The organism is Thiothrix eikelboomii, from assembly GCF_900167255.1.
GTDB classification, from domain to species: Bacteria; Pseudomonadota; Gammaproteobacteria; order Thiotrichales; family Thiotrichaceae; genus Thiolinea; species Thiolinea eikelboomii.
Genome location: NZ_FUYB01000002.1, coordinates 57672 through 173014 on the forward strand (window position 1 = coordinate 57672; position 115343 = coordinate 173014).

At 45.7% G+C, this 115343-nt stretch carries 110 protein-coding genes, 2 tRNA genes and 1 pseudogene (2 of these 113 cut by a window edge); 41 read left to right on the plus strand and 72 right to left on the minus strand.

All coding sequences use genetic code 11. The annotated features are described in order from the left end of the window. On the minus strand, positions 1–1431 hold the 5' portion of the coding sequence (locus B5D50_RS02175; protein WP_078920946.1) for a circularly permuted type 2 ATP-grasp protein. The gene continues 33 nt to the left of window position 1, outside the view; only the first 1431 of its 1464 coding nucleotides appear in the window; it begins with the start codon at positions 1429–1431; its stop codon lies beyond the left edge, outside the window. Between the two features lie 270 nt (positions 1432–1701). On the opposite strand from B5D50_RS02175, the gene phbB reads away from it, so the two are divergent. The 4 genes from phbB (at position 1702) to B5D50_RS02195 (ending at position 6274) form a co-directional block, all read left to right on the plus strand. After that, on the plus strand, positions 1702–2442 hold the full coding sequence (gene phbB / locus B5D50_RS02180; RefSeq protein ID WP_078920947.1) for an acetoacetyl-CoA reductase: 741 nt from the start codon (positions 1702–1704) through the stop codon (positions 2440–2442). Between the two features lie 334 nt (positions 2443–2776). Continuing rightward, positions 2777–3367, plus strand: a complete 591-nt coding sequence (locus B5D50_RS02185) for a TRAP transporter small permease subunit (protein ID WP_078920948.1) — start codon at positions 2777–2779, stop codon at positions 3365–3367. Between the two features lie 49 nt (positions 3368–3416). Next, entirely contained in the window at positions 3417–5129 is a 1713-nt protein-coding gene (locus B5D50_RS02190; protein WP_078920949.1) for a TRAP transporter large permease, read from the plus strand. Between the two features lie 62 nt (positions 5130–5191). Then, positions 5192–6274 (plus strand): TRAP transporter substrate-binding protein, encoded by a 1083-nt coding sequence (locus tag B5D50_RS02195; RefSeq protein WP_078920950.1) that lies wholly within the window; start codon positions 5192–5194, stop codon positions 6272–6274. Positions 6275–6456: 182 nt separating this feature from the next. Here B5D50_RS02195 and B5D50_RS02200 read toward each other — a convergent pair whose 3' ends face one another. The 7 genes from B5D50_RS02200 to B5D50_RS02230 all read right to left on the minus strand — a co-directional run bounded on the left by B5D50_RS02200 (position 6457) and on the right by B5D50_RS02230 (position 13369). Continuing rightward, on the minus strand, positions 6457–7017 hold the full coding sequence (locus tag B5D50_RS02200) for a peptidylprolyl isomerase (RefSeq protein WP_078920951.1): 561 nt from the start codon (positions 7015–7017) through the stop codon (positions 6457–6459). Positions 7018–7115: 98 nt separating this feature from the next. Further along, entirely contained in the window at positions 7116–8054 is a 939-nt protein-coding gene (locus tag B5D50_RS02205; protein ID WP_078920952.1) for a nucleoside/nucleotide kinase family protein, read from the minus strand. A 130-nt stretch (positions 8055–8184) separates the two neighbouring features. After that, positions 8185–8673, minus strand: coding sequence for a ribonuclease E activity regulator RraA (gene rraA, locus B5D50_RS02210; RefSeq protein ID WP_078920953.1), 489 nt, complete (start codon positions 8671–8673; stop codon positions 8185–8187). Between the two features lie 126 nt (positions 8674–8799). Next, positions 8800–10113 carry an isocitrate lyase gene (gene aceA / locus B5D50_RS02215; protein ID WP_078920954.1) on the minus strand — a complete coding sequence of 438 codons (1314 nt, stop codon included), beginning with the start codon at positions 10111–10113 and terminating at the stop codon, positions 8800–8802. A gap of 407 nt (positions 10114–10520) precedes the next feature. After that, positions 10521–12002, minus strand: a complete 1482-nt coding sequence (gene mqo, locus B5D50_RS02220) for a malate dehydrogenase (quinone) (protein WP_078920955.1) — start codon at positions 12000–12002, stop codon at positions 10521–10523. Positions 12003–12378: 376 nt separating this feature from the next. Then, positions 12379–12792 (minus strand): SRPBCC family protein, encoded by a 414-nt coding sequence (locus B5D50_RS02225; RefSeq protein ID WP_078921247.1) that lies wholly within the window; start codon positions 12790–12792, stop codon positions 12379–12381. A gap of 88 nt (positions 12793–12880) precedes the next feature. Then, positions 12881–13369 carry a GNAT family N-acetyltransferase gene (locus B5D50_RS02230; protein WP_159448549.1) on the minus strand — a complete coding sequence of 163 codons (489 nt, stop codon included), beginning with the start codon at positions 13367–13369 and terminating at the stop codon, positions 12881–12883. A gap of 398 nt (positions 13370–13767) precedes the next feature. Between B5D50_RS02230 and B5D50_RS02235 the strand changes: the two are divergent. Next, positions 13768–14487: pseudogene (locus B5D50_RS02235) on the plus strand (IS1 family transposase). A gap of 437 nt (positions 14488–14924) precedes the next feature. On the opposite strand, the gene B5D50_RS02245 reads toward B5D50_RS02235, so the two are convergent. The 5 genes from B5D50_RS02245 to B5D50_RS02260 form a co-directional block, all read right to left on the minus strand. Continuing rightward, positions 14925–15299 (minus strand): hypothetical protein, encoded by a 375-nt coding sequence (locus B5D50_RS02245; protein WP_143594217.1) that lies wholly within the window; start codon positions 15297–15299, stop codon positions 14925–14927. Further along, the gene (locus B5D50_RS20000) at positions 15289–15585 is read right to left on the minus strand and encodes a hypothetical protein (protein ID WP_143594218.1); all 297 of its coding nucleotides are present in this window, start codon (positions 15583–15585) and stop codon (positions 15289–15291) included. Before B5D50_RS20000 ends, B5D50_RS02245 begins: the two co-directional genes overlap by 11 nt. Positions 15586–15697: 112 nt before the next feature. Continuing rightward, positions 15698–16303, minus strand: coding sequence for a hypothetical protein (locus tag B5D50_RS02250; protein ID WP_159448550.1), 606 nt, complete (start codon positions 16301–16303; stop codon positions 15698–15700). A gap of 212 nt (positions 16304–16515) precedes the next feature. Continuing rightward, the gene (locus B5D50_RS02255) at positions 16516–17625 is read right to left on the minus strand and encodes a hypothetical protein (RefSeq protein WP_078920959.1); all 1110 of its coding nucleotides are present in this window, start codon (positions 17623–17625) and stop codon (positions 16516–16518) included. Continuing rightward, positions 17609–18745, minus strand: coding sequence for a DNA cytosine methyltransferase (locus tag B5D50_RS02260; RefSeq protein WP_078920960.1), 1137 nt, complete (start codon positions 18743–18745; stop codon positions 17609–17611). The genes B5D50_RS02255 and B5D50_RS02260 overlap by 17 nt, the downstream gene beginning before the upstream one ends. Positions 18746–19304: 559 nt before the next feature. Between B5D50_RS02260 and B5D50_RS02265 the strand changes: the two genes are divergently transcribed. Both B5D50_RS02265 and B5D50_RS02270 read left to right on the plus strand, forming a co-directional pair. Beyond that, complete coding sequence (locus B5D50_RS02265; protein ID WP_078920961.1) at positions 19305–20885, plus strand: hypothetical protein; 1581 nt, start codon at positions 19305–19307, stop codon at positions 20883–20885. 91 nt (positions 20886–20976) lie between these two features. Beyond that, positions 20977–21390 carry an FUN14 domain-containing protein gene (locus B5D50_RS02270; protein WP_078920962.1) on the plus strand — a complete coding sequence of 138 codons (414 nt, stop codon included), beginning with the start codon at positions 20977–20979 and terminating at the stop codon, positions 21388–21390. A gap of 20 nt (positions 21391–21410) precedes the next feature. Here B5D50_RS02270 and B5D50_RS02275 read toward each other — a convergent pair whose 3' ends face one another. From B5D50_RS02275 to B5D50_RS02310, 8 genes are all read right to left on the minus strand, one after another. Then, the gene (locus B5D50_RS02275; RefSeq protein WP_078920963.1) at positions 21411–22010 is read right to left on the minus strand and encodes a 2OG-Fe(II) oxygenase; all 600 of its coding nucleotides are present in this window, start codon (positions 22008–22010) and stop codon (positions 21411–21413) included. After that, complete coding sequence (locus tag B5D50_RS02280) at positions 22003–23082, minus strand: HD-GYP domain-containing protein (RefSeq protein WP_078920964.1); 1080 nt, start codon at positions 23080–23082, stop codon at positions 22003–22005. Before B5D50_RS02280 ends, B5D50_RS02275 begins: the two co-directional genes overlap by 8 nt. Before the next feature lie 25 nt (positions 23083–23107). Continuing rightward, complete coding sequence (locus tag B5D50_RS02285; protein WP_234975769.1) at positions 23108–23593, minus strand: Rab family GTPase; 486 nt, start codon at positions 23591–23593, stop codon at positions 23108–23110. Between the two features lie 49 nt (positions 23594–23642). Beyond that, on the minus strand, positions 23643–25415 hold the full coding sequence (locus B5D50_RS02290) for an OmpA family protein (RefSeq protein ID WP_078920965.1): 1773 nt from the start codon (positions 25413–25415) through the stop codon (positions 23643–23645). Positions 25416–25426: 11 nt separating this feature from the next. Beyond that, entirely contained in the window at positions 25427–25975 is a 549-nt protein-coding gene (locus tag B5D50_RS02295; RefSeq protein ID WP_078920966.1) for a hypothetical protein, read from the minus strand. A gap of 408 nt (positions 25976–26383) precedes the next feature. Further along, complete coding sequence (locus B5D50_RS02300; RefSeq protein ID WP_078920967.1) at positions 26384–27199, minus strand: ATP-binding cassette domain-containing protein; 816 nt, start codon at positions 27197–27199, stop codon at positions 26384–26386. Positions 27200–27201: 2 nt separating this feature from the next. Then, positions 27202–28257: an ABC transporter permease gene (locus B5D50_RS02305; RefSeq protein ID WP_078920968.1), complete on the minus strand. Its 1056-nt coding sequence runs from the start codon at positions 28255–28257 to the stop codon at positions 27202–27204. Between the two features lie 46 nt (positions 28258–28303). Then, positions 28304–29323 (minus strand): sugar ABC transporter substrate-binding protein, encoded by a 1020-nt coding sequence (locus B5D50_RS02310; protein ID WP_078920969.1) that lies wholly within the window; start codon positions 29321–29323, stop codon positions 28304–28306. Positions 29324–29565: 242 nt separating this feature from the next. Here B5D50_RS02310 and B5D50_RS02315 point away from each other — a divergent pair, with 242 nt between their 5' ends. After that, positions 29566–30816: an ROK family transcriptional regulator gene (locus B5D50_RS02315; protein WP_078920970.1), complete on the plus strand. Its 1251-nt coding sequence runs from the start codon at positions 29566–29568 to the stop codon at positions 30814–30816. 85 nt (positions 30817–30901) lie between these two features. Continuing rightward, positions 30902–32239 carry a VWA domain-containing protein gene (locus B5D50_RS02320; RefSeq protein ID WP_078920971.1) on the plus strand — a complete coding sequence of 446 codons (1338 nt, stop codon included), beginning with the start codon at positions 30902–30904 and terminating at the stop codon, positions 32237–32239. A gap of 136 nt (positions 32240–32375) precedes the next feature. Here the strand turns inward: B5D50_RS02320 and B5D50_RS02325 are convergent, their stop codons facing one another. Both B5D50_RS02325 and B5D50_RS02330 read right to left on the minus strand, forming a co-directional pair. Beyond that, positions 32376–34046 carry a PEP-utilizing enzyme gene (locus tag B5D50_RS02325; RefSeq protein ID WP_159448551.1) on the minus strand — a complete coding sequence of 557 codons (1671 nt, stop codon included), beginning with the start codon at positions 34044–34046 and terminating at the stop codon, positions 32376–32378. Continuing rightward, positions 34030–35112 (minus strand): rhodanese-like domain-containing protein, encoded by a 1083-nt coding sequence (locus tag B5D50_RS02330; protein ID WP_078920973.1) that lies wholly within the window; start codon positions 35110–35112, stop codon positions 34030–34032. The genes B5D50_RS02325 and B5D50_RS02330 overlap by 17 nt, the downstream gene beginning before the upstream one ends. Before the next feature lie 267 nt (positions 35113–35379). Between B5D50_RS02330 and B5D50_RS02335 the strand changes: the two genes are divergently transcribed. The 4 genes from B5D50_RS02335 (at position 35380) to B5D50_RS02350 (ending at position 39280) form a co-directional block, all read left to right on the plus strand. After that, positions 35380–37050, plus strand: coding sequence for an FAD-dependent monooxygenase (locus tag B5D50_RS02335; protein WP_078920974.1), 1671 nt, complete (start codon positions 35380–35382; stop codon positions 37048–37050). Between the two features lie 2 nt (positions 37051–37052). Beyond that, positions 37053–37235 carry a DUF2783 domain-containing protein gene (locus B5D50_RS02340; RefSeq protein ID WP_143594219.1) on the plus strand — a complete coding sequence of 61 codons (183 nt, stop codon included), beginning with the start codon at positions 37053–37055 and terminating at the stop codon, positions 37233–37235. 134 nt (positions 37236–37369) lie between these two features. Continuing rightward, positions 37370–37828 (plus strand): universal stress protein, encoded by a 459-nt coding sequence (locus B5D50_RS02345; protein WP_078920976.1) that lies wholly within the window; start codon positions 37370–37372, stop codon positions 37826–37828. Positions 37829–37918: 90 nt separating this feature from the next. Further along, on the plus strand, positions 37919–39280 hold the full coding sequence (locus B5D50_RS02350; protein WP_078921249.1) for a TrpB-like pyridoxal phosphate-dependent enzyme: 1362 nt from the start codon (positions 37919–37921) through the stop codon (positions 39278–39280). A gap of 47 nt (positions 39281–39327) precedes the next feature. Here B5D50_RS02350 and B5D50_RS02355 read toward each other — a convergent pair whose 3' ends face one another. From B5D50_RS02355 to B5D50_RS02375, 5 genes are all read right to left on the minus strand, one after another. Further along, positions 39328–39864 carry a hypothetical protein gene (locus B5D50_RS02355; RefSeq protein ID WP_078920977.1) on the minus strand — a complete coding sequence of 179 codons (537 nt, stop codon included), beginning with the start codon at positions 39862–39864 and terminating at the stop codon, positions 39328–39330. Between the two features lie 2 nt (positions 39865–39866). Next, positions 39867–41087, minus strand: coding sequence for a YHYH protein (locus B5D50_RS02360; protein WP_078920978.1), 1221 nt, complete (start codon positions 41085–41087; stop codon positions 39867–39869). Between the two features lie 240 nt (positions 41088–41327). Beyond that, positions 41328–42074, minus strand: a complete 747-nt coding sequence (locus B5D50_RS02365; RefSeq protein WP_078920979.1) for a phosphatase PAP2 family protein — start codon at positions 42072–42074, stop codon at positions 41328–41330. A gap of 137 nt (positions 42075–42211) precedes the next feature. Continuing rightward, positions 42212–42889 (minus strand): helix-turn-helix transcriptional regulator, encoded by a 678-nt coding sequence (locus tag B5D50_RS02370; RefSeq protein ID WP_078920980.1) that lies wholly within the window; start codon positions 42887–42889, stop codon positions 42212–42214. A 7-nt stretch (positions 42890–42896) separates the two neighbouring features. After that, positions 42897–43274 carry a VOC family protein gene (locus tag B5D50_RS02375; protein ID WP_078920981.1) on the minus strand — a complete coding sequence of 126 codons (378 nt, stop codon included), beginning with the start codon at positions 43272–43274 and terminating at the stop codon, positions 42897–42899. Positions 43275–43391: 117 nt separating this feature from the next. On the opposite strand from B5D50_RS02375, the gene B5D50_RS02380 reads away from it, so the two are divergent. From B5D50_RS02380 to B5D50_RS02395, 4 genes are all read left to right on the plus strand, one after another. Next, a complete protein-coding gene (locus B5D50_RS02380) occupies positions 43392–43838 on the plus strand; it encodes a DUF3291 domain-containing protein (RefSeq protein ID WP_078920982.1) in 447 nt (148 codons plus the stop codon). A gap of 105 nt (positions 43839–43943) precedes the next feature. Then, positions 43944–44918 (plus strand): DnaJ C-terminal domain-containing protein, encoded by a 975-nt coding sequence (locus tag B5D50_RS02385; RefSeq protein ID WP_078920983.1) that lies wholly within the window; start codon positions 43944–43946, stop codon positions 44916–44918. Next, positions 44915–45262 carry a chaperone modulator CbpM gene (locus B5D50_RS02390; RefSeq protein WP_078920984.1) on the plus strand — a complete coding sequence of 116 codons (348 nt, stop codon included), beginning with the start codon at positions 44915–44917 and terminating at the stop codon, positions 45260–45262. The genes B5D50_RS02385 and B5D50_RS02390 overlap by 4 nt, the downstream gene beginning before the upstream one ends. Beyond that, positions 45255–46817, plus strand: a complete 1563-nt coding sequence (locus tag B5D50_RS02395) for an FAD-dependent monooxygenase (RefSeq protein WP_078920985.1) — start codon at positions 45255–45257, stop codon at positions 46815–46817. Before B5D50_RS02390 ends, B5D50_RS02395 begins: the two co-directional genes overlap by 8 nt. Positions 46818–46820: 3 nt before the next feature. Here the strand turns inward: B5D50_RS02395 and B5D50_RS02400 are convergent, their stop codons facing one another. The 5 genes from B5D50_RS02400 to rlmE form a co-directional block, all read right to left on the minus strand. After that, positions 46821–47402, minus strand: coding sequence for a PhnA domain-containing protein (locus B5D50_RS02400; protein WP_078920986.1), 582 nt, complete (start codon positions 47400–47402; stop codon positions 46821–46823). Positions 47403–47447: 45 nt separating this feature from the next. Then, positions 47448–48779, minus strand: coding sequence for a phosphoglucosamine mutase (gene glmM / locus B5D50_RS02405; protein WP_078920987.1), 1332 nt, complete (start codon positions 48777–48779; stop codon positions 47448–47450). 33 nt (positions 48780–48812) lie between these two features. After that, positions 48813–49619 (minus strand): dihydropteroate synthase, encoded by an 807-nt coding sequence (folP, locus tag B5D50_RS02410; protein ID WP_078920988.1) that lies wholly within the window; start codon positions 49617–49619, stop codon positions 48813–48815. Positions 49620–49690: 71 nt separating this feature from the next. Then, entirely contained in the window at positions 49691–51613 is a 1923-nt protein-coding gene (gene ftsH / locus B5D50_RS02415; protein ID WP_078920989.1) for an ATP-dependent zinc metalloprotease FtsH, read from the minus strand. 59 nt (positions 51614–51672) lie between these two features. Continuing rightward, positions 51673–52293, minus strand: coding sequence for a 23S rRNA (uridine(2552)-2'-O)-methyltransferase RlmE (gene rlmE, locus B5D50_RS02420; protein WP_078920990.1), 621 nt, complete (start codon positions 52291–52293; stop codon positions 51673–51675). Between the two features lie 47 nt (positions 52294–52340). Between rlmE and B5D50_RS02425 the strand changes: the two genes are divergently transcribed. Next, positions 52341–52643 carry a YhbY family RNA-binding protein gene (locus B5D50_RS02425; protein ID WP_078920991.1) on the plus strand — a complete coding sequence of 101 codons (303 nt, stop codon included), beginning with the start codon at positions 52341–52343 and terminating at the stop codon, positions 52641–52643. Between the two features lie 67 nt (positions 52644–52710). Here the strand turns inward: B5D50_RS02425 and B5D50_RS02430 are convergent. The 8 genes from B5D50_RS02430 to B5D50_RS02465 all read right to left on the minus strand — a co-directional run bounded on the left by B5D50_RS02430 (position 52711) and on the right by B5D50_RS02465 (position 59578). Then, positions 52711–52787, minus strand: a tRNA-Arg gene (locus tag B5D50_RS02430). A 95-nt stretch (positions 52788–52882) separates the two neighbouring features. Then, positions 52883–52973: transfer RNA gene (locus tag B5D50_RS02435), tRNA-Ser, on the minus strand. 67 nt (positions 52974–53040) lie between these two features. Further along, a complete protein-coding gene (gene csrA, locus B5D50_RS02440) occupies positions 53041–53241 on the minus strand; it encodes a carbon storage regulator CsrA (RefSeq protein ID WP_078920992.1) in 201 nt (66 codons plus the stop codon). A gap of 309 nt (positions 53242–53550) precedes the next feature. Further along, positions 53551–54774, minus strand: coding sequence for an aspartate kinase (locus B5D50_RS02445; protein ID WP_078920993.1), 1224 nt, complete (start codon positions 54772–54774; stop codon positions 53551–53553). 81 nt (positions 54775–54855) lie between these two features. Beyond that, positions 54856–57471: an alanine--tRNA ligase gene (gene alaS, locus B5D50_RS02450; protein ID WP_078920994.1), complete on the minus strand. Its 2616-nt coding sequence runs from the start codon at positions 57469–57471 to the stop codon at positions 54856–54858. After that, positions 57458–57904, minus strand: a complete 447-nt coding sequence (locus tag B5D50_RS02455) for a regulatory protein RecX (protein ID WP_234975770.1) — start codon at positions 57902–57904, stop codon at positions 57458–57460. The genes alaS and B5D50_RS02455 overlap by 14 nt, the downstream gene beginning before the upstream one ends. A 40-nt stretch (positions 57905–57944) precedes the next feature. Then, positions 57945–58994 (minus strand): recombinase RecA, encoded by a 1050-nt coding sequence (gene recA, locus B5D50_RS02460; protein ID WP_078920996.1) that lies wholly within the window; start codon positions 58992–58994, stop codon positions 57945–57947. A 95-nt stretch (positions 58995–59089) separates the two neighbouring features. Continuing rightward, positions 59090–59578 (minus strand): CinA family protein, encoded by a 489-nt coding sequence (locus tag B5D50_RS02465; protein ID WP_078920997.1) that lies wholly within the window; start codon positions 59576–59578, stop codon positions 59090–59092. Between the two features lie 185 nt (positions 59579–59763). Here B5D50_RS02465 and opgC point away from each other — a divergent pair, with 185 nt between their 5' ends. Continuing rightward, on the plus strand, positions 59764–60999 hold the full coding sequence (gene opgC, locus B5D50_RS02470; protein ID WP_078920998.1) for an OpgC domain-containing protein: 1236 nt from the start codon (positions 59764–59766) through the stop codon (positions 60997–60999). A gap of 51 nt (positions 61000–61050) precedes the next feature. Here the strand turns inward: opgC and B5D50_RS02475 are convergent, their stop codons facing one another. The 7 genes from B5D50_RS02475 to B5D50_RS02505 all read right to left on the minus strand — a co-directional run bounded on the left by B5D50_RS02475 (position 61051) and on the right by B5D50_RS02505 (position 68706). After that, positions 61051–62253, minus strand: coding sequence for an OmpA family protein (locus B5D50_RS02475; protein ID WP_159448552.1), 1203 nt, complete (start codon positions 62251–62253; stop codon positions 61051–61053). A gap of 80 nt (positions 62254–62333) precedes the next feature. Beyond that, on the minus strand, positions 62334–64343 hold the full coding sequence (locus B5D50_RS02480) for a hypothetical protein (RefSeq protein ID WP_078921000.1): 2010 nt from the start codon (positions 64341–64343) through the stop codon (positions 62334–62336). Continuing rightward, the gene (locus B5D50_RS02485) at positions 64324–65811 is read right to left on the minus strand and encodes a DUF3131 domain-containing protein (protein ID WP_078921001.1); all 1488 of its coding nucleotides are present in this window, start codon (positions 65809–65811) and stop codon (positions 64324–64326) included. Before B5D50_RS02485 ends, B5D50_RS02480 begins: the two co-directional genes overlap by 20 nt. Then, positions 65804–66337 carry a hypothetical protein gene (locus B5D50_RS02490; protein WP_078921002.1) on the minus strand — a complete coding sequence of 178 codons (534 nt, stop codon included), beginning with the start codon at positions 66335–66337 and terminating at the stop codon, positions 65804–65806. The genes B5D50_RS02485 and B5D50_RS02490 overlap by 8 nt, the downstream gene beginning before the upstream one ends. A 47-nt stretch (positions 66338–66384) precedes the next feature. Further along, positions 66385–67749, minus strand: a complete 1365-nt coding sequence (locus B5D50_RS02495; RefSeq protein WP_078921003.1) for an ATP-binding protein — start codon at positions 67747–67749, stop codon at positions 66385–66387. A gap of 2 nt (positions 67750–67751) precedes the next feature. Next, complete coding sequence (locus B5D50_RS02500; protein ID WP_078921004.1) at positions 67752–68303, minus strand: heme NO-binding domain-containing protein; 552 nt, start codon at positions 68301–68303, stop codon at positions 67752–67754. Positions 68304–68349: 46 nt separating this feature from the next. Then, positions 68350–68706: an Hpt domain-containing protein gene (locus B5D50_RS02505; protein ID WP_078921005.1), complete on the minus strand. Its 357-nt coding sequence runs from the start codon at positions 68704–68706 to the stop codon at positions 68350–68352. Between the two features lie 105 nt (positions 68707–68811). On the opposite strand from B5D50_RS02505, the gene B5D50_RS02510 reads away from it, so the two are divergent. Further along, complete coding sequence (locus B5D50_RS02510; protein ID WP_078921006.1) at positions 68812–70008, plus strand: PP2C family protein-serine/threonine phosphatase; 1197 nt, start codon at positions 68812–68814, stop codon at positions 70006–70008. 88 nt (positions 70009–70096) lie between these two features. Here B5D50_RS02510 and B5D50_RS02515 read toward each other — a convergent pair whose 3' ends face one another. Next, on the minus strand, positions 70097–71749 hold the full coding sequence (locus B5D50_RS02515; protein ID WP_078921007.1) for a response regulator: 1653 nt from the start codon (positions 71747–71749) through the stop codon (positions 70097–70099). Beyond that, entirely contained in the window at positions 71746–72894 is a 1149-nt protein-coding gene (locus tag B5D50_RS02520; RefSeq protein ID WP_078921008.1) for an FIST signal transduction protein, read from the minus strand. The genes B5D50_RS02515 and B5D50_RS02520 overlap by 4 nt, the downstream gene beginning before the upstream one ends. 196 nt (positions 72895–73090) lie before the next feature. Here B5D50_RS02520 and B5D50_RS02525 point away from each other — a divergent pair, with 196 nt between their 5' ends. From B5D50_RS02525 to B5D50_RS02545, 6 genes are all read left to right on the plus strand, one after another. Next, the gene (locus B5D50_RS02525) at positions 73091–73435 is read left to right on the plus strand and encodes an STAS domain-containing protein (protein WP_143594222.1); all 345 of its coding nucleotides are present in this window, start codon (positions 73091–73093) and stop codon (positions 73433–73435) included. Positions 73436–73567: 132 nt separating this feature from the next. Continuing rightward, complete coding sequence (locus B5D50_RS02530; RefSeq protein WP_078921010.1) at positions 73568–73999, plus strand: ATP-binding protein; 432 nt, start codon at positions 73568–73570, stop codon at positions 73997–73999. A gap of 98 nt (positions 74000–74097) precedes the next feature. After that, positions 74098–75495, plus strand: coding sequence for a glycosyltransferase family 2 protein (locus B5D50_RS02535; RefSeq protein WP_234975771.1), 1398 nt, complete (start codon positions 74098–74100; stop codon positions 75493–75495). Between the two features lie 34 nt (positions 75496–75529). Then, positions 75530–75952, plus strand: a complete 423-nt coding sequence (locus tag B5D50_RS20580; RefSeq protein WP_234975772.1) for a hypothetical protein — start codon at positions 75530–75532, stop codon at positions 75950–75952. After that, a complete protein-coding gene (locus tag B5D50_RS02540; RefSeq protein ID WP_078921011.1) occupies positions 75949–77265 on the plus strand; it encodes a DUF3131 domain-containing protein in 1317 nt (438 codons plus the stop codon). Before B5D50_RS20580 ends, B5D50_RS02540 begins: the two co-directional genes overlap by 4 nt. Before the next feature lie 144 nt (positions 77266–77409). Further along, a complete protein-coding gene (locus tag B5D50_RS02545) occupies positions 77410–78069 on the plus strand; it encodes a YceH family protein (RefSeq protein ID WP_078921012.1) in 660 nt (219 codons plus the stop codon). Positions 78070–78284: 215 nt separating this feature from the next. Here the strand turns inward: B5D50_RS02545 and B5D50_RS20005 are convergent, their stop codons facing one another. The 12 genes from B5D50_RS20005 to gspG form a co-directional block, all read right to left on the minus strand. Then, the gene (locus B5D50_RS20005) at positions 78285–78821 is read right to left on the minus strand and encodes an rRNA large subunit pseudouridine synthase E (protein ID WP_143594223.1); all 537 of its coding nucleotides are present in this window, start codon (positions 78819–78821) and stop codon (positions 78285–78287) included. Between the two features lie 15 nt (positions 78822–78836). Further along, positions 78837–79952 (minus strand): FAD:protein FMN transferase, encoded by a 1116-nt coding sequence (locus tag B5D50_RS02550; RefSeq protein ID WP_234975773.1) that lies wholly within the window; start codon positions 79950–79952, stop codon positions 78837–78839. Next, positions 79891–81345 (minus strand): dynamin family protein, encoded by a 1455-nt coding sequence (locus B5D50_RS02555; protein WP_078921013.1) that lies wholly within the window; start codon positions 81343–81345, stop codon positions 79891–79893. Before B5D50_RS02555 ends, B5D50_RS02550 begins: the two co-directional genes overlap by 62 nt. 33 nt (positions 81346–81378) lie before the next feature. Then, positions 81379–82131 carry a hypothetical protein gene (locus B5D50_RS02560; protein WP_078921014.1) on the minus strand — a complete coding sequence of 251 codons (753 nt, stop codon included), beginning with the start codon at positions 82129–82131 and terminating at the stop codon, positions 81379–81381. 155 nt (positions 82132–82286) lie between these two features. Next, positions 82287–82991, minus strand: a complete 705-nt coding sequence (locus B5D50_RS02565) for a tetratricopeptide repeat protein (protein ID WP_078921015.1) — start codon at positions 82989–82991, stop codon at positions 82287–82289. Between the two features lie 31 nt (positions 82992–83022). Continuing rightward, on the minus strand, positions 83023–83652 hold the full coding sequence (locus tag B5D50_RS02570; protein WP_078921016.1) for a nucleotide-binding protein: 630 nt from the start codon (positions 83650–83652) through the stop codon (positions 83023–83025). A gap of 56 nt (positions 83653–83708) precedes the next feature. Continuing rightward, the gene (locus B5D50_RS02575; protein WP_078921017.1) at positions 83709–84836 is read right to left on the minus strand and encodes a hypothetical protein; all 1128 of its coding nucleotides are present in this window, start codon (positions 84834–84836) and stop codon (positions 83709–83711) included. A gap of 18 nt (positions 84837–84854) precedes the next feature. Further along, positions 84855–88667 (minus strand): efflux RND transporter permease subunit, encoded by a 3813-nt coding sequence (locus B5D50_RS02580; protein ID WP_078921018.1) that lies wholly within the window; start codon positions 88665–88667, stop codon positions 84855–84857. Positions 88668–88717: 50 nt separating this feature from the next. Continuing rightward, positions 88718–89857, minus strand: coding sequence for an efflux RND transporter periplasmic adaptor subunit (locus B5D50_RS02585; protein WP_078921019.1), 1140 nt, complete (start codon positions 89855–89857; stop codon positions 88718–88720). A 146-nt stretch (positions 89858–90003) separates the two neighbouring features. Further along, on the minus strand, positions 90004–90405 hold the full coding sequence (locus B5D50_RS02590; RefSeq protein WP_159448565.1) for a type II secretion system protein: 402 nt from the start codon (positions 90403–90405) through the stop codon (positions 90004–90006). Next, positions 90389–90937: a prepilin-type N-terminal cleavage/methylation domain-containing protein gene (locus tag B5D50_RS02595; protein WP_159448553.1), complete on the minus strand. Its 549-nt coding sequence runs from the start codon at positions 90935–90937 to the stop codon at positions 90389–90391. The genes B5D50_RS02590 and B5D50_RS02595 overlap by 17 nt, the downstream gene beginning before the upstream one ends. Continuing rightward, on the minus strand, positions 90909–91355 hold the full coding sequence (gene gspG, locus B5D50_RS02600; RefSeq protein ID WP_234975774.1) for a type II secretion system major pseudopilin GspG: 447 nt from the start codon (positions 91353–91355) through the stop codon (positions 90909–90911). Before gspG ends, B5D50_RS02595 begins: the two co-directional genes overlap by 29 nt. A gap of 188 nt (positions 91356–91543) precedes the next feature. On the opposite strand from gspG, the gene rrtA reads away from it, so the two are divergent. From rrtA to B5D50_RS02625, 5 genes are all read left to right on the plus strand, one after another. Beyond that, a complete protein-coding gene (rrtA, locus tag B5D50_RS02605; RefSeq protein ID WP_159448554.1) occupies positions 91544–92032 on the plus strand; it encodes a rhombosortase in 489 nt (162 codons plus the stop codon). Positions 92033–92044: 12 nt separating this feature from the next. Further along, positions 92045–92701, plus strand: coding sequence for a ComF family protein (locus B5D50_RS02610; protein WP_143594224.1), 657 nt, complete (start codon positions 92045–92047; stop codon positions 92699–92701). A gap of 65 nt (positions 92702–92766) precedes the next feature. After that, positions 92767–93633, plus strand: a complete 867-nt coding sequence (locus tag B5D50_RS02615; RefSeq protein WP_078921024.1) for a YicC/YloC family endoribonuclease — start codon at positions 92767–92769, stop codon at positions 93631–93633. Then, positions 93633–94565: a DnaJ C-terminal domain-containing protein gene (locus B5D50_RS02620; protein ID WP_078921025.1), complete on the plus strand. Its 933-nt coding sequence runs from the start codon at positions 93633–93635 to the stop codon at positions 94563–94565. The genes B5D50_RS02615 and B5D50_RS02620 overlap by 1 nt, the downstream gene beginning before the upstream one ends. 156 nt (positions 94566–94721) lie before the next feature. Beyond that, positions 94722–95846 (plus strand): trypsin-like peptidase domain-containing protein, encoded by a 1125-nt coding sequence (locus B5D50_RS02625; protein WP_078921026.1) that lies wholly within the window; start codon positions 94722–94724, stop codon positions 95844–95846. 353 nt (positions 95847–96199) lie between these two features. Here the strand turns inward: B5D50_RS02625 and yihA are convergent, their stop codons facing one another. Continuing rightward, entirely contained in the window at positions 96200–96826 is a 627-nt protein-coding gene (gene yihA, locus B5D50_RS02630) for a ribosome biogenesis GTP-binding protein YihA/YsxC (RefSeq protein ID WP_078921251.1), read from the minus strand. A 147-nt stretch (positions 96827–96973) separates the two neighbouring features. On the opposite strand from yihA, the gene B5D50_RS02635 reads away from it, so the two are divergent. From B5D50_RS02635 to coq7, 5 genes are all read left to right on the plus strand, one after another. Next, on the plus strand, positions 96974–97615 hold the full coding sequence (locus tag B5D50_RS02635) for a c-type cytochrome (RefSeq protein WP_078921027.1): 642 nt from the start codon (positions 96974–96976) through the stop codon (positions 97613–97615). Between the two features lie 94 nt (positions 97616–97709). Next, positions 97710–99698 carry a cytochrome c biogenesis protein ResB gene (locus tag B5D50_RS02640; protein WP_234975776.1) on the plus strand — a complete coding sequence of 663 codons (1989 nt, stop codon included), beginning with the start codon at positions 97710–97712 and terminating at the stop codon, positions 99696–99698. A gap of 2 nt (positions 99699–99700) precedes the next feature. Further along, positions 99701–101056 (plus strand): c-type cytochrome biogenesis protein CcsB, encoded by a 1356-nt coding sequence (ccsB, locus tag B5D50_RS02645; protein WP_078921028.1) that lies wholly within the window; start codon positions 99701–99703, stop codon positions 101054–101056. A gap of 65 nt (positions 101057–101121) precedes the next feature. Further along, complete coding sequence (locus tag B5D50_RS02650) at positions 101122–101793, plus strand: thiol:disulfide interchange protein DsbA/DsbL (protein ID WP_078921029.1); 672 nt, start codon at positions 101122–101124, stop codon at positions 101791–101793. A gap of 5 nt (positions 101794–101798) precedes the next feature. Continuing rightward, positions 101799–102443, plus strand: a complete 645-nt coding sequence (coq7, locus tag B5D50_RS02655; protein WP_078921253.1) for a 2-polyprenyl-3-methyl-6-methoxy-1,4-benzoquinone monooxygenase — start codon at positions 101799–101801, stop codon at positions 102441–102443. Between the two features lie 8 nt (positions 102444–102451). Here coq7 and lipB read toward each other — a convergent pair whose 3' ends face one another. The 8 genes from lipB to ppa form a co-directional block, all read right to left on the minus strand. After that, positions 102452–103090, minus strand: coding sequence for a lipoyl(octanoyl) transferase LipB (gene lipB, locus B5D50_RS02660; protein WP_143594225.1), 639 nt, complete (start codon positions 103088–103090; stop codon positions 102452–102454). Beyond that, positions 103078–103353, minus strand: a complete 276-nt coding sequence (locus B5D50_RS02665; protein ID WP_143594226.1) for an HP0495 family protein — start codon at positions 103351–103353, stop codon at positions 103078–103080. Before B5D50_RS02665 ends, lipB begins: the two co-directional genes overlap by 13 nt. An 18-nt stretch (positions 103354–103371) precedes the next feature. Continuing rightward, entirely contained in the window at positions 103372–104619 is a 1248-nt protein-coding gene (locus B5D50_RS02670) for a D-alanyl-D-alanine carboxypeptidase family protein (protein WP_078921031.1), read from the minus strand. 20 nt (positions 104620–104639) lie between these two features. Continuing rightward, positions 104640–105488: a septal ring lytic transglycosylase RlpA family protein gene (locus B5D50_RS02675; RefSeq protein WP_234975777.1), complete on the minus strand. Its 849-nt coding sequence runs from the start codon at positions 105486–105488 to the stop codon at positions 104640–104642. A 65-nt stretch (positions 105489–105553) separates the two neighbouring features. Then, positions 105554–106765, minus strand: a complete 1212-nt coding sequence (gene mltB, locus B5D50_RS02680) for a lytic murein transglycosylase B (protein ID WP_200807012.1) — start codon at positions 106763–106765, stop codon at positions 105554–105556. Between the two features lie 9 nt (positions 106766–106774). Next, positions 106775–107887 (minus strand): rod shape-determining protein RodA, encoded by a 1113-nt coding sequence (gene rodA, locus B5D50_RS02685; protein WP_078921033.1) that lies wholly within the window; start codon positions 107885–107887, stop codon positions 106775–106777. Beyond that, a complete protein-coding gene (gene mrdA / locus B5D50_RS02690; RefSeq protein WP_078921034.1) occupies positions 107884–109842 on the minus strand; it encodes a penicillin-binding protein 2 in 1959 nt (652 codons plus the stop codon). The genes rodA and mrdA overlap by 4 nt, the downstream gene beginning before the upstream one ends. 143 nt (positions 109843–109985) lie before the next feature. After that, positions 109986–110519: an inorganic diphosphatase gene (gene ppa / locus B5D50_RS02695; RefSeq protein WP_078921035.1), complete on the minus strand. Its 534-nt coding sequence runs from the start codon at positions 110517–110519 to the stop codon at positions 109986–109988. Between the two features lie 119 nt (positions 110520–110638). Here ppa and B5D50_RS02700 point away from each other — a divergent pair, with 119 nt between their 5' ends. Both B5D50_RS02700 and B5D50_RS02705 read left to right on the plus strand, forming a co-directional pair. Further along, positions 110639–111289: an adenylate kinase gene (locus tag B5D50_RS02700; RefSeq protein WP_078921036.1), complete on the plus strand. Its 651-nt coding sequence runs from the start codon at positions 110639–110641 to the stop codon at positions 111287–111289. A gap of 18 nt (positions 111290–111307) precedes the next feature. Beyond that, entirely contained in the window at positions 111308–111967 is a 660-nt protein-coding gene (locus B5D50_RS02705; protein WP_078921037.1) for a DUF2058 family protein, read from the plus strand. Here B5D50_RS02705 and rsmI read toward each other — a convergent pair. Continuing rightward, positions 111956–112807: a 16S rRNA (cytidine(1402)-2'-O)-methyltransferase gene (gene rsmI, locus B5D50_RS02710; RefSeq protein WP_078921038.1), complete on the minus strand. Its 852-nt coding sequence runs from the start codon at positions 112805–112807 to the stop codon at positions 111956–111958. The two genes, B5D50_RS02705 and rsmI, sit on opposite strands and share 12 nt — an antisense overlap. Before the next feature lie 149 nt (positions 112808–112956). Between rsmI and B5D50_RS02715 the strand changes: the two genes are divergently transcribed. The 3 genes in view from B5D50_RS02715 to argA are tightly spaced (at most 39 nt apart) and all read left to right on the plus strand, a layout consistent with a single transcriptional unit that may run on beyond the window. Beyond that, positions 112957–114543, plus strand: coding sequence for a penicillin-binding protein activator (locus B5D50_RS02715; protein ID WP_078921039.1), 1587 nt, complete (start codon positions 112957–112959; stop codon positions 114541–114543). Then, positions 114540–114887 (plus strand): YraN family protein, encoded by a 348-nt coding sequence (locus B5D50_RS02720; protein ID WP_078921040.1) that lies wholly within the window; start codon positions 114540–114542, stop codon positions 114885–114887. The genes B5D50_RS02715 and B5D50_RS02720 overlap by 4 nt, the downstream gene beginning before the upstream one ends. 39 nt (positions 114888–114926) lie before the next feature. Then, positions 114927–115343 carry the 5' portion of an amino-acid N-acetyltransferase gene (gene argA, locus B5D50_RS02725; protein ID WP_078921041.1) on the plus strand. It continues 882 nt past the right edge of the window, so 417 of the gene's 1299 nt are visible here — the first part of the coding sequence; its start codon is at positions 114927–114929; its stop codon lies beyond the right edge, outside the window.

Below are 115343 nucleotides of genomic sequence, written 5' to 3' on the forward strand. Positions count from 1 at the left end.
CACGATCCAAGTATCTTTACTGCCCCCACCTTGCGAGGAATTAACGACTAAAGACCCCTCCACCATCGCCACCCGTGTCAATCCACCCGGAGTCACATAAATATCCTTGCCACTCAAAATAAAAGGACGCAAATCTAAATGCCGTGCAGCAATTTTATCATCACACCACGTTGGATTAACTGACAAACTCAAGGTCGGCTGGGCAATATAATTATTCGGATTTTCTTGAATCAGCTGCCGAAACTCCTCGACCTTTTCTGGGCTAGAATGCGGGCCGACTAACATCCCATAACCACCGGATTCATTCGCAGGCTTCACGACTAATTCCGGCAAATGCTCTAAAACATAAGCACGCTCTTCGGGTTTGCGACAGACCCAAGTCGGTACATTCGGCAAAGAAGGCTCTTCATTCAGAAAATAACGAATCAGATCCGGCACATAGGCATAAATGACTTTATCATCGGCAACGCCACAACCCGGAGCATTAGCAATCGCCACTTTACCTTCACGCCAAGCACGCATAATCCCCGGTATCCCCAGCATCGAGTCTTTACGGAAAACTTCAGGATCAATAAAATCATCATCAATCCGCCGATAAATCACATCCACTCGCTCTGGACCTTGAATGGTTTTCATATAGACATAATTATCTTTACCCACCATCAAATCAGCGCCTTCCAGCAAAACCAAGCCCGCTTGCTGGGCTAAATAAGCATGCTCAAAATAGGCTGAGTTATAAATACCGGGGGTGAGTAAGGCAATGGTCGGTTGCTCTAAATCAGGGCGTAAGGAAGCTAGCATCGTGTAGAGCTGTTCGGGATAAGGGCTAACCGGGCTAATCGGCAATAAATTAAAAATATCTGGCAGGACTCGTTTAGTAATCCGCCGATTTTCTAACATATAGGCTACCCCAGAAGGTACTCGTAAATTATCCTCCAACACATACATAACCCCATCGCTATGTCGCACCAAATCTGAGCCGCAAATATTTGCCCACACACCATGCGGCGGTGTCATCCCCACACAAGCTTCACGATAGCCTTTCGATTGCATCACCACATCTTCAGGAATAATGCCATCGCGAATCGCCCGACGCTCATTGTAAACATCCTGAATGAAGCTATTGAGTGCACGAATACGCTGCTTTAGCCCTGTTTCAGTGCGACTCCATTCACTCCCTGAAATAGCCCGAGGAATTAAATCAAAAGGCCAAGCCCGGTCGATATTGCCCGCATCACTATAAATCGTGAACGTAATGCCCATTTCTCGAATGACACGCTCTGACTCTGCCACTCGATGACAAAACTCAGCACGACTTAAATCCTTGAGATAATCGACTAACTTCCGGCTATGCGGCCGACTTTCTTGACAAGCAAGCATTAGCTCGTCATGAAACGGCTGCGGGTTATAACAGCTCCACTCCTGATTCATACACAGCTTCCTTTTTTAATGTTATTAGGTAACAAGCAATTTGTGTGCCTAGAAATTTGCTTATTGAGTTTCACATTCAGTCAGTACGCTGAAGCTAACTCACAAATGCCCCTAACTCTCCAGTCTAGCGACTGTATGAGGCCGCGTTATGCCTACTGTGGTGGTAAATGAGTTAGAAACAGCAACTTCTCAATGATATTACTCTGTTGTGCAGACTGAAATCTATTATATAGTGCGTATTCCAAACCAATAATCAGGAGGAAAAGTCACATGACTCAGAAAGTAGCTTATGTTACTGGTGGTATGGGTGGGATTGGCACAGCAATTTGCCAAACCTTGTCTAAAGCAGGTTTTACCGTGGTCGCAGGTTGCGGCCCTAATTCACCACGCAAAGACCGCTGGCTTGGAGAACAGAAGGAGTTAGGTTTTGAATTCCACGCTTCCGAGGGGAATGTTTCTGATTGGGACAGCACCAAAGCAGCTTTTGACAAAGTTAAATCCGATCTCGGTGTAGTTAGTGTTCTCGTCAATAATGCGGGTATTACCAAAGATGGTATGTTCCGCAAAATGACCCTCGAAAATTGGAAAGCGGTGATTGATACCAATCTGAACTCTTTATTCTATGTCACCAAGCAAGTCGTGGATGATATGACCGAGCAAGGTTGGGGTCGGATCATTAATATCTCATCTGTAAACGGTCAAAAAGGTCAAGCAGGCCAAACCAATTATTCAACAGCGAAAGCCGGTATGCACGGCTTCACGATGGCCTTAGCTCAAGAAGTTGCGAGTAAAGGCGTCACGGTGAATACTGTCTCCCCCGGCTATATCGCCACGGATATGGTGCGAGCCATTCGTGAAGATGTCTTAGAGAAAATTGTTGCTACCATTCCTGTCAAACGTTTAGGCACACCAGAGGAAATTGCCTCGATCGTGAATTGGTTAGCCTCCGATGCGGCGGGTTTCACGACAGGTGCAAACTTCGCGTGCAACGGTGGGAATCACATGAGCTAAGAGCCAGATCTAAGCGCACTATTATTTAAAAGCCGCTGCATTTAAGTAGCGGCTTTTTTATTTCCGTCAATACTCTAGCGTCTAAGTGGGTCAATTTCAATTGGTAAGACCAATTTAAGATTTGCTAATCAACCAATTAATGCATTAGAATGCGCTGGCTTTATTGGACACTCTGCTAAGCACTGTGATTGGTTTGGAAGAAAACTAAAGTGGTCAGACCATTTTAGGGTTTGCTAATTGGGTAATAAGTGCAGTAGGATGCGATGTATCGTTTTGGCAACAAAATCAAGTCAACTTTGGTCTAAGCAGCAAAGATTGAAATGGAGGAGACACTATGAAGGGCTTGTTGTCCCTGTCGGCCGCGATTGACAAACTCAGCTACTGGGTCGGTCGTTCGGTCATGTGGCTAGTATTAGTCATGGTCTTAATCAGCGCAGGCAATGCGATTATTCGTAAACTATTCAATACCAGCTCTAACGCTTACCTAGAAGCACAATGGTATTTGTTCGCTGCGGTTTTTCTCTTAGGTGCATCCTATACCATGCTGCAGCAGGGGCATGTCAAGATTGATGTCGTTATTTCCCGTTTTTCACGCCCCACCCAAGTCAAGATTGAGATATTTGGGATTGTTATGTTTTTGTTTCCCTTGGTTTATTTTGTCATTGTTGAAATGTTTCCAATTTTAGTCCAAGCCTACAAATCCGGTGAAATGTCTGAAAATGCAGGTGGACTCATCCGTTGGCCAGTCTATGCTCTAGTTCCTATTGGCTTCTTTCTGTTGGGTTTGCAAGGTCTCTCTGAACTGATTAAACGTATTGGTTTCCTCAAAGGTTTATGTCCAGACCCCGGTGAGGTGAAAGAAACCAATGCTGAACAAGCTTTAGCTGAACATATCCAACAACAAATTATACAAGGGCAAAAGTAGGCCCTGTTGATGCCTGCCCTCTAAGTAACCACCATAGCTGAGGATAACTATGACAGAATTTTTAGTTGCCAACTTTGCCCCAATTATGTTCTGTGGGCTGATCCTATTTCTGCTAATGGGCTATTCTCTAGCCTTTTCCTTGGGAGCTTGTGGGCTGTTCTTTGGTTGGCTCGCAGTTTGGGCAGGCGTACCCGGTATGGAGTCTTTGCTCAATGCCCTCCCCTTACGCATTATTGGCATTCTCAAAAATGATACGCTGTTAGCCATTCCCTTCTTCACCTTTATGGGCTTGATCTTAGAGCGATCGGGCATGGCTGAGGATTTGCTAGAAACCATTGGTCAAGTGTTTGGAGCGGTCAGAGGTGGCTTGGCGTTTGCTGTAATTCTAGTCGGCTCTTTATTGGCGGCAACTACTGGCGTAGTGGCTGCATCAGTTATTTCGATGGCCTTGATCTCTTTACCGATCATGCTACGTTATGGTTACGACCGCCGCCTTGCCAGTGGTGCTATTATTGCCTCCGGCACTTTGGCACAAATTGTACCACCTTCATTGGTGTTGATTGTCATTGCTGACCAAGTTGGCCGCAGTGTGGGTGACCTTTATCGAGGGGCCTTGATGCCAGCAATGGCACTGATTGGCCTGTATGTCCTGTGGATTTTGATCGTGACTATCATCAAGCCTAAGCTTGCACCTGCTTTGCCAGTGGAAGCACGAGTCTTTCGTGATGAGAAGGGACATTCAGGTTATACCTCACTTTGGATCTTGATTGCGGTATCGACTGCGGGCGCAATTCTTTATGCTAAAACCCAGCTCAGTGGCCAAGCGCTGGATAATGTCGTGGTCTTAGCTATGGCCGTTGGGATTGGGATCGCTTTTGTATTGGCACTCATCAATCGTGCTTTGGGCTTGATGACCCAAGGCAGGATTAGTCTGCTATCAAAAATGGCGCAGCAGGTGACTTTTGTGCTGATACCGCCTCTAGCACTCATTTTCTTAGTCTTGGGGACTATTTTCTTGGGTTGGGCGACTCCGACTGAAGGTGGTGCTATGGGTGCTGTAGGTGCTCTGGTATTAGCCTTTGCACGGCGACGGCTCGGTCTAGAGCAGATGAAACAGGCGATGGAAGCGACCCTGAAGTTATCCAGTTTTGTGCTGTTTATTTTGATCGGAGCAACGGTGTTTAGCCTAAGCTTCCAAGGCGTTGATGGTCCTGAGTGGATTCACAGCATGTTTAGCATGATCCCCGGCGGTGTTATTGGTTTCCTGATTTTTGTCAATCTGCTGGTGTTTATCTTGGGCTTTTTCTTGGATTTCTTTGAAATCTCCTTCATTGTTATTCCCTTGCTCATTCCAGTAGCGGCGGCTTTGAATATTGATCTCGTGTGGCTAGGGGTCATGCTAGCGATGAACCTGCAAACCTCATTTTTAACACCTCCGGTGGGCTTCTCGCTGTTCTATTACCGTAGTGTTGCTCCCGTAAAGTCTTATCTTGACCGGATTACCCGCAAGGAAATTGCCCCCGTTGCCACCTTGGAGATTTACCGGGGTGTGATCCCCTTTATTATCATTCAGATCATTATGATCGGTATGATCATTGCCTTCCCTCAGTTAGTGACGGGCAACCTAGACAAGAAGGCGGATGTTGACTTGAATACGATTGAGATTAATGTACCCTCCGGTTACGGTGCAGGAGCTTACTCGAATGACCCACCCAAAACCGAAGAAGACCCCATTATGAAGTCGCTTAAGGAAAATAACTGAGCGCTTGGTTTGGGACAGTTAATGCGTTTGATTTAAATTGATTGAGTGATGAGGAGAATAAAATGGAAAGACGTAAGTTTATTCAACAGGCGGGTCTAGCAGGTATTCTAGCCACTGGCATAGCACCTGCAGTAAGGGCAGAAAGCCCCGCTATTCGTTGGCGTTTGGCGTCTAGCTTCCCAAAAACACTGGACACCATTTATGGCGCAGCGGAGACCTTCGCTGCCAAAGTTAAAGAAATGTCCGGTGGGAAGTTTGAGATTTCTGTCCATCCGGGTGGCGAGCTGATGCCTCCTTTCGGTGTCGTCGATGGTGTACAGCAAGGTACCGTCGAATGTGCCCATACTGCGCCTTACTATTTCTTTGGTAAGGATGAAACCTTTGCAATGGATTGCGCCATTCCATTTGGCTTGAACTCGCGCCAAATGAATGCATGGTTCTATGATGGCAATGGCCTAAGCTTGTTCCGTGAGTTTTACAAAAATTACAATATTGTTAACTTCCCTATGGGCAATACGGGTGCACAAATGGGTGGTTGGTATCGCAAAGAAGTCAAGAGTCTTGAGGATATCAAGGGTCTGAAAATGCGGATCGGTGGTTTTGGTGGCAAAGTCCTAGAGCGGATTGGTGGTGTACCTCAAAACATTCCGGGCGGCGAAATTTACCAAGCGCTCGAAAAAGGTACGATTGATGCGACCGAATGGGTTGGCCCTTATGATGACCAAAAACTTGGTTTCCACAAGGTAACTAAAAACTATGTTTACCCAGCTTGGTGGGAAGGTGGTCCACAATTAGTACTGTATGTCAATAGTAAGGCATTTGAAGGCTTATCTGCCGAAAACAAAGCCATCATCCAAGCCGCCTCTACCTATGCGCATGTCGAAATGCAGGCAAGATACGATTCCCGTAACCCCAAAGCAATCAAAGAGCTGATTGCAGAAGGCGTAACCCTGCAACAAATGCCAAAAGATATTATGGATGCGGCCTTCAAAGCAGCGGAAGAGCTGTATGCTGAACTCTCAGAAAAGAATGCCAACTGGAAGAAAATTTACACGGACTTCGCTGCTTTCCGCCGGGATGCTAACCAGTGGTTTAGGGTAACTGAATTTGGCTTTGACAGTTATATGCAGTCACAGAAGCTTTAATGTGGTGTCAAAATCACCCGTAGCTTAAGCTAATCAGCCACTAGCTTGGCCTTACTACCCTACTAAAGGAGAGTTTTATCTCCTTTAGTAGGATCTACACCCTAGGCTTTCAGCCTTGTGCTGAGCCGTAGCCTGACTCGATAAGGTGGCTAGAGCGGACTCGCTCATTTGCTTAGCTTAGTTTATTCAAGCACCGATACTTGTTTCATCACCACTGCCTCCACAGGTACATCCTGAGCGCCTGTCTTGACCGCAGCAATCGCATCCACAATCTCCATTCCTTCAGTCACCTTACCAAATACCGCATAACCCCAGCCTTGGGCAGTTTCACTGGTAAAGTTTAAGAAATCATTGTCGACCACATTAATGAAAAATTGCGAGCTAGCCGAATGAGGATCTGGGGTACGAGCCATAGCAATAGTGCCACGCATATTTTTTAAGCCATTATTGGCTTCATTTTTAATCGCCGCTTGCTTAGCTTTTTCACTCAGATCAGCAGTCATGCCACCGCCTTGAATCATAAAACCTGCAATCACTCGATGAAAGATCGTATCTTTATAAAAATCATCTTTCACATAAGCAAGAAAATTTTCGACGGTTTTAGGTGCTTTTTCAGCATCCAACTCAAGAGTAATATTACCTTTATTCGTTTCAATCAATACTTTAGGATTGTCCGCTGCCTGAACGACAGTAGCTAATCCTAAGCCTACTGCAAATGCCAAACCTAATAAGGTTTTTTTCATAGCCTATGCCCTCTTGTTAGCTTATTTTTAAAAGTCGCGCATCATAACTTATCTTTATGATGCATGCCATTACCAGCAAGTGGGCTAGGGGAAGGTATTTAGCTCACTAGCTGGCCTTTAAAACCAAGGATACCCGCTCCACGAGTCGGAGAGACTTCACTAATCCCTTTAATCTGCCGACTTTTTTCAATCAGTTGGGTAATTAAGGGCATGAGTATAATTTCAACTGCCGTTTTCATTTGTGGCCCTGGGACGACCATCTGATCACGTCTTGACATCATCGAATTGGGAATCAGCTTTAATAACTTCGGCAGATCAAATTGCTTAGTCAATTTTTGGAAATGAATCACTAAATAGCTTTCCTCTAAACTCGGTAACTCATCAAATTGGAAAGGATTAGAGGTATCAACCATCGGCATAATTTGGAAGTTAATATGAGTCCGTCCAAATTGGGGCGTAATGTATTGTACGTAATCGGGCAAACGATCCAAGACTACCTGTCGCACGGCTTCTTCCGACGAACCTTGGCGCAAATCACGATCAATCCGCCGCATCATTTCCAGATTGATACTCGGCACCGCGCCAATGAGCAAATCAGGATAACTGGAAATATCAATATCCTCATGGATTACCCCGCCATGTAAACCACGATATAGCAACAAATCATTATCGGGATCCATTTGCAACCACGGGCTAAACGTACCCGGCTCTAAGCCCATCTCTTTGGCAAAGCCATCCGAGTGCAAATAATAACGAAACTGCCCAGTTCCGGTAGCAGCGTATTGAAAAAATAACGACTCTAGTTTATCGAAGTAATTACCTTCAGGGCCAAAATGACTCAGTTTACGGCCTTCCGCATGCGCTTTTTCAACTTCCACTTGCATAGTTTTACGATCATAGCGGTGAAAGCCACTGCCAGAAACGTAGACCGCCTTAATCCGCTCACGGTAAAAAATATGCTGTAAAGCCTGAGTAATCATGGAGGTGCTGTAATCGGAAGCACCGGTAATCGCTACAATAGGATATTCTGCTGACATATACGCCTCTTCGCAAAACAATGCCCTGTACACTAATCATAACAGGGCAAAGCGTCTATATCCCTAAAGCAGCTTAAATAATCCGAGTTATTCCTAAGGGAATAGTTGAGAGGTGGCTGGCAATGAGCGACTAAGCGATTAAATTCAGTGGTGAGACAATAATGCCATCTTCATCCGAATACACATAATGCCCAGGGGTGAAAGTCACATCATGAAAATGGACGGGTTCTCCCTTTACGCCAAAGCCACGTTTCACACTTTTTAATGGAATCGTGCCGAGGGCTTTCACACCAAGATCCATCTGTTTAATATCGACAGAGTCACGAATCAAGCCGTAGACAATCACCCCATTCCAACCATTTTTTGCGGCTTTTTCAGCGAGCATATCGCCAAGTAAAGCACAGCGGGTCGAACCACCCCCATCGACCACTAATACTTTACCCTTGCCGTCCATTGCAACGAATTCACGGACTAAGGAATTGTCTTCGTGAATTTTGAGGGTAACGATTTCGCCATAGAATTTATTACGTCCACCAAAATTGTGGAGACCGGGCTGCGCGACTTGCAATGGTTTATCTTCGTGAGCATCAAGTAAATCAGCGGTTTTGAAATCGGTCATGAGCATCTCCTAAGGATAAACCCCATCCCAACCCTTCCCCCTCAAGGGGTGAAGGGTTCAATAAAAGTACCGTCTTTTATCCCATCTCCCTTTGCAGAGGCTTAGGGTGGGAACAAACACGAGTTATTAATGGAACTGTTCTTCTTCAGTAGAACCACTTAAGGCTTTTACACTAGAAGAACCCCCTTGAATCACAGTGGTTACGTCATCGAAGTAGCCAGCACCGACTTCTTGTTGGTGAGACACGAAGGTATAACCTTGCTCACGAGCTGCAAACTCTGGCTCTTGAACCATATTCACATAATGTTTCATCCCTTCGCCACGGGCATAGTTATGCGCGAATTGGAAGGTATTGAACCAATTGATATGAATACCCGCCAAAGTGATGAATTGATACTTATAACCTAAAGCAGACAATTCATCTTGGAATTTAGCAATAGTCGCATCATCCAAATTCTTCTTCCAGTTGAAAGAAGGCGAGCAGTTATAAGACAGTAATTTGCCCGGGCATGCGGCTTGCACTGCTTGAGCAAATTCACGCGCAAAACCTAAATCCGGCGTACCTGTTTCACACCATACCAAGTCAGCATAAGGTGCATAAGCAATCCCACGACTGATGGCTTGCTCTAAGCCATTACGTACCCGATAGAAACCTTCTTGAGTACGTTCACCCGTTAAGAACGTTTTGTCATTAGCATCATGATCGGAAGTCAACAGATTCGCCGCTTCTGCATCAGTCCGTGCTAACACGATAGTTGGCACGCCCATCACATCCGCAGCGAAACGCGCAGCGATTAATTTCTCAACGGCTTCACCCGTTGGCACTAAAACCTTACCGCCCATGTGACCGCATTTCTTGACTGCCGCCAATTGATCTTCAAAGTGCACACCCGCAGCACCTGCCGCGATCATATTCTTCATTAATTCGAAGGCATTCAGTACACCACCGAAACCGGCCTCAGCATCTGCTACGATTGGTAAGAAATAATCAACGAACTCTTGGTCGCCCGGATTAATGCCCCGTGACCATTGGATTTCATCGGCGCGTTTGAAGGTATTATTAATCCGACGCACCATCGTGGGTACTGAATCGTAAGCATACAAAGATTGGTCTGGGTACATAGTTTCAGAGGTATTACCATCAGCAGCGACTTGCCAGCCTGATAAATAAACCGCTTCTAAGCCTGCTTTAGCTTGTTGCATCGCTTGGCCTGCAGTGATCGCACCAAAAGCGTTCACATAACCCTTTTTTGCCTCACCATTCACACGCTTCCATAACTTCTCAGCACCTTGTTGGGCTAAGGTATATTCAGGCTGCATTGAACCACGTAGACGCACGACATCAGCCGCACTATAACCACGCTTAACATTTTTCCAACGTGGATTAGTTGCCCAATCTTTTTCCAAAGCGGCAATTTGCTCTTGACGAGATAAAGTCATGGTAAAAGTCCTCGAAGTCAATCAATCAAAATTTATTGTGCTCTGCCCTTGCATAACACCATGACTCGATAGTACGTGAGCGCAAACTATGTCGACAATCAATAATATTCAATCCTAATCATTAATTTTTTCAATACTGTATACACACGAAAAAAAACTCATTCGTTTCAAGTAAACTATTGAAAATAAAACATTTTATTTATCTAAAATTAATAAAATAATGCGGCGCAGCAATTCGAGGGAGAAAAAATTTGTAGAACACTTTAGTGAAGTCTTATGAAAAATAGCTTAACAACTTGCCCAAAATTTTATTCATTCAAGGGATTGAATCGGCATAAAAAAGGCCGCTTTTTTAAATGACGGCCTTTTAACTGTTTGATCTCAAATGAGTTCTGAAAATAAGCTGCTTACACGGGATTCAAACCCAAAGTACTCAAGGTATGTTGACGAACCCTTGCTAGCAAATCAGCATCCTTAATCAAGGACTGACCATACGAAGGAATCAGCTGCTTCATACGTGCTTGCCATTCTGGCGTCGCTAATTTTTCCTTAAAGCAACGTTCTACCACTTGCACCATAGCAGGCACGGCAATAGATGCTCCGGGTGAAGCCCCTAACAAGGCCGCTAAACTTCCATCAGCCGCTGCCACCACTTCAGTCCCAAACTCTAATTTACCACCGAGCTTAGGATCACTTTTGATAATCTGCACCCGTTGACCTGCAATCAATAGCTGCCAATCTTCATCCTGAGCATTGGGATAATAGTCACGCAAGGCAGCTAATCGTGATTTTTCAGTTTGCAGGACTTCAGAAACCAAGTAGCGAATCAAATCGAAGCTCGTCAAGCCTACTTTTAGCATCGGCCATAAATTTTTAGGGCGTAAAGACAAAATCACATCAAAAATAGAGCCTTGCTTAAGAAATTTGGTGGAGAAACCAGCGAAAGGTCCGAATAATAATGCATGCTCACCATCAATCACCCGGGTATCTAAATGAGGCACAGACATAGGCGGTGCGCCAATCGACGCTTTGCCATAAACCTTAGCTAAATGTTGATTGACCACAGCGGGGTTTTTACAAGCTAACCATTGGCCACTGACCGGAAAACCACCATAACCGTCACCCTCAGGGATTTTCGACATTTGCAATAAGGGTAAAGACCCTCCCCCCGCGCCAAGGAACACGAAATCACTGGTATAAACCGTTTTGCCCTCAGCACTGTCTAAACTAAGCTGCCATTTACCATCCTCGAGTCGCTCCATCGCTTTGACTTTATGCTTGAGTAACAGCGCAAACTCACCTTGATCTTTCAAAGCATGAATTAAATAACGACATAAAGCCCCGAAATTGACATCTGAACCATATTTCACGCGCGTAGCAGCGACAGGTTGATCAGGATCGCGCCCGTCCATGACTAAAGGCATCCACTCGGTTAAGACTGCCCTATCTTCGCTATACTCCATATCTTTAAATAAGTGATGACTCTTTAAAGCGGCGTAGCGAGCGCGTAAATAATCTACATTAGACTGCCCCCAAACAAAGCTAATGTGCGGGGTAGGATTAATAAAAGCGCTAGGCTCAGGTAGAATGCCTTGGTTGACCAAGGATGACCAAAACTGCAGAGTGGTTTCAAAGGAAGCATTGATTGCGAAGGCTTTATCCGCATTGACGGTGCCATCTGGGTTTTGCTGGGTGTAGTTTAACTCACAATAAGCCGCATGGCCGGTACCTGCATTATTCCAACCGCTGGTACTTTCTTGTGCAACATCGTCTAATTGCTCAACAATAGCCAGCTTTAGCGTGGGATCAAGCTGTTTTAGCAAGACGCCAAGGGTGGCACTCATTATTCCAGCTCCGACAAGTAATACATCGACGTGATTAGTGGTCATGACGCTCCTTACACCTTGAGTCTTACGAAAGCGTAGATGATAAAATGACTGTCTCTTAATTTCCACCTGTTAAGCGATTATTTTTAGCAGTATTGTCGACAATCGCAGTGCAACAACGAAAGACAGACTGCTGACTTGCTGCAAAGCAGTATTTACGGGACTATCCTTTTAAATTCAATGATTTTTATAAATTTAGCTGAATAAGCTCTAAAATCTGGCTAGGTATAAAACTATGATATTGTCGACATCTGAGGTTAAGGACTTAGCGGTGCTAAACCGTAAGTCCATCGGCTCTGGTCAAGTTATTGTGGGCTAAATTTCTTACACCGCGTCCGTCGTCAAGCAACTGGTTGGCTCTTTATTTATAAACGAATTGTTAACCGCTTTGGACTTCGACATGCTTCTTGAAGTTGTTGAGGATACTCTGCCAACCTTGCCTCTGTTGTTCTGCAGAATTCTCACCTTCTGCATCAAATGTTTCGGCTACCCTCGTTCCATTCGCGGTCTGCATGAACTCGATGGTTACGATCCGGTTGTCTCCAAGTTCGCAGTGCAGCGATTGTTGTGGCACAACCTTGGTGAAGACGCCTTCGAAATCAAAACCAACTGATCCGTCTTTAGCCTCCATGCGGTACTTAAACTTACCCCCGACTCTCAAATCCACTTCCGCGCTGGGGCAGCACCACTCTTCGATCGCAAAATTCCATTTTGTAATTTGATCCGGCGTTACCCAAGCCTCCCAAACCTCTTTAGGTGGTGCTGCAACTTCAGTTTCGACTTTGATTCTCATGGCTGACTCCGATTTGCTGAGGGTTGTAACGGCCAACATTTGAACTTAGCGGACGACAACCGGCGTGGTGCTTGGCTCGAGCGAAGGGTTAGGCGTCGCTGCTCGCCGCCCAGATGCCGACTAGACCGTCTTCTGGATCCTCGCGGCTGCCCACAAGTTTGAAACCTGCTGACGCCAGAACGCTTGCGGAGGCAGTGTTCTCAGCCTCGACCTCGGCCAGCACCTGAGCCATGCCATTGAGAAAGGCAAGCTTGACGAACTCTTTAACTGCCTGCGTAGCAGCTCCACGCCTGCGCGCGACAGGAGCGACGCCGTATCCGATTTCGACACTGCGGTCAACGGGAAGGCGTTTGAAGCATCCGCTTCCGACAATCGTGTTGTCTTCGCTGCGGACGATGTAGTAAGTTGTGCACCAGCTCGGCCCTGCTTCACTCTCAATGATCTTGAGCGACTCGATTGCTACGAAGTCTGGCGGCAGCGAATCTTCTTCGACGGCAAACGCGAGGTTCGTGGGTCGACGCGCACTGGAGAGTTCTCGGAGCTGATCGATCGGTACGGCGGTGAGTCGGTATTGCATTCTGCGACGCCTAACGTTAAAGCATTTTATGCCGAGTGCGGCCGCACTGGGCATAAATGTCTGGTTGGACGAAACCGCGTGCTACGGAGTCCGACACCTTATCTATAAGGGGATTGCTTTTTCTGCCCATCGCCCCGCCAGCCCCTGTTGCCTGATGATTCCCCACCAACTGCTGCTTACCCATTGCCTTCCTGCCTGTTTCCGCCCTGATTGTGGTCAAACATAGCACAGGGTTCTGGGCATTTCGAGCCATTTTTCCAGCGGGCACAACAGCTGTGGGTGGCGGTCCGGGACTGCCTGTTTTTTCCCTTTCCGGGCATGATTTAGAAGAGTTGAATGATACGGAATCATGAGCTACGCTACGGCTTTCACTCGTATGATTTCCACAGGACGGAGTGATGGCTAGGATAGATGTGCAGTGTCGTTATTGTAACAGTGAGCTAGTATACAAACATGGCTATGCCCGTAGCGGAGAACCTCGCTACCGTTGTCGAAACGGTCAACGCAGTTTCCAAATGGCTTATCGTTATGAAGGTAACACAGCAGGTATCCCCGAAAAGATCGTTGAGATGGCAATGAACGGCAGCGGAGTGCGCGATACGAGTCGGGTGTTAGGCGTGAGTATCACCACGGTGATCGCTCACTTAAAAAAAATTAAAGCCCGTCAAGGTCAACCCGCTACCGATTCAAGCGGTCATGGAGTCTGACAAGGTTGAACTCGTGTGTGAAATGGACGAGCAGTGGTCGTTTGTGGGGCACAAAAAGCAGCCGCGTTGGCTGTGGTATGTTTGGCAGCCTCATCTCAAAACCGTATTAGCGTATGAGCTAGGCACACGGAGGGATGACACCTTGAAACGGCTCCTCGGTTTACTTCAAGCCTTCAATATTCGACTCTATTGCACGGATGGATGGGAGGCCTATAACGGTTACTGCCACCCAACCAACACCTCATCACTAAACACTACACCCAGTCGATTGAGCGACAAAATCTTAATTTCCGTACACGGATTAAACGCCTTGCTCGCAAAACTCTGTGCTTTTCTAAGTCCATTGTGATTCATGATAAGGTCGTTGGGGCGTTCATTAATCGTACCTTCTTCAACTCTTCTAAATCATGACCTATTCTTTGTATTCCCAAGGATTGAATAGTTCTGCTGTGCTTTTTTCCATATCTGAGGTGCTTCTTGTGGCTATAGTACAATTATAAGTTAGTCCTGAGACTGCTATAAGCCCATCTAGGGTTGGCATTGCCCTCCCTGCTAGTTCTGCCAAACCTTGAATAGAACCCCAGTTAGTAACAACTTTTAAATCAATAGGGATAATCCGATTTTCAAAGCGTTTTTTTAAGTCTTCCTCGACCCATATTTTTAATTTCTTTTTTCTATTCTGATCTGTTTAAACTGGACAGACTAGACAGTATTTTCTTTGCTGAACTGTGTCAAGTATGTGAGGAATCTATGTGCAGATAACGTCAAAGCTGACGGGCGCGATGGGAGTTAGTGAATCGGAGTCGTATGCTGTCACCGCGTCCGTCGTCGAATAATTTGTTGGCACACTAATTAATTATTTTGTCAATGGACGTTGTTGATAATCCTTTGTTTTTTGCTGCCAAAACAAAATCTTCTTTTTTCTCAAATTTGAGAGCTTTCTTGGACTTTGTATCTACTAACCAAAAAACGAATTGATTATTTTTCTCTTCCAGCATCTTCGGGATTTGCGAAGCCAATAAAATATCATTTTCTATTTGATAGTTTATCACTTCACTATCGATCACAATTAATTCGCTATTTTTAGTATCTTTATACGTGATAAAATGTCTTCCCCAGTCGTTGTAATAATAACCATTCATCAATGACTGGCTATAGTCATCTAATCCACAACCAATAATTATTGATGAAAATAAAAAAGCAATAAAAATCTTATTGACCATAAGTGGCGTTGGTTTCTGAATCAGATAAACTATTTGTTGATTTTGAATTGAATTCTTTATGAATAAAGTGATTGATGGGCATTATGCTCATGGTATTACCATCCTTGCAGTTCAAAACAGACACATGAAGAATATAATTTGCTTGCGGTGATTTTGTTGCAAAAGTCTTTGGAAGATCTGTTATGAGCGACAAGCGGTAACTTACGCCAACGTCCGTTGTCGAATGACTCGTTAGACTATTTGGTAACACATTCTTTTTCATCACTTGACCATCTGCCTCCAGCATCAAGGCATCGGTCGATTTTTACATAGTCACTCACAAATAAAAAATATGCGATTATTAAAGCAATTATGGTGATTAGAATTATGGATGGCTTTTTTATCATGATACAGCCATCCTAGTATTTGGAGTCTAAACCGTTAGGACGGAAAGGTTGGCAAATATCAGTGCATAGTTTGCTAAGGTTATCTGAACCTTGTTCACGACCGTAATAATTAGCTTGTTGATCTTGTTGGCTAGCAGTTTCGGGATCGCCTTTTATATTTTGATCAACCCACTCTCTAGTGTCGCTGATGGTTTTAGCAACACTTGAGCCAATATCACTGACTTGTGCTGCCTCACAGTTAGCTTTGCAATGGAAATACTTATCTGCCCCGATCGTATTGGCATCTCTCATATCTTGATAATTATTGATGAACTTTTCTGTAGCTTCTATTTTGTCATCTAGAATATTAGGTGGGGAAATGCTTGCCCCTAGTGCTGCTGCTCTCGCTGCATCTGGAGCAGCACCATTAGAAACCCAATAAGCCTCTTGGGTATTTGGGTTGTTTATAAGGACATCATCTGCCTGTTGCCGTTCGTTGATAGTAGGGAATGCACCACCTATCTGCGGTGCACTGAACGCTTCATTAAATTTGGCAACAGATTGGGCTGATGGTGCAGAAGCATCGGCTTTAGTATTTTTTGTGGGTGGTATTGGTCGATTTGGTTGAATACTATCCATGTTAATTTTCATAATTTTGTCAATCTATAAAATAGCTGTCAGCTAATGGATAATGTGCTGTTTATGTAAAATTTATTTTCTGCTTGCAGATGAGCGGTCGATTTTTGGTGTCTAACGTTTGAATTGACGGGCGTGGTGGGGAGTAAGCCGTTAAAAATCGCGGGCTGTCACCGCGTCCGTCGTCGAGCAACTTGTTAGCATTTTCTTAACAACTATTTCCAAATAACACTTCCAGATGGAGATTTCCTAAATAAAGAACGCCACAAAAATTCTTTTTCAGGAGGTGCGCCAATTTTGACAATTTCAACAAAACCCTTCACACCTGTATTTTCAGTTTTTTGAGTAATTGGTCCTGAATAAAATATAGAACTATTAATTTCTGTTATAGGAGACGTATTTTTATCATCTATCTCACCATAACTAAATGCGAGAATATTTACCTCGTCAGGTATTTCAGATATATAGCGGGATAAATCGAGTGCCGTTGTTGATGATATATATTGTGCTAGAACATCTTGCAGTAACCAGACAGTCTTTCCATTCCAAGCAATTCCAACTTGTGATTTAACTATAAGTTGACTGACCATTCTTGCCCATACTTGACGATAATTTATTCCAGGGCCATTATGGTTTTTAGGGTCTTTTATTGCATCTTCACAAGCCATAGAAATTTGAGTACGTTTCTTTTTATCGCCACCTGATGTACTAGATGTCATTATTTCCACTATGACTATAGGATCGGTTGGAAAATCTTCTATCCAATACTCATTATCTCTGAATGCCAAAGTATAACCGTTTTCTTCAGCTATTTTTTTAGTTGCCTGAACTCCTTTTCCTAGAAGTTTTGCGGTTTCTGATAGTTTCTTTCGACCTGAACCAGTAATTATATAATCAAATGTGTAGTCAAAAGATTTTGTTTCATCATCATCATTAGTTGTTTCAACCTTCATTTTTACTTCTGACCAAGAGCGATAAATTTTATTTTTCTCTAAGCCAGAGCATTTTATAAGCTGCTCTCTTGCATGAGTTTGATGAAGTGGTTCTTGACCACGTAATGATAGCAAACGACGAGGGCAAACAATCCAAGGTTGGTCTGAGTCTCGCAATCTTAAAGAACAAACACCTGATTGCACTTCTTCTTTTCCGGGAAAGTATTGTTTTAATTCGGGAAAATTCTTGATGTTTAAAGCTGAAGAATAACGGTTTCCACCTCCATCGCATTCCGCATCCATAAAAGGACACCCTGCTTTTTCTCGATTTTTTATTGCTTCATCATTCCAATAATCGAGTCTATACCCATAAAGCTCAAATATTTTGCTCATCAAGAAATCCTTTTATTTGTTGTGCTAGAACTTTTGCAAGTGGGGGGGGAACGGAATTTGCAACTTGCCTATGCTGATCTAAATTTGATACAGAGCCTGTTCTTGATCTAATTGGTCCTTTTAAAACATAACTATCTGGATAACCATGAATTCTCATGTACTCTCTTGGAGTTAAATATCGATCCTCTATAGGGTGATAAAAAATTTCCCCGCACCTTAAGGTATTTGATGGTCTTTTTCTGTGCAAACGCAAATATTTGGTTGTGTCTTTTGGTGACAAACCACATCGTAATTCCTCGCCAAGATGTGTCTGAGCAGCAAGATAAGAACCCTCTGGAACTTGAGAAATTCGCTCTTTATCCCTTTGTGGTGTAACATCAACATGGCTATTCATACTGTCATAAAAGGTTTTACCTTTAATTTTTGGATGTGGCGCATTCAAATTATCAAGTACATCACCAATACCAATGTATGGTTTATATGAAAACAAACCATTACATTCTTCTTTGGGTGCATGTGTCTTTTCAGGAAAATAAAAACCATTGTGTCCTCGCGTAGCGATGACAAAAAGACGCTCTCGTAATTGAGGCACACCATAATCGGCTGCCATAATAACACGCCATTTTGGAATATAATCTATAGATTCTAACTCCGTTAAAAATTTTTCAAAAACTTCCCCACGCTTATTTTCTTTTCCTTTAGAGGAAAGTAGTCCTTTAACTTGTTCAACAAGTATTACTTTGGGCTTTATTTCTTTTGCAAATCTAATGAATTCAAATAATAACATTCCTCTTTCGTCTTCTAGACCACGCTGTTTCCCTGCCAAAGAAAACGACTGGCATGGTGGTCCACCAAAAAGAAGGTCTAACTCACCAGCTTTAATAGATAAATCATTCATTAACTGTTCTGAGGTTACACCTCTAATATCAGTATTGATGATTTTTGTTTTATGACCTTGAAGTTCTGCATTAGTTAAAAGAGTTGAACAGCAATGTTCATCTACTTCAATCTCTGCAAGAATATTGAACCCTGCTTCTCTAACACCAATATCCATTCCGCCAGCACCAGAAAAAAGGCTGATTGCATTATATGATGTTTTTTCGTTGAGATTTTTGATCAATGACCTGACCTATTATTAAACAATTTATCGAGTTCGTTATTATATCACATTCTGTGGGTGGGAGCAGTCTTTATTTAAATAAATGGCGACCTATAATTTATTGTTTTTTACTTAATATTATTTTTGTAGAGGTTGATGAAATTGATATTGTAATGCCAACAGTTTATTAGGTGGCCTTCTGGAATATCGGAATAGGCTGCCTATGCTCAATCAGTGAACACACACCCCTTATACGGTTCGTCGAGAATTCCGCATAGTCTGAGAAAACGAAGCTGCATCTGCTGTTTGGCGGGATTCTGTATAGTCTGGGATTAGCATAGAACATACGTGCACACTTCAACGACACTGATGACCGATAAATATACAGCAACTAGCTCACCCCCCTCAAGCACCCCTTCTCTGGCATTATGGTTACAGCAGCCAGCATAAAAACCATCATGCCTCCAAACCAGCAACCCAGCTAATAAGGCATCAAGATTTTTTGCTCGTTTGTTAATGCACTAGCCTCCTGTTGTTTGCCATAATCAGCCTCCATCCTCTGTTATCAAATTTTAAGCTCATGTTGAAACTTAATCATCTGTTAGCCTCACTGTGTTTACTCAGCCTCAGTTTACCCGCCGCCGCGATGACGCCTTATGTGGGCATCAATACCAATGAGGCGGTGCATTTTGATGCTAGCCTACCCTTCGCTGATGTCTTCCGTACCGCTGAGCCTTTTCGCGAGAATAAAGAATTCACCAAAGGCAATATCAGTTATGACGCGAATGGCTGGGTGAGTAATCTCAATGGCGGCCAAGCAGGCACTTGGTTTTTACGTTGGATACCCGCAGCAGCTTTGCCACAAGGTAATTACACCGTAAGCTATGAAGGTAGCGGTAAAATCGGTTATCGCGAAAGTGCTACTCCGGTTTCGCAAGCACCCGGACGGGATATTATTAGCCTCAAACCGAATGCCGATGGTGAAATTTCCGCAGGCTTGGTCATCGAACAGAGTGATCCGAAAAATCCGATTCGTGATATTCGGGTAACCATGCCCGGTGGGATTTGTGAAAATAATCCTTATCAGCGCGTCAATGCGGGTGGGCAATGCGGGGGCGGCCAATATCTCGCGTTTGCGGATGCAGGCTCTAAAGTCTTGTTTAATCCTGATTACTTAAACTTCATGAAGCAATTTCGCACTCTGCGCTTTATGAATATGTCAGGCATTACCCGCAATGAATTACAGTCTTGGGCGCAACGTCCCCATCTACAAGAGGCCACTTGGGGGGGACGCGAAGGTGTACGTGGCGTACCTTTAGAAGTGATGGTGCAGCTAGCGAATACTTTAAATGCGAATGCATGGTTTAATTTACCCCATCGTGCCGATAATGAGTTTGTACGTCAATACGCTCAATATGTTAGTAGCAACTTGCGCCCTAACCTCAAGGCTTATGTTGAATACACCAATGAAGCTTGGAATAGTGTGTTCTCTCAAGCGCAATACATGATTAAAATGGGGCAACAAGCCCGTTTAGATTCAGTACCCTTGAATGCAGGCCTTAAATATTATGGGCAACGTAGTAAAGAAATTTTTGCGATTTGGGAGCAAGTGTTTGGCAATCGCCAACGTCTTGTGCGGGTATTAGGGGGTTGGGCAGGCAATCCAGCGACTACACCGGTGATTTTAAAAGCCGCCGAAGTATATAAATCAACTGACCTCTTCGCTATTGCTCCCTATTTCTATGCAGATCAAAACTCACTCATGCGTGCGAGCAGCGTAGATGATATTTTCTCGCTCGTGAATGGTAATCAAGCCTATTCGATTAAACAAACCTTGCGCTTGATTGATCAACACATGATGCTGCTTGAGCCTTATGGGGTGAGTTTAGGCGCTTATGAAGGCGGGCAACATTTAGTGCATTACGGCACTAAATCCAAAAAAGAGCATCCGAACCCTATTTTGATTGAAGCTAACCGTGACCCACGGATGGAAGCCGCGTATATTGAATTACTCGATGGCTTTCGCAAAGCAGGTGGCAAACTATTTATGGCTTTCTCCTCGCCACGGGCGAATGCTTTTTATGGTTGTTGGGGTATTAAAGAATATATTACCCAACCCAGTACGGAAACCCCAAAATTTCGGGCTTTGACTCGCTTTTAAGCAATGCTTAAAAGCAATATTGAGGCGTTTTAAGCATAGGTTAGGCTAGTACACATAAAAATAGCGGTGTTCTGATAAGGATAATAAATAAATGGCTAACTACTACACACCTGAATCACAGCCAGTACAAACATGGGATTATACGCTCAATAATGAAACGGTGGCAGCTCTGCAAGAACAGTTGCCGCCGACCGATATTTTGTCAGCCCCCTTTTTAATCGGTAATGTGGGTGCACCCTTTGTGATTGGTTTGGCGGTGGGCTTTTTTGCCAAGAAAGTGTTAAAGCTTGCGTTGTTCTTAGCCGGTGGCGCTATTGTTTTACTCTTTATTAGTGAGTATTACGGCCTAACTAAGGTCTCCGATACACAATTGCAATCTGCTGCTGAGACAGCAACGGGGCTGGCACAGCAGTCAGGGGGCTTTTTAATGGATCGTTTATCGCAAATTACCAGCAAAGGCGTGAGTGCGATTACCGGGTTTGCAGTGGGATTGAAATTCGGCTAAGCGCCATGAACCATGACTTGTTAAGAGCGCCGTCTTAACCAACCCGTTAAGCTGAGGCGCTCTTGTTGGGTTGGCAAGACTTCATGCTCAAAACGCTCACTCAAAAATAAGACTAATTTGCCCGGCTCAGGCGCAATATCAAGGGTTCGATCATCTAAATACAATCTTAGTTCGCCGCCCTCTTGGGGTTGCCAAGCTTGATTCAAATACAAGATCACCGTAATTAAGCGGGCTGAACTTCCCCGAAAATTATCAATATGCTTACGATAAAAACCGCCTGACGGATACACTGCAAAATGTAATTCTGTCTCGACTAAGCCTAAGAATAAGGCTTGATTCAGCGCCAACCGCAAATCAGCTAACCAGTTTAAGAACTCGCTCGCCACTCCTGTCTCGTGGTCTTCTAGCCACAAAACGGCATCACGCCGAATATCAGCATGCACTGCTTGACGGCTACCTTGTCCAACAGCAGCGGGTTTAAAGCGCCCTGCAGCATACTGGCTTAAGGCTTGGGTACGCAACTGCAAGACCTGTTCAGCCTTCAAAAACTCAGGGATAACCACCCAAGCTTGGGTTGCTAGAGCCTCAATCAGATCGGTTTGATCCTTAAACTTAAACACAGATCTCCTCTAAGACCTCACCTTCTTGAGCCTCTTCGTTGACCTCTTGCACTTCTAAACGAATTCGCCGCATCGCAGGTAACAAACTCAAAAATAGTTTAAGCAAATGCGGATCAAGATGTCGGCCAGCCATTTCTCGCATTAAATTCAGCGCTTCTTCTTCAGGGATGGCTTTTTTATACACACGCTCATGCACAAGGGCATCATAAATGTCCACAATCGTGGTGATGCGTGCACTCATAGGAATGGCTTCATCGGCTAAGCCACGTGGATAACCCGTGCCATCCCAACGCTCATGATGATTTAAAGCAATATCGGCTGCCATATTCAAGATCGGAATCTTAGTTCCACGCAACATAGCCGCCCCGATTTCAGTGTGCTTTTTCATCACATTGAATTCTTCATCGTTCAGTACACCGCTTTTACGCAAAATCCGATCAGGAATACCGATTTTACCAATATCATGCATCGGTGCGGCCACGCGAATGGTGTCAATGTCTTCTGCATTCCAAGCTAACGCTTTTGCCATCACCGCAGCATATAAGCCAATTCGGCGTACATGTGCACCCGTTTCTTCATCGCGCAAACTAGTCAGACTCACTAATTTAATCGCAATTTCTTCTTCACGTTTGCGGATTTCCAAGGTACGGCGCTTAACTTCAGATTCCAGCATTTCTTGGGTTAATAAGCTATTACGGACTTGTTGGAGACGCGAGAGATCATGAGTATATTTCTCCCCCAATTGCTGCAATAGCAACACCTCCTGCCCGTCTACCCACATCACACAAGCTTCCAAGGGAAGTTCATGTTCTAGCTCGTCGATTTCAATCCATACGCCTGAAGACAAGGGCTTCGAGTATTTAGCCTGCCAATGCTGCTCTGCATCCTCGATAAAACAACTTAAATAAGGGAAAGCTTCAACTAAATTATAACGTCCTAGATCAGATTGCTTCGCTAGGAAAAAAACGAGCCAGTCTGGTAGCGGTGAACAAGGCTTGAATTGACCTCCCTGCTCACGGACAAAGACGGTAAGATTGATATTTCGATAAATGCTAGATAAAAAACTGTCCATCTGTTATGCCTCAGATTTTCTGGAACTAATTGACTTTTTCTGGAACTAATTGACGTGCAAGCCCCATGAACACCTCTTCCACACCCAGACCTAATTTGGCACTAGTCTCAATCACTGGGTATCCTAGCTGCGCTAGAGTACGAATCTGTTCATGACTAATCAGCCACTGATCTTTCAAATCGCTCTTGTTTAAGGCAAATACTGCCGGTACCTGACCTAGCTCAGTTCTTACCCGCTCATGTAAGGCCAAGGCTACTGTAAAAGAATTTTGCCGAGTTCCATCAATCACCACAATATAACCAGATAAACCGCGCAAATGGGCTGAGCGAATCTGGGTGAAATCATCTTCACCCGCCAGATCCCAAACCATTAAGGATAGCGCTGTATTACCCACAGTCACTTGTTTCTTATCAATTTTCACCCCAACGGTCGTTAGATATTTTTCACTAAAGAGTTGATTCACATAGCGCTGAATTAAACTAGTTTTTCCAACCGAAAAGGCTCCTAACAAACATATTTTTTTCTGTAACACCATCACACCTATTTGCTATGGTTCTTTTTCAAAATAAATCGACTTGGTAACGGATGCTACGTTCATTTCTAAGCCCAGTATCTGGTTTGACAATAGCGATGACCGATGCTGGCAGACCCTGTTCAAGCAAGTAATCACGCATAGCTAAAGCACGCTCTTTCGCTAAACGTCCATTAGTGATTTCAGTCCCCGTTTCATCAGTGGCTCCACTAATAGAAACTTGTGGCATTTTTCCGACCGAACGTGCCGTCTCAAGTAGCTCTAAAATTAAAGGTAGAGCTTGCTTAACATGCGCTTGTGCATCACTCACCACGCTGCTACCTGAACTAAAATAAAAACGGAGGGCTTCTATTTTTGCAGTTAATGTGCGCAACTGCTGATCGAATTGGGCGGCGCTTGAGTCCTCTACTTTAAACTCACTGAGATCTAAGGCATCAATCCCTGCAATTAACGGCCATGACTGCTGCAGCTTTTGTTGCCAAGGCAAATCACTTTGCCCTGTCACTTTTAAGGTATTGGCCGCTAACTCCAGCTCTACCTCAGCCGGTGGCTGTAAAATTTGCTTAGCCCGACCCAACACAAACTCAGGTTCCATCGCAAGATAAGGCTTAGTCGTCACTTTTAACGCGGTAACTTTTGACGCTAAGGACTGTAGAGGCTGAATCACACTTAAAGGGTCACGCGCTTGTGGATCTTTCAATACCTCAAACTGATAACCGTCTTGAGTATTCTGAAAATCCACCACCACTAAGCCCGGCTCAGAACGTAACGCGGCTAAGGCTTGTTGGACAAGCCCTTGTTGTTGATAATATTGATACGTCCACCACGCTGCCGCCCCCACTAAAGTCACTAAGGCCAAAATCGCTAACCAAGGAAAGCGTTTTTTAAGCCGTAATTGAGTTTTTAAGCAGCGCTCTAATACAGGCTGAGTCGACTTAAACGGCTGGCCATCCCCCTGAAAGGTCTTGAGCGCATAAATGAATTGGCGATGAAGCTGTTCATTCACCTCCCCTAACAACCGATTTAATTCAGCGGGTGGATTGCCACGCACGACTGCCGCGACCACTGCATGCGGCCCTTGATTGAAAAGTACCGAGACTTCATCCAGTTGTAGGGTTTTTAAAGAAGTATCACTGGTGACATTAAACGAATCTTTAATAAAATCCTGAATCGCCGTCATCATACTCGAGATCAGCTCGGGATCTTTGGTAATTGCTTGAGGCGATACCACATGTTGCAAGAGCAAACCCGTCTCTCGATGGATCAAAAACACCTGTTCTACTTGATAGACCAGTGTTTTTAATAACACCACTTCTGAATAACTACGTCCGGTGCGCCAAGCATCAAAGCGCCATGCTAAAGAGCGCACCGAAAGGCTTTGCTCTAATAAATAATTGAAGGTATCGAGTGCTTGATGCAGCACTTCTTGAATGGATTTGCGAATCGCAGGTCCCATCACCGGATAAAGCGCATTGGCTAACCGATTAGGGTTGATTTCAACTGAGTGACTCACTGCTGATTCAATCGTAGTCGACAGGGCATCCGTCAAAGAATCATCTTGCTGAGCACGCAAGGTCAAGGCTTCAGAGATAATATCAGCTACATGAAGGCTATAGCGTTCACGATCTAAGAGTTGCTGGCGCAGATCATAGAGAATTTCATAATCTGCACCTAACAACAAGGCACGTAACTGTTCTAAAGCATCTAAAGACTCTAAAGATTCTGATGCTGGTCTAGCCGTATTAATCGGCTGTGATCGCTGAGTAGATGCCTCACTACTCAGCTCCTCTGCTGAGAACATTGTACTGATACTTATAAGGCCTCAATTTTTTCTACATCAAATAATTGCTTAGCCATCCCATTGAGGATACCCGCAACGGCCTTACGATCCGCTTTCTCATGGCGTAATTGCTCAGCAGTTTCAGTGAGCTGCCTAATTAAATCTTTGCGCGACAATTCCATCTGCTGATCTAATTTAGCAACCTCAGTAGTCACTCGTTTAGCTAGCTCATCTAGGAAACGCTCATTCTTCTCTAACCGATGGCGTGCACCTTGGTGCTCTTCACGACGCGCTTTCGCTTCTTCAATGAGTAAGTCTTTGATTAGTCTAATATCATTTTGCAGAGTGTCTAATTTTCGTTGTGTGTCTTCTGCTAACGCATTAATGGAAACACGGACAAAACGCTCTAAACTAGCGTTTTTGCGCTCTAAATCACGCAACTGTTCACCGAATAAAATATTGCGAATCATATCGAGATTTTTATCCGGCACTGTGTCACGCCGCATAGCGTTCACTAATAATTCAGGGGACGCGACTATTTCAGGAGTAGCTTCTGGAGCAAGAGTATCTGGGGTTTGCATGTCGATTGTGCTCATTTTTTGCTTAGTGACCGAAAAATCAAGCCAATGCGATGGCTCGATTAGTGTAACTAGCCATTTTTATTATTACTAGTTTAGTATACACCATAGACAGTTTAACACTATGCTATTTAATTAAACAGTATTTTCAGATAGGTGGGGACTGACTACGGCTTAACCCAAAACGACTCACGGCCGAGTCATTGTTGAAATGACTCACTTACAAGCTTGCTTCGCAGTTAATTGATTTTAAAGTAGATTTTTCAAGACTTATTGAGAAGCGTGCGACTGCGCGTTAGGCATTAGCTTTATATTTTTTATTGTTTGTAGCCATGATGCCGTTGAGAAGCCTCCGCTCTGACAGATGGTCAGAGCAGGAGGAAAACACACATTTGAGAGAGAGAAACTTAATTAAGCACCTTTGGGTTGAGCGTAGGCACCGGCAGGATGCTCATTGGGATCCATCGCTCCGGTCATAATCGCAACCCCTTCAGACATAGTATGCGTATCAGGCTTAATCACTGCATGGCGCTTACCCAAACGATGTACATGAATACGATCAGATACTTCCCATACATGCGGCATATTATGGCTAATTAATACAACAGGCATCCCGCGATCACGCACATCTTTAATCAAATCTAGGACGCGGCGTGATTCTTTTACCCCTAAAGCAGCGGTCGGCTCATCCATAATGACGACTTTACTACCGAAAGCGGCCGCACGAGCCACCGCGACAGCTTGACGCTGCCCCCCTGAAAGGGTTTCCACAGGTTGATTAATCGTCTGAATGGTCAATAACCCTAGTTCAGACAATTTATCTCGAGCGATGCGCTGCATTTCTTTGTGATCGAGCATATGCAACCACTTGCCTAAAAATCCGGGCTTGCGGAGTTCTCTGCCTAAAAACAAATTATCTGCAATATTCAGTGAGGGGGAAACGGCTAGGTTTTGATAAACCGTTTCAATCCCTGCCGAGCGCCCATCCATCGGATTTCTAAAATTAGTCAGGTGTCCATCAAGAAAGACCTGACCACTATCGGGCGGTGCGGCTCCCGTTAAGGCTTTGATCAGTGAGGATTTACCAGCACCGTTATCACCTATGACAGCTAATACCTCACCCGGATACAGATCAAAATCAGAGTGATCCAGTGCGGTAACCCGACCATAGCGTTTGACTAAATTCCGCCCCATTAAGATGGGTTCAAGTTTTATTGCCTCAGCCATGTTTATACCCTCCGAATCCACTGGTCAGTGGCTACTGCTAAGATAATTAACAGACCGATGGCGAACTGTTGCCAAAGGACATCAACCCCCGCGAGGGCTAAGCCATTTTGGAAAATCCCCACCACCAGAGCACCAATCAAAGTTCCAAAGATGGCACCACGCCCACCGAATAGACTCGTTCCACCGATGACCACTGCGGTAATACTATCAAGATTAGCGGTCTGGCCTGCTTGTGGGCTAATTGAGCCAACCCGTCCAATCAAAGTCCACGCCGCCAAAGCACAGATCACCCCCGCCACGATATACACCGAGAGCAAGACTTTGTTGGTATCAATCCCAGCTAACTGTGCTGCTTGCGGATCATCACCCGTTGCATAGACATGCCGTCCCCAAGGGGTATGATTCAGCGCAAACCACATGCCGATAAACAAGAGCAGCAAAGTAATCGTACCTAAGGTAAAACGTGCTCCTCCCCATAGTTCAAAGGATATGCCCATGAATTGTAGGAGTGAGGCTTGCTCAGCAATATCTTGCGAACGAATGGTTTCACTCTGTGAATACCATAAATTAATCGCAAAAAAGATACTCCAAGTGCCTAAAGTCGTAATGAATGGTGGCAAACGTAAGCGAGTTATCAAGAAGCCATTAATAGCACCGCATAAAGCCCCCACGATAAAGCCGAGCATAATGGCAATACCTGAAGGCAAGCCCATCTCAATTGCAGTACGCCCCATCACGACTGAACACAACACCATAATCGCGCCCACCGACAGATCAATCCCTGCCGTCAGAATCACGAGGGTTTGTGCAACCCCAATGATCCCGATGATCGTGACCTGCTGTAGCACTAGCGACAAGTTGAAAGGAGCGAGAAATTTCTCGCCCACAATCACATAGAAGGCTAGGATCGCCAACAGTAGAACAAACATCGGTGCTGCTGTCGGATAGTTATGTAGGAAGCGCTGCAAGCGCTCGCCCAAGCTTAGCTTGTCAACCTCAAACGAGGCAACCGTGCCGCCTGCTTTGGCAGCAACTGCTTCAAAATCATCTGTTGCCATCCTTGACCCTCCTCAGATCATTGATAAAGGCTTGCTTTTACTCAGCTTAGCCCCAGCACTTTTTCAAACCCTCTTCCGAGGTGAGTGAGTTAATACCACTAGCAGGTTTATCAGTAATTAATTCAACCCCAGTGTTCATGAAGTCTAAGCCTTCACTGTTCTGTGGTTTGGTCCCAGATTTAGCAAATTCAGCGACCGCCTCAATGCCTTTAGACGCCATTAATAAGGGGAACTGCATAGAAGTCGCACCAATCACGCCATCTCTGACGTTTTTCACGCCCGGGCAACCACCATCTACAGAAACGATTAAGACTTCTTTCTCTTTACCGACGGCTTTCAATGCTTCATAAGCACCAGCAGCAGCTGGTTCATTGATGGTATAAACGACATTCACGCCAGCATCTTTCTGCATTAGGTTTTCCATTGCCTTACGGCCACCTTCTTCAGAACCAGAAGTGACATCATTACCGACGATACGCTTGTCATCTTCGTCGCCCATTTTCTTTGCGTCTTTCAGATCAATCCCAAAGCCTTTCAAGAAGCCTTGATCACGGGCAACATCCACGGAGATTTGATTGACATTCAGATCCAACAGAGCGATTTTCGCATCCTTAGCCTTATCGCCTAAAGTAGCGGCTGCCCATTGACCAATCAACTCACCTGCTTTGAAATTGTCAGTAGCAAAGGTTGCATCCGCAGCATTGGCTGGATCTAAGGGAGTATCTAACGCGATAACTAAAATACCCGCTTTACGAGCTTTTTCTACGGCTGGCACAATCGCTTTAGAGTCACTTGGGGTAATCAGAATACCTTTAGCGCCTGCTGCGATTAAGTTTTCAATAGCTTGTACTTGAGTATCATTATCGCCATCGACTTTGCCCGCGAAGCTTTGTAAGGTCATGCCTAATTCTTTAGCTTTCGCTTCAGCACCCTCTTTCATTTTTACGAAGAAAGGATTGGTGTTGGTTTTGGTAATTAAACCAACAATTGCACCCTCTGCATGGCTAACGGCTGGCACTAACAGGCTTAAAGATAAAGCCAAAGCAATCGAAGTTTTCTTAAACATGGTACATCTCCTCCAAATGTTTCAAATAACCAGAGTGGTTCATTAGTAGCGGCGCTTTCAGTTCTGCGGTTACTCACGCTGCTTGGTAAAAAGCTTAATCCGCTCTGAAAGCGCTGTCAATAAATAATTCAATTTGATTTATTAATATAAGCAGACTACTCTTATGTACTTACCAGCGGCGTTGGACAACTTATAATCAGCGCTGTTCTAAGAAGTCAGAGCTACTGTTAGAGGAGAACTTTGTGAAACTGAAACAGACTAGTGGAGGTAGCAACTTATCTGGTATTGCGCAGTACAATGAACGCTTAATTCTGCAACTCATTCGTCGCTCTGGCAGTCTCACTAAAGCGGAGATTTCTCGCCTCACTCAACTCAGTGCACAAACAGCCTCGGTTATTATCAATCGTCTCCTAGACGATGAGCTGTTGTATAAACAAGAACGGCGCTATGAGATCGGCAAAGTCGGCCAACCGGCTATCCCCATTGCCTTAAACCCTGAAGGTGCCTATTCGATCGGTGTCAAAATTGGTCGCCGAGGGGTGGACTTAGTATTGATTAATTTCACCGGGGTGATTTTGCAGCGAATTAATCATATCTATGACTATCCTGATCCTGATTTTATCTTCCCCGCGATTAAACAAGGTATTAGCGATTTAATCGCGACCCTTAGCCCGGTACAACATCGACGCCTCCTCGGCATTGGGATTGCAGCCCCCTATGGTTTAGGGGGCTGGCAGCAAGAGGCAGATATTCCTAGCTCAATAACTGAACACTGGAATCGTTTAGACATTAAAGAAGCTGTTCAAGCCCATCAGCCCTACCCGGTTTGGCTGGTTAATGATGCCACCGCTGCGTGTATTGCTTCGCTAGAGTTTGGCAATCCAGAACGTTTCAATAATTACTTACATATTTTTGTCGGCACCTTCATTGGTGGTGGCATTATTATGAATCGTACTTTGTATTTGGGGAGCTTTAATAATGCAGGGGCAATTGGCTCTATGCCTTTACCGAGCAGTTATGCCCATAATGAGGCCAATGGCCCGACGGTTCAGCTAATTAATTGTGCGTCACGCTATTTATTAAATAATGGCTTTGAAGCTCACCAACTCGACCCGAATTTAGAAGTGGAATTACTCGCAGAAGATGAAGCCGCGAATAACTCGTTAAGTCGGGATATATTTCAAGTGTGGGCGCAACAAGCGGCGGCAGCGATTGCTTATGCCGTGGTTGCCTCAGCCAGCTTAATTGATTTTGAAGGGGTGATCATTGATGGCTTACTACCTGCCCGCTTGACCAAGTATCTGACCGATACGGTACAAACCGAGATGGAAAAACTAGACATCGAAGGTTTAATTCTCCCCAAACTTTCTGCAGGTACGATTGGCAATGATGCCCGTGCTTTAGGGGGTGCTTTCTTACCGTTTTACACAAACTTCGCCCCGGATCGGAGCATTTTAATTAGTAGTGAAGATAATATTTTTCAAGCGTTCTAAGTTATTTTTGTTATTATTTTAATCATAATCAAATGAGATTAAGCCCAGATAAGGCTTGATACCTTGCATCAGCGGAAGTAACTTCATGCAAATTCAAAAAGGGCAACGCTTAAAACTAGAGGATATTATCCCTCATAACCATAGTAATTTTACCCTGCAATGCCAACTTAATACGAAAGGCATCAGTTTGGATCTTGCTTGCTTTGGACTAGATGCTGCTGGCTTATTGTCTGATGATCGTTATATGACATTTTTTAACCAGCCTACGACCCCCTGTGGCAGTGTAAGCTTGCAAGACCCTGTAGATAACAAAGCCGTTTTCAAATTCAATCTAGCCACTCTGCCTGAGCGCATTGAGCGTTTAGTCATTACCGCTGCTATTGAGGGTGAAGCAACGATGCAAGACATCATTGATGGTCAAGTTAATTGGCAAATACAAGGCCATACAGTTGCATCATTTAGCTTTACACGCAGTGATTTTCAGCAAGAGCGAGCGGTACTACTAGTTGAGCTTTATCGCAAAACTAAGCTATGGCGATTGAGTGCTACCGCTCAAGGCTTCAATGGTGGGTTGGCCGCCTTAGTTAAACATTTTGGCGCGAGTGTTGCCGAAGAATCTGCTCCGATCACGCCAACACCCGTTAGCCCCTCTACTCAAATCTTGTTAGAAAAACGTTTAGCTACAGAAGCACCTCAACTACTCAGTCTGGCGAAGAAATCTGCAATTTCATTAGCAAAAGTTGGCTTAGAAAGCCATCGTGCTAAAGTCTGCTTATGCTTAGATATTTCCGGCTCAATGCAGCGCTTATATCGAGAGGGATTAATTCAAGCCTTTGCAGAAAGAATTCTAGCCTTGAGTTGTCGATTTGATGATGATGGAGCAATTGACGTTTTTTTATTCGGCAAACAGGTACATCAGCCTACCCCGATGGGTATAGACAATTATGCTAGCTATATCGCTCAAACAATCCAACTATACCCTTTAGAAGGGGATACTCGTTATGGACGTGCTATGCAAGCCATTCGCCAACATTATTTTCCCGATACAGCAGGTAATGAACGTAAAACACCCTTACAAGCAAGCCTGCCTATCTATGTCATGTTTGTCACTGATGGGGGTACATCGGATCAAAGTTTAACGGAAAAGCAATTACGTTGGTCAAGCTACGAACCGATTTTCTGGCAGTTCATGGGCATTGGTAAAGGCCGCAAATCACGCTCAAAATTACTGGCCGCATTTGCAGACTCTGACTTTCCGTTTTTGGAAAAATTGGATGAGCTACCGAAACGATTAATAGACAATGCTGACTTTTTCGCTGTCCAAACGCCAAATGAACATAGTGATGAAGCCTTATATGACCTTATGATGAGCGAGTACCCTGCATGGGTCAAACTTGCTAAGCAACAAGGATTATTACGTTAGGCATCATTAAGCCTTACTAAAACGCTAGTGGGTAATCAAGAGCGCTTAATCATTTTGGAAGATGTCAGCCTACTTAGCCAATTGCACACTCGGCTTTGGCAATTACCAGAAGAGAAGTTTAATCGAATGTGGATGACTAAGCTCTAATCAGATGGAGCTTGCCTTGGCGCGTATCTAATTCAATCAAGCTACCTGATTTCAGCTCTGCAAACTGTGCCAAGCTGAGCACTACATAAGGCAGCTGATACTCACGTGCTACAATCGCCGCGTGCGATAACCGATTCGCTTGCAGCACAATAATCCCAGCGAGCTTCGGTATCAAGGGTATCCAGCGATTAGCAAAATAAGGACTCACCAAAATACAGGCCTCTGGCAAAACCATTAACTCTAGCCTGCTGGTGGTTTGCACACAGCAGACGGTTCCACGGACACAAGTACGGGCGGCTAAAGACTGAAACTCCACGCCAGAATTGATCACTGCATAATCATAAATCGCTAACGGAGCGGCTTGCACTTGGCGGCTAATTGCCTTGCTAACCGCCTGTTGGGTATATTCGACCCAATCACAAAACACCCAAGCTGGATTAACCAATAGCGCTTGCTTAAGTTTATTCAATTCCTGCAAAAAGGCATTGCGTAGCTTCAAGGTGATCGGTGCTGTTTCAGGGCTGGATAAACTGTCTACTGGATTAGGCCAAGATAATTCATAAGCATGCACAGGCGGGGGCAACTCTCTACCCGCACCAGCTTGTAAGATAGTTTGAATTAACCAAGCGCTAAATAAGCTAGATAACTGTGGATGATGAAAAGCGGCAGTGGGGTCAAACTGAGCGAGTACAGCTTCCGCCTGTGTTCTAAAGGCCACTGCCCGCCAACCACGCCAAAAGCCACCGAATAAACGGGGCGCATAAAATAATTGCTCCTTAGTTGGATCAACTAAGACGCTACCGTCCGGCTGATAAGCCAAGAAATTAACCTGCTCAGCTTTGCAGCCTAAACTCTGCAAATCTGCCTGCGCTTCTTGGTATAACTGCACCAGCAAACTAAAAGATAAGGGTGAGATTTTACCTAAGCTTTCTGATAAGGCAGTGAACTGCCAAGTAGCGGCTGGCCTAGCCCAGTCGCTAGGCAGAGGAAATAAAGCCCCAATCGCATGAGTTTGTGCACGTATTTGTAAGACGACTATACGCTGCTCTTGGCTAGCATAAGCCCATTCACAATCTAACGGAAAGCGAAAAACGGCTCTTAACTGCTCGGCCAATTCCCGCAAATAAGGTTCAAGAAACTGGGCAGCTTCTGCCAAAGCAAGCGGGCTAGCTGCTGTGCTTGCTAAACTAATCAGAGCCGAGTCTGCCTGCCCAGCGACTACCTGCTGCACACCGCCATTGGAATATTCCACATAAGCATATTCAGAGAAAAAGCTCCAAGGCTGAAACAACACCCCGCCCCAAACATGCTGGATATATTCTTGCAGCATTAAAATCGGGAGTTGGTTGAGCTGCAAATCAGCCAATAAGCGCTGGTTTTCAGACCATGCCCTTTGGAGAGTCACAGGCACTACGTCAAGACTCACCGCCGCAGAACTCCAAAAATGTCCCGCTAAAGAATATCCGCTGCCATCTTCAATTTTATTCGCACTACGCACGATGAACTGAGTGGAAGCTGAAAAGCTAGCTAAAAACTCATCAACTGAACAGGTTGGCGAGTCTAATAATAGACTGCGGGGTGTCGATAAGCCCGCTTGAGCGGCTTCGACTAAGCGCTGATATTTGGCGGGTAAGGCACTTGGCTCAGTTGATAAGTCCACGCAAATGTTGCCCTGTTTCATCGTATAAACCGGCAACTTTGCCACCTTGTTGTTCGATTAGCCAAATCAAATTCAGACCTTGAAAACAACCACCATACTCTTTACAAACCACTAAAACAGGTTGGGTCTGCGCGATCCTTAATAGGGTCTGTAGCTCAGCCGTGGAGGCTGTTTCATAGGATAACTGTACTAAGTTTGGCCATTTCATGGCCGCTGTCCCCATAGGATCAACCTGCACTTTATAGGCATCCATCGCTAAAGCAACTGTTTTACTCGGCTGGATAGGGGCTTTTACTTTAAAATCCGCCTTACCCGTGACTGGCAAACCTTGTTTATGCCAAGCGGCTAAGCCTCCTTGCAAAAAGGCAACCCGTGTAAAACCTGCTCGCCTTAAAAACTGCGCCCCCAAATACCCTCTTAGCCCAGAATGACAGAGCACCACAATCATTTGATCTTTAGGCAAATCCTTGGGGATAATATCGTGAACTAAATCACCGTAACGAAACACCGCCTGATGAGGAATACTGAATTTACTTAACTCCATCGCCTCACGAATATCCAATAAATACAAGTCATGAGCACGGGTTTTGAGTAAGCTTTGTAAGGCCTGAGGGGTGAAAGACTCGATGGTTTGGTAATTAACGACTGGCAAATGCTTAGCTGCACGGGTGAGCTTCGCCTCTTGCCCCATTTGTGCGACCGTTTTCAATTTCCACTCACGTACCCAAGCATCTGGCTCACGCTTAATAATGGTGTCAATCGGTAGTAACTCACCTTTGATGGAAGCCTCCGTATTAGCTGCCCATAAGGGACTAAACGCTAACCCACCGATTAATAATAAACCGAGCAAAACCGGAATAAACACCCGTTTGCGCTTTAAGCTAGGAGCATGTTGGGTTAAAAACTGACGAGTAGCAACCCACATACCCGCCAAGAAGACCGAAGCCACACCGATCATTTGTAAAATCGACTGCCATAAAGACGCGACAACATCCGGGGGGGGAATGGCTAATGCTGGGGAAGCACAGACTAATAAACACACGGAGAGCCAAACTTTACGCAGCATGATTTATCCTTAAATTTAAGTACCGCAGCTATAAAGTCATTGACCGCTCTGAGCGCTTAGCGTTCCCTAAAAAGGTAAGACTCAGAACGGTCAATGTGCGCGGATATTAGAACGAATTTGCTTATAAAGAAAAACGAATAAGGCGATCAAAAAAGCTAAATTCATGACTAACTCACTCTCTCGCTGGCTAGCACTGCCAGCTAAGCTTGTAAACCCAGCCTAAAACCTAATACTCTAGCACCACAGAACGCGGCTTGGAGCAGCTCGATGTATATTCCAGATCAGACACCTCGTCATTCCGTGTATTACAACTACTCAATTTATCCCTTTCAAACACCGCCTGAATTACGCGGGACTACTCAAACTTATCCAGTGGTCATTGTCGGTGCAGGACCTATTGGCTTAGTAACGGCCTTAGAACTAGCGCGCTATAACATTCCAGTACAGGTGATTAGTGCAGAAGTCCAAGTTTCGCACGGCAGTCGAGCGATTGTATTTACCCGCCGCTCGATGGAAATTTTGCAGCAAGTCGGTATTGCTGAGCGCATGTTAGCAACAGCCTATCCCTGGCGTTCTGGAAACTCAATTTATCGGGGGCAGCGCGTGTTTCGCCTAGAAGCACCCCATGATGAAGATGATCGCTTTCAGCCTTTGAATAATCTCCAGCAGCAATATGTCGAGCAATATTTGATCGAGCAAGCCCAGCTAAATCCACTGATTGAATTGCGCTGGGGTAGCCAAGTGATGGGGGTGACGAGCTTTTCTGAACATGCCGAACTACAGATTGATACGCCTGAAGGCGAGTACACTTTAAGCTGTAACTGGCTGATTGCCGCTGATGGTGCTAAATCGACCATCCGTCAAGTATTAGGCTTACGCATGGAGGGCGCTTCCTATCGCGGACGCTTTGTGATTGCAGATATTAAGATTGATATTCCTTGGCCTACTGAACGCTTGGCTTATTTTGATCCTGACTGGAATCGAGGTAACACGATCCTCATGCACCGTCAGCCAGAAGGCATTTGGCGCTTGGATTATCAATTACCTCCGAATGAAACACCCGAACAAGCGCTTGCACCCGAGTCTCTGAATACACGCATTCAAGCTCAATTGGACATGGTTGGTGTTACCGCACCTTGGGAGTTGGACTGGTGCTCAGTGTATTCAGCACGGGCAATGACTTTGCCCGATTATATGCACGACCGGATTATTTTCACTGGTGATGCCGCACACATGCTGCCGATTTTTGGCGTGCGCGGTGCGAATACTGGTTTTCAAGATGCACAGAATTTAGCGTGGAAACTCGCGATGCTACTTAAAGGCATAGGCACTCCAAAATTGCTGACCACTTATAGCAGTGAGCGTGTCACTGCTGCGCAGGAAATCATTGCTGAAGCCAGTAAAAGTACTCGTTTTATGGCACCGCCGGATCGTGGGTTTCGTTTATTGCGCGATGCCGTTTTATCCTTATCCCTCACCCAAGCGTTTGTCCGCCCCCTCTTCCATTGGCGCACCTCACGCCCACATGATTATCATGACAGTGCTTTGAATGCGCTTCAGGATGATAATGCCCAATTCACTGCAGGCCCTGCACAGGGCATGCCTTTGCAGAATATTCGTTTAGCGGACAATGACTATCTGTTTGATCATTTAGGGGCTGCGTTTCATGTCCTTTATTTCACAGATCAAATTGTGCCTGTGGCGATTTTGGATGCTATTCAAACCTTGCAACATACGGGGATTCCGATTCAGTTATTAACGATTGGCAATCAACAACGCTTCACTGATCAAGACGGGCATTTTGCCAAGCGCTATGACGCACTAACGGGTAGCGCTTATTTAGTCCGACCTGATCAGCATGTTTGTGCACGCTGGAAAAGCTTGAGTGCTGACCAGCTCAAAGCCGCTATTTATCAAGCTTTAGGACAAGGAGCATAAGGATGAGTCAATTAGGCTTAGCCGAATTGGAAGCCGTTTATGATGCCTTAGCCGCAGCCATCAATCAGGTAGGGACAGAGCAGGAAAGCTTGTTTTTGACTAAATTGGTTTTATTGCTGGCTAATCAACTCGGTGATCAAACCCAGATAGAGCAAGCGATAACGACCGCTTTGCGGGATCTTTAAATAAGAATAGCCGATTATAGACAGGCAAAGAATGGGGTTTTGTTTACCTAGATCAGTACAAGCTGTCCTTAAATGCATTATGATTAAACTAAACCTATCCCTTGTCACCCTATGACACTCACAAGGAGGCTATTATGTTCGCCTATCAACATATTCTTGTTCCGGTGGATTTTTCACCCGTCAGCCAGCGCAGCATTCATCGCGCCAAAGAACTCGCATCTCAATATCAAGCACGTTTAACTCTCCTGCATGTTGTAGAGGATATTCCCTTAGGTGTCACCGCATTTGGGGATGTCAGTGCCATCTATATCGCCCCTGATACCCAAGACAAGCTCATCGAGGCTGCCCATACTCAATTAGCCGATATAGCCAATCGCATGGATTTAGATAAAGCGGTGCAGTTAGAGGTTCTCAACGGCTACCCTAATGTTGCTATCAATAGCTATGCAGAAGACAATCAAGTTGATCTGATTATCGTCGGTCACAGTGCCAAACACGGCTTCATGGGGCTATTGATGGGGTCTACTGCGGAAACAGTGACTAAACATGCCAAATGTGATGTCTTAGTAATGCGTGTCCCAGAAACCGCTTAGTGCTAGGATTAATGCACTTGCCTGCCACTTAAGCTGATGTTAGAACACAGGCTGATTAATATTGCTTCGCCTGAAGGAGAGGAATCCCGCATGATCCCAACCACTAAAATTTATTTGCCCGAATCGGAAATGCCCACTCATTGGTACAATGTAGCTGCGGATTTACCTAATCCACCCGCACCTTATTGCGCGCCTGATGGCACACCGGTTCCACCGGAAGCTATGTTGGCAATTTTCCCTGAAGAAATCCTCAAGCAAGAAATGAGTGCCGAACGCTGGATTCCAATTCCCGAACCAGTACGCGAAGCCCTCACGATGTGGCGACCCTCGCCTTTATATCGAGCGCACCGCTTGGAAAAAATGCTCGGCACACCTGCCAAAATTTATTATAAAAATGAAGCAGTCAGCCCTGCAGGTTCGCACAAACCCAATAGCGCCGTACCGCAGGCTTATTATAATCGCCAAGCAGGTATTCGGCGTTTAACCACTGAAACAGGTGCCGGTCAATGGGGCAGCTCTTTAGCTTTAGCTGGGCAAATGTTTGGTATTGATGTCCGCATTTATATGGTGAAAATCAGCTACGAACAAAAGCCTTATCGCCGCTCGATGATGACCACTTGGGGCGCAGAAGTTTTCCCTAGCCCTACTGATATGACGAATGCAGGGCGAGCGGTATTAGCCGCTGATCCGAACTCTAATGGTTCATTAGGTATCGCGATTTCTGAGGCCGTCGAAGAAGCTGCTAGCCGTGCTGATACCAATTATGCACTCGGCTCGGTACTGAATCATGTGCTCTTGCATCAAACTATTATTGGCTTAGAAGCGAAAAAGCAGCTAGCCATCGCGGGGGATTATCCTGATATGGTATTCGCACCTTGTGGTGGCGGTTCGAATTTCGGGGGGATCGCTTTCCCCTTCCTTGCTGATAATGCAACTGGCAAGCAAGTGCGCTTAGTCGCGGTTGAGCCATCTTCTTGCCCCAGTTTAACTAAAGGCGTGTATACCTATGATTTCGGTGATACGGCGGGGTTAACGCCGATGATGAAGATGTATACCTTAGGGCATAATTTTATGCCGCCGGGGATTCATGCCGGAGGCTTGCGTTATCACGGTGCTTCCGCTTTGGTCAGCCAGCTTTATCATGAAAAACTCATTGAAGCGACTTCAGTCGGGCAATTAGAAACCTTCGCAGCGGGCGTACTCTTTGCCAAAAGTGAAGGCATTGTGCCTGCTCCTGAGTCTTGCCATGCGATCGCAGCGATGATTCGTGAGGCGAAGGCCTGTGCAAAAACTGGGGAAGCCAAAACCTTGCTGTTTAATTTATCGGGTCACGGCCATTTTGATATGACCTCCTATGATCGTTATTTGCAAGGTGAATTGACCGATTTCGATTACCCCGAAGAGGCGATTAAGGCCTCTTTAGCCGATTTGCCCAGTTTTGCGAAGGTTTAAGTATTCAACAAGAAGCCCTAGGTTCTAGGGCTTCAAACTCTACCCAACTACTCGGTAGTTCCTGCCTGCACTAACACCTCGACAGCATTAGTGGTTAGATTTGTCATATAAAACTGCTCGTCACTCGCAAACATTAGGCTTTTACCTTTAAAACTGGGTAACTGACTTTGGAATTTAACAGCTTGTTTAACCGGTAAATCATAACGCTGAATCAAGCGAATATGTTTGATGACGCTGAGATTTTTGGCATCGACTTCTAAAGGCAAGTCAAACCAAGTCGGCTTTAAATTAGCTTGCTTAGTTTTAAGCTGAATTTGGGTTTGTAGCCATTGTTTGATACTCGTTTGCTGCTCTACAAACTCTTGGCGCGTCAACTGCCCATCTTGATTACGATCAAAACGCATCAAATCGGCTAGATTTAAACTCATATCAACGCCTAATTGCTGATTATTAACGCGCAACTGAATCAATTCATTATGCCCTGCATGTGCATAAACCGGAGTACTTATGAGCGTTGCTAGACTGAGCCAGCCAAATACGAGGCAAGGCTTAGGCTGCCTGACTCTGCTTAGGATACTCAGCATACTTATCGCCCTGCACCTAAGAAATCATTATCGACCACTTTCCCGTAGACACAGCTTGGAATGAAGGGATAACTATCCGTGAGATAATAATGGTAAATCCCATTAGGATATTGCGGTGTAACGCCAAAGCGGCCATTACATTCATCCAGATCCCCCAAGCCTTTCACATACTCCCAATCTTGAATAAAAGTCCCATCATACGCGCCACCCGGACCACTAGGGCGAGTACCCGATTTTAAGCGATAGCTACCTTTGACACGTTTAATCGCGCTACTTGAACTCGTCGCGGTGGTATATCCCCAACGTCCATAGACTGGAAAACCATCAGCGGCATAGCCCATGAGCACCATTTTATTCCCCTTATCGCCCAGCTTATTGATTAGGCTTTCAGGCAAGCCGTGATAGTGATAGTTACCATTCGGCTGTACATGGCCATTATTGCAATCTGAACCTAACCACGACCACTGATAAGCACCTTTAGCAAGCCCTGCCGTTACGGCTTCATAGCGCCATTCGCAGGAGGGCGAATTGTTATAGCACTCGGCAGTATTACGATCAAAGGTCACACCATCGGTGGTGAAACCAAATAATTTCACTGCGGTACTCGTGCTCTGCTTGGTTGGCGAGCTTGGAAGATCTAAGGTGTAAAGCTGCTGGGAAGCTAGATTGGGATTACCTGCATTTGGGAAAGTCCCAATCGCATGTTTTGGAATAGCCGTGATCGTATAGCGCTTTGTGCTACCCAAATTAACCACCGTTACTGACGACACCAAACCTGACTTACTTAAGTCTTGATCACATGCCCAACCCGTCTTTTTAGAAAAATCACCGAGCAAACTAGGGTCGCTGGTCGTATTAAAAGGAACCCATACCTCAATATTGATCTTATCGGTTTTAGTGCCTGAGCTATCAGTAGCCGTCACTTTGAAACTCAAACTAGTGCTAGCCGTCACTGTCGGAGCAATAAAAGAAGCGGTGCTGGTTTTAGCATTTTTTAAACTGACACTAGGTCCTGCTGTTTGTATCCATTGATAAGTCGCGGACTGGTTATTCACCGTCGCATTCATCTTGACTTTGGTTTGCTGGGGAACGACTTGATCATAGCCTGCATTAACAGTGAGCGTGCTACTAACCGCTTTGGTGTCAATTTCATCCGCCTGTAGGCTACCATAACTACCTAAGACTAATAGGCTGCTCATACAAAGTACTTTGAATTTCATCATAACTAGACTCCTCTTTCTGCTTGAAGTTTGATCTTAGCGAGCAAGCTAGGAGGAAATATGGAGAAACCTTGAGAATACTTAAGGGGATTGCGAAGCAAAGGGATTTCAGAGCCAGCACTGGCAAGCTATCACTTCTGCTAGTTTGAACTGGTATGAATAAATAAGTGCTTAGCGCGCTTTAATCGCTCACTTATTCAAGCGATTACCTCATGCGTCGATCAATCCAGAGCAGTTGCTGAGCTAAGTCGAAGGCGTATACATCACGATGGCACTAGGCCATTTATAAGTCAAATAAACAACGCCCATCAGTAGATAAGTCAAGACACTGGCTTGGAGTACGCTTAAATCAGCGGCCGGTTCGGAAGGGTAATTTTCAAAAATCAAGGCGAAAATCAGGGCTAAGCTCATACTGAATAAAAACCCCGTGACAATATCTGTAGGCCAATGTGCACCTAAATAAATACGTGATAGCGCCACCATCACTATCATAAAAATCAACACTAAGACGCTGACTAAACGTAACCAAGGCTGGTTTAGGCCACGCACTGCAAACCAAATTAATAAAACACCGAGTAAACTACTGAAGGTCGTATGCCCACTAGGAAAAGAAAAAACACTCGCACCTTTTTGATATAAATCCGCCTCAGGGCGAACTGCAGCCACCAATAATTTAATACCTGAGACAAAAACACCAGCCCCTGCCATCATGGTTAAGATCGCAGCCACCAAGACCCAACGCCGCTGATACATAAGCACTAAACACAGGGTCGTGACGGTCAAGGTCACGACTAACCAATTCCCTAATAAAGTCGCCGCCAACATCGACCGATCTGTGACCGGATTACGCAATGAACGGATAAACTCACTCAGGCCTGTATCAAACGCGGTATAACCTGAAAGGGACATGCGGATGATAAACCAAAAAACCCCGCTTAAAGCTAAGACTAAGCAGATGATTAAGAAGGTATGAGTTGAACGTGATTTCACGGTTTAATCCATTAAAATGAGTCAAGCTTTAAAGCTAGCACAAAATCACGTGATTGAACCCAATAGACGAGCTTCATGAGTACCCTGCTAGACGAGAGTTTGACTGAATCGTGCCTTCCAAATCCTGATAATCGCTATCAATGCTGCTGTGCAGCAAAGTAATCCTGCAAGGTCTGCCCCTCCACATCCGCAAAACATTCGGTTTGGACTTGAATATCCTGCATCCGATCCAGCCGAAAACTCCGAAATTCATTGCGCAATTCACACCAACTCGCTAGCGTCCAAGTCTGCCCCCAAAAGAACAAGCCTAACGGCTTCACGATGCGTTGGCTAAGCGCCCCATCTTCGCGTTGATAATACAGCTCAACATAGCGGCGCTGGTCAATCGCATTACGGGTAATATCTAAGGTTTTAGAAATATCGGGGCGTTCGCCGAAACGCAGCACGAATAAATGATTATTGTTGAGATGATGGCGTAATTCTTCAGGAATGACTGCATAGACTTTATCCAGTAGCGAATCCGCACTCTGCCCTAACTCTGTCCCTCCCCAGGCGCGCAGCATGCGTGCGCCGAGTACTAAGGCCTCGATCTCAGTAGCGGAAAACATTAAAGGCGGAATATCCAAAGAATAGCGCAAATGATAACCGACACCTGCCTCGCCCTCGAGCGGTACACCCGACACACTTAAATCCTGCATATCGCGATAGATGGTGCGCTCAGAAACCTCCAAGCGCTCCGCCAATTCACGCGCAGTCACCAAACGCTTATTGCGTAGAATTTGAACTAATTGAAATAAGCGATCAGCACGGCGCATTTACAATTTACTGCATCGAGTGCAAACCAATCATATTGCCTTCGGTATCCTGCACCATCGCAATATGCCCGTATTCGCCAATCGACTCTTTATCTTTGAAGATTTTTCCACCTGCATCCACCGCACGCTTAGCTTCCACCGCACAATCTTCACAGGAAAAATACACTAAAGTTCCGGCAAATCCGGTGGGTACACTCTCCATTTTCACTAAAGCCCCTGTTGCACCATACTTGTGATCCTCCATCTCAAATGTATACATTTGCATGGCTTCTTGGTCAGGCCCCACGAGTGGCGACAAACTCACTTGGAAAACTTTCTCATAGAAAGCTTTGGCACGCGGCATGTCTTGTACATAAATCTCAAACCAACCGACTGGATTGCTCATGTTATTCTCCTTAATGGGTTAATCACTAGAAGCTTTAAGTTTAGTACCCTGCTCCTGACAACCTTATGTCAGGAGGCTAAAATAAGCACGCATCTATTCCTCCATAAAGGCTTTTTTATGCACTACCATCTCGCCCAACTTAATGTGGCACAACTGCTGCAACCGATTGATCACCCTGACACCCGCGAATTTAAAGATAATCTGTCACGTATTAATGCGCTGGCAGAAACCAGTGAAGGCTTTATCTGGCGTTTAAAAGATGCAGAAGAAGCTGCACAACCCCCGGTATTTCCCGAAGAACCGACGATTATTTCCACCTTATCCGTTTGGACCTCCCCTGAACTCTTAAAAAACTATGTGTATAAAACCGAACATGGTACTTTTTTCAAACGCCGCAAAGCTTGGTTTGCACCGCAAACCGTCGCTAATTATGTCTTATGGTGGATTCCTGTAGGTCATCACCCCACGAATGCAAAAGCCCGTGAACGCTTACTCCATTTACGCCAACACGGTGAAACTGAATTTGCTTTTAGCTTTCGCCAAATCATCTATCCTCAAGAGTAAACACATTTTTGCAGTTCTCTTGCATTCGGCTCATTTTTCACTATGCTCAAGCGATAGACCACACCAACTAGCTCTTTCCTATCAACCCTTAGAGCGGATACGAAATTGGACTACAAAGACTATTACCAAATTTTAGGTGTCCCGAAACAAGCGACTCAGGATGAAATTAAGCGCTCTTATCGCAAACTAGCTCGTAAATATCACCCCGATGTCAGCCAAGAAACAGATGCCGAAGAACGTTTTAAAGAGCTCGGTGAAGCGTATGAAGTCTTAAAAGACCCTGAAAAAAGAGCGGCTTATGATCAATTAGGCGCGGATTGGAAAGCAGGTCAAGAAGGCTTTAAGCCGCCTCCGAATTGGAATGATGATTTTGAGTTTACTGGCGGTGGTTATACCACGGATACAGGTCATTCCGCTGATTTCAGCGACTTTTTTGAAAGTTTATTTGGTCGACGTCCTTCTAATCAGGATTATGGCGCGGGTGTTAATAGCCGTACTCGCCCGCTGCGGGGTGAGGATAGTCATGCAAAAATTCACATTGATTTAACAGATGCTTATCAGGGTACGACTCGAAGTATCGCTCTGCACACCACGCAGCTTGATGACAATCAGCGCCCCAAACTCATTGAGCGCACCTTGAATATCAAAATCCCGAAAGGTATTCGCAAAGGGCAAAGTATCCGTTTACCGCAGCAGGGTAATCCGGGGATCAACGGCGGTGAAGCGGGTGACTTATATCTGGAAATCGAATTTAATCCCCATCCTTTATACAGCCTCGATGGGCGTGATGTTTTCTTAAAGCTACCGATTGCTCCTTGGGAAGCTGCGTTAGGGGCTAAAGTCAAGGTGCCAACGCCCGCTGGCGAGGTAGAAATGAAAATCCCCGCCAATACCTCCAGTGGCAAGCGCTTACGCCTCAAAGGTCGTGGCCTGCCGAGTCAAGAGCCGGGGGATTTTTATATCACCCTAGAAATTGTCTTGCCCAGTCATTTGAGTGCTGCAGAAAAAGCCTTATATGAATCCCTACAGCAAGCCGCTGCTGACTTTAATCCGCGTGCATCTTTGGGAGAACAGCGATGAGCTTACAACCACTTGAAATGAGCAGTATCGTATTAGACGAAGCAGGCATCTTAAGCTTTGCCGAATTGTGCCGCTACTGCTCTTTGCCTGCCGAACACCTGCTCACCATGATTGAACACGGCATTATTGAACCTCATCCACTGGCGAGTAATTCAGCCCGTTGGCAATTCGCCAGCATCAGTTTAGTGCGCGTGCAAACTGCCAAACGCTTGCAACGTGATTTAGGGGTGAATACCGCAGGAGCTGCTTTAGCCTTAGAGCTATTAGATGAAGTGAAAACCTTGCGCCAACAATTAGCTGCTTTGCAGCATCAGGTGCAAGCCGCCGAGCACAGCGATGACTAATCCCAGCCTACCCGTTTTAATCGTCGGAGCTGGTCCTACCGGTATGGTACTAGCCTTGTGGTTAACCAAAGCGGGGATAGCGGTTCGCTTGATTGATAAACAAATCGGCACGGGTCAAGCCTCGCGGGCGATGGTGGTACAAGCGCGCATCTTAGAGTTTTATCGGCAACTTGAAATCGTTGACTCCGTGCTTGCACAGGGTATTAAGCTACAAGGTCTACAAATTCGCCAGCAAACGCAAACGGTAAATGCTCAATTTGGTGATTTAGGTGCAGGTATTAGCGCCTATCCTTTTGTTTTAAGCTACCCACAAGATGAACATGAGCAATTACTAGCCGCTGAATTAGCCACGCTAGGTATCCAGATTGAATGGAATACGGAGCTAGTCCGATTTGAAGATCGGCCGGATTCGGTGAGTGCCACTTTACTCACTACTCAAGGTGAACAGACAGTTAGCTGTGCTTATTTATGCGGTTGTGATGGTGCAAGTAGCACAGTGCGGCATCACTTAGGTTTTAGTTTTGAAGGTGGAACTTATACTCACCGCTTCTTTGTGGCAGATACCGAAGTCGCCACTATGGATTTACCCCCTTATCTATTAGCTTGCTTGGAGCACAGTGGTTTTTGTCTCGCCTTTCCCTTACGCAGAGCCGGTATCGTCCGTTTTATTGGCATCATCCCAGCCGCCTACGCCCAAATCCCGCAAGACCAGCTTAGCTTTGCTGACTTGCAAGCTCATGTAGAACAACTCACCGGCATTCAAGTATTAGCTACCCATTGGTTTTCCACTTATCAAGTACATCACCGTTTAGCTGAACACTTTCAAAGTGGGCATATCTTTTTGGCGGGGGATGCAGGGCATATTCATAGTCCTGCAGGTGGTCAGGGTATGAATACTGGAATTGGTGATGCCGTCAACTTGGCTTGGAAACTAGCCGACGTCATCAAAGGCCAAGCAAAAGCTAGCCTCTTAGCCAGCTATGAGCTCGAACGTAGGCGCTTTGCAAAAACCCTCCTCAAAACCACTGACCAAGCATTTAGTGCTTTAGTCGGCAAAGGTTTAAGCACTTGGACACTGCGACATCTTTTCCTGCCCTACTTGCTGCCTAAAGCCCTCCAATACACGAGCTTTAAACATATTCTATTTCGGACTATTTCCCAAACTAGTATTGAGTATCGACCTAGCCCACTCAGCTGGAGTCAGGTTGGTGATTTAAAAAGTGGGGATCGCCTGCCGTGGGCAGAACAGCTTGATAATTATGCCCCACTGAGCAGTCGCACCTGGCAACTGCATATTTACGGTGAAGCCACACCCTATTTAGTGGATGCAGCCCGTGATTTTAAGTTAGAGCTGCATAGCTTCCCTTGGAGCCCAGATCTTGCTGACTTAGGTTTTAGGCAAGATGCGATGTACTTAATCCGTCCAGATGGCTATCTGGGTTTATTGCATGAATACCAAAATGAAGCTGCATTGGACGCCTATTTCACGCATATCGGCTATCAGTTCTCACCGAATCCATTGGAAACTGAAAAGCCAAATCGTGAAGAGTGGTAGAGCTTAGGTCGATCTTTTCACAAACTGCGTTAAAATTACGATATGTTGATCATTCACTCGCCCTTCAATCTGGGCAGCATTATCCGCGACTAACGAAATATTCCGCACCGCTGTACCGCGTTTAGCCGTAAAATTAGCTCCTTTGACCACCAAATCTTTAATCAAAGTCACGGTATCACCTGCTTGCAACACTGCTCCATTGCTATCTCGATGCACGAGAGCATCTTCTGCTGGCTGTGAGCTAGCTTGTGCCCAAGCAAGGGTAGCCTCATCTAAATACAAACTATCTAAAGCATTCTGCGCCCACGCCTCGGTACTCAAGCGAGTTAACATCCGCCAAGCGAGCACTTGAATAGCCGGAATTTGACTCCACATGCTTTCATTTAAACAACGCCAATGTTGTACATCCAGCTCAGCCTCGGTAGTTGTTGAGAGCTGAGTTTGGCAGGTCGTACACAACCAAGCAGCCTCCTCAGCTTGCTCACCCGATTTAGGTGCTACTGACCATAAGCTTAGATTCTCAGTGGCGGCACATAACTCGCAGCTATTCCCACTGCGCACTCTTAATTCAGATTCAATCGACATAAAAAATACTCAAATTCAACTTAGATTGTAAGCAGTTGCAAGCAGTTAAGCAGCCGTCTTGACCACTTCAGCGATCGCCTCAGCAAGCCGTTGGGTTTCAGCATGATCCTCACCTTCTACCATCACCCGAATCAGTGGTTCAGTACCGGAAGCACGCAGTAAGACTCGACCGCGCTCACCTAACTCTGCTTCAGCCTGTTTAACCGCCTCTTGAATGGGTGTTGAAGTGTTTAAATCAAGGCGTTGTTTAATGGGTACATTAATTAATTTTTGTGGGTATTTGAGCATCACCTTTTTTAAATCATGTAAGGATTGCCCACTATACAAGATCGCACGTAACACTTGTAAACCCGCCACAATACCATCTCCGGTAGAAATATGATCACGCACAATCACATGCCCTGAAGACTCGCCCCCTAACAGGCATTGATATTTGAGCATCAATTCCATCACATAGCGATCACCGACTTTGGCACGATAAAACGGAATACCTAAGCGAGTCATCGACTTTTCCAGACCCAAATTACTCATTTGTGTACCAACCACACCCGCCTGCAAATACTCAGATCCCCGTTCTTGAGCAATCACCGCCAAGGCCTCGTCGCCATCGACTACTTCACCTAAATGATCCACCATGATTAAGCGGTCACCATCACCATCCAAAGCCAAACCTAAATCAGCACGGTATTTGAGCACCGTTTCACGCAGCTCCGCAGTATCCGTCGCCCCACAATGTTCATTGATATTAAAACCATTCGGTTCATTAGCAATGGCAATGACTTCAGCACCTAGCTCACGGAATACATCCGGTGCGACGTGATAAGTCGCCCCATTGGCACAATCGACCACAATGCGCAACCCTTTTAAAGATAACTCTGTCGGAAAAGCCCGCTTACAGAATTCAATATAACGGCCAGCTGCATCATTAATCCGCACGGCTTTGCCTAAATCGTGTGAAGCAACCGTCACTAAAGGCTTGGCTAAATAGACCTCGATCTCCTCCTCCACTTCGTCAGGCAGTTTCATCCCATCAGCAGAGAAAAATTTCACCCCATTATCATGATAAGGATTATGTGAAGCACTAATCACAATGCCCGCAGCGGCTCGAAAAGCACGGGTTAAATAAGCCACAGCTGGTGTAGGCATCGGCCCTAATAAGCGCACATTCACCCCTGCTGCCGCCAAACCCGCTTGTAAAGCCGATTCCAGCATATAACCAGAAATACGCGGATCCTTGCCAATCAACACTAAAGGATGGCCATTACCCGCTAAAACCTTACCTGCTGCCCAGCCCAATTTCAGTACAAAATCGGGAGTCATCGGTGCTTGGCCAATCGTGCCACGCACACCATCTGTGCCAAAATATTTTCTAGCCATCACTGAAATCCTCTTTATTTTCTTAGTGCTGCTTTATAGCACAGCTTGAAGAATTTTTAATGCATCGACTGTCGCCGCCACATCATGGACGCGCACGATTTTTGCACCCTTTACCGCTGCGATCACCGCTGCCGCCACACTCCCATGCAGACGCTCAGCGGCGGGACGGCCGTTTAATAAAGCACCGATCATGCCCTTACGCGATACACCGACTAATACAGGCAAGTCGAAGCCCTGAAAAGCGGGTAAATGCTTAAACAGTGTGAGGTTGTGTTCCAAATTTTTTCCAAACCCAAACCCCGGATCTAAAATTAATCGCTCACGTGCAATGCCTGCTTGGGTGCAAGCGTTAATCCGTGCTTGAAAAAAATCCGCAACTTCTTGCACGATATCCACATACTGCGGCGCATGTTGCATCATTGAGGGCTGACCCTGCATGTGCATCAGGCAGACCAAGGCTGGGCTATTCGCGCATACCGCTAAAGCCCCCGGCTCTTGTAAAGCACGCACATCATTAATTAGCTCCACCTGTTGTTGAAGTGCTGCCTGCATGACCTCGGGCTTGCTGGTATCGACAGAGATAGGAATGGCAAAGCGCTCACGAATCGCAGTCAGCACTGGCATTACTCGCGTTAATTCCTCGTCAACTGAAACTTCTAGCGCTCCGGGGCGAGTCGACTCACCCCCTAGATCAATAATGTCAGCCCCTGCTTGAATCATGGCCTCCGTTTGTTTAAGCGCACTCTCTAGGCGATTAAACTGGCCACCATCAGAAAACGAATCGGGAGTGAGATTCAAAATACCCATTACTTGAGTTCGTGGCAGGCTAAGATCAAACATAGCATCAGCTCCAAAAACAAAGGCGCGGAATCATCCACGCCTTTTAAGTTTATCCAGATAATGAAGCGTAGTTAGTGAGAACCCGCTGGATCCCCTACCACATCGCCAGAACCTGCTTGCGGTAATCGCATTGACGGCGGATTACCTTTGCTATTGTCATCCTCCGTCCAATCAGCTGGCGGCTTAGGCTCTTCTCCACGCATAATCGCATCAATCTGATCACGATCAATCGTTTCATATTTTATTAATGCATTTGACATAGCATGGAGTTTATCCATATGGTCGGTCAGAATTTGCTTAGCACGGGCATAGTTACGCTCAATCACACCACGAATTTCTTCATCAATCGCATGCGCGGTGTCATCTGACATTTGCTTATGCTGAGTGACAGAGCGACCCAAGAACACTTCACCTTCATCTTCTGAATAGGCTAATGGCCCCATCCGATCTGACAAACCCCATTTAGTCACCATATTGCGGGCAATATCTGTCGCACGCTCGATGTCATTAGAAGCCCCAGTTGTCACACGCTCAGCACCAAAAATTAACTCTTCAGCAATACGGCCGCCATAGAGGCTAGAAATTTTACTTTCTAAACGCTGCTTGCTATTGCTGTAACGATCTTCCACAGGCAGGAACATGGTTACACCTAAAGCACGCCCACGAGGAATGATCGTCACCTTATAAACCGGATCTTCTTCTGGAACATTGAGACCGACAATCGCATGCCCTGCTTCATGATAAGCAGTCATCCGCTTCTCTTCCTCATTCATGACCATCGACTTACGCTCAGCACCCATCATGATTTTGTCTTTAGCTTTTTCAAACTCAATCATGTCAACCGTGCGTTTATTCGAACGTGCTGCAAACAAAGCCGCCTCATTGACTAAATTAGCCAAATCAGCCCCAGAGAAACCGGGCGTACCACGAGCGATAAAACTTGGCTTTACATCATCGCCTAAGGGGACTTTACGCATATGCACTTTCAGAATCTGCTCACGACCACGCACATCCGGTAAAGGCACGACCACTTGACGATCAAAGCGCCCCGGACGCAATAAAGCAGGATCTAAGACATCAGGACGGTTAGTCGCTGCAATCACGATAATGCCTTCACTGCCTTCAAAACCATCCATTTCTACCAGCAATTGATTTAAGGTTTGCTCACGCTCATCATGACCACCCCCTAAACCCGCTCCACGCTGGCGACCTACCGCATCAATCTCGTCAATAAAGATAATGCAAGGCGCATGCTTTTTGGCTTGCTCGAACATGTCACGCACCCGTGACGCACCCACACCAACAAACATCTCAACGAAGTCTGAGCCGGAAATACTGAAGAAGGGGACTTTAGCCTCACCTGCAATGGCTTTGGCTAACAAAGTCTTACCCGTACCGGGTGAGCCTACCATCAACACACCACGCGGAATCTTGCCACCTAACTTTTGGAATTTGCTAGGATCACGCAAAAACTCAACTAACTCCGCTACTTCTTCTTTGGCTTCATCACAGCCCGCGACATCATTGAAAGTGACCTTCACTTGGTCTTCAGTCATCATGCGTGCCCGGCTTTTACCAAAGGACATGGCTCCACGCCCACCACCGCCACCTTGCATTTGACGCATGATATAAATCCACAAGCCAATAATTAGCAAGAAAGGTACCCAGCTAATTACAATATCCCAGAAAATGGAGCGCTCTTCGGGTGGGGCTGCATTCACTTTGACACCATTAGCTAATAAATCACTAACCATTTTTTCATCACTAGGTGGGCTATACGTAGTGAAGCGTTCCCCATTGGTGGTAACACCAATAATTTTTTGCCCTCTGATATCCACTTCTTTAACATTCTTACTGTACACATTTTGTAAGAACTCAGAATAAGATATAGCGGAAGCTTGATGACCGGGCTGTACGCTAAATTTGCTAAATACTGCAATCAGTACAAACGCAATAACAGCCCAGATGAGCAAATTTTTGGTTAAATCATTCAAGAAACTATCTCCATTTCCGGTCTAATGACCCTCACGCTAGCTTACAGGCTTAGCAAATACTACACCAAAAACCCTTGGCCAAGCACATATACTTCACGACTGCGGGGTCTTGAAGCCGACGGCTTGCGAATTTTTACGGTTTTAAAATGCCGTCGTAGTTCTTGTAGAAACTTATCTGAGCCATCGCCTTGAAAAAGTTTTACTAAAAACGATCCACCTGGCTTTAAAACCTGCTGTGCCATATCCAAAGCTAACTCACATAAATAAATAGCACGTGGCTGATCGACAGCATCCATACCACTCATATTGGGGGCCATATCTGAAAGTACAAGGTCTGCTTTTTCATCATCCAATAAATTTAGCAATTCATTTAAAACAGCTTGCTCACGAAAATCACCCAAGACAAATTCTACATTTGGAATCGGGTCAATCGGTAAAATATCACTCGCCACCACTCGGCCTGTTCGACCTACTAGCTGCACGGCTACTTGACTCCAACCACCCGGAGCTGCGCCTAAATCCACGACTTTGGTCCCCGGGCGCAGTAAATGATCTTTGTCTTGGATTTCCTTAAGCTTATACACCGCCCGCGAACGATAACCTTCTTGCTGAGCTTTTTTTACATATTCATCATCAAAATGCTCACGTAACCATTTGTGACTGCTTTTGCTTCTTGCCATACTACCAACTTACTACTTAAACTCGCGCCTTTTTGGGAAGAACGGTTATGGAACTCACGGATGCACAAAAAAAGCGCCTAAAAGGTTTAGCCCACGCACTCCACCCTATTATCCTTATCGGCCAACATGGACTTAAAGATAGTATTCTGGTCGAGCTGGATAATGCCTTGGCCTACCATCAATTAGTAAAAATCAAAATCAGTGTGGGCGATCGTGATTTAAGAAATCAGACCCTAGAACAGATTCTAGAGCATGCCAACCAAGCTATGCTCATTCAGCAGATTGGTAATACCGCTGTTTTGTATCAGCGTAACCCTGATCGTCCTTATTTACTATCAGCGACTAGCTAAAAGTTTTTAAACTTTAGTCACCTGAAACAAAAAAGGCCTGCATCTTTCAATGCAAGCCTTTGCTATATGGCGCGTCCAGAAGGATTCGAACCTCCGACCGCCTGGTTCGTAGCCAGGTACTCTATCCAACTGAGCTATGGACGCTTTCTGAAGGCGCGTATTTTGCGCATTTCATTTTAGTAGGTCAAGAGTTTTTTTAATTTCTTGCCACTATTAAGTCATAAATAATAACTGATAAATGGCGGAGAGGGCGGGAGTCGAACCCGCGATGAGCTTTTGGCCCATGCTCCCTTAGCAGGGGAGTGCCTTCGGCCTCTCGGCCACCTCTCCGTACAGAGAAACAACGCTTATTTATGAAGGCCGCAAGAATACCTCGCTTGCGTGCTTTGGTAAAGAGCTAATTTGAATTTTCTTCAACAACACGGGGATCAGTCGCTTCATGGTGAATGCGCTCATAAATCTCTTCACGATGTACCGCCACATCCTTAGGTGCATTAATGCCTAGGCGCACTTGATTGCCCTTGACTCCTAATACAGTGACGCTGACTTCATCGCCAATCATCAGGGTTTCCCCTACCCTACGAGTCAATATCAACATGACGCAAATCTCCATATTGCTGCATTTAATTCACCGAACCTCTGATAGAGTCTGTGACCCCAATACCCAGAACAGCATCCAGTTGCATAACATTCCCACATAGCGACTGAACTGAGCCTTAACTTTTATACTCCCTGTTGTACTTTTACCATTAAGTGGCAAAAAGCAACAGAGATTATTTGATTTTTAAATACTTTTTTACAACAAACGGCATAAAAAAACCGCCTAAGTCAAAAGGATTAACTTGGCGGTATGAGCTAGCTTAAAAATTGCGATAGTCAACTGTCAACAGTCGGCTATCGACTGTCATTAACTCGATAAACCGAAAGCTTGATGTAAAACACGTACCGCTAACTCTAGGTACTTTTCATCAATAACCACAGCAACTTTAATTTCTGATGTAGAAATCATATGGATATTAATGCCTTCATCCGCTAATACTTTAAACATTTTGCTAGCGATTCCTGCATGCGAACGCATGCCTGCGCCAACAATCGCGACCTTGGCAATACTCTCATCCCCCTCCCAAGCACGCGCACCTAAGGCTTCGCAAGTGCGGGCTAAGATTTGAGTGGCTTTGTGATAATCATTACGGTGTACCGTGAAGGTGAAATCAGTGGTGCTATTAGAACCGCTATTTTGCACAATCATATCCACTTCAATATTGGCATCAGAAATCGGACCTAAAATCTGATAAGCCACACCTGGGCGGTCGGGTACACCTTGAACGGTCAATTGCGCTTCGTCACGGTTAAAAGCAATCCCACGAACCGATACTTCTTCCATTACTTCATCCTCACGAGTCACCAGTGTGCTTTTACCTGTATCGGTCTCATCAAAGCTTGAGAGCACACGAATAGGCATATCATATTTATAAGCGAATTCTACCGAGCGAATTTGCAAGACTTTAGAGCCTTGGCTTGCCATCTCCAGCATCTCTTCCAAACTCAACACCGGAATATGCTTGGCTTTTGGTTCAATACGGGGATCAGTGGTATAAACCCCATCCACATCCGTATAAATTTGGCATTCATCCGCTTTTAAAGCCACTGCCAAAGCTACGCCTGTGGTATCAGAACCACCACGGCCTAAAGTCGTAATACTGCCATCGGCTGTCACCCCTTGAAAGCCAGCGACCACGACCACCTTACCTTCAGCTAAATCCTTACGAATCGGCGAACCATCAATATCCATAATGCGCGCTTTAGTATGCGCACCATCAGTAAGAATCCGCACTTGCCCACCCGTATAAGAGCGTGCTGGTTGACCCTTTTTCTCTAAAGCCAACGCCAACAAGCCAATCGTGACTTGCTCACCCGTTGCCAAAATAGCGTCTTTTTCACGCTCTGAACCGATGGGATTCACTGCATTAATCAGTGCGACCAGTTTATTGGTTTCCCCCGACATTGCCGAAACCACCACCACGACATCATTACCCTTCTGCCGCCAACGGATGACCCGATCAGCCACCGCCGCTATGCGCTCCGGCGAACCAACCGAGGTACCGCCGTATTTTTGTACGATCAGTGCCATGACTTACCTTCAATCTATAAAAATGACTCCCCCCTCAAAAGGAGGGGGGACTAAAACTATAAGCTTTTTTGGAAAGAAATACTAAAGGCGTTCAGCAACCCAAGCAGGTACAGAAGCTAAAGCTTGAGGTAAAGCAGCAACATCGCTACCGCCCCCTTGTGCTAGATCAGGGCGTCCACCGCCTTTACCGCCTAATTGACTCGCTACAAAGCCCAGCAAATCGCCCGCCTTGACTTTACTGGTTTCATCTTTAGTCACACCGGCCACCAAAGCGACTTTACCTTCAGCGACTGCAGACAAAATAATCACTGCTTTACCCAGTTTATTTTTCAACTGGTCAACGGTATCACGTAAGGATTTTGGATCAGCCCCCTCTAAATTCGCCGCTAAGACTTTAATACCTGCTACATCAAGCGCTTGATCAGCCAAATTAGAACCTGCTTGTGAAGCCATTTTACCTTTAAGCTGCTCTAGTTCTTTTTCTAAGGCGCGATTGCGTTGAACCAGAGCTTCAGTCTTATCTAAAACTTCGGCGCTGCTGGATTTTAGTAAGCGTGCTACATGACTCAGACGTGTATTAACCTCATTGAGCCAAGCCAAGGCATTCGCCCCTGTGACCGCTTCAATTCGGCGAATCCCCGCTGCAACCCCACCTTCGCTGACAATCTTGAATAAACCAATATCGCCAGTGCGCTCCACATGGCAGCCACCACATAACTCGGTAGAAAAACCAAGCTGCATCACCCGCACGACATCACCATACTTCTCGCCAAATAAAGCCATTGCGCCTGCTGCTTTGGCGGACTCCATATCCATCAAGCGCGCAGAGGCTGCAGCATTAGCACGAATTTGGCTATTGACAAGTACTTCTACCTCAGCAATTTGCTCAGCGGTTACCGCTTCTGGATGAGAAAAGTCGAACCTTAACCGCTCTTCATTGACTAAAGAACCTTTTTGCTCAACATGCTGACCTAACACTTGACGCAAAGCAGCATGCATTAAATGCGTGGCGGAATGATTCAGAATAATAGCGTTGCGCCGTGTGCTATCGACTTCAGCACTGACCTTAGCTCCAGCTTGAATATTACCGCTTTCAACTTGCCCAACATGAATAAAGGTTTTGCCTTGCTTTTGTGTATCCGTCACTCGGAAAACACCCGTGCTAGTTTTTAAATAGCCGGTATCACCGACTTGACCACCAGACTCTGCATAAAACGGCGTATTCGCTAACACAAGCTGCCCGTCTTGCCCAGCAGCTAAACTCTCAACGGCTTGACCCGCACTAAACAAGCCAATCACCACACTCGCTTCAGCTAGAGTGTCATAACCGTGGAAATCCGTTTCACTGTCGATCGCTAACTTATCGTTATAGTCAGTACCAAATTTACCCGCAGCCCGCGCACGCTCACGCTGCGCATTCATAGCCAGTTCAAAGCCTGCTTCGTCTAGCTTCAAATTGCGTTCACGCGCAATATCAGCAGTTAAATCGAGCGGGAAACCGTAAGTGTCATACAATTTGAATACTGTCTCACCATCAATGGTGTCACCCGCTAAATCAGCAATTGCGCTTTCAAGGATTTTCATGCCTTGCTCAAGGGTTTCTGCAAAGCGGCGCTCTTCTTTTTCCAGCGCTTGCTCAACTTGAGTTTGCATCTTAGCTAACTCAGGATAAGCCTCACCCATTTGCTCCACTAAAGGCTGCACTAACTTATAGAAGAAAGGCGCTTGCATACCTAATTTGTAGCCGTGGCGAATCGCTCGACGGATAATCCGACGCAGGACATAACCACGCCCTTCATTCGCAGGTAAAACCCCATCGACCACTAAGAAGGAACAAGAGCGAATATGATCGGCAATGACTTTTAAAGAAGCATTGTTCGGATCAGTTCCCACAGCAGCTAAGTCATGTGCGGACTTGATCAAGGCTTGAAATAGATCAATTTCATAATTGCTATGCACACCTTGCAAGATCGCAGCTAAGCGTTCTAAACCCATCCCGGTATCGACAGAAGGCTTAGGCAAGCGCCGCATCTCACCCTCTTTGGTGCGCTCAAACTGCATGAAAACCAGATTCCAGATTTCGATAAAGCGGTCGCCATCTTCTTCCGGTGTACCGGGGGGGCCACCCCAAATATGCGCACCATGATCATAGAAAACTTCAGTACACGGTCCACAAGGGCCAGTGTCACCCATCTGCCAGAAATTATCAGAGGCATACGGTGCGCCTTTATTATCACCAATACGACTAATCCGATCGGTGGGGAAACCAATCCCTTCTGACCAAATGTTGAAAGCTTCGTCGTCCTCTGCATAAACAGTGACCCATAAGCGTTCTTTGGGCAGCTTCAAAATCTCAGTGAGAAACTGCCAACAAAACCGAATTGCATCTTCTTTGAAATAATCACCAAAACTAAAATTGCCAAGCATTTCAAAAAAGGTGTGATGCCGAGCGGTGTAACCGACATTTTCGAGGTCATTATGTTTCCCCCCCGCCCGCACGCAACGTTGCGCCGTTGTCGCCCGTTGATAAGCGCGCTTATCAACCCCTAAAAATACGTCCTTAAATTGTACCATCCCTGAATTGGTGAATAACAAACTAGGATCATTGCCGGGTACGAGGGAGCTAGAAGGCACGATCTCATGACCTTGACTGGCAAAATAACCTAAAAATTTCTGTCTTAACTCAGCACTTTTCATGAAAAACCGCATTAATCGTTTCTAAATAAAAACCACGCCCTGCCAAAAAGCGGCTTTGACGTGCTCGCTCCTGCCACTCAGTCGGAAGGACATCCCCAAATTTTTTGCGCCGTTGATGCGCAGCTAAGGCTTGCCAATCAAGATCAGCGGCCTCTAAAACGGCCTTAGCTAAAGCTGAATCGACCCCTTTTTCACGCACTGCTTGAGCCAGTTTCAGAGGACCATAGCCTTTTGCAAGCGTAGAGCGCACTAATAGCTCAGCATAGCGTTGCTCATTCAAATAATCAGCCTGCGCTAGCTTATCTAAGACTTGCTCAATCAAGCTACTATCTTCTGTTAAACTTGCTAATTTTTTTGCTAATTCAAGGCGCGAATGCTCGCGTACAGCAAGCACTCGCAGCGCCTTGGCAAATAATTCAGCTTCTGTCGCCACCACTGACACTCTAAGACCCGTTACCAAGGTTTAAAGTGCATTACAGCACCTCGTCCGCCGGCAAATCATCGTCCTCTTCGGTGGCCGAGCTAATGATCGGTGCGGTTAAAGCCGCAGCACGAATCGCTTGCTCAATGGTTTTCGCCATTTCAGGGTGCTCTTTCAAATAGTTTTTGGCATTGTCTTTACCTTGGCCGATCTTGTCACCGTTGTAACTATACCAAGCCCCTGCTTTGCCGATTAAGCCTTGATTGACACCTAATTCAATCAGCTCACCTTCGCGGGAAATCCCTTCACCGTAAAGAATCTCAAACTCAGCCTGTTTAAACGGCGGAGCCATTTTATTCTTAACGACCTTCACGCGGGTTTCATTACCGATCACCTCTTCACCTTTTTTGATAGAACCAATGCGCCGAATATCTAGCCGCACTGAGGCATAGAATTTCAGTGCATTCCCACCAGTCGTGGTTTCAGGGCTACCAAACATCACACCAATTTTCATGCGAATCTGGTTAATGAAAATCACCAAAGTATTCGAACGCTTAATATTACCGGTTAGCTTACGCAGGGCTTGAGACATTAAACGAGCTTGTAAGCCAACATGAGAATCCCCCATATCTCCTTCAATTTCTGCCTTAGGTGTTAAAGCAGCTACCGAGTCGACCACGACAATATCCACTGCACCCGAGCGGACTAGCATATCGGCGATTTCTAAGGCTTGCTCACCTGTGTCAGGTTGCGAAACCAATAAATCATCGACATTGACCCCCAGTTTAGCTGCATACCCCGGATCTAGAGCATGCTCAGCATCCACAAACGCCGCTGTACCACCTGCTTTTTGGCACTCGGCGATCACTTGTAAAGTTAAGGTCGTTTTACCCGAAGATTCTGGGCCATAAATTTCAACCACGCGCCCTTTTGGCAAACCACCAATCCCAAGCGCAATATCTAAGGTTAAAGAACCCGTTGAAATAGCTTCAATATTTCGTACCGCAGCTGCGTCGCCCATCCGCATCACTGCGCCTTTACCGAACTGACGCTCGATTTGTCCTAATGCTGCCGCCAATGCTTTTTTCTTATTTTCATCCATGCCGGTCACTCCTTAAAAATGACTAAAATATAGAGGTTTCGAACCGACTAATTATCGCATATTTGGGGCTAACTCAAAAATAAAACGGACAAAAATCACTGTAATAAGGACAATAAATAACGCAAAGCTTCCGCGACAGCCGAGTCACGAATTTTCGACCTATCTCCTTGAAAATAAAAAGTTTTTGCTTGAACCTCTTGGCCAACAATCAACCAAGCTATACAGACTGCCCCTACTGGCTTATACACAGTACCTCCTGTTGGCCCTGCAATACCGCTGACGGCAATGGCAACTTGTGCCTTTGCACGCTTTAGTGCACCTTGCACCATTTCCACGACGGTTGCTTCGCTGACAGCCCCATGCTCAAGGAGGGTTTGGGCAGATACGCCTAATAAATCTTGTTTAGACTGATTGCTATAAGTCACCCAAGCACAATCAAACCAAGCTGAACTCCCTGCAACCTCAGTACAAATTTTTGCAATCCCTCCACCCGTACAAGACTCTGCTGTTACTAACCTGTATTCAGCTGCACTTAAAACCTGTCCTAATTGTTCTGCCAGTTTATATAAAGCATTTGCCTCCATCACCCGAACCTCCTTGCGAATTCACGACCTGAACTTTTGAAAACTGATCTTGACACTCTATCCAACCTAAAAGCGAGCGTTTCTGACTCGGCTCACTACCGTATAGCGCCTAAGGCTTGCCTGATCTAAGTGGCACAGCTTAAGATAGGCGAACGCGATATAAAAAATATAAATGGCGGTATTCAATGCCTACCCTGCTACAAACAGCGACTCGCTCTCGCTCTTTGACCGAATTATTTCCTGCCAGTTGGGCCTATCCAGAAACAGGTGCAACTCGTGATTTACGCCTTGATCTGATGCGTGGCTTCGTTGTTCCCTTATTGTTCGCTAGTCACTTCGAATTTTTCTCTTTGCTAATGTTTATTGGTTGGGAGCGACTGGGAGTGGTTTCAACTGCTGAAATCTTTGTCATTCTCTCTGGCATTGTAGTCGGCATGGTGTATGGGAAAAAAGTAAAGCGGGAAGGTTTGCCCGTCGTGATGCCCGATTTAATCAAGCGCTCTGTGGATTTATACCGGATCAGTGTGATTATGATCTTGATCGTGGCTGCCATCCGCTATCTTCCTTGGATTAATAGCACCGTCATCACCACTTTCTACGATGCTGCTAATAATCAAACCTATCAACTTTACCCAGAGGCTGGTACTAAGCTCTCTACCATCCTTAGCAAAGCGTTATTGCTACAAATCGGTCCCCATCAATTTCAAGTGATTGGCCTATATGTAGTCATGTTCATTCTGATCACCCCCTTAGTTTTTTTCATGTTGACTAAACAGCGGGTCGTGCTATTGCTGGCTATCAGCTGGGTAATCTACGCGATTCATTATGGAGCACCTCGCCAATCTTTGCGCCCCACTGGAGCACAGTTTGAGTATGCTTTTCCGATCATGGCTTGGCAGTTAATTTATGTACATGGCATGGTTGTCGGGTATTACAAACAAGAAGTCCTCGCTTTTTTCAAAACCAGCTTGGGTAAAGCCCTTTTGTGGGTGAGCATTTTGTTAGCTCTATGCTTTTTATTTTTCACTTGGAACCATCCCTTGCCACATATTCCGCAATGGATTTCACTCAACCTGATTGCACCAGAAACCTTCCATCACTTAAACAGTGAATATTTTAGTAAAAGTCAATTAGGCGTGGGGCGTTTACTGAATGTCGTCGTACTATTTATCAGTATGTATGCACTGCTAACCGTCTGTTGGCAACCGATTAATAAGGCCTTAGGTTGGTTGTTGATTCCTTTGGGGCAAGCCTCCTTATATGTTTTTTTCATCCATATTTTCCTACTGCTGGCCATTATGAATACCCCCCTGCCCGCCTATAATAACTTTTGGATTAATACTGCTATCCATGCGAGCTTACTGGCTGTGGTCTGGTTAATGGTGAAAAAAGAGTTTTTATTTCGCTGGATTCCCCATTAACCTGCCCATTAGCCTTGCTCAATACAAGGCAACGACCCAAGCAACCCAAGATCAAAACCCACTGGTCTTGGTCTTCAAAGGCATCACCACCACGCGCCGATTAGCGGCCCAAGCTGCTTCATCATCGCCCATCACCACGGGTTTACGTTCACCATAAAAACGTAGCTCAAATTGATCTTCATTCACGCCATGATCGACTAAATAATTACGGATCGCGACTGCCCGACGAGCAGACAATATTTCATTGTATTCCGTATCTGCACGTTGGTCGGAGTGAGTTTCAATACGGTAGCGGTATTGCGGGCAAGCTTTAATATTATCCGCTAGCTTGGCAAGAATCGCGATATTAGTCCGGTTCAAGGTGGCAGAAGCGGTCGGAAAAAGCTCAGCATAGAGCAACACCGCTGTATCACAGGCGAGGGCTGGCGCAGTTTCAGCCATTTGAACGGTATGAACTTCCACGACTTTATCCGTGGCTGGGGTCACCAGTTCCTGTTGGGCAGGTCTTGATACTGGCGGTTCAACCACTGGGTTGGCTAAATTAGCCTCCGATTTAGTATTTAATTTAGTGTCTAATTGAGCGGCTGGTTTAGGGCGTGTGCTTGCAGCCACCACTGAAGTTTGCTTGGGCTGCTTAGCTAGCCATAGCTTATACTCCTGATCAGCCTTCTGTTTAGCACTGATAAAATTATCAACGGTCTTCAGTACCACCTCGCCTAACCATTTGCCAATATCAGTACAGTCCGTCGTATTATGCCCTTCACCCCAAGTCGCGAGCTTATGATTCAATAAAGGATTACGCAAAGTGCTCGCCCCTTGGGTAAACGAGGTCCAAATACCTGCTGTACAACATTGCGCATTATATTCAATCCGTGGCTCACCGGGTTTGAACGGACCAAGATGCTTAGGGTAGCTGGGAAACATACTCATTTCTGGTTGGCCAGGAGTCTTTTCCATCTCCTCTTTACTCAGCAGCCGCATGCCCGCTTTTTCTAAACGACGGATGACTTGCGTCTTTAGATCACTAGGCAATTGAATATTTTTAGGTTGTGCACTGTTAATGGCGTCGTCAAGATTGATATATAGCCCCGTCAAACCCTGCAAGGCTAGATTGCTAAGTTGGTAATCTTCGTGAGCCAATTCAACTGGTGATGAACGCGAGTTAGGATAAACCGCAGGGGGTGATTGGTTTGCATGCAGATCATTCATCACGACCACAGAAAACCAGACTATCCATGAGTATTTGCTGACCATAGTTTGCCACCTCATTATTGTTATGATGCTTTAATCCTACCAACTTGCATCCAGTGGGGTATTGAGATCTTGAGCTAAAACTACCAGCTACGAGTCACACTCAAAGTCCCATCCTTTAAGTTATCCCCTGGAAAAGCGTTAGTACCATAATTACTATATTCAAGCTTCCATTTACCCAGTATTGATGGATTGTTATAACCAAAGGCGTAATGCCAATTAAGATCACCCCCTTTCAATGGCACACTGGCCGTAGTACGCGCATACCAGTTGGGGTTGGGATTCCATTGCAAACTGCCACTTAAACTAGGCCGACCCTTGACTGGCACACTCAGATTACTAGAAGCCGTGAGCTTATACTTTGCTAAGGGAATAGATTTGAATTTATGCCCAAGATTCAAACTCGCTTTATCCAAGGCTAAGCCCTGACCGGGCTGAATCGGTCCCCAATTATTTAGCTGTGCTGACCACCCCCCCGCTTTATAGTCCGCATAGCCAGCGCTCCAAGCATAACTCACTTGACTAGCCTTGAGGGAGACATTGCCACCGATAAACCAATTCGCTTGCGGTGACCAAGTAGCACTCGCTGATAGGGTGTGGCTACCCTCTTTCAATGAGAAACTGCTACCCAAGCTACCGGCTAACCGCAAGCTTTTCTGGCTTTTCGCATCCACTATCCCAGTCATACCATGTGCCTGAGCTTTAGTTTTGCTGTTAGTTTTGGTTTGCGGTTTAGGTGTTGCTTTCGGCTCAAGATACAAAGGTAGGCGCCCATCGGCTTGCGGCTCAATGACCGCAGGCAAAACTGTTTCTGTTGGTGTAGCTACGCCTTTACTCGGCCTAGGTTTTACAGGCTTGATCGGTTTTGGTTGAACGGCCTTATTGAGGTTAACGAGTACAGGCTTTCCTTGTGGCCGTGTCACTGCAGGCTTTTTCTGGGTAGCTAAGATCCGTTTTCGGGCGGATTTAAGCTTTTTTTTGCGTACTGGTGTTTTTTTCTGTGTTGGCAGTTCGCCCGCGTTGCCTTTTGCACCCTGCCCTTTAGACTGAAGGCGTTTTGTTGATGGCATAACCTGGGTATTGGTCTTTACATTTGTCGTTGTACTTGGCTTTGCATTTGTTTTTGCTGTACTTGGCTTGCTAGTTTTTATCTTTGTATTTGCAGTAGTTTTTGTCTTTGTTTTTATCTTTATTTTTGTCTTTGACTCGGCAGTTTTGGTATTTGTTTTTGGCTCAAGAATGACAAGATCAATCGGAATCACCAAACGCTGATCGGTGGCTTGTTGCTGTATCGCTCTTGGCATGGGCTTGTTCGCCGCCTGTGCTGTCGCAACCGTTGGCTGACTAGGTTTTGCGACTGGAGCAGGCTCAGGCAGGGTTTTGCGTGACTTGCCTACACAAATCGGTTGCCATACAAAAGGGTAAGGGATAGGTTTTTGCTGTGGCACCAAAGCGACGACTGCTCTGGTATAAGCAGGATTTGGAGTCGCTGCCTCCCGAGCTAATAAACCCGTTTCTGGATGAGGAAAACACTGCTGCCGGTAAATCCGATGTAACAGCAAATGATAGGCCTGCGGTGCAATACGAATCTCGTCCAAGAGTACAGGCACAAAACGATCCGCTGGGTCTGAGCTAAGAAAGCCCCACTGCCTAAATCCTGCCCACTTCGAAGCCGGTTCAGCAGCTAAAGTTTTATTCAACCGATTGGCTTGCCAACTGAGATTATAAAATTGATCCTCTTCCAAGACCTCGCAATAATCCCATTGCAAAGCCACTTGCTCCGCCGTTTCACGTAAACTCGGGAAACGGATCGCAGTTTGCTGCAAGGCCAAGAGTGCGATGTCTAGCGTACCCGCCTGCAAGCTGGCTTGATTAGCTTGTGTACCTAACCACTCATCCGGCCACTGCTGACCCGGAGGGGAAATATTAAACAGCTTATCGAGTTGCTGTTTAGCACTTGCACTATCCGTCGCACAGAGCAAATTTTCTAGCGCCTGTAATAAAGGCGGTCGTGCTTGTGCAAAACTCGTCTGTTCCCACATGCAGCCCACGGTAACTAGCAATAATACGCCTTTATTTAACCTCGCAAACATCGCAGGTTTTGATTTTAGCCGGGCTGAGTGTCAAACCTCGCTGGCAACGTTTACAGATTGGGTAAAACTCACCGTACTTTTTATACAATAACAAGCTTAAAATAATGCCATTCGTATTCGCTGTAATGGCTTTGTTATAACCACCACCGTTTTCATAAACGCCAGAATACCAACCCCGCTCAGGATCGTAAGCAGTACTTACGGTATAGGCGAGGGTTTTGCTATAGGGATCATCTGGGAATAATAAGGCCAGTGAGAGTGCGGCCTTAACGGACAGGGTTTTTAAATGGTCATAACGGACCCCTTTATCTGTGGTTGCATTCCACGGCAGCCCCGCAGTAAAGATCGTGTTATATAAAAAGTACGGTTTTTGGTCGAGGTTGTCTTCTGAGACAGCGGTAACAATACCGGTTTCTTCCCAACGGCGTTTTTGTACCTTGAAAATATTCTCAATCAGTGGTTTATTTTCAGCATCAATCCCATTTTCTATCGCATCCATTGCATAGGATTCAGTCACCACATAGTTATAAGCACCTAAATCACGCGGATCGCGCCGATCATAAACAATCGGTAGATCATAAATATTGATGGTTTCACGGAATTCATTATTGTAAGTAGCCGCAACCCGTTGATCATACCCCAACTCACGGAAAATTTTCCCCGCATACTGTTCATAACCTAAACGCCCCTCTTGGGCTACTACGATCTTTTTATCTTTGGAGGTCTGGTCGCGGTACATGCCGAACATTTGTCCCTCTTTTACTATCCGGGTTAAATCCCAACGCTCGATCGTTTTTTTCGCCGGATAAGCGTATTTAGGATGCATACAACCTAAGGTATTCAGCCACGAAATCATTCGGGCTAAATCCAAAGCCGATACACCAATACCCTCAGGAGCTGGTTGATTACGATAATCAACCATCGCAGCGGTCGCCGCATGATAAACTTTGTTGGGTGCTTCCTTATTAAACAGCTCCATATTCGTCATGGTCTTAAACATGGCCTGCACACGGTCATCGAAATCCTTATCGTTGATCAAACCGAATTCATGGGCGGCAATCGTCGCTGCCAGTGCTGAACCTGTGTCCCACATAGTCGTGGATTGGTATTTATCCGCTGCGTTATACAAACCTGTTGCAGGATTGTAATTATTTTCAAAATACTTCCATGCGATCTTGGCTATTTCTATATCTTTGGAGCACAAACCCTTAGGTTCACCTAGACAACTATTATTGGGTTTTTCGACCAACTGGCAGAAAGTATCTGTACGTACTGGGGACTGAGGCTGGCTAGTTTTTAGTAAACTCAGCAAGCCTCCTTGAGTTGCAGCTTGCTGATTGCCACCGAAGCTGGCATTGATCAAATAAATAATCACCCCGGTCAGCAATAACCCCGCCAACCACACCAAACCCACCACGACAGAACGATGCTTCAAGCGACTGGTTTTATTCTTCTCATGCTCAGTCATTCCCAAGTTCCCCCAAAACGGTTTCCAGTTCTTTGCGCACGGTATCCGCTGTCGGACTCAGATCACCTGCTTTCCACGCCGCCACCAATTTGTCGATTGGTCCCATCAAACTTTGCAGGCGAGCTTTTTTATCCGCTAAGGCTTCACCTGCTTCCCAAATGATTTTTTTTGTACTCGCCAGCTTATCGGCAGCCTCGACACCCTTAGCCTCTAGCCGCAATAACTCAGCCTGATTAAGCAAACCTAAGGTTTTATACAAGTCCAAGCGCTTTTGCAGATGAGCGAGTTTTTTATTATGACTGTCTTCGGTTTCCTTACTGAGTTTGCTGGTAACCAAAGAGATGGCCTCCAGCTTTTCAGTCAGTGGGATTAGGGTTTTGCCCATGTTTTCAGCAGAACCTCGTTGTAAAGCGTCGACAGCGGCCAACTGCCTCTGTAGTTGCTGGTTCTGGATCAGTAGATAAATGAGCAACCCCAAACCTAAGCTCAGTAATAAACTCAGTAAAAGATGTTGAAATAGGTTCATCAGCTATACTAACCCCCCTTATTATTTTTTTATGAATAGCGCTTCAGCTATTGGACCGGACACCAGGCCTGAAGTGTCAATGCTAAGGTCTGCATTTGGATAGGCTTGGTCAAACAGGCATTCATGCCCGCTGCTAAATACTCTTGCTCGTCACCTTTCATCGCATTAGCGGTCAAGGCAATAATCGGGAGCTGTTGCTCTGGCAGTTCTGCCCGTACCCGCTTAGTCGTTTCAACCCCACTCATGCCCGGCATCTGAATATCCATCAAGACCAAAGCAAAATCGCCGGTACGTAAATGTTCCAAAGCCTGAAAACCATCATCGACCACAGTGACCCGATAACCTAGCTTCAGTAACATGCCTTTTGCGACCATCTGATTAATTTTGTGATCTTCAACCACCAGAATATGGGGTGCATTCTCCGTACTGAATGACGGGTCGCTAGCCTGCCAGACTGAGGTAGGCTTAGTTTGGGTCACTAAGTCAGCGGTAGACTCGCTAGCACAGTGGCTATCTTCCGCTCTGGTGGGAATCTGAAACCAAAAAGTGCTTCCGTGTCCCTCCTGACTGTCTACGCCAATACTGCCCCCCATTAACTGCACTAACTTGCGACTAATGGCTAAGCCTAAACCGGTACCACCGTGATTATGTTGGTCGTAGCGACTAATTTGGCTAAAAGCATGGAAAAGTTTGGCTTGTTTTTCCGCAGAGATTCCCAAACCGGTATCTTGAACCTCAAAACGTAACATCCCAGACTCGCCCTGCAGCACTCTGATACTAATTTGCCCTTCCGTGGTGAATTTAATGGCATTGCTAAGCAGATTGAGTAATACCTGCCGCAAGCGTAAAGGATCGCCCCAAAGCTTCATGGGTATCCCAGCTGCTAGTTCAAGCACCAACCGCAATTGCTTTTGCTCAGCAATCGTGCGCATGGTAGCGATTACATTAGGCAAAATATCGTTAATACAAAAAGGTTCTTCTAAAAGTTCTAATTTGCCCGCCTCTAAGCGCGAAATATCTAAAATATCATTGATAATCCCCAATAAAGCTTGGGCAGATTGCAAAATAGTTTCCACCTGCACCCGCTGTTCGGCTTGTAAGGCCGTATGCTGCAATAGAGTTGTCATCCCAATGATACCGTTCATCGGAGTACGAATTTCATGACTCATCGCAGCCAGAAAGGCACTTTTAGCCCGACTCGCGGCTAAAGCTTGATCACGTGCCTCAACCAGTTCTTGGGTACGCTCAGCAATCGTTTGTTCTAGCGAGTCCGCTTGAGCACGTAGCTCTTGGTTAGCTTGATATAACTCTAGACTCTTGCTTTCCAATAATTGCTCAGCCTGTTGGCGGGCATTATGCTCACGCTCCAAGCGTTTTTCCAAGCGTGCGATTAGCTCTAGCTCCGCGCTCATGATTAGCTGACCAAGCGCGTAATATGAAATTCGACGTGATTGCCTTTACCTTGGGAGCGGTCGATGATTTCTAGCTGAGTCGGCTCATTAAAATACCTCAAGCAACCTTCAATCAAACCTTCCGCTAAAGAAGCAAAGGGATGTTGGGAGTAATAAATCATGATCAATTTATTATCATCTGCACTTCGACTCGTTGCAAAACGCGGTAACTCCGCATCAGGATAGAGCTTACGGACTTCGACATGAATATAATTCTCAATCGACTCTAGAAAATCAAAGGCATGCTGCGTACTTTGGAAAAAGCCCGGATATAACTCTACAAAGCGACCGAACAAATGTTGCCCAAAAACTTTTATTAGCGTGGGGACAGGTAAATGAGTTTTACTGGATAAATTAGCCACCAAGGCTAACATTTCAGCATGCGGATAAGTACCGACTGAGGTATAGGCACCACCTGAAGCCAAGTCAGATTCGTCGATAATATCATCCACCATCTCTGCTGAAAATTCACTCTCGACCATTTCCAGAAACTCGATAAAGACTAGACCTTTCATGTGTCCCTCCGCTACAAAGCAGGTGATTGAAATTATGGATAAATCGTCAAACCATGCTCGGCTGATCAGCATCTAGCCACGCTTTAACTTGGGCGTATTCGGCAAGTAAGGCTTGCAAATGCCCTTGCGCACGTGCTTGATTATGATCGTCCTTGTAGGTTTCCAACAGACTCGCCCATTCAGCCATTTTGAAGGCACCAATTAACTTGCTACTGGATTTGAGTTTGTGGCAAATACAACCAACTTGGATAGCATCCGCTTGAGCAACACAATGCTCTAACCGGCTCAAAGCCGAAACAGTATCCGCACGAAACACCTCGACCAACTCGGTAAAACCCTCGGCCATGATGTCCTGCAATTCGTTATAAACTTGTTTATCAATGACGGAAGTTGTGCTTGTCATATTATTAGTTACGCTGAGCTTATATTTATATATTTTGGATAAGACCTAATGCTAGCATGTAGCGATAAAACAAGTTAACTATAATATAAAAATAATAGATTGAATATGAATATCCTTGTGGTAGATGACGCTAAAGATATGCAATTGATCTTGCGCCGCATTTTGACGCTGATGGGGCATCAGGTCGTGTTAGCCGATAATGGGCAAACAGCGTGGGAACTCATCCAGCAACATCATTTCCAGCTCGTTATTAGTGACTGGATCATGCCCCTCATGGATGGCCCAACCTTATGCCGTACCATCCGTGCAGCTAACTTGCCCCATTATGTCTACATCATCCTTCTGACCGGGATGTCCGGTAAACATAGCTTATTGCAGGGCATAGATGCTGGAGCAGATGATTTTGCCATCAAACCGATTGTGCGTGAGGAACTAGCCGTCCGCTTACGTGCTGCACAACGAATTTTGAATTTAGAACAGAGTTTAGAGGACAAAAATCGCCATCTAGCCAGTATCAATCAATCCCTCTCAGCCGCTCAAACTTTGATTGAAAGTGATCTCAAACGTGCTGCTGCTTTGCAAACCGGTATTTTACCTCATCAGAAACAATTCGGGCGCATTCAACTCGATTGGTTTTTTCAACCTGCACAATATGTTGGCGGGGATACTTTTAACTATTTTCCCATCAATGATGATTTATTCTTCTTTTATTCGATTGATGTTTCTGGGCATGGGATTGCTGCTGCTTTATTGTCGATGTGTTTGCAAGCTTTATTAAGTGCGACCAGTCAACTGCATTGCTTAGATCAACCTAATCACCTCCACATTGCGAGTATCCCCGCGCAACTGGCCGCAAAATTAAACCAGCATCTCCATGAGCATTTAGATACCCATGATCATTATCTAACCATGATTTTGGGCATTATGGATACTCAGCAAGAATATCTACATTTTGTACAAGCGGGTCATCCACAGCCCTTGTTATATCGCCCCCATCAAGGCTGGACACAAATTGACTGTACCGGTTTTCCGATTGGCTTAGTGCCTGATGTAGACTATGAAACCATTAGCCTAGCTTTCCCAAGTGGGAGTCGCTTTATGCTCTATTCTGATGGCTTACTAGAATTACCTACTGCCGAGGCTAATCCTCTAGACCCCAGCTTTTTAATCCAAAGCTTAACCGCTGTCACTCAGCAGCCTGTCAGTCAAGCGATTGAAACTTTGCGTCATGCCCTAGGCTTAGATCAAGCAGCGATATTGCGCCCTGATGATATTTCTTTATTAATGATTGATCTAAACTAAACTCGTTTTTTTAAACTTAAATTTTGATTTAAAACTAAATGCTTATTTAAAATAGAATAGTGAGTGTAGGCCTGTCATATAGTCCGTTTTATCTAGGGCAAACCCGCTGGACAACATCCAGCAAAGCCTGAATCTGAAACGGTTTACTTAGGAAATCATCCATACCTGCAGCTAGACATAGCTCCCGATCACGTTCCATCGCATTAGCAGTTAGGGCGATAATCGGGGTAGGATGAAACTGCTTTTGCTGCTCTAGCCCACGAATCAGCTGCGTTGCCTCTAAACCATCCATCACAGGCATTTGCACATCCATCAGAATCACATCAGGTTGCTCAATTTCCCAGGCCTCTAAAGCCTCTCGTCCATTTTCAACAAGGATCACTTGATGACCTGCTTTATTCAATAAGCGCCGTGCCAACAGGCGGTTAACTGCATTATCATCGGCCAAAAGAATCTTTAAAGCACAACTTGCTGGCGACAAATTAATATTGGCTACTGTAGTCATCGGCAAGGCTTGCTTAGCTGTGGTCAGTAGCAGACTAAAATAGAAAATACTCCCCTGCCCCAGATCACTTTCGACCTGGAGTTGCCCCCCCATCATACCCACCAAGCGTGAAGAAATCGTCAAGCCCAAACCGGTGCCACCATAAGCACGAGTGATGGAGCTATCGGCTTGCTGGAAAGGCTGGAAAATACTCGCTTGCTTTTCTATCGGAATCCCAATCCCCGTATCACGGACTGCAAATAATAAATAGACCTGCTCTGCGGGTGCATCGCTTTGCAAACTGATCGTAACAACGACCTCACCTTGCTCGGTAAACTTGATGGCATTACCGATCAAATTAATCATAATCTGCCGTAAACGCCCAGGATCACCAATCAGTAAATCCGGTATATCCGCCGCCAACTCCCAGCGAAAAGCCAACTGTTTTTGCTGCGCTCTGACCTGCAAAGGCAAACATGTATCATGCAATAAAGCACGGATTGAAAAACTGACAGGATTGAGGACTAAAGCCCCTGAATCAATCCGCGAAAAATCGAGAATTTCATTGATAATATCGAGCAAAGCATTCGACGAAGACTTGATCATCTGCAAATATTCGCCTTGCACAGCAGAAACTTCGCTGTATAACATCAAGTCAGTCAGACCGATAATGCCATTCATCGGTGTCCGAATTTCATGGCTAATCATCGCTAAAAACTCACTTTTAGCTTTATTCGCAGTTTCCGCAGCCGCCTTAGCTCGCAGAGCCTCCGCCTTCACCTCTTCTAGATGAGCATGTTGCTGACAGGCTAAGCACGCTGTTTCTAGGCGTTTCAAAATCAAACCCAAAGCCAATAAATAAGCATCTGATAAAGGTGGATCACGCACTAGCACTAACAGACCATTTCCCCCGACAGGCATGAAATGATAGGTAACACCAGCAAGCACATGGATCTCTCCCGGCTTCTTAACCTGCCAAGCTTGAGTCGCCACCCGCCTTAGCTCAGCGGCTAATAAGGGTAACTCCTGCTCTAAACTGCCCTGCAATAAAGGATAACCGTAACAAGGATTCGGCACCGTCGTCGCAATATCCTCAGGCACAAGGCCATTATGCAGCCAAATATAACCACTACGCCCATTCAGCAATTTTAGAGCTGGGATTAGAAATTTACGCAGCATGGTACGTAAATCCAGATCCTGTCCGATTAATAACGCCAAAGCATATTGAACGGAAACAATCTCTAGTGTCATTTTCATGGTATTTGCTCGATCGGTGAGAGGATACCGAGCACTAAAGTTTTATTAAAAAGCTCCAAACACGTGTTGCCTCCATCCGCGATTTCGCCCAAAGATAAGCCACCTACTAAGGGAACACCGCAGGGTAAGGCCTGATGGATCGTATTAATCTCCTCAGCAAAACGCTCTTGTAAAAATAAAGCTCGACTAATGCAATCAAATAACAAAGCCATCAAGGGTAACTTATCTGCCGGAATGATTTGTACACAGCGTCGTGAAGCCTCTAGTAGATGATCAACATCACCCTTGAGAATATAAATAATGTGATTAATCGGCACATCCCCCACACAAACCAACGCCTTGCCCTGACGAAATAATGGATCGCGCACCACGACATCCCCAGAAATACGATCCAAGCCAAAGGGATAAGCCTTGGCTAAATCAAAGAAATTATTGACTCCAAACTTCTGACCACTATCCTCCTCAACGACCTCTCGATAGACTTCAAACGCCGGTTTATAGTTAAGGGTAGTCATCGTATTGTCATAAGCGCCCGTCACAATAAAGGGGCCGGCAAACTTATGCCAACCATGCTCAATACTCAGGCTAACCGATAACGGTAAAGCAGTGATCTGAGCACAATCCATCCTCAACCCCTGATTACTGATCAGACAAGGTTGCTGGACAAAACTCAATGAACCCGCTCCCCCGCCTAAGTAACGATAGCGACTGCCGAAGACTTCATAGAGATTTTCTAATAAACTGGTAATGCGCTTGCTCAAACCATCCACTAGAGTCACTAAGCTTGCACCCTTCGGAATCTGTGCTTCTAGAGCCACTACTTCTGGAAAATAATCATACTCAGGGCTAGATAAATGCTCGATCCAATGGACTTGTGCCTTAACGGGTAAAGCACAGACCAAACTCCCCCGCTTTAGGTTTTGTCCATGTGCAATAATTTCTGGAAAAATGCCACCAAACACCGGAAGGGGTAAAGCCTGCAAAGATGCATCTAGTTGTGCTGGCGTAAAACCATTTGCATCGGCGGCTAGCACTAGCAAACTTTGTGCACCGCTTGCGAGCGCACGCTCAAACAAAACAAACAGTCCCTCACAGGTTCCGCTGGTTTCAACAAATAATTCGACACAGAGTGGCTTGGCAGACATGGATAAAATCCTGTATGTTTATTTTTATAATCGTCATTGAGTACATTCTACCCAAGCCGTTTATTATAAGAAAGTTTTATTAAACCTGCTCTGAGACTAATTCAACTATTGCTGCTGACGGGCTAACAAGTGTAAACTATCAATATTAATTAAAATGATAAGTTTCAATACGCTGCAACCAATTAGGATAATAAAAATGCAAGTTTCAACCCAAACTCAGGGCAGATTCACCATTGCTACCATTTTGGATACTCGAATGGATGCTACGATCGCTCCCCAACTCAAACACTCTATCGCCCAACTCATCAATGAGGGACATAATTGTATTATCTTAGATATTAGTGCCGTCACTTTCATGGACAGCAGCAGTCTTGGAGCACTGGTTAGTCTGTTGAAAATGTTAGGTAACCGAGGTGATCTGATCATTACCGGAGCCAGAGGCATTGTGGCAGATCTATTTAAACTGACTCGCATGGATCGCGTATTTCGGATGGCAGTTGATGTGGATACTGCCCTAGGTGCTAGCTTGGCTACTGCTTAGTAGCTACTCAAATAAACTCTTGCATCAATCAGGAGAGGGCCCTGATGAACAGCATACTGCGAATCGCCAGCCAAGCATACTGGCATCAACTCACATCAAAAAAAGACAAAAATAAAAAAAATAGGGTACGTGATGGACACTAATTACCAAGAATATAACATCCGCCTGTCCATCGACAGCCGCCTTGAACAAGTTCGCGTCTTATCGGGGGCTTTACGCGGGATTGGTCAAGAACTACAACTCACCGACGATAAGCTAGGGCAACTCGAACTCATCATGGTCGAGGCGGTTAATAATGTGATCGAACATGCCTACCAATTAGAGTCTGGCAATGAGGTGCATGTACGTGTCGAATACAGCCCACAAGAAGTCCATCTGATTATTTCTGATCATGGCCAAGCCATGCCGGACCAGTTGCATACTGAAGTCCGCGTCATGCCTAATCCTGAGGACTTACCTGAAGGCGGTTGGGGTATGGGATTGATCCATTTACTGGCCGACTCAATCCGTTATATCCGCGATGCACGGGGTAACCATTTGCATGTTAGTAAACATTTAGTTTAAGGCCATTAAGCGCCCATCACTCAGTAGCATCATTAGAATAATTAGAATCATTAAAAAATTGCGTTTTACCCTCTAATCACAACAATAAGAACACTGCTATGGGATTCTATTTCGACAAATTTGAAACTCGTCAACCTGAGCCGCCGCTAGTCTATTCGGCAGTGACGGAAGGGATCTGGCAATTTCTCGCTGTTATCGCCATGACACTCGGTGCATGGTATTTGTGGTGGCGATGGACGGCCTCACTCAATCCTGATGCCCTCTGGTATGCGATTCCGCTAGTCGTCGCCGAAACAGCCTCCTATTTTGGACTTGGCTTGTTCATCTTCAATTTATGGAAACTAGAGGATTATCCACAACAACCGCCTCCTGCTAATGTTCGCGAGGTGGTCAACCCTGATCATGCGGAAGATCGCCCTATCAAGGTCGATGTTTTTTTTCCTAGCTACAATGAGGACGTGGAATTAGTTCGCCTGAGTATCCTTGATGCAAAAAAAATCACCTATCCCTTCCCGATTGAACTGAAGATCTTTGTCCTCGACGATGGCAAACGTCCAGAAATGCAACAAGTGGCTGAACAAGAAGGGGTTGGTTATCTCACACGTAGCAGCAATATCGGCTTTAAAGCCGGTAATCTACGCAATGCGATGGAACAAACTCACGGTGATTTCATTGTGATTTGTGATGCCGACACCCGCCCTTTTCCCACTATCCTCGAACATACCTTAGGCTATTTTCGTGATCCTGAAGTGGCATGGGTACAAACTCCACAATGGTTTTTTGATTTACCCGAAGGTAAACGCTTGCCGGATTTTCTTGGTCGCTATTTAAAAACACCGGGGCGCTGGCTTGGCAAGGGCGTGGAAGCGGTGATCGGCGAAGTGCGCGTAGGTGAAGACCCTTTTGTCAATGAACCTAAAATGTTTTATGACGTGATTCAACGTCGGCGCAATTGGGCCAATGCCTCATTTTGCTGTGGGGCTGGCTCAATCCATCGCCGTGAAGCAGTCATGGAAGCAGCTCTCAAATGTTATGCCGATACCATTGAAAAACAGGTCGGCAAACAATCCAAACAATTGCAAAAACTGATGGGAGGTGAAGCACTCGATAGTAATTTAGTACAGGAAATGCGGCATCAAGTCGCCAGTGAAGAAGAATTCACACCGTATCGTTTCCATGTTTCTGAAGATATTTATACTTCAATTGTGCTGCATGCGGATCAAGATCGTCACTGGAAATCAGTACTGCACCCAGCCGTAGAGTCGAAAATGCTCTCCCCACAAGATTTGCTGAGCTGGACGGTACAACGCTTTAAATATGCAGGAGGTACGCTCGATATTGCCCTGCATGATAATCCCTTAGAGTTGGTCACAACGCTTGATGTATGGAGCGACTATTTGGTCTTATTTCGGTGGCATCTGGAATCTAATTTTTCTGCTTGCACCGTTGGTGTATTTATTTGCGGGGATCGCCCCTGTCAGCGCTTACACTGGTGATTTTTTCAAGCATATCCTGCCCTTTCTGATTTTCATGGAGTTAGCTTTTATGGTCGGGACTTGGGGCATTGCTGGCTATCGCTCTAAAGCCAGCTATTTATCCTTTTTCCCCGTTAATTTGCGGGCGATTTGGACAGTGTTGAAAGGTGAAAAAATCAAATTTCCAGTCACCCCTAAAGATCGGCAAGAAGGCAATTTTTTCCATTTGATCTGGCCACAGTTTGCCGTGATAGTCTTGACTGTATGCGGCGTACTCTATGCCTCCATCCAGTATTTTATACTCCATAATCAGGACTATTCGCTGGGCGGAATTTTGGTCAATATCTTTTGGGGATTGAATAATATTTTCGCACTCAGCGGGATTGTACTGGCCGCCTTCTGGCAACCGGAAGCAACCGACCTTGCTGAGGAAGAGCAGGCAACCGCCGCTTATAAGAATAACGAGGTGATCGCATGAGTTTCAAACAAGGCTTGGTTCGCGCCCGCAGCCATATCATTTTTCTGACCGGATTAGTGACCGCCTTTGGGCTAGTCGGCTGGTTAGAGGGGATCAGCATGGGCAATGCTGCAACCCCTGAAGCGATAGTGACCGCCAGTCAGGAGGTGAAAATTGCCCCTACGCGCCCGCTCACCGCAGAAGAATTAGCCTGGGCAAAAATTGCATGGAAGTATTTTCAGAACAATACCATTGCTGATACAGGTTTAGTCAACTCGGTTGATAATTATAATGCATCAACCTTGTGGGATACCTCGTCTTATCTGATGGCAGTGATTGCGGCACAGCGTCTAGGTTTGATTGACTCGATTGAATTTGATAGCCGTATTGCTAAAACCCTCGAGACTTTAGCAAAACTCCCCTTATTTGAAGGCAAATTACCCAATAAATCCTATAACACTCTTTCCCTGCAAATGGTTGACTATACCAATCAGCCCAGTGAAAAAGGTATCGGTTGGTCTGCGATTGATATTGGGCGCATTCTAGTACCGTTCAATGTGCTCGCATGGAATTACCCACAACATACCGCCGCAGTGAAACAACTGATCGCCAGCTGGAATACTCAACCCCTGCTAGTAGATGGTGTGCTCTATGGTGCAGTCGTCACCGACCAAGGTGAAACCCAGTATGTGCAAGAAGGACGGTTGGGCTATGAAGAATATGCCGCCAAATCCTTTAATCTGATGGGGCTGGATGTTTCTAATTCACTGCGCTATACCGACTTTCTCAAATTTGTCGACATTGAGGGGATTCAGATTGCTACTGATAGCCGTGACCCACAACAGTATGGTGCGCATAACTATGTGGTCAGCGAACCTTATATTCTTGATGGTATCGAATTTGGTTGGGATCATATTTCTCAAGAATTAGCTTGGCGGGTGTATAAAGCCCAAGAAAAACGTGCTACCACTACCGGCATCCTAACAGCAGTCTCTGAAGATAATATTGATCAAGCGCCTTACTTCGTCTACAACACGGTATTTACCAGTGGCAAAGCATGGAATGCAATTACTGAAAAGGGTGAAGATGCCAGTCAATTCAAAACTTTAAGTACCAAAGCAGCTTTTGGTTGGCATCTACTCTATGAGACTGATTATACCCACCGACTGATGAAAAAAGCGGCGAGTCTAGCTGATCCAGAACGCGGCTGGTATTCTGGCCTGTATGAGGTAAGTGGCCAACCGAATAAGGCGATTACGGCAAATACCAATGGTATTATTTTAGAAGCTTTGGCCTATAAACAAACGGGCAAGCTTATGAAATTAAGTCATTAATTCGAGTTGATGACCTAAGCTGAGGCGTGTTATCGCTTTATCAAAACTCCATAGCAAACTGGAGCTATGCTGTTCCAGATTTTGCTTAAAATCTATACTTATACTAGTCTTAGCCTATCTATAACAACTCAAGGTTCAGCCACGATGCAAACACTAGATGAAAGCAACAAGCCCCCTTTTAGTGCTGAAGAAATTCGCATCTTAGGGAGTCTGATGGAAAAACAATTAACGACACCGACGAATTATCCTCTGACCATCAATTCACTGATGTTAGCTTGCAACCAAAAAACCAGCCGCGAGCCAATCATGAATTTAAAAGAAGGTGAAGTGGGGCATATTGCTCGTAGCTTGATTGAATTTGGCTGGATCGTCATGCAAAACAGCGGGCGTGCTCAACGAGTTGAGCATAAAGTGCAACGTCAATTAAATTTAACACCCCAGCAGCAGGCCGTTTTAGCCGTATTGATGCTACGTCGCCCACAAACCCTGAATGAATTAAAATTACGCACTGAACGCATGGCAGAGTTCACACAAACTGAACAAATCCGCACTATACTTGAAACGTGGCTGAGTGCTGAACCCCCTTTAGTCATGAAATTACCTCCTCAAGCAGGCCAGCGAGAGGAGCGTTATTATCATACTTTGGGTAGGGAAACTTTCGAGCTACTACAGGCTGAAGCCAACGCAGCTCGATCACAAGAGACGCCTGAGCTTCAGCCTTCACACGTTGAGCTATTAGTTAAACGTCTGGACGAATTAGAGCAACGAATTAACCAGCTTGAAGAACTTGTGACCAATGGTTAGTTAAACTAACCCAGCAGGATAAATTTCATCACTTGTGCATTGCAACAATATTGACTAATATAGATTTCATAGCACGGTTTTACTGAAGTGCAAAACAGTTTGTCGGCGCTCGCAGCTTAATAGGTAGATGACTCCTCCTCTCCTCCAATCATATACCGTTGCGAGCGCTTTTTAATTTCTCTGGGTTTATTGCAAACTCGCTAAAGCGCTGGACATCAAGCATAGCGCCATTGCCCACATGCTAAGCCGTCCAGCGTCCACATCCCAATCTGATAACGAATCAATCTTAAGGTCGGAAAGCCTACCGCTGCGGTCATACGTCGTACTTGGCGATTCCGGCCTTCACGAATTTTTAACTCTAACCAACTGACTGGAATAGATTTTCTAACACGAATCGGTGGCTGACGCGGCCATAAATTCGCTGGCTCAGGGATTAGTTGCACCTGAGCAGGCAAAGTCCAACCATCATTGAGTTGCACACCCGTCGCTAAAGCCTGCAAAGCTTCTGGGGTTGGCTCGCCTTCTACCTGTACCCAATAAGTCTTAAAGGTTTTATGCTTAGGGTCGGCAATGCGCTGTTGCAAGCGCCCATCATTGGTCAGAACCAATAAACCTTCACTATCTCGATCCAAACGTCCTGCCGCATAAAACTTAGGAACTGGAATAAAATCAGCCAGTGTTAGTCGACCCACTTCAGCAGTGAATTGGCACAGCACATCATAAGGTTTGTTAAATAAAATCACTTCAGACATCGGCTAGGCCTAACATCAGGGTTTGGATAATAAAGGCTGAAACCCTGCTGTGGCATAAGTTTCAAACCCCTGATCAGTCCGCCAGATAAAAAACGCCTTGAGCTGATGTTGATCAGCAAAAACCTTACCTTTCAGCTCACCCATTGCCATCAGCATGGTTGAATAGGCATCTGCTAAACTGGCCGTATCTGCAACCACTGAAACTGAGGCTAAACTATGACTGACCGTCTGCCCCGTCTTGGTATCAAGGGTATGCGAATAGCGCTTACCGCTTTCGATAAAAAAATCACGATAATCCCCCGAAGTCGACAGCCCTGCATCCACTAAATGCATACCCTGCTGCACACTACGGACTGAATCAACCGGTTTTTCAATCCCGATGCGCCAAGCATCTCCTCGGGGGCTTGAGCCTAAAGTACGTACCTCGCCACCGACTTCGACCATATACTGTTTAATCCCCTGCTGTTCGAAATACTCAGCCAATAAATCCACTGCATAACCGGGTGCAATCGAAGCTAGATCCACATAAAGATCGGCTTGCGTCTTACGCAAAGCAGGCGGATTTTCTTGAGTTAAGAGTTTTTCATAACCTACTTTGGCTAGGGCAAGCTTAATCTCTGCTTCACTTGGAGGCTTAGTGTTGGTCTTTGCCTGACTCCCAAACCCCCAAAGATTCACCAACGGCCCAACGGTTATATCATAGACCCCTTCACTCAACTGACTCACTTGCTGGGCAGTTTGCACGAGTTTGACTAAATCCGAGGAAACTGGAAACCATTCCGTTGACTGTGCCTGATTAAAACGCGAGATTTCTGAATCTTGACGCCAATTAGACATTTGCTCATCAATGCGCTCTAAAATCTGCTCAACGCTAGCCCGAAGTTCTTTAGCCTGATGCGGGCTATTTGGCGGAGGTACTAGAGTAATATGCCAAGTAGTCCCCATACTCTCGCCTTGTAAACGCAGCGAGTCTTGCTGGTTAGAACTACAGGCTACCAACCAAACTGCCAAGCTTAAAACCAACATCCAAGCTGGCAGCAGAGTTATTTTTTTTAAGCCGAGCATACGATTAACGCTGTTTAACTGGTGTCGTAACGGCTTCACGCCCTGACGGATTGGTAAAACGGTCATTCAGACGTTGGACTAAACGATCCACTGAATGACGAATATTATCCAACCGACGGCGATTCAAACTACCCCAACCGGCGGGTTTGCTTTGGAAAATAGAACGAAACCAACCCGTACTTTTCTGGAAAGCAGCCTGCAAATTTCCATAAGGTTCTTCTGCACTGAGTGGTTTAGCTAGATAATGCCGGACTTTGCTACGAATCAGGAAATGAATCACCAATAAAATCATCAATGGCAAGACAATAGCAAGCACGGATAACACGGGGCTGGCTTGTACGTCTGGCAACCAATCAGGGTTAAAATTCAACCCTTGCCACCAGCCCAGCCAAACACTTAAAGCAATTCCGCCCACCGCTAAAGCCGCCAGAGCGATGCCATCCCAAATTAACGTATCACGCCGCCAACGTTGTAACAGGGTACGCAAACGCGGTACAGCTTGTTGCTCAATCTGATTACTGGTCGACTCTAAATTACCAATAATCCGATAAACCCGTTCAACATTAACACCATCAATCCGTTCCATAATGCGAACATAATCAGCATCCCGCTTAGCAACATAGCGCGCCCAAACCGCTTCATCCGCAACGGGTACTGCGAGGCGATCATTAAACAGAATATGAAAGCTGCCTGCCGATAGACCACTTTGCACCAACGCTTTCTGCCAAGAGGCGACAATATCTTCTAAATTATCTTCTCGTGCCGAGGTATCAATTTGGTTGAGGATAAACAGGAATTTAGAATTATCATTCCGACGCTGAGTACCACGCACTAAATGCTCTAAAGTATCCTGCATGGCCCCCGGCTCAGGGTGGCGAGCATCGAAAAAGACCAACACCAGATCCGATAACTCAATAATATGATCCGTCAACCGCAAAATCGCCTTGCGCTGTGCATCCGCATCGAATCCGGGCGAGTCAATTAAAATTCGCCCACGCAGCTTTTCGCTAGGTGCGGCTTTCATTTGCAGATAGTTATCAATCCGTGAGCCTTCACCCGCACTGACTGCTTCAATTTCCTCACCAATTTGATAAAAAGGAAAACGTGGATCACCATCCAAAGCCAAGCCGGGTAAAGTACGCTGGGTTCCATCAGGGCTATAAGTGATGACCGTGAAACGATCATCCACGGCTTGATTACCGGTGCGTTGCAATTCTAGGCCGAGATAGGTATTAATAAAACTCGACTTGCCCGCTGAAAATGTCCCCAGAATTGAAATCAAGGGCCACCAAGAAATCCGCGTTGCATAGGACTCACCCGCTGCTAATAAGCCGATTTTTTTGGCAACTACATCGAGTTCACGGTATTTGCCAACCACATCCACCATTGTGGGATTTTCCCGCTTTAAATGCTCTTGCAGCAGATTAAGGCGTTGTTCCATGCGTTTATCAGGGGTCATGCGACGATCCTTTATTTAATAATGCCAACCTACCTAAGTTGCAGCTGATGATGCATTCAGCTGTGAACGACCGCCTCCTTGAGGACTGGTAGGTTGTTTAGACTGTTGATTTACCGGGGTAGCAGGTTGAGTTTGCGGTAGGGTCGGTGCAAGCCCTTGCTGCCCCTGATAAGGCCAACCGGCATTATAATACGGACTAGGATAATAAGGTACTAGCGGTGTAGTCGGTAAGGACATCGGTGGAGGACTGTCATTCCCACCACCAAAAGGCATAAAGCTGTTAAACAAGCGCATAGGCTTAGAAATACTCCGATTCATACTCCACATATCATGCTGCATATTATAAGCTGATGCTGCCATGTGCTGAGTAGAAGCATTCATTTGTGTCACATCATTCGACATCTGCTGAGTGCTATTATTCATCGCATGCATATTGCTAGACATCGCATTGGTGGAATTAACAATACTGCCCATCTGCCCTGACATGATGGTCATACTGCTAGAAATACTCAGCATACTGCTATTGACTGAAGCACTTAATTGCACAATCGTCTCTGCTAGACGATTCACATCACTGGTCAAACGCTGGATTAAATAAAAACCATAGCCTGCCAAAATGACGAAGGCAACTAATGAAGGATAAACCAAAAATTTTAGAACCGTCGTTGCATTAGACTGCCGTGACTCAAACTGGCGTAAGTCCTGCTCAACATCAGTTAATTCGTGCTCGACACTTTTTAACTCTGAATTAACTTCATCTAAAGACACATTAGATTGAGTCGACATGTAGGATGCTCCTGTGGGTTTGTAAAGGAGCTCCAACTCGCTGGAGATCCCCAACCATAAAACATTAGGCTACAAAACAGTTGCAGCCTGCCTTTTTATCTTTGGTGGATTAAGGGAGCGTGGCCTGCCTATTGACCTGCCACGACTCAGTTTTATTATTTTATGGCAGCACCAATTTCGGCAGCTTTAGTGGGATCAACGACATCCGCATAAACTTTAATGCTTTGCAATTCAGCCACCCGACCTTGCTCTGCAAGCCAAGGCGCAATTTCCACATACAAACTCACTGCTTCAGTACTTTTACCTTGCTTCCAGTAAACATTCGCCAATTCGCCTTTATAGTCTGGCTGATTGTCTTTCTTTAATAAAGACTGATAGAAGCTGACTGAGCGATCATACTCGCCACTCCAATAAGCTTCACGTGCTGCTAGTAATAGGTCTTCTGCACTCGAGTTTTCGTTCACTGCTTGGCCAGCAGCCTGATTAGCAGTAGCCGTTGCAGCTTCTGCAGGGGCTGCACCCGCTGCCACTTGCTCAGTCACAGAAACTGAACCTGTAGCTGCTGCTTGCTCAGCAGCGGCCTGTTGTTGAGTAGCACTGGCATCAGCAGCTGGCAAAGCAGCGGCGGCTTGTGCCGTGGTAGAAGCTGCTTCATGACCTGCAGCTGCTTGATTGGCAGCCACTGCTTCATGACCTGCAGGCTCTTGCTGTGCCTGTACTTCATGCTGGCCTGCTTTAGCCTGATGTTCCTTCTTGGGTGGCGCACCGCTGCCCACAATCCAATTTAAAACAATAGCAATAGCGGCCAGTATCCAAGCAAACGCTATGGGATGTACTAATAGCCAACGGAAAGCTTTCATGGATATCTCCTATTCCAAACCCCGAATACGGTTAATTAATAAGGTGGTAAAGCTCCCGCCCCAAAGCATCTATCTCAGCAGAAGCCTTAGAACGCGGTTCCATTTCAAATACCGCTAAACCCTCACTAAAAGAGCGGCGATACGTTGTTCTTAAATAAAGACGTGAATCTAATAACTGCAGCCCGTCTAACGTCTTCAGGGCCTCAGCCGCTTCTGTGGTTTCACGCACAGAGGCATGGGTATCTGCACGATTCAGCAGAGCCAATAATTTAACGGGTCGCTGCTCACGAATCTCTGCAATCATTTTTAAAAAACGTTGGGTTGACCATACGTCAGCTTGGCTAGGTGAAACGGGAATCAAAATATGATCTGCACGTTGAATAGCCACCTGTGTAGCCTGCATATCCGATAAACCCATATCCACCAAAACATGCGTATTCTGCCCCTCCATACCTAAACCTTCGGCATAACGCTCTGGTTTAATCTGTGGCAAATAACCTTCCTCAGCACGAATATCAAAGGCATCGGAGGTCGTGCTTTGTGGGTCAAGATCATACACCAACACATGAAGATTTTGGCGTGTTGCTGCCCATAGCGCGAGGTTAAAAGTGACCGTACTTTTACCCGTTCCACCCTTCAAATTACCAATTAATGTAATCATGCCCGCTATTCACCTATTACAAGCTAACCATGCCCGCGCTAGCTTGCTAGCTCCTATTATTGAGCCGGAGCCGATTGTTGTGGCTGAGCAGGTGCAATTTGAGGCTGATGATGCATACGCCCACCACCTTGTCCGCCTTGCATACGCTGCATTGGCATCGGTGACCGACCTGCTGGCATCCCATACATCGGCGGCATCGCTTGTGGCATCATCGGCATAGCGTTAGTTTGTGGCATCACTGGAATAATATACCAATACTGTGTAGGCATTTGTTGTGGATAAGGCTGTTGATACGGCATCTGCATAGGATACATTGGCATCATTTGCCCCATCGGACGATGCATCATCCCTAGCTGCGGTGGCATACCTGCCTGCATATTAGTCGGATTCGGCATCAGCGCTTGTGCAGGGACTTGAGCGATTTGCTCAGGAGGCATACCCTCAGGAGCTTGGGGCGCAGGCCCTGGTCCCGGAGTGGCTTCAGCAGCAACAGGCTGCTCAGGCATAGCAGGCATTTGCAATTGCATTTGAGCCAATTGTCCTTGAGCGGGTGCTTCAGTGGGTGTCTCAGCCCCATCCGTTGGAGCGGCTAAGATCTCTGGCATCTCTAGTTGAGTAGACCCAACTGCAACTGTAGGCGCTGCAGGTTGGGTAGGGGCTTGTGCCGCTTGTTCTGGTGCTGCAGGTTGGACGGGGGCTTGTGCCGCTTGCTCTGGTGCTACTGGAGCTGCAGGTTGGACGGGGGCTTGCGCCGCTTGTTCTGGTGCTACTGGAGCTGCAGGTTGAGTAGGCGCTTGTGCCGCTTGCTCTGGTGCTGCAGGTTGGACGGGGGCTTGTGCCGCTTGTTCTGGTGCTGCAGGTGGAACAGGCGCTTGTGCCGCTTGCTCTGGTGCGGCTGGAGCAGTTGGTACACCTTGCTTTACAGTAATACCTGTTTCAGACGCTGGCGCAGTGAATGGTCCTGGAGGCGCTGCTGGCATATCCGCAGCCGGATTACTCGCTACTGCACCCGTCTCGGTCGATGAAGTAGTAGCAGTCGTGGTAGTAACAGTAGCACCCGTCGCTTCTGCAGAGCCAGCAAATGGTCCTGGAGGTGGTAAAGGCAAATCTGCAGCTAAAACTGCACCAGAAGCCAAAGCTGTCGCGATAGCCAACGCAACTAGATTTTTATTAAGCATCTTCATTAAAGAACTCCTTAAAATTTAAATATCTTTTTTCAGCTTGATGCCTCTGCGCTTAGCAGGTTTGGCAGATCCTGCCGATTCATTATTCTCACTTGTTTCCGGCTCTACCTGAAGTGATGGCTCTGATTCTGGTAATACTAGCTCTGTATTAACTGCCTTTTTACGGGGCTTACGTACAGTTTTAGGCTTAGCAGGCTCAGGCTCAGGCTCAGGCTCAGGCTCAGGCTCAGGCTCAGGCTCAGGCTCAGGCTCAGGCTCAGGCTCAGGCTCAGGCTCAGGCTCAGGCTCAGGCTTTAGCATCCTGCCCGAATCTGCAGGTGCTTGTCGAGCAGCATTATCTATTCGGTGCGTTGTTTTAACAGATTGGCGCTTCTTTCGCCAGCGTAAAACTGCTTTACCTGCATCAACCAAGCCATCCTTTATACTTCTAATAACTGCAAAGAGATAGATGAATGGAAAAACGATCAGTGCTTTTACTGCACTAAAAAAGGTACTCGACCCCTGCTTACTAGTAGTTGAACTAGGGGTCGTTGGGCTAGGGCTTGGTTCACCATCGTTAGAGTCAGTCTCTTTAGACGCTAAACCTAAGGATGCACCCGCACTGATACAACCTAAGGGAATTACTAATAAAGTCAATAAAGTCGAAACCGCTCCACCAAAAATTAACGATACCGCCATCCCTTGGAAAATTGGATCTGATAATATCACCATTGACCCGCCCAATAAGGCTAAAGCCGTAATTAAAATAGGTCGAGTCCGCGCCTCACAAGAGCGAATCACGGCTTCGCGTGGGCTTAACCCTTGATTAACTACCGCATCACGGGCGAAATCCACTAATAAAATTGAATTACGCACAATAATTCCTGCCAAAGCAATAAAGCCAATCATGGAGGTTGCAGTAAATTCAGCCCCCATCATCCAATGCCCCGGCAAAATACCAATTAAGGTTAAAGGAATCGGAGCCATAATAATGGCCGGTAAAATAAAATTACCAAACTGCGCCACGATTAACATATAGATCAAAACTAAGGCGGCTGCAAAGGCAATTCCCATATCGCGGAAAGTTTCAAAGGTAACTGTCCACTCTCCTGCCCACACAAAAGACGATTTTAACTCTAAATGACTCGGTGATCTGAACCAATAACCACCCTCGATCACTGAACCATCCGGTGCGACATAACCCTTGCCATCATTCGCCGCCATCAGCAAGCCTTCAACTTCCTTCTGCCCATAAACGGGTGCTGCTAAACGACCGACACCCTCGGCAGTCACAAACTCGACTGGATTCAAATCTTTATGATAAATCGGCTTATCTTGAGCCTCACGCACAAAGCTACCCAATTCAGATAAAGCCACCGACTTACCTTGCGCATTGGTAACCGGTAATTGGACTAAGCTCATGAGTTGCGAACGTGAGCTCAGCGGCACTTGCATGACAATATGCGTCGGATCAATTAAGGCATTTTTCTTCACATCACCTAAAACAAAGCCGCCCATCGACAGGCTCAGAGCGCGATTGACATCTTCAATGGTAATACCATTGCGTTGAGCTTTATCCGTATCAATCACAAAGCGTAGATTTTCGTAATCATGCTCTAGCATATTATCGACATCGCCTAAATTCTCCGCTTGTTGGAAGAACTTAGTCATATCCGCCGCCATCTGCCGCCGAATCGTTGGATCTTGATGATAAATTTCGGCGACAACCGTTTGTAATACCGGTGGTCCTGGTGGCATTTCCACCACTTGCACAGTCGCCCCCGCTGCTTGCGCCAACGGTGTTAAAATTTCACGCGCTTGTACGGCAATTTGGTGACTCGTCCGCACCCGTGCTTTTTTATCCAACAGCTGAACTTGAATATCACCCTGCCAAGCCTGCTGGCGCAAATAATAATGACGGACTAAACCATTAAAATTAAACGGTGAGGCAGTACCTGCATACGTTTGTACAGCGGTCACTTCAGGCAATTTTTGCATTTCTGTCGCTAATTGATGGATTAAATTAGCCGTCACTGGCAAAGCAGTACCTTCTGGCATATTCACCACCACATTAAACTCTGGCTTATTATCTAAAGGCAGCATTTTCACCGGAACAGCCTTCAGTGGATAAAACAAAGTCATTAGTGCAAAGAAAATCAAAATAATGCTCAATAGAAATAAATAGCCTTTAAATTTACTATCGACTAAGGGCAAAATTAAACGCCGAAATAAAGACTCAATCCGCTCAGCTTGTTTATGTTCTTTTTCTGCATCGGCATGCAGCTTGGCAAGGCTAGGCTTAAATAAATTAGTCAACCACGGCGTAAAAGCAAAGGCCGCGAATAGTGAAATGATCATAGCCACCGAGCCTAAAACGGGGATAGGCATCATATAAGGCCCCATCATCCCGCTGACGAAGCCCATCGGCAATAAGGCTGCAATCACCGTGGCGGTTGCTAAAATCGTGGGATTCCCCACTTCACGCACAGCATCAACAGCAATCGCTAAGCCTTGTTGACCGACCAATAACCAACGCCGATAAATATTTTCGACAACCACAATCGCATCATCGACTAAAATACCAATCGAGAAAATCAGCGCGAATAAGCTGACCCGATCAATCGTCATATTCAGCATCCAAGCTGCAAATACGGTGGTAGTAATGACAGCTGGAATGACAATTAAGACCACTAAGCCCGCACGCCAACCTAAAGCTAACCAGACCAATACAGTGACAATCATAGTAGCAATGAACAGCTTTTTAAGCAGCTCATTCACTTTAGCTTTGGCAGTCGCCCCATAGTCACGAGTAATTTCTACATGTACATTGTCAGGAATAATCTGCCCTTTCAGCCCCTCAAGCTTTTTTAGAATAGCCTCAGAAACTTCCACACCATTAGTACGATGCTTTTTAGCAATGGCCAAAGTAACTGCCGCTGCATTAGACGCTTGTTCGTCCACTCTAGCGGCTACTCCCGTGTAATAGCCCACCATATGCGCTGCATCACTAGGACCTTCTTTGACTTCGGCCACATCGCGCACATAAACAGGTCGACCATTCACCACGGTGATCATCAAATTTTTAATATCTTGAGCTGAGGTTAAAAATGAACCGCTATAAATTTTATAAATATTTTGATTGGGTTCTACAAAGCCCGTATTCTGCTCCGCATTTGCCATTTGGATAGTGCGTGCAATCTGCTCTAATGAAACACCGAAAGTAGCCAAGCGCTCAGGCAAAATCTCAACTTGCAACTCCTCACGCCGACCTTCCACAATAAAGCTTTGACTGGTATTAGCTACCCCACGCAACTCTTGTAAGACCTCTAAACCGACTAAACGTAAAGAAGCATCATCGACTTCATTTGACCACAGCGTTACCGTCACCACAGGCACATCATCGACCCCCTTAGGCTTAACTAAAGGCTCAGTCACGCCTTGTGGCATCGCATCTCGGTTGGAGCTGAGTTTGTCGTATAACTTAACCAGCGAAGACTCTAGTTCTTCCCCAACCTTAAACTGTACAGTCACGACGGCTTCACCACGCATCGAAGCCGAATACACGTGATCCACGCCAGTAATTTCCGACATAATTGCTTCAAGTGGGCGAGCAATAATCGCCTCCACTTCACGTGAAGAAGCCCCCGGATATTTGACAAAAATATCCACCATCGGCACGGAGATTTGTGGATCTTCTTGGCGCGGCGTAATCATCAGCCCTAAAGCTCCTACCGCTAAAAAAGCGAGTAGTAGCAATAAAGAGAGGGGAGAATTGATAAAAATTTTAGCGGTTTGACCGGCAAGCCCTAAACGATGAGCGTGAGTTTGCTTAGGCTGAGATGAATCATTCATGCGCTATTTACCAATACGAAAAAGTGAAGGTATTACAACTGTTGTCGTAACTACTGAGTATCCGGCATCCAACCAGAAACCGCACGGGGAGGCGGATTATCAATAATCTTCATGCCCGGCTTTAAGCCCGAAATTACTTCCACCTTGTTGCCATAATCAGCACCTAGGCGCACTAAGCGTAAGGAAGAACTACCATTTTCCACGGCCAAGACACTCGGTAAACTGCGGCCACTCAGCAAAGCCGTGCGGGGGACCAACACGACGGGTTCTTCATTGGCTTGTGAATTGGATAAATAAATTTCCGCATACATCCCCGGAGCGGCAACTACATCAACAGGCAAATCAAACTTTACCGTCACCGTATGTTGTTCAGCATCCGCCACTGGATAAATTTGCGAGACTTTAGCCATCGTTTCAGCAGCACCATTAATTTTGGCTGGAACAACCATCCCTATACTGACCTGCGACATCAAGCTAGCCGGCACATCCGCTTGCAAGCGTTTGTACTTAACAAAACCATAACGCAGTAGTGGCTGACCGACTTGAACGGTATCCCCAACTTCGACCATTTTTTGCAGAATGACACCTTCAAATGGCGCTATGCCCTTCGCATTTTGTAAAGTGGCATCAATTTCTTGGAGTTGGGAATAAGCCTGCTGCAAAGAACCTCGCGCTTGCGACACGCCAGAGGCACTGGTGACTAAATCCGAATAACGCCCCATATCTGAGTCATAATTATTCATCATCATATCAGCCATCGGGCGAGTGATGAAATTGTCCATCATCGCAGGCATCCCAAAGCCCGGCATGGCACCCACATCACGACTACGTGGTGACACCACTTCTCGTTGATATTGGGCTTCCGCACTTTGTAACATGGATTGAGCGTTTTGAATTTGAGCGAGTACTGCATTACGCTTGGCGGCTAATTGAGACTCATCAACCTGAGTCAATACCGCACCTTGCTGATAAGCACTACCGACTTCACCAGCAAAATACTTGAGTACACCAGGTACTTGAGCCGCTAAAGTGACTTCTTTATAGGGGATAACAGAACTGCCTAGCACTGTCTGAACGCGAGAGCTTGAGGTTTCAACAGCGACTATTTCGGCGGCTTGTACTGAATTTAGGCTCAACACGACTGAAAGAAACACTAAAACTGGGCGTGCTGCGCAATTTCCTCTTCTCATGAATAACTCTTCCTCAATAATCGTGGGTGGATAACATCCCACTTTAGCTGGCTGAACTATATCTTTTAAGGGAGGCTAATTCTAGTGAAAACACAGCACTACACTAATAGGGATATAGCTAGCATTTTTTAAAAGCCAAACCCAGCCTACGGCGTAGGCGGACGGACATAACCTTTGACGACTGCCACGGGTTCACTATCGCTCGCCTGCTCGCCATGAAAAACTGAAACCCTTACCTCGACTAAAATATCTGAGCTAGACGGCTTAGTTTCACGAACCCAACGCCACGCAATATTGCCCATCACTTCCTCACCTTCACTAGCAGGTTCGAGGCTATTATTATCTACTGCCATCTGATAAAGATCGAGTTGATTTAAACCCACCCAACGTGCCAAGGTAGATTCTTTTAATAATTGCGCATTACGTGCACCATTGGCAGCGACTTGGCTAGCAATACTAATCACTAAAACAATGATAAATAAAGCAAACATGACTTCAACCAAACTAAAGCCTGCTTGAGAGGAGGTCGGTTTAGCTCTGTGCATCATCGTCAGAAATCGGCTCGATGACTTGGCCGAAAGCATCAAACTGCACTCGCTGTGGATCACCTTTACCCACAGCAAGCTCATAGACGAAAGGTGTTAATTCACCCGTAGGTTCGACGAATACTTGCGGTTCATCAGGCATATCAACAGCTAGACTCACGGGTTCTTGTTCAATCAAAACTTGGGGTTTTAAGTTTTTATCATCAAAGCGCCGCGCTTTAAATAGGCTATCATTTTCAATTTCCACCCATTTATTTTTCTCATCCAGCTTAAAAAAATGATAGCCCGTCTCAGTAAAACCTAAAGCCAGCGGCTCAGAACGCACAATGGCTTCATTGCTGAGCACATTCACATCAAAACGTAGACGTTCGAGTGCTAGCTCAACGGGGTCTGCTTCGAAACTGCGAAACGATAAGGACACAATCGAGACCAGCACCGCCATCACCACCAAGACGATCAGTAACTCTACAAGCGTAAAACCCCGCTGGCCTTGAGCGCACATGGGATTATTGTTTTTCCCAGTTGCCAATATCATCTTGGGTATTTTCACGACCATCAGGGCCTAGGCTATAAATATCAATCTCACCACCATGAGTACCCGGATTTAAATATTTATAAGGATTACCCCACGGATCCGTTGGGACTGTTTTTGCTTTTAAATAGCCCCCTTGTTGCCATTTGCGTGCTTCGGCGGGCTTCTCCACTAAGGCTTTTAAACCTTGCTCACTAGTCGGGTAACTAGCGTTATGCATCCGGTACATATCTAAAGCCAATTCCATCGTCCGAATTTCTTGCTGAGAGGAGGCAATTCTTGCCTCATCGGGTGTACCTCTTAAATTAACAACCGCTATACCCAAGAGCACCCCAATAATCGTGATAACAATGAGTAACTCCATCAGGGTATAGCCTGTCATGGAGGCATGACGACGAGTCATCTGTTTGTGCTTATTCATTCGACTAATCAAACCTTCTATCAAACCTTCAAATTCAAAAACGGCGTAATCATGGCATAATACTCTAACATTGTAACCAACCGACACTTAAGCACATTACCAATAGATTAAACCTACCAACACCCATCCTGCTCTATGGCTTAAGCTTTAGCCTGCTATGGATCACTTTACACGGCTTATCCACGAGCTTGCGGTATGAGCGCCATTTGATTCTGCAAGGTGAGTTATGGCGTCTTTTCACAGCTCATTGCGTGCATCTGAATCTGACGCATTTAGGGTTAAATCTAGCGGGTTGGTGGCTTTTTCTTAAGCTATGTGGCTCGTTATTTAGCCTTAAACAGCTGAGTTGGTATATTTTAGTTCTAGCCTTCGGCATCAGTGGACTGTTGCTCAGTTTGCAAACGCATCTGCAGTGGTATTTAGGCTTTTCAGGGGTGCTATATGGTTTACTCCTGAGGGGCGGTATTCAACTGAGCGTCCAACCTGAACGTGGGCTAGGCTTAGCGTTGATCAGTGTGCTTAGCTTAAAATTCGCTTGGGACAGTTATAATAGTCAGGTGCTGTCTAGCGCACAGTTAATAGGTGCGCCCGTTATACTGACCGCTCATGGCTATGGTTTATTGATAGGCTGTATCCTGAGCGTGCCGATTTTATATAAACACTTAAAATTAAAATAATTAAACCAACCTATGCTACAAAACCTCAGCCACAGCGCGCAAATAATAGCCAGACTAGTCCACCCCCAACGCTGCCCGTTATGCGACACAGTACTCACTCCCACTCAGTTGCTGCTATGCACGCTTTGCTATCAAACTTTACCTTGGAAGCTTGAACCTGCAAACCTCGCCCCGACGCCTTTAATCAGTGCTTTTACCTATGAATCGCCCATTAAACAGCTGATTTTGGAAGGCAAAAATAGTTCTTATCTGGATAAATTACAGCTCCTCGCTAAGCTACTGGCACACTACTTCCCTGCAATGATTCAAGACCTGCCGGAAGCGATCTTACCGGTCCCCTTGCATCCTAAACGCTTAAGGCAACGCGGCTTCAATCAATCGCTGGAATTAGTCCGCCCGTTAGCAAACAAACTCGGCCTACCTATCCTACTGACAGAAATCCGCCGCCAACGCCATACCGATGAGCAGAAAAAGTTGGCAGCTCTTGCGCGGCAACATAATCTAGACCAAGCTTTTCAATTGATTCGCCCCATTAAATATAAACATATTGCGATTTTTGATGATGTAGTCACTACCGGGGCTACTTGCGCAGAACTAGAGGCGATCTTGATTGATCATGGCGTGGAAAAAGTCCAGATTTGGTGTTGTGCACAAACAACAATGACCTGAAGCACCAAATCCTCTAGTATAAGAACCTATTAGCTTTTTAACCCCAGCCAGATAGGAAACCAGACATGATTCGTAGCATGACGGCTTTTGCACACCACGAAATCGCTTCAGCTCATGGGAAATTGAGTTGGGAATTGCGTTCGGTTAATCACCGCTACTTAGATATTAGTTTGCGTGTTCCTGAAGAGTTTAGATCACTCGAGAATAATTTTCGCACACTGTTACAAAACCGCTTGCATCGTGGCAAACTGGAAGCCTCTCTACGTTATGCAGCGGGAGTCGGCGAAAACTCCGCGATTGTAGTGAATGAACCCCTAGCTCGTGCATTGATAATTGCATGTCGACAAATTGAGGCGTTAACTAATAGTACTGAAACCCTAAAAGCCGTTGATATTCTCCGCTGGCCGGGGGTGACTTTGGACAGTGCTCCAGACTTAGAAAAGTTGGGGCAAGAAGCAGAGTTATTATTGGTTACTGCTTTAAATGACTTAATCGCTACGCGCGAACGTGAGGGTAAGCGCTTAGCTGAATTTATTGATTCGCGTTGTGATCAAATTGCTGAAATTTTAGTTCGTATCCGTAAGCGTCGCCCTGAAATTATCAGCGGAATTAAGGACAAAATTCATCAGCGTTTAGCTGAGCTGGACGTGATTCCAGACAATAACCGCCTCGAACAAGAATTAGTGATCCTCGCCCAACGTTTAGACGTAGATGAAGAACTTGACCGTTTAATGGCGCACCTTGACGAAATTAATGCGGTACTCGAACGCGACGAACCTATTGGCCGGCGCATGGACTTTCTGATGCAAGAACTCAATCGTGAAGCCAATACTTTAGCTTCCAAATCTAATGATGCAGAAACCACCCAAGCAGCCGTTGATTTAAAAGTACTCATCGAACAGATGCGTGAGCAAATTCAGAATATTGAATAATGGCCGCCAAAGACTACTATCAGGTATTGGGAATTTTACCTAGCGCTAGCGCAGACGATATTAAGCTAGCCTATCGACGTTTAGCACGTAAATACCATCCTGATGTCAGCCACCTACCGGGAGCGGAGGAACAGTTTAAAGCCGTCAACGAAGCTTATGAAACCCTCAGTGATAGTAGTAAGCGCCGTCAATATGAACAACAGCAAACACGACCTAAACCAACGCCTACTGACACCCCAAAAACCAGTACGCAGCCACCTCCGGCACAGGCCAGTCGAGTCGATGTAGATACCGCCTTCTTTGAGGAAATCAGTCAGCCAGAAATTCCTGATACCCGCCGTAGCTCAGCTATTTTTAATAGCTTGTTCGGTAAAAAACGCCGTGAGAAAACCGTTGAACGTAAAGTACAACCGCCATTAGAACCCCAAGAATATCATTTAACTTTACAAATTGAAGACGTCTTCTTCGATACCATCAAAGCTATTCAAGCACCGAATGGGGATACCATTCAGGTACGAGTACCCAAAGGTTCATCGGCAGGCAGCCGTTTACGCTTACAGGGTAAAGGGGTCGGCGGAGCTGATTTAAGTTTAGTGATTCACCTTGCCGAACATCCGTATTATCAATTAATTGGGCAGGATTTATATCTCGACTTACCCATTAGCCCTTGGGAAGCTGCATTGGGCGCTCATATTTTAGCACCCACCCCCACGGGGGCCGTCAGCTTAAAAATTCCACCTGACAGCGAATCAGGTAAAAAAATGCGCTTAGCAGGGCGCGGGATTAATACCAGCACAACTCAAGGCGATATGTACATCACGCTGCAAGTCCACACTCCACCTGCTACCACGGCACAACACCAAGAGTTTTATGCACAAATGGAGCGTACTTTCAACTGGTCACCACGGCAACATCTGAAAACCACGCGATAGACGGCAACTTGCTTGCGTGGTTTTTTTGGAACAAAAGTCAAAATAGTGGTATTTTCACTACACAACAATGCCTTCTGTTCAGCTTTGCAAAAAGTGACTAGGGCTGGTCTAAAATAAGCAGATTCACGAAGCAAAACGTTTCAGGATGCAGATAACATGTCACCAAGTATTTGGAAGCGCGCTCTACTTACTACACTGTTAGCGATTGGCTTACACGGTTGCGCTTGTGCGGGCGCTTTGCCTGATAGCGTTAATGGTCAAGCCTTACCTAGCCTTGCCCCTATGTTAGAACGTGTCACACCGGCCGTGGTAAATATTACCACCGAAGGTAAGCAAAAAATTGATGAGTCCATTCTCAATGATCCATTTTTTAAGCGCTTTTTTGGCGATGTCCAAGGAGAGCGCAAAATAGATGGCACCGGCTCGGGTGTAATCGTGCATGCGCGTCATGGGCATATTCTAACCAATTTTCATGTGATTGAAGGGGCTGAGCGGATTACGATCACCCTGAATGATGGTCGCCGCTTTCAAGCCCGGATTATTGGTGCAGACCCTAAAGTTGACTTAGCGATTATTGCGATTAAGGCTGAACGCTTAGTCGCCATGCGCTTTGGTGACTCGGATCGCTTAAAGGTCGGTGATTTTGTGGTTGCAATTGGCAATCCCTACGGGATTGGTCAATCCGTCACCTCGGGTATCATTAGTGCTCTGCATCGTAACCCGGGGATTGGTGAATATGAAAACTTTATTCAAACAGATGCCTCGATCAATTTAGGTAACTCTGGGGGAGCCTTAGTTAATCTGCGAGGTGAATTAATCGGTATTAATACCGCTATCTTGGGAGGGCACAGCGGCGGCAATATAGGCATTGGTTTTGCCATCCCCGTGAATACTGCCGCTGGGATCATTGATCAGATTGTACGTTTCGGCCAAGTAGAACGGGGGTTACTTGGGATTGAAGTCAGTGATGTCGATGCTCAAATTGCCACTAATTCACGCTTACCTGCAAATACAGGGGCTTTAGTTGAGCGCGTTTTCCCTAGTTCAGCCGCCGAACGGGCTGGTTTACAAGCGGGTGATGTGATTTTACAAGTGAATGATGCTGAAATTAAAGCCGCTAGCGATGTTAAAAGCTTAATTGGTTCAGTTCGTGCAGGCACACTTTTGAAAATAGTCTATCTGCGCTCAGGACAAACCTATACTGCACAGGCAAGAATTGGTCAGGTCGGACCAGCTGGCAATACGGCTAATTCGCAGCGCCCTTTTTGGGAAAATAACTAATTTCAGTTAGTATGAGCATAATTTCACCAAATCGAAATCAACTAAGATTGACAAGCGGCAAAAAAATGCTATAAATGGTGGAACTGATACAGCGTGCGTTCATCTAAGGAACAAGAAGCAGAAAAAACTGTTTTCTAATCTAAAAATGAAGGTAGGCAATTATTGCGAATTTCCGCGAAGTGAAGAGATGCGACATAAAAAGCACTAAAGCCCGGTGCTGTCGAGGTCTCTTTTGCGGATACAGGTTTGGTGTCCCCAATCCAGACCTGTTTATTAAACCCCGGCTTTTAGACCCCCTGTTTGGCCGGGGTTCCTTTTTACAGGATCTAGTCTAGTTGTTCTTAAATGAATCCTTAATGAATAGCCTTAGCAACCACCGCAGTGGGTCGCTCAAACCATTCGTCTAATTTGAGCCATAAATCCTCAAGCCCTAACCCCGTGGTCGCTGAAAATGACTGTACAGTCACTTGATTACCTGCTTGGGGTAAAGCCTTGCGTACCGCTAAGACGGTGCTTTGCCTAGCCCCTCGACTCAATTTATCGGCTTTATTCAATAAAATATGCACGGGTAACGGCTGATACTCTGCCCATTTCAACAAACCTTGATCAAATACCGTCATCGGATGACGAATATCCATGACCAAAATCAAACCCTTAAGTGTTCCTCGCGTAGTAAGATACGCTTCGATAAATTTCTGCCATTGTAACTTGAGGTGTTCTGGAACTTTGGCATAGCCATACCCCGGAAGGTCGACTAATAACTGACCCTCAGGCAAAGTGAAAAAATTAATCAGCTGTGTACGTCCAGGGGTTTTACTAGTCCGTGCCAGCGATTTTTGTGAACAGGCTCGATTAATTGTACTGGACTTGCCTGAATTGGAACGCCCGGCGAAAGCTACTTCAAAACCACTCTCTTTAGGCAGTGTTTTAGGCGTAGTAGCACTTTGGACAAAACTAGCTTGCTGATAGTAATGATTCATCATGTTAGCGTTCTCTAATGCATTTTTTGAGGTATGATTGCGGGATATGATATACAATTCTGGCACTTTTGGAGGATACCCGGCGGCCATCCTCTCAGACAAACGAATTTGTAGCTTTACTTCGATGTTTTTGGGAGCACTTTCTAGATGAAGAAGACACTCATCCTAGCACTAACAAGCCTTGCTTTTAGCACCTCAGCAGCCGTTTGGGCAGCTGATGCTGCCTTAAAAGGCGATCCAGCTGCGGGTAAGACTAAATCAGCAACTTGTGCCGCTTGCCACGGCGCTGATGGTAACAGCATTAACCCCGAATGGCCAAAATTAGCAGGCCAGTCTGAAGGTTATTTGTTTAAGCAGTTGCAAAACTTTAAAGCTGGTAAGGATGCTGAAGGCGGCCGCTATAATGCGACTATGGCACCGATGATTGATCCACTCACCGAACAGGATATGGCGGATTTAGCAGCTTATTTCGCTAGTCAAACCGGTACGCCGGGTCAAGCCGATCAAAATCAAGTCACTTTAGGTGAGCAGGTTTATAAAGGTGGTAATGCCTCTAATGGTATTCCTGCTTGTGCCGCCTGCCACGGTCCTAATGGTACGGGTAATCCGGCTGCTAACTTCCCCTCGTTAGCCGGACAGCAAGTGACTTATACTAAAACCCAGTTAAACAACTTCCGTACTGGGGTACGGGCGAATGACAATGGCAAAATGATGCGTAATATCGCCGTCAAAATGACCGATGCAGAAATGAATGCTGTCGCTGAATACATCGCGGGTTTGCAGAAGTAATTTGCTATTTGCTAATCTTCTGATATATAGACGAAGGGTGGCTAGTCCACCCTTTACTATTTTCCCAATCCTAACCTCCAACTAAGCAGCATTTATGAAAAGCTCTCGATCCACCAGCACGCGACTGGTTGATTTTTTAGGTTCTATGAACCTTGCTATTACGCTGTTAGTGATTGTCGCCATCGCTTCAGTCATTGGTACAGTGCTTAAACAAAATCAGCCCTACCCTGACTATGAGATAAAATTTGGCAAATTCTGGTTTGAGTTTTTCCGCTCGCTAGGCCTGTATGATGTTTATTCGGCACTTTGGTTTTTGTTGATTTTAGGCTTTCTGTTACTGTCCACTACAACCTGTGTGATTCGCAATACACCCGGTATCTTGCGTGAATTACGTCATTTCCGCGAAAAAGCGCAAGAAAAATCCTTACGCGCCCTGCATCACAGCGCTAGTTTTGTGAGCAACCAACCGCTAGAGGCGATTCAGGCTAGCTCGCAACAGGCTTTAAAGAATCAAGGCTTCCGGTTTCGTACCCATCAAGAAGGGGCTACTCATGTGGTCGCTGCCATGAAAGGCGGTGCAAATAAATGGGGTTATTGGCTGACACATATTGGCATGATTGTCATTTTTATCGGTGGCCTACTCGATAGCAAACTGCCTATTATGTTGGGTGAATGGCGCGGTACGATCCAACCCGAAACCCGTAATATTCCAGCCTCCGAAGTTCCTGCTATTAGTCAGCTAGGTGCAAATACTTATTCCTATCGCGGCTCTGTGGATATTCCTGAAGGGCGAACTGCCAATATTATCTTTTTGCCCGTCCGTGACGGCTACTTAGTACAGCGCTTACCTTATGAAATTGAGGTCAAAGCCTTCAGAGTTGAGCACTACTCTACGGGCCAGCCGAAGTCCTTCGAAAGTGACTTAGTGATTCACGATCCTGATTTAAAAGAGCCATTGGCACATACAATTTCAGTGAACCACCCCTTGATCTACAAAGGCACGGCGATTTACCAAGCAAATTTTGGTGATGGTGGCTCAGAAGTCGAACTGCAATTTAATCCCCTGACTAAACAATACGCCCCACAAACCCTGACCGGTAATATCTCCCAAGAATACAATTTAAGTAGCTCCACTGAGCAATATCGCTTAGAGCTGGATAATTTCCGCCTATTTAATATTAACCCGGTGAAAAACGAACAAGGTATTGAAGAACAGCGCAATATCGGCCCGAGCGTCATTTTCCGTTTACGTAATGCGGCCGGTGAAGCCATCGAATACACTAATTATATGAATCCGGTCATGATCGAAGGTCGTTTGTATTTAATCAGTGGCGTCAAGAAAAGCCCCGCTGATCCCGAACGTTTTTTGCATCTTCCTGCTGATAAAAAAGGCTCGCCTGAATTATTCTTAGCGTTTTTAAATGCTTTACAAGATGAAGCTTTAGTACGGAATACTGCGCTAGCGACAACCCAAGCCTCAATGGGTGCACTCGACAATCAAGCACTTGATGCGAATGTCGAAACACAAATTGTCGAGTCAATGGTACGCCTAACCCAGCTATTCGCTACCCAAGGCTTTGATGGTATTATGAACGACATCGACGCCCGCTTTCCTGAGGCTCAACGTCAATCAGTGAATGAAGCCTTCACTAAAGTCTTGCAAGCCTCGCTCCGAGGGGTTTATCTTGAGCTACTCAAACAACGTGGGGTCAGTGAACCTAACGAAACAGATTGGCTGTTTTTTGATGATAGTTTGAATGCGATGTCTAATTTACCCTTCTATGGTTCGCCTTGGTTTATCCAACTCAAAACCTTTAAACAGATCGAAGCTTCTGGTTTGCAAATTACGCGCTCTCCGGGACAAAATGTGGTCTATCTCGGATGTATTATGCTAACCCTTGGGGTTTTTTTATTATTCTATGTGGCACAGCGTAGAATTTGGGTTTTAGTTAAACCCTTAGAGTCTGGTGAAAACGAAGTCATTTTAGCGGGGAGTAGTAATCGCAATCCGCATGATTTTGATAAGTATTTCCAAAACTTACGCTCAGCCTTTCAAACCATGCTTACAGCAAAAGGGGATTGATAATGTCTGTTCCACAAGAAGCGATGCACGCATTCATGGACAAGCCGAGTTTCTGGCAACGTCTTAGGATAACCGACTGGATTTGGGCCGTATTGGTCATTACAGGTACGGCTTTCGTTTATCAGCTCTACTCCAGTTATATGGACGTTTACGAACAGGGTTTTCTTATAATGAGTGCCCCGGCCTTAATTGCCTTAGGCTGGAATTGGCGAGCGGTACAGCCTTTGAGCTTGCTGATCACGGCGTTTAGCTTATTAGGGATTTGGCTATATAGTGGCAATATCGCTAGTGCTGAGACCGTCTTTGGCCTGAAATATTTATTCTCTAGCCAATCCGCTATTATGTGGATGAGTGCTTTGTTCGTCTTGGCGACTGTCTTCTATTTTGCAGGCTTAATCGCGAATAACGAATTTATCGCCAAAACTGCTAGTGTGTTAACGTGGTCAGCGGTCGTGATGGGTTTCACGGGTCTGATGGTCCGTTGGTATGAGTCTTACTTAGTCGATCCTGAGTTCGGACATATTCCAGTCAGTAATTTGTATGAAGTCTTTATCCTATTCTGTCTCATTACAGGCATCTTGTATTTGTACTACGAAGCGCGTTATCGCAGTCGTGCGCTAGGTGGCTTTGCTTTATTAGTCATTAGTGCTGCCGTTGCTTTTTTGCTTTGGTATAGCCTTGAGCGGGATGCGCATGAAATTCGTCCCTTAGTTCCCGCCTTAAAAAGTTACTGGATGAAAATTCATGTTCCTGCCAATTTCGTAGGTTACGGTGCTTTTGCTTTAGCCGCTATGACCAGCTCGGCTTATTTGATTAAATACTACTACAGTCATCCTTCGCGCTTAGTCGCAATATTAGTGCCTAGTTTCATTTTTTTAGGTCTCTTCACTTGGATTTTTGCACGCACCGCTTTCGGAAAAACGGCGGTTGAAGGTAGTTTGTTGGCACTGGCCTTCAATGCTTTCGGCTTTGCTTTGGCCATTACCTTGTTGTTAACCGCTCTGGGCTTTTTGTTGATGCTACCGAGTACCCAAAAAGCTTTACCTTCTTTAGAAATCCTAGATGACATCACCTATAAAGCCATTGCTTTAGGCTTTGCTTTCTTTACCATTGCTACTATTTTAGGTGCTATGTGGGCGGCCGAAGCGTGGGGTGGTTATTGGTCATGGGATCCGAAAGAAACTTGGGCGCTGATTGTTTGGTTAAACTATGCTGCTTGGTTGCACTTCCGCTTTTCTAAAGGCTGGCGTGGTACACAAATGGCATGGTGGGCTGTGATTGGTTTATTCATTACCTTATTTGCCTTCTTAGGCGTGAATATGTTCCTCTCTGGTCTACACTCTTATGGTGAACTTTAAGCCTACTAATCAGTCTGAGTTAAAGATTTGCGCTGCAATACTCAATAACGACGGAGAATAATTGAATGAGAATAGTGAAGTTTTTGCTGCCGGTGGTCACAGCCGTACTGTTTACTTTGGTAGGCTGTATGTCGGAAGTGACTCAAGCTGAATACACCGAAGGCAAGCAATATTCAGTGATTGATCCACCCATCGCCCTCAAAGCACCTACCGGCCAACATGAAGTCAGTGAAATTTTCTGGTATGGCTGCCCCCATTGCTTCAGTTTAGAGCCAACGATTAAGGAATATCTTAAAACTAAACCTGCGAATGTTTTCTTTAATCGTGTCCCCGGCACTTTAGGCGAAACTTGGGATTATCACGCTAAGCTTTATTACATTGGTTATATCCTAGATCGTGATGGGGCTAAAGATCTACACGGCAAAATCTTCAATGCAGCCCATGTTCAACGTCGGCCTTTACCGCGTTTTGAGCGCGGCAATACTGCGAAGAACGATGATAATCTACGTCGCTTTTTTGAATCCTTTGGCTACACCGCAGATGAAATCAATAAAGCGATGAGTTCTATGGAGCTTAACTCATTATTGAGCTATGCCCGTGATGTCAATACAAAATCAGGGATTGATTCCGTACCGAGCATTATCGTTAATGGCAAATACTTAACGGGTCCCAGTCGGATGACTGGTTCAGATAAACTGATTGATGTGATTAATTATTTAACTAAGTTACCTCGTTAAACATGATGCGCACCTTGAGTTTATTCGATCGTTTTTTGGTTGAAATTGATCAATCTTTACGGGCAACAGAGGCAACACCCACCACCACTGAGCGCCCTCATCCTGCTCAAGGTCTGCACGAACGCGCAGAACTGACCGCAGAAGAAAAAAAACGGTCTGCTCAATTGATGCGTATTAATCATGCCGGTGAAGTAGCGGCACAGGGCTTGTATCGTGGACAAGCCCTCACTGCCAAGCTCCCTCAGGTGCGTGAACAAATGGAACGAGCCGCCTTAGAAGAAAATGATCATTTGGTTTGGTGTGCGCAACGCTTAGATGAATTATCCAGTCATCGTAGCCACTTGAATCCGATTTGGTATTGGGGTTCGTTTTCAATGGGCGCAGCCGCTGGCTTAATCGGTGACCAATGGAGCTTAGGTTTTGTTAAAGAGACCGAAGATCAAGTCGAGCGACATTTAGCGGAGCATTTAGCCCAGCTCCCTGCGAATGACCTACCAAGTACCGTGATTTTGCAGCAAATGAAAGAAGACGAACTGCGCCACGGTCAGATGGCTCAACAAGCCGGTGGCGTCAAACTGCCCTTCCCACTGCGTAAATTAGTCATGCCGATGTTGTCTACAGTCATGACCCGTACTGCGAAATATCTTTAAAAATAGCTTTAGTCCGCCAACCACTCAATTTGCCGATACCCTAACCCTTGTGCCAGTAGCAGCGCTAATTCTCCGGCTAATTCCATCGTCGTTTCAGCGATACCTAAATCACGGCATTGGCTAACCTCTAAACCGGCATAACCACAAGGATTAATGCGTTTGAAGGGTTCTAAATCCATATCCACATTCAAACTCAAGCCATGATAGGTTTTGCCGCGACTCACTCTTAAGCCTAAGGCCGCGATTTTCTTACCCTCAACATAGACACCGGGTGCTTCACGATCACCCGCTGCGACAATATTTCGACTAGCCAAGAGTTGAATGATAGCCTGCTCTATCTTAATCACCAGCTCACGCACGCCTAAATTGCGACGGCGCACATCCAATAATAGATAAATAATTAATTGGCCACGACCGTGGTAAGTGACTTGCCCACCCCGATCAACTTTAACCACAGGAATCTCTTGTGGATCGAGCAAATGCTCCATCTGCCCATTACGACCTAAGGTGAATACCGGCTCATGTTCAAGCACCCATAATTCATCCACCGCCTCGTCAGAACGCTGTTGTGTGAAGGTTTGCATAGCGGCCAAAGTAGGCAGATAAGCTTGATGTGTGCCTAAAACTCGAACCTTTAAAGCGCCCACAAGACCCACTCACAGGCTTTTAAATCATTATAAATCGCATCTAACTGTTCTTTACTGGTGGCACGCACGCCTAAAGTGAGGCTGTGATATTTACCACTCCGACTTTGATTGGCACGAATCGCCGCCAGCGAAAATTCTGGGTCATGCTGCACGATAATGTCATGAATAATTTGCGCTAATTGATCATTCGCCGCCCCAACCACTTTAATGGGAAAATGACTGGGAAATTCAATTTCCACTTCCGATTGACTAAACGTATTCATCTAGATGACTCCTAAGCGTTAATCAGTAAAAAACTTTTGGACACTATCTGACATACGCCGCCACAAACCACCCTCGGTAATATCCTCTAAAGCTAACAAAGGTACTTCTTTAAAGACTTTACCTTGATCAGAGAGAATAATTTTGCCTAAGACATCCCCACGCCGAATCGGTGCATCAATGGCTTTATCAATCTGCATCACGCCTTGGATTTGATTGTAGCGGCCTTTACCAACACTCACATACAAATCATCAATCACCCCTGCGGCCACTGTCGTTTTATTACCTTGCCAAACCCGTACTTTTTCAGAAAGCACATCACCCGCTTTATAGAGCAGGCGCGTCTCAAAGGTACGAAAACCATACTCTAGCAAGCGTTGACTTGATTCAGTCCGGCTATTTTCATCCGTCGAACCCAAGAGTACGGAAACCAAGCGCATCGTATCTCGCTTTGCAGAAGCCACTAAGCAAAAACCTGCTGACTCAGTATGGCCAGTTTTCATCCCATCGACGGAAGCATCTCGCCATAATAATTTATTCCGATTATGCTGCTTAATATTATTATAGGTGAATTCTTTTTCAGAATAGAGCTTATAGCGATCAGGAAACTCCGTAATTAAAGCGCGTGCCAAAATCACAATATCCCGTGCAGTGGTGTAATGATCAGCTGCTGGCCAACCTGTTACATTTTGATACTGAGTATTGACCATGCCGAGTTCTTTAGCGACTTCATTCATACGCTGTACGAAGGCCGTTTCAGAACCTGCCACATGTTCCGCTAAAGCAACCGCTGCATCATTACCGGATTGAATAATTAAGCCACGGAGGAGTTTTTCCAGTTGGACTTTTTTCCCCAACTCGACAAACATCCGCGAACCTTGCATTTCCCAAGCACGCTGGCTGATTAACACTTCATCATCTAGTTTGATCGTCCCTTTACTCAGTTCACGATACAAAATATAAGCAGTCATCAGCTTAGTGATACTCGCTGGCTCGACTCGCTCTCCCGGATTGAGTGCAGCCAACTCTTCCCCACTTTGAAAATCGACCAAGACAAAACTAGTGGAGTCTACTTCAGGCACACCATCGGCTAAAGCTACGACTTGCCCGCCTTTCGGCGGACTGATGGATTTAGTGCCAGAGCCTGCACCTGCTGGCATATCTTCGGCAGTTTCTACCGCAGTGGGTGCGGTGGTTTTGGCAGGTTTAGTTTCAGCATAGGCTAAACCAGACAGCCATAAGCTCACCAACAGTATTCTCAGTAACATCCTGTTATTCACTCTCTATCTCATTGATTTATTGCGACAACTCGGAAAGTTGCCAAGCCATTACTTTCAAGTGCATCTTTGACATGATCAATCTGATCCTGTGTATACAGTGGCCCAATCCGTACTTGATGCATTTGTTTACCCTCTTGTGCTGCTGTCGCCATCTCGGTTTTGCTTAAACCAACCGAAGTTAAGCGCACAAACATTTCTAACGCCTCAGCCTGCTCAGCAAAATTATTCACAACTACATAAAAGCTTTTACCGCTAGCCTTAGCCGTTTGCTCCGCTGCTATTTGTGCAGGGTTCGGCTTTGCTTTGACTCTAGCTCGCTCGGCAAGTTTACTCTGACCTGCTTCTAAAGCGGCATTTTGTTGTGTATCCAAAGCCTCTACTCGGACTGGAGCAGTTTCCCCACCCTTCGTGGCCATACCCAAAGCATTAGCCGCCGCCAACGAAACTTGAATCAAACCTTCCGTTTCGAACGGCCCACGATCATTCACCCGCACAATAACCGATTTTTTATTCCCCAGATGCGTCACCCGCACAAAACTAGGTAAAGGTAAGGTAGGATGAGCTGCAGAGAAACTGTTCATATCAAAAGTTTCACAACCCGCCGTTTTAGCTCCCTGAAACTCAGGCCCATACCACGAAGCTAGACCTTCCTCCTGATAACCCTGTACAGAATTAAGCACTTGATAAGTTTTACCTTTTAAAGTATAGCTTGGCTCATTTCCACAGGTTGAAGCTTGATTATCTAGTTTTAAAGGCGGTATAGAGCCTGTTGCTGTTGGATCATCCGTTGTTAGTGCACTACAGCCGACTAAACCGGTAGTGAAGACCCATAGAAGCGCTTGTTGAATTTTTTTCATCGTTGTTATCATCATTCATGGCTTGCCCTAACTGTTATTCTAAGGCTAAGCAGAGTAACAGATCATTAACGTCCCATCTGTTGACGGATGGCTTGCGCTAATTGATGGACAGCCATTGCATATTTATTGCTGTGGTTATAACGGGTTATCACATAAAAATTATCCCCGCCTAGCCAAAACTCACTCCCTGCAGCCCCATCGAGTAGAATTAAACTCGCTTGCCTTGCTCTAAAGTTATTCACGGGTGCAACCCATTGAATGGACAAGGCAGACAAACTTAAGTTCGGTTTAACTGGCTTTTCACTCAGCAGTCTAGCATAGCCTTGACCAGAAACATAAGCAGGAACAGCAACATCCTCGCCTGCTTGCCAACCATGCCGCGCTAAATAATTAGCCACACTCCCAATTGCATCCTCAGGATCCCATAAATTCCGCCGACCATCTTGATCAAAATCCTGAGCATATTGGCGATAGCTACTCGAAATAAACTGCCCCAAACCCATCGCGCCTGCATAAGAACCTTGCCAAGCTAAGGGCTGGACCTGTTCTTCGCGGGTTAGCAATAAATACTGTTCCAATTCTTTTTGATAAAAATCGGCGCGCTTTGGAAAATCAAAGGCTAAAGTCGTCAGCGCTTGTAACACAGAGTAATTACCCGTATTCCGCCCATAGAAAGTCTCTACCCCGATAATGGCGACAATATAAGCCGGATCAATCCCGTATTGCTGAGCCGCTGCCTCCACGCTATTGGCATATTGCTGCCAAAACGCCATACCACTTTGAATCCGATCTTCGGTGATAAAAATGGGCCTATATTGTAACCAAGGTTTAGCTTCCGCCGGTTTACTGGCTTTGGCAATAATCTCTTCATTACGCTGCACCGTCGCAAACAAGCTTTGTAATTGACCGGCATCAAAACCATGAACCTGCTGCATTCTACCTATAAAAGTCTGTAAGGCTGGGTAACTCAAATAATGCCCGCCTTGTACAGGCAATACGGGTAACTGCGGTTGCAAAGGCTCAGGAATCGGCAATGACGGTAGCGACGGTGGCCTTGGGTAAGGTGGATTGGGTTGCTTCGGTCGTGCTGGAATCGGCACTAACGGTCTAGGTAGGCGCGGTGGCAGTGAACTCACTAAAGGATCTGCCGCAGGCACACCCTTAGCGTGGGAGCTGGTACCGGCCTCTGGAATAGTAGTTGCTGTTGTACAAGCACTTAAAACCATGACCCACCCTAGCGCCCCTATGAGATAAGCACTGCCCTTAGATGCTTGCATTATTTAGCCCTATTCGTCCGTTTGATAAATACGCTTACGCTTTTTCATCCCCATGATAATGCCAAAAGCACTCATTAAGGTAACCACTGCAGTTCCGCCATAACTGACTAGCGGCAAAGGAGCACCCACAACGGGTAATACACCACTCACCATACCTGTATTAACAATCAGATAGATAAAAAAGGTTAAGCTTAAACTGCCCGCTAATAATCGTGAAAAAGTATCAGCCCCTTTAGATGCAATATATAACCCCCGCCAAATAATAAAGATATATAGCCCCAAGAGCAGCAAATTACCTAAAAAGCCAAACTCCTCACCAAATACCGCAAAAATAAAATCGGTATGGCGCTCGGGTAAAAAGTCTAAATGGGATTGATCTCCATGTAACCAACCTTTCCCATAAATGCCACCAGAACCAATCGCTATTTTCGACTGATAAATATGATAACCCGTACCTAGCAAATCACTTTCTGGATCAAGCAAGGTAAGAATCCGTTGGCGTTGGTATTCATGCATCCCATAGTTAAACATCAAGGGAGCTGCCACCGCAATCACTGCTATCGAACCCCCGATCAACCACCAAGACATACCCGCAAGATAAATCACAAATAAGCCCGATAAGGCAATCAACAGCGAAGTCCCCAAATCCGGCTGCTTCATAATTAAGACCATCGGAATGGCAACCAGTATCAAAGCCACCAGAATATCCAAAAAACGCGGCGGCAACGGTTTCTCAGAGAAATAATACGCCACCATCATCGGTACAGCGAGCTTCATCATCTCAGCAGGTTGAATATCAATGCCGACATACAGCCAACGCTGTGCACCTTTCTTAACCACACCTACCATTAACACTAAGATTAACAGCACAATTCCAATGCCGTATAACCAAATCGCGAACTGACGCAAGGTTTTCCCTTCAACCTGCGAAAATAACAGCATCAGCACTAGCCCTATGACGAAATGAATGCCCTGTCGATAGACCGTACTAATCTCTGTATCAGCTGCACTGTATAAAGTGACTAGCCCCATAAAGACTAAGAGGGACAAGGCCGCTAACAGTACCAAATCCACCCGTTGCAGCATTTTAAGCAAGGAAGCGGGTAATAATCCTGAAATCATTCCTCAGCCCCCTCTACACGTGGAACTATATCAGCTGGCTCAACTTCGCCCTTTTCTTCAGAGGGTTCTTCATCATCATATTTTTTCAAGAGATAAGCATCCATCACTCGGCGGGCGATAGGTGCTGCAGTTGAGCTACCTCCCCCACCATTTTCCACAATCACTGAAACAGCAATTTGGGGGTTATCTGCCGGTGCAAACCCTACAAATAAAGCATGATCATGTAAGCGCTTGGCTAAGCGTGAAGCATCATAGCGTGCGTTCTGTGCAATCCCAAAGACTTGGGCAGTGCCCGTTTTCCCTGCAATCGTATAAGGCGCACCCACACCAATCCGCTTAGCTGTACCATAAGAGGCATGCACGACATGTACCATCCCTTGCACGACCATTTCCCAATGCCGCTGATCACGCGCTGGAATTTGTGCAATCACTTCAGGCTCAAGAATCTGTTCGGGTTTATTCTTCGCGGTACGCACGGCTCTCAATACATGCGGGCGAATTCGCTTACCACGCATGGCAACACTCGCGGTGGCATGTGCAAGTTGAATCGGCGTGGCCAACCAATAGCCTTGACCGATGCCGATATTAACCGTATCACCCGGATACCAAACTTGCTTATAACGACGCTGCTTCCATTCAGGCGTGGGCATCAGGCCATCTGACTCTGAGGTGAGATCGACCCCTGTTTTCTTACCAAAGCCAAATAAGCTCATATAACCAGAAAACTTATCCACTCCCATCCGATAGGCCATATCATAAAAAAAGGTATCACAGGATTGTGCAATCGCATAATCCATACTCACCCCGCCATGACCGGACTTCTTCCAACACCGATAACGATGTTTATGCCCCGGAATTTGGAAAAATCCCGGATCGTAAACGGTTTTACCCGGCCAAATCACTTTTTCATACAAACCCGCCAAGGTATTCATCGGTTTAACCGTCGACCCCGGAGGATAAGCGCCTTGTAAAGCCCGGTTATACAGGGGTCGATCAGGATCATCCCGCAATTCGGAATAAACCTTACTAGAGATACCATCTACAAACAGATTAGGATCGAAGGTCGGAACGCTTGCCATTGCTAATACTTCGCCATTGCGTGGATCAATCGCAACCACGGCTCCACGTTCACCTTTCAATAAAGCTTCTGCTTTTAGCTGTAGATTGATGTCTAAACCTAAAATTAAATCTTGCCCACCCACCGCTTCTTTGCGCTCAATCATATCTTGATGACGACCATGAGCATCGACTTCAGCTAAATCATAGCCCGCTTGACCATGTAAGCGACCTTCATGGGCAGCCTCCACCCCAATCTTGCCAATATGACTGGTACCTGCATAATTACTTTTATCTAAGCGCTCTAAATCACGATCATCAATTCGCCCGACATAACCAATGACATGACTAGCGACCGTACCTAGTGGATAATAGCGCTGCATCCGACGCTCTAAATTCACCCCCGGAAAGCGTGACTTATTCACCGCAAACATCGCCATTTCTTGTTCTGTCATATTTTCTTTCAAAGGTGTAGGCTGATAGCGACTACGGCGATTTACTTGCTGCCCAAAAACCCGTAAATCTTTTTCTGACAGGGGGACAATTTTAGTTAAGCGGTCGAGCATCAGCTGCATATCGTTCCAACGCTTTTTACCGTCACCATTTTGGTCTGGCACACTATCCCATACTACCTCTAACACATACTGCGCATGGTTATCCGCTAAGCGTACCCCATTACGATCATAGATTTGCCCCCGAGTAGGCGCACGCGGAATATGTTTTTGGTAATTTTGCTTAGACAACTCGGTATAAGCCGCATGCTCTTTGATCTGTAAAAAATAGAGGCGCGTCATAATACCACCTAAGGCAAATAACACGATCAATCCGGCAACAATAGCGCGCGAATTGAAGAGCTGCTGCTCATCTCGTTCAGTTTTAATTGATAACCGCTCACCCATACACTGCCAATACTGAAATTAGTTAATTTAGTGATAAATAAATATTATTAGCCCGGAGTAAACCCCTGCTGCTAAGTTTATCAGAAAATCAGCAGGAGTTTATTGGATGCAGTCAGCTTAGCTAAAGTTTAATGTAAAGCTTATTAATTGCTGGCTTCATACCGCTTGATGCTATCCAAAATTTCTTGCTTAGCTTCAGCAGCATCGGCCCAACCTTCAACTTTGACCCACTTACCGGGTTCTAGTTCTTTGTAGCGCTCAAAGAAATGCTGAATTTGTTTAATTAACAACGGTGAGAGTTGAGTATAAGAGGTAACATCCTTGAATTCAGGCGCGAGTTTGCCCGCTGGCACAGCGACAATTTTTGCATCCTGACCCGCTTCATCTGACATTTTCAAAACCCCAACTGGCCGCGCAGGGATCACACAACCATGCACCAATGGATGAGGTGTGACCACTAAAACATCCACCGGATCACCATCATCAGACAAAGTATGCGGCACGAAGCCATAGTTGGCTGGATAAAACATTGGTGCAGACATAAAGCGGTCGACTAATAGAGCACCACTTTCTTTATCCACTTCATATTTAACAGGTGAAGATTGAGCTGGGATTTCGATAATAACATTGACAGACTCAGGTACGTCTTTGCCGACGGCAATTTTGTCGATATTCATAGCGGTCTTCCATTGGTTTAAAGCCGGCTATTATAACGACTGTTGAATCTAACTTGCACTGCAACATTTAATTAAGTATAAGAAGTGGCTCGATTGGAGTAGAAAAGGGAACCCAACTTATGCGTATCGTACTTCTCGGAGCACCAGGCTCAGGTAAAGGAACTCAAGCACAACGCTTGACGGATATTTATAATATTCCGCAAATTTCAACCGGTGATTTACTGCGGGCGGCCGTCGCAGCAGGCACTGAACTGGGCAAACAAGCTAAAATAGCGATGGATGCAGGTGGCCTAGTCTCTGATGAAATTGTACTCGGTATGATTCGTGAGCGTTTACAACAGTCCGATACTGCCAATGGTTTTATTCTGGATGGTTTCCCACGCAACCTAACACAAGCAGCTAGCTTAGATAAATTGTTAGCTGAAGTTGACCAACCCCTACAAGCGGGTCTATTAATTGATGTAGACTTTGATGTTTTATTGAAACGTTTAACAGGTCGTCTGTCTTGTAAAGATTGTTCGACTGTTTACAACCGCTACTTCTCTCCACCGGCTCAAGAGGGGGTATGCGATAAATGCGGCGGTACGAATTTATATCATCGTGCTGACGATAACGAAGAAACGATTGGCAATCGCCTCAAGGTATATGAAGAAAACACCGCGCCCCTCATCAACTACTATGCAGACCAAGGTTTGCTAAAGCGAGTGAATGGCATTGGGGAAATGGAAGACATTACCAAGGCGATCCAAGCGGAACTGGCTACTGTTTAATATTAACGATTATCGACCATGTCCAATTCACTAAGCGAACAACTGCTCAAAGCAGGCCTGATAACCCAAACGCAAATCGACCAAGCGGAACAGGCTAAACAACAGCAGAAAGAAAAGGCAAAAGAAGCCCGCGATCAAGCCAAGCATAAGCAAAGCAAACCGAATCGCCCTTCAATGCCAGCAAAACCGCATAAACCTGCGGCAAAACCTGAAGCAGCTAAGGCTGAGACGGAAACCAAACAGACTCCAACTAAGCCTAGCAAACAACGTAGTGCTTCTGATTTGGAGCAGTTCTACCGTGAGCGGAATAACTTAGAGCGTCAGGAAAAAGAAGCCGATGAAAAGCGCAAACGTGAATTGGCTGAACGCAAAAAGCAAACACGTCAGCAAGTGCAAGAACTGATCACTGCTCACTTAAAAAATGTGGAAGATGCTAGCATCCGCTACAATTTTGTGGTCGGTGAAACGGTGAAATACTTATATGTCACCGAGCAGCAGCAGCAAGCTTTAGCGGATGGAGCTTTAGCCATTACCTTTTTAGCAGGCAAACGTTGCTTGATTCCAGCCGAGGTCGCTGAGCAGATTTTAGCGATTGATCCTGACAAGTTAATTGTGCTTAACCAAAGTGGTAGTGAAAGCGAATTAGTCATTGAGCCGACCGCGCCTTCAGCAGCGTAATTGGCTTAGCTCCATCGCTTGACGATACAGCTTATTTTTTGCCTGCCCGGTAATTCGGGCAGCAATTTTCGCTGCTTGATTCACGGAAAGCTCTTCCTCTAATAAAATCTGCAAAACTGTTGCTGCCTCTACTTCGACACTCGCCTGCTCGAGGATAGCGTTGGCGCCTTTGACAAGCACAACAAACTCACCTTTTTGCATATCACTATCTCCCTGCAAGCGCGCTAATAAGGCCTCCGCCGTGCCTCGATAAAAACTTTCGTATAATTTAGTCAACTCACGAGCAATCACCAACTCACGCTCCGCACCTAAGACCGTGATCAGATCCTCTAGAAATCCTGCGATACGATGGCTAGACTCATAAAAAATCAAGGTGCGCTCTTCAGTTTTTAGCGCCGTAAAGCTCGCTCTGCGTCCCGCTGATTTCGCAGATAAAAAACCTTCAAAGATAAACCGATCCGTGGCCAAGCCCGCTGCTGATAAAGCCGCGACTACAGCACAAGCACCGGGTATAGGGATAATTCTAAACCCTGCAGCAGCGACGTCTTTAACTAAATGATAGCCCGGATCACTAATTAACGGCGTACCCGCATCACTCACCAGAGCAAGATTCAACCCCTGCTCTAGATCAGTGAGTACTTGAGCCACTCGTGCTGTTTCATTATGGTCATGCAAACTCACGAGCGGCTTTTGTAAACCTAAATGCGTCAACAACCGTAAACTGACCCGAGTATCTTCGGCATAGATTTTATCAACCATCGTCAGCGTCTTAATCGCACGCTCAGTTAGATCTGCTAAATTGCCAATCGGCGTGGCTACACAATACAAACTTGCCTTCATAAAAACCTATACGGGTGGCTGGTTAGGAGACGGTATGATCAGGCTTTGGCGAGCTTTTTGCTATCCCAAAAACGCGAAACCCTGCTATAGTTTCTCCCCTATTGGGCAAAAGCGCACGGTTAGTTCCTCGTATATTTAGGATAGATATAATGACAATTCAGGACTTACGCTATTCATTGTCAATTAGCTTAATCAGTGGACTCTTCCTGTTGCAAGGTTGTAGTCTCAATTCAAACCCCTTTAGTGCTACTCACTCCCCTGCCAGCAGACCAACGATGCTGCAAGGTCAAAACCAGAGTTTTGGTCAAGCTAAAGCACAACCTACCGTTGAGTTAGCTAATCAACTGTTTAAGCAAGGCCGCAAACCCGAAGCGGCGGCTATCTATTATCGTGCAGCCCTAACCCTTCCCCCACCACAACGTGAGCGAGTCATCCTCCAAGCTGCTGAAGTCACCGCCTCGCTAGGAGATGAACGCAGCACTAAGCATTATTTGCAACAGATTCCACGTCAAGCCTTAGTAGGAGAGACTCAAGCCCGCTATCGCTATACCCTCGCTTTACTGGCTTTACAGAATGAGCAAGCTAATCAAGCTTTACGTTTATTACCTTTACACGCGACCAATATGACCGCTGGTTTACGCAATAAAGTCTTATTGGTGCGTCAACGAGCCTTAGAAATGGGCGGTAGCCTGCCCAATGAACGCCAAACTCCACAAGGTATCCCACCGGAATTACAAGCTGCAGTTCAGCAAACGCCCAACGCGCCAACGAGTATAGTCCCGCAAACAGTCGAAAACTTAGCCGTTTTGCTGCCTGATAGTGGGGCTTTAGGTGCAGTCAGCAAAGAAATCTATCGCGGCATGCAGGAAATGGGTAGCCAATTTGGCACGGTCACTACCAGTAAAAACTACCCAACCACACCAGCCAATGTACTGGCTCAATATCAACAAGCGGCTAATGAAGGTGCTGATCTGATTATAGGCCCCTTGGATAAAGAAGCTCTGGAGGTTTTGCTAGCCCATCGTCAGGCCTTAACCGTCCCTGTGCTTAGCCTGAATTATGCTAGTGAGAGCCAAACCTCGCCAGCCTTATATCAATTTGGCCTTTCCCCAGAAGATGAAGCTCGCCAAATTGCGATGGTGACTAGCCATCGAGGTTTACGCCAAGCGCTTGTCTTAGTCCCTGATTCACAATGGGGCAGCCGCCTCGCTGAAGCGTTTATCAAGGCTTATCAAGCAGCGGGTGGGCAGGTAGTCAGTCAGGTTGCTTATCCCAATAGCACCACCCAAACTTATTTAAGCACCTTACAAACCGCTTTAGCCAATAGTAGTGGCGCACAAATGGTGTTTTTAGGCGCATCGCCGACTCAGGCACGCCTCATGAAACCGCTGATTCAAGCCCAAGCCCCCGATTTGCCCGTGTATGCCACTTCGCATATTTTCTCAGGACGTATTGAAAAAAATAAAGATATTGACCTCGATGGCATTATTTATACCGAAGTCCCCTTTATTTTACAGAGCCTGCAACAGGGCAGCTTAGAGCAACTGAAATACCCGCGCTTATATGCCTTAGGAATGGATGCAGTGGCTGTGGCTAAAAACTTACCGCAATTGACCCAAAATCAACGTCTGCAAGGCCGCACGGGGGAAATCAGTTTAACCGCTAATCGCATGATTCAACGTCGCTTAACGATGGCGACCTTTAAAAATGGCTTACCTATGCCACTTGAAGAATGACAACGAGCCAGCAGCGCGGACAACAAGCAGAAAACTGGGCCTGTGAGTATTTACAGGCTCAAGGCTTTCAGGTGTTAAGCCGTAACTATCGGCTACGTGGAGGTGAGCTTGATCTGATTGGCCGCGATGCTGACTATCTGGTTTTTGTCGAAGTGCGTTATCGTAGTAGTGAGAAATTTGGGGGTGCGGTGCATAGCATTAGCTTAGCTAAACAACAGCGCATCATCCGCACCGCCCAGCATTATCTGCTGCGTTATCCAGTCGATTTACCGTGTCGCTTTGATGTGATTGCCATTAATCAAGCCCAACAAATTACTTGGATTAAAAACGCCTTTGAAATCTAGCACTGAGCCTTAGCACAGAAATAAAGCACAGGAATCATTATGTCAGACACGAATAAAATCAATACTAAATTGGTTGACTGCAATAGTGTGGAGTTCTTCCGAGAAGCTAGCCCTTATATACACAAGCATCGTGATAAAATTTTTGTGATTGCGTTTCCGGGGGAAGTGTTAGAGCAAACCAATTTTCGGCGTATCCTACAGGACATTGCGATTATTGCAGCCTTAGGTGCAAAAATAGTCCTAGTCCACGGGACACGCCCACAAATTGATCGGCGCTTAGAACAACTACAGCAACCTATTCGCTTTCATGAAGGGATGCGCATTACCGATCAAGCAGCCCTAGAAGCGGCACAAGAAGCGTGTGGTGCAGCACGGATTAAGATCGAAAATGCTCTCACTTATATGCTGGCACAACCCGGTTTGGGTAATATCGGCCCTGGGGTTATTTCGGGTAAT

What these genes read in the sequence shown, in the direction of transcription:
- B5D50_RS02200 (WP_078920951.1), bottom strand. Translation starts at nt 7,017, where the DNA reads ATGAAAAAAACCTTATTAGGTTTGGCATTTGCAGTAGGCTTAGGATTA.
- B5D50_RS02350 (WP_078921249.1), top strand. Translation starts at nt 37,919, where the DNA reads ATGATCCCAACCACTAAAATTTATTTGCCCGAATCGGAAATGCCCACT.
- B5D50_RS02250 (WP_159448550.1), bottom strand. Translation starts at nt 16,303, where the DNA reads ATGGATAGTATTCAACCAAATCGACCAATACCACCCACAAAAAATACT.
- B5D50_RS02445 (WP_078920993.1), bottom strand. Translation starts at nt 54,774, where the DNA reads ATGGCACTGATCGTACAAAAATACGGCGGTACCTCGGTTGGTTCGCCG.
- B5D50_RS02305 (WP_078920968.1), bottom strand. Translation starts at nt 28,257, where the DNA reads ATGGCAACAGATGATTTTGAAGCAGTTGCTGCCAAAGCAGGCGGCACG.
- B5D50_RS02620 (WP_078921025.1), top strand. Translation starts at nt 93,633, where the DNA reads ATGGCCGCCAAAGACTACTATCAGGTATTGGGAATTTTACCTAGCGCT.
- rodA (WP_078921033.1), bottom strand. Translation starts at nt 107,887, where the DNA reads ATGATTTCAGGATTATTACCCGCTTCCTTGCTTAAAATGCTGCAACGG.
- B5D50_RS02505 (WP_078921005.1), bottom strand. Translation starts at nt 68,706, where the DNA reads ATGACAAGCACAACTTCCGTCATTGATAAACAAGTTTATAACGAATTG.
- B5D50_RS02390 (WP_078920984.1), top strand. Translation starts at nt 44,915, where the DNA reads ATGAGCTTACAACCACTTGAAATGAGCAGTATCGTATTAGACGAAGCA.
- B5D50_RS02530 (WP_078921010.1), top strand. Translation starts at nt 73,568, where the DNA reads ATGGACACTAATTACCAAGAATATAACATCCGCCTGTCCATCGACAGC.
- rlmE (WP_078920990.1), bottom strand. Translation starts at nt 52,293, where the DNA reads ATGGCAAGAAGCAAAAGCAGTCACAAATGGTTACGTGAGCATTTTGAT.
- B5D50_RS02225 (WP_078921247.1), bottom strand. Translation starts at nt 12,792, where the DNA reads ATGAGAATCAAAGTCGAAACTGAAGTTGCAGCACCACCTAAAGAGGTT.
- B5D50_RS02675 (WP_234975777.1), bottom strand. Translation starts at nt 105,488, where the DNA reads ATGAAAAAAATTCAACAAGCGCTTCTATGGGTCTTCACTACCGGTTTA.
- B5D50_RS02555 (WP_078921013.1), bottom strand. Translation starts at nt 81,345, where the DNA reads ATGACCCCTGATAAACGCATGGAACAACGCCTTAATCTGCTGCAAGAG.
- B5D50_RS02580 (WP_078921018.1), bottom strand. Translation starts at nt 88,667, where the DNA reads ATGAATGATTCATCTCAGCCTAAGCAAACTCACGCTCATCGTTTAGGG.
- B5D50_RS20000 (WP_143594218.1), bottom strand. Translation starts at nt 15,585, where the DNA reads ATGCTGGAGGCAGATGGTCAAGTGATGAAAAAGAATGTGTTACCAAAT.
- B5D50_RS02375 (WP_078920981.1), bottom strand. Translation starts at nt 43,274, where the DNA reads ATGAGCAATCCAGTCGGTTGGTTTGAGATTTATGTACAAGACATGCCG.
- B5D50_RS02345 (WP_078920976.1), top strand. Translation starts at nt 37,370, where the DNA reads ATGTTCGCCTATCAACATATTCTTGTTCCGGTGGATTTTTCACCCGTC.
- rraA (WP_078920953.1), bottom strand. Translation starts at nt 8,673, where the DNA reads ATGACCGATTTCAAAACCGCTGATTTACTTGATGCTCACGAAGATAAA.
- B5D50_RS02360 (WP_078920978.1), bottom strand. Translation starts at nt 41,087, where the DNA reads ATGATGAAATTCAAAGTACTTTGTATGAGCAGCCTATTAGTCTTAGGT.
- B5D50_RS02615 (WP_078921024.1), top strand. Translation starts at nt 92,767, where the DNA reads ATGATTCGTAGCATGACGGCTTTTGCACACCACGAAATCGCTTCAGCT.
- B5D50_RS02290 (WP_078920965.1), bottom strand. Translation starts at nt 25,415, where the DNA reads ATGTTCTCAGCAGAGGAGCTGAGTAGTGAGGCATCTACTCAGCGATCA.
- B5D50_RS02400 (WP_078920986.1), bottom strand. Translation starts at nt 47,402, where the DNA reads ATGTCGATTGAATCTGAATTAAGAGTGCGCAGTGGGAATAGCTGCGAG.
- B5D50_RS02230 (WP_159448549.1), bottom strand. Translation starts at nt 13,369, where the DNA reads ATGCAATACCGACTCACCGCCGTACCGATCGATCAGCTCCGAGAACTC.
- B5D50_RS02610 (WP_143594224.1), top strand. Translation starts at nt 92,045, where the DNA reads ATGCTACAAAACCTCAGCCACAGCGCGCAAATAATAGCCAGACTAGTC.
- mrdA (WP_078921034.1), bottom strand. Translation starts at nt 109,842, where the DNA reads ATGGGTGAGCGGTTATCAATTAAAACTGAACGAGATGAGCAGCAGCTC.
- B5D50_RS02595 (WP_159448553.1), bottom strand. Translation starts at nt 90,937, where the DNA reads ATGATATTGGCAACTGGGAAAAACAATAATCCCATGTGCGCTCAAGGC.
- gspG (WP_234975774.1), bottom strand. Translation starts at nt 91,355, where the DNA reads ATGAATAAGCACAAACAGATGACTCGTCGTCATGCCTCCATGACAGGC.
- folP (WP_078920988.1), bottom strand. Translation starts at nt 49,619, where the DNA reads ATGTTTGATCTTAGCCTGCCACGAACTCAAGTAATGGGTATTTTGAAT.
- B5D50_RS02490 (WP_078921002.1), bottom strand. Translation starts at nt 66,337, where the DNA reads ATGAACCTATTTCAACATCTTTTACTGAGTTTATTACTGAGCTTAGGT.
- B5D50_RS02635 (WP_078921027.1), top strand. Translation starts at nt 96,974, where the DNA reads ATGAAGAAGACACTCATCCTAGCACTAACAAGCCTTGCTTTTAGCACC.
- glmM (WP_078920987.1), bottom strand. Translation starts at nt 48,779, where the DNA reads ATGGCTAGAAAATATTTTGGCACAGATGGTGTGCGTGGCACGATTGGC.
- B5D50_RS02425 (WP_078920991.1), top strand. Translation starts at nt 52,341, where the DNA reads ATGGAACTCACGGATGCACAAAAAAAGCGCCTAAAAGGTTTAGCCCAC.
- B5D50_RS02320 (WP_078920971.1), top strand. Translation starts at nt 30,902, where the DNA reads ATGCAAATTCAAAAAGGGCAACGCTTAAAACTAGAGGATATTATCCCT.
- B5D50_RS02355 (WP_078920977.1), bottom strand. Translation starts at nt 39,864, where the DNA reads ATGCTGAGTATCCTAAGCAGAGTCAGGCAGCCTAAGCCTTGCCTCGTA.
- B5D50_RS02370 (WP_078920980.1), bottom strand. Translation starts at nt 42,889, where the DNA reads ATGCGCCGTGCTGATCGCTTATTTCAATTAGTTCAAATTCTACGCAAT.
- B5D50_RS02570 (WP_078921016.1), bottom strand. Translation starts at nt 83,652, where the DNA reads ATGATTACATTAATTGGTAATTTGAAGGGTGGAACGGGTAAAAGTACG.
- B5D50_RS02395 (WP_078920985.1), top strand. Translation starts at nt 45,255, where the DNA reads ATGACTAATCCCAGCCTACCCGTTTTAATCGTCGGAGCTGGTCCTACC.
- B5D50_RS02270 (WP_078920962.1), top strand. Translation starts at nt 20,977, where the DNA reads ATGGCTAACTACTACACACCTGAATCACAGCCAGTACAAACATGGGAT.
- B5D50_RS02480 (WP_078921000.1), bottom strand. Translation starts at nt 64,343, where the DNA reads ATGTTTGCGAGGTTAAATAAAGGCGTATTATTGCTAGTTACCGTGGGC.
- B5D50_RS02340 (WP_143594219.1), top strand. Translation starts at nt 37,053, where the DNA reads ATGAGTCAATTAGGCTTAGCCGAATTGGAAGCCGTTTATGATGCCTTA.
- B5D50_RS02465 (WP_078920997.1), bottom strand. Translation starts at nt 59,578, where the DNA reads ATGGAGGCAAATGCTTTATATAAACTGGCAGAACAATTAGGACAGGTT.
- B5D50_RS02475 (WP_159448552.1), bottom strand. Translation starts at nt 62,253, where the DNA reads ATGGTCAGCAAATACTCATGGATAGTCTGGTTTTCTGTGGTCGTGATG.
- B5D50_RS02495 (WP_078921003.1), bottom strand. Translation starts at nt 67,749, where the DNA reads ATGAGCGCGGAGCTAGAGCTAATCGCACGCTTGGAAAAACGCTTGGAG.
- B5D50_RS02335 (WP_078920974.1), top strand. Translation starts at nt 35,380, where the DNA reads ATGTATATTCCAGATCAGACACCTCGTCATTCCGTGTATTACAACTAC.
- B5D50_RS02550 (WP_234975773.1), bottom strand. Translation starts at nt 79,952, where the DNA reads ATGACCGTTTTACCAATCCGTCAGGGCGTGAAGCCGTTACGACACCAG.
- rsmI (WP_078921038.1), bottom strand. Translation starts at nt 112,807, where the DNA reads ATGAAGGCAAGTTTGTATTGTGTAGCCACGCCGATTGGCAATTTAGCA.
- B5D50_RS02720 (WP_078921040.1), top strand. Translation starts at nt 114,540, where the DNA reads ATGACAACGAGCCAGCAGCGCGGACAACAAGCAGAAAACTGGGCCTGT.
- B5D50_RS02535 (WP_234975771.1), top strand. Translation starts at nt 74,098, where the DNA reads ATGGGATTCTATTTCGACAAATTTGAAACTCGTCAACCTGAGCCGCCG.
- ppa (WP_078921035.1), bottom strand. Translation starts at nt 110,519, where the DNA reads ATGAATATCGACAAAATTGCCGTCGGCAAAGACGTACCTGAGTCTGTC.
- recA (WP_078920996.1), bottom strand. Translation starts at nt 58,994, where the DNA reads ATGGATGAAAATAAGAAAAAAGCATTGGCGGCAGCATTAGGACAAATC.
- B5D50_RS02625 (WP_078921026.1), top strand. Translation starts at nt 94,722, where the DNA reads ATGTCACCAAGTATTTGGAAGCGCGCTCTACTTACTACACTGTTAGCG.
- coq7 (WP_078921253.1), top strand. Translation starts at nt 101,799, where the DNA reads ATGCGCACCTTGAGTTTATTCGATCGTTTTTTGGTTGAAATTGATCAA.
- B5D50_RS02510 (WP_078921006.1), top strand. Translation starts at nt 68,812, where the DNA reads ATGAATATCCTTGTGGTAGATGACGCTAAAGATATGCAATTGATCTTG.
- B5D50_RS02525 (WP_143594222.1), top strand. Translation starts at nt 73,091, where the DNA reads ATGCAAGTTTCAACCCAAACTCAGGGCAGATTCACCATTGCTACCATT.
- B5D50_RS02670 (WP_078921031.1), bottom strand. Translation starts at nt 104,619, where the DNA reads ATGTTACTGAGAATACTGTTGGTGAGCTTATGGCTGTCTGGTTTAGCC.
- B5D50_RS02575 (WP_078921017.1), bottom strand. Translation starts at nt 84,836, where the DNA reads ATGAAGATGCTTAATAAAAATCTAGTTGCGTTGGCTATCGCGACAGCT.
- B5D50_RS02520 (WP_078921008.1), bottom strand. Translation starts at nt 72,894, where the DNA reads ATGTCTGCCAAGCCACTCTGTGTCGAATTATTTGTTGAAACCAGCGGA.
- B5D50_RS02705 (WP_078921037.1), top strand. Translation starts at nt 111,308, where the DNA reads ATGTCCAATTCACTAAGCGAACAACTGCTCAAAGCAGGCCTGATAACC.
- mqo (WP_078920955.1), bottom strand. Translation starts at nt 12,002, where the DNA reads ATGACCACTAATCACGTCGATGTATTACTTGTCGGAGCTGGAATAATG.
- yihA (WP_078921251.1), bottom strand. Translation starts at nt 96,826, where the DNA reads ATGAATCATTACTATCAGCAAGCTAGTTTTGTCCAAAGTGCTACTACG.
- mltB (WP_200807012.1), bottom strand. Translation starts at nt 106,765, where the DNA reads ATGCAAGCATCTAAGGGCAGTGCTTATCTCATAGGGGCGCTAGGGTGG.
- ccsB (WP_078921028.1), top strand. Translation starts at nt 99,701, where the DNA reads ATGTCTGTTCCACAAGAAGCGATGCACGCATTCATGGACAAGCCGAGT.
- aceA (WP_078920954.1), bottom strand. Translation starts at nt 10,113, where the DNA reads ATGACTTTATCTCGTCAAGAGCAAATTGCCGCTTTGGAAAAAGATTGG.
- B5D50_RS02255 (WP_078920959.1), bottom strand. Translation starts at nt 17,625, where the DNA reads ATGAGCAAAATATTTGAGCTTTATGGGTATAGACTCGATTATTGGAAT.
- B5D50_RS02715 (WP_078921039.1), top strand. Translation starts at nt 112,957, where the DNA reads ATGACAATTCAGGACTTACGCTATTCATTGTCAATTAGCTTAATCAGT.
- alaS (WP_078920994.1), bottom strand. Translation starts at nt 57,471, where the DNA reads ATGAAAAGTGCTGAGTTAAGACAGAAATTTTTAGGTTATTTTGCCAGT.
- B5D50_RS02190 (WP_078920949.1), top strand. Translation starts at nt 3,417, where the DNA reads ATGACAGAATTTTTAGTTGCCAACTTTGCCCCAATTATGTTCTGTGGG.
- B5D50_RS02330 (WP_078920973.1), bottom strand. Translation starts at nt 35,112, where the DNA reads ATGCTGCGTAAAGTTTGGCTCTCCGTGTGTTTATTAGTCTGTGCTTCC.
- B5D50_RS02700 (WP_078921036.1), top strand. Translation starts at nt 110,639, where the DNA reads ATGCGTATCGTACTTCTCGGAGCACCAGGCTCAGGTAAAGGAACTCAA.
- B5D50_RS20580 (WP_234975772.1), top strand. Translation starts at nt 75,530, where the DNA reads ATGGAGTTAGCTTTTATGGTCGGGACTTGGGGCATTGCTGGCTATCGC.
- B5D50_RS02665 (WP_143594226.1), bottom strand. Translation starts at nt 103,353, where the DNA reads ATGAATACGTTTAGTCAATCGGAAGTGGAAATTGAATTTCCCAGTCAT.
- B5D50_RS02500 (WP_078921004.1), bottom strand. Translation starts at nt 68,303, where the DNA reads ATGAAAGGTCTAGTCTTTATCGAGTTTCTGGAAATGGTCGAGAGTGAA.
- B5D50_RS02585 (WP_078921019.1), bottom strand. Translation starts at nt 89,857, where the DNA reads ATGAGAAGAGGAAATTGCGCAGCACGCCCAGTTTTAGTGTTTCTTTCA.
- B5D50_RS02485 (WP_078921001.1), bottom strand. Translation starts at nt 65,811, where the DNA reads ATGACTGAGCATGAGAAGAATAAAACCAGTCGCTTGAAGCATCGTTCT.
- B5D50_RS02565 (WP_078921015.1), bottom strand. Translation starts at nt 82,991, where the DNA reads ATGAAAGCTTTCCGTTGGCTATTAGTACATCCCATAGCGTTTGCTTGG.
- B5D50_RS02205 (WP_078920952.1), bottom strand. Translation starts at nt 8,054, where the DNA reads ATGTCAGCAGAATATCCTATTGTAGCGATTACCGGTGCTTCCGATTAC.
- B5D50_RS02295 (WP_078920966.1), bottom strand. Translation starts at nt 25,975, where the DNA reads ATGCAAACCCCAGATACTCTTGCTCCAGAAGCTACTCCTGAAATAGTC.
- B5D50_RS02590 (WP_159448565.1), bottom strand. Translation starts at nt 90,405, where the DNA reads ATGATGCACAGAGCTAAACCGACCTCCTCTCAAGCAGGCTTTAGTTTG.
- B5D50_RS02560 (WP_078921014.1), bottom strand. Translation starts at nt 82,131, where the DNA reads ATGTCGACTCAATCTAATGTGTCTTTAGATGAAGTTAATTCAGAGTTA.
- B5D50_RS02265 (WP_078920961.1), top strand. Translation starts at nt 19,305, where the DNA reads ATGTTGAAACTTAATCATCTGTTAGCCTCACTGTGTTTACTCAGCCTC.
- B5D50_RS02650 (WP_078921029.1), top strand. Translation starts at nt 101,122, where the DNA reads ATGAGAATAGTGAAGTTTTTGCTGCCGGTGGTCACAGCCGTACTGTTT.
- B5D50_RS02245 (WP_143594217.1), bottom strand. Translation starts at nt 15,299, where the DNA reads ATGGTCAATAAGATTTTTATTGCTTTTTTATTTTCATCAATAATTATT.
- phbB (WP_078920947.1), top strand. Translation starts at nt 1,702, where the DNA reads ATGACTCAGAAAGTAGCTTATGTTACTGGTGGTATGGGTGGGATTGGC.
- B5D50_RS02310 (WP_078920969.1), bottom strand. Translation starts at nt 29,323, where the DNA reads ATGTTTAAGAAAACTTCGATTGCTTTGGCTTTATCTTTAAGCCTGTTA.
- B5D50_RS02185 (WP_078920948.1), top strand. Translation starts at nt 2,777, where the DNA reads ATGAAGGGCTTGTTGTCCCTGTCGGCCGCGATTGACAAACTCAGCTAC.
- B5D50_RS02195 (WP_078920950.1), top strand. Translation starts at nt 5,192, where the DNA reads ATGGAAAGACGTAAGTTTATTCAACAGGCGGGTCTAGCAGGTATTCTA.
- B5D50_RS20005 (WP_143594223.1), bottom strand. Translation starts at nt 78,821, where the DNA reads ATGTCTGAAGTGATTTTATTTAACAAACCTTATGATGTGCTGTGCCAA.
- B5D50_RS02380 (WP_078920982.1), top strand. Translation starts at nt 43,392, where the DNA reads ATGCACTACCATCTCGCCCAACTTAATGTGGCACAACTGCTGCAACCG.
- B5D50_RS02540 (WP_078921011.1), top strand. Translation starts at nt 75,949, where the DNA reads ATGAGTTTCAAACAAGGCTTGGTTCGCGCCCGCAGCCATATCATTTTT.
- B5D50_RS02515 (WP_078921007.1), bottom strand. Translation starts at nt 71,749, where the DNA reads ATGAAAATGACACTAGAGATTGTTTCCGTTCAATATGCTTTGGCGTTA.
- B5D50_RS02280 (WP_078920964.1), bottom strand. Translation starts at nt 23,082, where the DNA reads ATGGACAGTTTTTTATCTAGCATTTATCGAAATATCAATCTTACCGTC.
- csrA (WP_078920992.1), bottom strand. Translation starts at nt 53,241, where the DNA reads ATGTTGATATTGACTCGTAGGGTAGGGGAAACCCTGATGATTGGCGAT.
- B5D50_RS02300 (WP_078920967.1), bottom strand. Translation starts at nt 27,199, where the DNA reads ATGGCTGAGGCAATAAAACTTGAACCCATCTTAATGGGGCGGAATTTA.
- opgC (WP_078920998.1), top strand. Translation starts at nt 59,764, where the DNA reads ATGCCTACCCTGCTACAAACAGCGACTCGCTCTCGCTCTTTGACCGAA.
- B5D50_RS02545 (WP_078921012.1), top strand. Translation starts at nt 77,410, where the DNA reads ATGCAAACACTAGATGAAAGCAACAAGCCCCCTTTTAGTGCTGAAGAA.
- B5D50_RS02640 (WP_234975776.1), top strand. Translation starts at nt 97,710, where the DNA reads ATGAAAAGCTCTCGATCCACCAGCACGCGACTGGTTGATTTTTTAGGT.